Origin of the sequence: Lentzea sp. HUAS12 (genome assembly GCF_024125735.1) — a bacterium.
Taxonomy (GTDB): Bacteria; Actinomycetota; Actinomycetes; order Mycobacteriales; family Pseudonocardiaceae; genus Lentzea; species Lentzea albida.
In genome coordinates this window covers 6,588,718-6,701,605 of the sequence record NZ_CP099738.1, presented here as the reverse complement: position 1 = coordinate 6,701,605, position 112,888 = coordinate 6,588,718, and the positions used below count along the sequence as shown (strand labels likewise).

Genomic DNA, 112,888 nt, shown 5'->3' with positions numbered 1-112,888 from the left:
TGAACACCGGGCACGAAGGCGGCGCCGGGACGATGCACGCCAACTCGCCCGCCGAGGTGCCGGCGCGGCTGGAGGCGCTGGGGGCGTTGGGCGGCCTGGAACCGCGCGCGTTGCAGAGCCAGGTCATGGCGGCGGTGCGGGTCGTGCTGCACATGCGGCGCGACCGGAACACCAGGTACCTCAACGAGATCGGCGTGTTCGAGAAGGGCGACGGGCTCGAGGTCCGTCCGGTCTGGACACGCGAGCACGGCTGGCGAACCGGGGAGTTGCCGTGGTGAGCCTGGTCCTGCTGGCCACAGCGCTGCTCGTCTGGCCGCAGCTCAAGTCCGTCCGCCGCCTCAGGCCGCAGGGCAAAAGGAAGATCACGCTGCCCCCGTACGTCTGGCTCGTGGCCGCGGCGATCATCACCTACCTCCTGGCAGGTGTCGGTGGGCTGATCGCCGCGGCGGTGATCGCGATGACCGTCAGACGGATCTTGAAGCGGCACAAGCGGAACAAGGCCCTGCGCCAGGCGACCGAGGCGTTGAGCAGCGGGCTGGGCGGCGTGATCGACGAGCTCCGGGCGGGTGCCCACCCCGCCCAGGCGGCCGAGGGCGCGGCGGCGGACACCCCGGCGCCCGCGAAGGAAGTGCTGAAAGCGGCTGCGGCGACGTCGAGGCTGGGCGGTGACGTCGAACGGACGTTGCGCGAGCTGCGGCAGCCGTTGCTGACCAGGGCGGTGGACCAGCTGGCCAGGGCGTGGCGCGTGTCGGCGAAGCACGGTGTGGCCCTGGCGGACGTCCTGGACGCCACGAGACGCGACCTCGACCAGCGGGCGGCGTTCGCGCGGCAGGTGCACGCGCGGATGGCCGGGCCTCGGGCCAGTGCGGCGGTGCTGGCCGGCCTGCCGCCGGTGGGTGTGCTGCTGGGCGAGCTGAGCGGTGCGCGGCCCCTGCACGTCCTCACGAGCACTCCAGCCGGGCAATCTCTCCTGGTCCTGGGCGCGGTCTTCGCGGCGGCCGGCATCTGGTGGACGCAGCGGATCACCGAGGTCGAGCCGTGACGTTCCTGCTCCTCGCGCTGGCGGTGCTGGTGGCACCGGCACCACGCCGGTCGATCGACCGGCTCAGGCCGAGCGCCCACGACCCGCCGCCGGACGAGCCGAGGCCGGACGGGCCGTTCGAACGGGCCGCGGCCTGGGACCTGCTGGCCGCGTGCCTGCGGGCCGGCCTGCCGGTGCCCACCGCGATCCAGGCGGTCGAGATCGGGGAACTGGGTCAGGTCGCCGAACTCCTCCGACTGGGCGCCGATCCGGTCACGGCGTGGGAGTCCGCGCTCGACCATCCCGCGACAGCGCTGCTGGCCAGGGCGGCGAGGCGGACCGCGCGGTCCGGGGCCGCTCTCGCCCGGCAGACCGCGGAGCTCGCCGAACGCACCAGGTCCGAGGCGAGTGACGAAGCGGAAGCGAAGGCGCAGAAGGCCGCGGTCGCGGTGGCGGCGCCGCTCGCACTGTGTTTCCTGCCGGCCTTCCTGTGCCTCGGCGTCGCGCCGGTGGTGCTGGGCCTGGCAGGCCAATTCCTCAACTAGGAGACGTCCATGGAACTGCTCGACGGGCAGCTGCTCGACGACGACAGCGGCATGAGCACGGTGGAGTACGCGATCGGGACGTTGGCCGCGGCCGCGTTCGCCGGACTGCTCTACGTGCTCCTCACCAGCGACTTCCTGCAGAACCAGTTGCGGGAGCTGATCCAGCGTGCACTGTCTTCGGTCTGACGACCGGGGCATGGTCACGGTCGAGGCGGCGATCGCGGTCTGCACGCTGCTGGTCGCCCTGGGGCTCGCGGCGAACGGGCTGACGGCGGTCACCGAACAGATGCGGTGCGCCGACGCGGCGAGAGAAGCGGCACGGCTTGCCGCACGCGGCGAACGGCAGCGCGGCGAAGAGGCCGCGGGGCGGATCGTGGGCGGTGCCAACGTTGTGATCGACGAACAAGGCGACGCGATCGAGGTCGTCGTCAGCAAGCGCGGGCCGCTGGGCGTGCCGCTCAGCGCACGGGCGTTCGCCGTGCCGGAACCGCGATGAACGGCGAACGGCCTGGCTGCGAGCGCGGTTCGGCTGCGGTGAGCGGCGTGGTGGCGATGTTGTTGCTGATCATCGTCGCGGTGGGCGGCGCCTGGATCGGCTCGGCGGTCGTCGCGCGGCACCGGGTCACGGGTGCCGCCGATCTGGCGGCGCTCGCCGCTGCCGCTCGTCTCACCGAAGGCGACGAAAGTGCTTGTGAGCAGGCAAAACGCGTGGCCTCGGAGCACCGTGCCGAGCTGACGGACTGCGCGGTGAACGGTTGGGAGGTGGTGGTCGGGGTGTCCGCGGTTACGCCGTTCGGCCCGGTGAGCGCGCGAGCCAGGGCAGGTCCGGCTGAAGATCGAAGCGTTTGGAGCACGACGAGCGGTCGACTCACAGCGGTGAGCGGACTCACACCGCCGCCGGGACATGCTGAACGGTGATCGAACCAAACGCGCGGAGTTCAGTTGCCCGTTCTGACAAAGGACGTTCGCCGTCCCGTAGCTACCAGTTGTCGAGCGGGGCTTACGGAGCCCGGTGCCGGTGTCGTTAGTTGTAGTGGCGGCACCGACGCGGTGTCCTACGAACACCGGCACCACGTCGATGTCGAGTCAAAGCCTAGGAAGAAGGCGACGGAAGATGGATTGGTCGGACAGCTGGCGCGGGGCCTTCCGCATCGAACTGCGTGCCGAGGCCATCAGCCTCGCGTTCCGCGGTTGGCCCGTGCTGCCCGGCACCTTCCCGGCCGGTTCTGAGAACGGCGTGACGCAGTGGGCGGGCCGCAGCGGCCTCGAGCAGCACGGCCCGATCCCGGTGCACCGCGACTGGGTCGACCGCATCGGCACCCGTCCCGAGCAGGTCGCCACCTGGTGGACCGGCGCGTCCTACAGCCTTCTCGTCGCCACCGGTCACGTGGTGGACGCGATCGAGGTCGGCACCGACCTCGGTCGCCGCGCGGCCGTCGCCCTGCGGTCGATCGGCGTTCCCGTGCCGATCGCCGCGACCCCGTCCGGCCGGTGGATGTTCCTGGTGAAGTCCGGCTCGACCCTCAACACCGAGCTGGCCGGCAACCCGGACGTGCACCTCTACGGCAAGGGGGAGTACATCCCGCTGCCGCCCACCACGATGGCGCACGGTGTCGTGCACTGGCGGGTCAAGCCGCAGGTCTGCGGCTGGAACCTGCCGGACGCGCACGTCGTGCAGGACGCGCTCGTCGAGGCCGTGCACGCCCCGGCGCGTGGCTACCAGCTCGAAACCGTCTGACCCACAACAGAAGAAGCCCGGCCGTGTTGGGTGTCGTCGTGGACTCTCCCCGACAACCCCGAAGGCGATGCCCTGCACGGCCGTTCCACCAAGCCCGGTCCGATGATCGGCCTCCGCACCCCGCACGTCGGGGGCCGGCAGAGGAACGGGCGAAAAGCCGAACACGCACCCCGAAGGACAGCCTCCCGCAGTAGTGACCGGGCCGAGGAACGTTAGTGGCGGAGCACCAGCTCTGCCGCGGTCGGTGAAGCCGGCTCCTCCCCGGAGTTCGTCAGAAGACAGTCGACACCGACGCCTCCCGCGTGTCCTGTCGAGACGAACGAACCAGATTCCACCGATGTTCCAAGGGATCCGGTCACGAAGCGGTAGCAGGCGGGAAAACAGTGTTCGGCACGTGGAGAGCGCGGCGGGGGTACCCGTGAGCCCCCGCCGCGCCCACGAAAGCTAGAGACCTTCCGCGTACGCGGCGAAAGCCAAGGTCTCTTCCACAGATCCGGGCCGCGGTACCGCATCGGCGTCCCAGCCGAGGTCCCGGTCCTGAAGGACTTGCTCGATCAGCGGGTGCCACCGCTGATCGAGCACATTCAAGGCCCACAGCAGGGCGCCGCGCTTCGACTCCACCTCTCCGGTCCGGATGGTGTAGAGCGTGCGGCAGTAGGCCGACACGATGTAGCGCTGCGACCACGCGTTGCCCATCGGTGCCCACTCCGCGATGCCGGACAACACGTGCGGCAACTCCGCCCTCATCGACGAGCGCAGCACGGAACCCGGCACCTCGTCGACCAGCGACGTGACCGGCGGGCCGTCCAGCACGATGCCGTGGCGGCGCAGGATCCAGCGGGCGTGCGGACTGTTGCAGTGCGTGTCCCAGATCAACGTGCGGGTGCCGTGGTCGTTGAACAGCCACGGAACCCCGAGACCGGCCACCGAGCGCAGCGACCCGACATCGGCGTACGACCCCTCGATCTCGGTGGACCAGCGGCCGGGACGGGTCGGGATCTCGTCGTGCAGGGCACGAAGCCCGGCCTCGCGATCGCCGGAGGGCAGTTCGGTGCAGGCGACGATGAAGTCGCAGTCGCTGTGGACGTCGCCCGCACCCAGGGCGAACGAGCCCTGGACGTACGCGCCGACGTAGGTGGGGCCGAGGATCTCGCGGACCGAGGAGACGAAGTCGGCGAGCAGGGCGTCGAGGTCGGAAAAGGGCGTGAACAAGGCAACTCCTGAGGAACCCGTGGCCGATGTGGGGGCGGGCGCGGCGGAGAGCGAACGCTCGTGCGGAGGCGATGCGGCAGGGAGGCGATGCGGCCGTCAGACCGGATCGCGCCGAGGTGCGTCAGGTGCCCCGGCTCGCGCTCGGGCACGGCAACGCACTGGCACGGCAACCTGCTGGCTTGTCGTGCGCAGGCATGGCGCACTGTCGGCTCAGCCCACGAAGGCGCAGCGGAGCGTCGGGCCTTGGTCGCGTCGGGCTCTCGCCGCGTCAGGCGCGGCGGGTCCGGGTGGCGTTGTTGCAGCAGGCGTTCACCCCGCCACCGTAACCGGGCGAACCGGCGCAGGTCAGGTGATTTTCCCCAGCACCACGTCCAGCACCAGCACCGCGCCCGCCTTGTCGAGCGGGTCGTTGCCGTTGCCGCACTTGGGTGACTGCACGCATGACGGGCAGCCCATCGGGCACGCGCAGGCGCTGATCGCCGCGCGGGTCGCGGACAGCCAGGCCCGCAGGGCCGAGTGGCCCCGGTCGGCGAAGCCCGCGCCGCCGGGGTGGCCGTCGTGCACGAACACCGTCGGCATGCCCGTGTCGGGGTGCACGGCCGTCGAGACGCCGCCGATGTCCCACCTGTCGCACGTCGCGAAGAGCGGTAACAGGCCGATGGCCGCGTGTTCGGCGGCGTGCAGGGCGCCGGGGATGCGTTTGGCGTCCACGCCGGCGGCGAGGAGCAGTTGCTCGTCGACCGTGTACCAGACGGCGCGGGTGCGCAGTGTCTGCGAGGGCAGGTCCAGCGGGATCTGGTCCAGCACCACGCCGGACGGCAGGCGGCGGAGGTAGCCGACGACCTGGGTGGTCACCTCGACCTCGCCCAACGACACGGACACGCCGTCGAAGTCGGTGCGTTCGACCTCGCGCACCACGGTGATGTCCACGCAGTCGCGCGGCTGCGTGGTCCACTCCGGGTCTTCGCGGTGCACGAGCGCCAACCCGCTCTCCAGGTCGAGCTCGTCCACGACGTACGCGCGGCCCTGGTGCAGGTACACGGCGCCGGGGTGCACCTGCCACGAGGCCGAGCCCGGGTCGACGGTGCCGAGCATGCGGCCCGAGTCGGCCTCCACGACGGCCACCTGGTCGCCGCCGGAGCCGCGGATGTCGACGCCGGCGTGCGGGCGGTCGTGCGACGCCCAGTACCAGCCCGCCGGCCTGCGGCGCAGCAGCTTCTCCGCCACCAGTTCGTCCAGCACGGACTCGGCGAGCTCGCCGCCGAAGTCCGGGAGGCAGGCCGGGGTCAGCGGCATCTCCGACGCCGCGCACGCCAGCTGCGGGCCCAGCACGTACGGGTTCAGCGGGTCGAGGACCGTCGCCTCGACCGGCCTGTCCAGCACCGCCGCCGGGTTGTGCACCAGGTAGGTGTCCAACGGGTCGTCGCGGGCCACGAACACGACCAGCGCGCTGTCGCCGGACCGGCCGGCGCGGCCCGCCTGCTGCCAGAACGACGCCAGTGTGCCGGGGAAACCGGCCACCACCACGGCGTCCAGGCCCGCGATGTCGACGCCGAGTTCCAGCGCGTTCGTCGTCGCCACGCCGAGCAGGTCGCCCGTGGACAGCGCCTTCTCCAGCGCGCGGCGCTCCTCCGGCAGGAAGCCGCCGCGGTAGGCGGCCACGCGCGGGGGCAGCTCACTGTCCACTTCGGACAAAATGCGCTGCGTGCCCAGCGCCGTCAGCTCGGCGCCGCGGCGGGAGCGCACGAACGCGAGCGACCGGGCGCCCTCGACGACGAGGTCGGCGAGGATCCGCGACGTCTCCGCGCCCGCCGAGCGGCGGACCGGCGCGCCGTTCTCACCCTCCAGAGAGGTCAGTGGGGGTTCCCACAACGCGACCGTGCGTGACGCACGCGGCGAAAAGTCGTCCACGACAGCGGAAACGGGCACGCCGAGCAATCGTTCGGCGGATCCAGAAGGATCAGCCACAGTGGCCGATGCCAAAACGAAGATCGGGTCCGCGCCGTATTTCCGCGCGACGCGGCGGAGCCTTCGCATCAACAACGCCACGTGCGAACCGAAAACGCCTCGGTAGGAATGGCACTCGTCGATCACCACGTACTTCAGCCGCCGGAAGAACCGCAGCCATTTCGGGTGCTGCGGGAGGATTCCGCGGTGCAGCATGTCGGGGTTGGTGAAGACCCAGTTGGCGTGGGCCTTGACCCAGTCGCGTTCGGCCATCGGGGTGTCACCGTCGTAGGCCGACGCGCGCACCCCCTTGATCCCCAGTTCCTCGAGCGATCGGAGCTGGTCCGCCCCAAGGGCTTTGGTCGGTGACAGGTACAGCGCGGTGGCCTTCGTGTCCGCCAAAAGAGTGGAAAGCACCGGCAACTGGTAGGCAAGTGACTTGCCCGACGCCGTGCCCGTCGCGAGGACCACGTGCTGCCCGGACCACGCCAGCGACGCCGCCTCGGCCTGGTGCCGCCACGGCTCCCGCACACCCGTCTCGACGAACGCCTCGACGACCGCCGGCGCCGTCCACGCAGGCCAGTCCACGTGATCTGCCTGCCGCAACGGCAGGTCGCGCGCGTGCGTGAGGGGTGACTCCCCGGCGGGCACCCCCGCCAGCACGCGGTCCAGCAACCGGCGTCCCTGATCCACCACGGGATCGAGCTTCGCATACACCACCGACAGTCCAGGGCGGGCAGTGCGCGACTTCCTGCGCAGATAACGGTGTGTGCACGGAACGGAACGTTTCGTTGCCTCCTTGCAACCAGCCCCTAGACTCCCCGCTCATCGCATCCAATGAGGGATGCGTCACGTCGCGCTGGGCGGCTGGACTGCCTTGGCGCTGCACATGGCAACTCACCAGGAGGACGGATGTCCCGGCAATTCCTCGCGGAGGGCCTAGAGCTCTCCGGGGGTGATCGCGGCGTCGTAGCCGTGGTCGCCGTGGTCGCCCTGGCTGCTCTCGCCGTCGGGTACGTGCTGCTCAAGGAGGTGCTGGCCGCCGGCCAGGGCACCGACAAGATGCAGGACATCGCCAAGGCGGTTCAGGAGGGCGCAGCGGCCTACCTCAACCGGCAGTTCCGCACGCTCGGCATTTTTGTCGTGATCGTGTTCGTGCTGCTGTTCGCGCTCCCGGCGGATGATTTGGCCGAGCGAATCGGCCGATCATTGTTCTTCATCGTCGGTGCGGCGTTCTCGGCGACCATCGGCTACCTGGGCATGTGGTTGTCCACGCGCGCCAACGTGCGTGTCGCCGCCGCCGCGAACGAAGAAGGCGGTCGCGAAAAGGCGACGCGCATCGCGTTCCGCACCGGCGGCGTGGTCGGCATGACCACGGTCGGTCTCGGCCTCTTCGGCGCGGCGCTCGTCGTGCTCGTCTACGCCGGTCAGGCCCCCAAGGTACTGGAGGGCTTCGGCTTCGGTGCCGCGCTGCTCGCGATGTTCATGCGCGTCGGTGGCGGCATCTTCACCAAGGCCGCCGACGTCGGCGCCGACCTCGTCGGCAAGGTCGAGCAGGGCATCCCCGAGGACGACCCCCGCAACGCCGCCACCATCGCGGACAACGTGGGCGACAACGTCGGTGACTGCGCCGGCATGGCCGCGGACCTCTTCGAGTCCTACGCCGTGACGCTCGTCGCGTCGCTGATCCTCGGCACCGCGGCGTTCGGTGTGCAGGGCCTGCTGTTCCCGCTGATCGTCCCGGCGATCGGTGTGCTCACCGCGGTCATCGGCGTCTACACGACGAAGGCCAAGGCGGGCGAGAGCGGCCTCTCGGCCATCAACCGCGCCTTCTACATCTCCGCGGTCATCTCCGCGGTGCTGTGCACCATCGCGGCGTTCACGTACCTGCCGAGCTCCTTCGCGGACCTCAACGGCATCAGCGACGCGGTCAAGTCCACCAGCGGCAACCCGGCGCTGATCGCGTCCGTCGCGGTGATCATCGGCATCGTGCTCGCGGGCGTCATCCTCTGGCTGACCGGCTACTACACCGGCACCGACCACAAGCCGGTCAAGGAGGTCGGCCAGACCTCGCTGACCGGTGCGGCCACGGTGATCCTGTCGGGCATCTCGGTCGGCTTCGAGTCGGCCGTCTACACCGCGTTGGTCATCGGTGCCGCCGTCTACGGCGCGTTCCTGCTCTCCGGTTCGGTCGTCGTCGCGCTGTTCGCGATCGCGCTCGCCGGTTGTGGTCTCCTCACGACCGTCGGCGTCATCGTGGCGATGGACACCTTCGGCCCGGTCTCCGACAACGCGCAGGGCATCGCCGAGATGTCCGGTGACGTGCACGGCGAGGGCGCGCAGATCCTCACCGAGCTCGACGCCGTGGGCAACACCACCAAGGCCATCACCAAGGGCATCGCGATCGCGACGGCCGTGCTCGCCGCGACGGCGCTGTTCGGCTCCTACAAGGACGCCATCGACCAGGCCGTGGCGAAGGTGGGCAACCTCACGGGTGATCTGCCCATCTCGTTCACCAACGTGGTGTTCAGCCCGAACGTGCTGGTCGGCGTCGCCATCGGTGCGGCCGTCGTCTTCATGTTCTCGGGCCTCGCGGTCAACGCCGTGACGCGCGCCGCCGGTGCCATCGTGTTCGAGGTGCGCCGCCAGTTCCGCGACAACCCCGGCATCATGGACTACTCGGTGAAGCCGGAGTACGGCCGCGTCGTCGACATCTGCACCAGGGACTCGCTGCGCGAGCTCGCGACCCCCGGCCTGATGGCCGTGCTCGCCCCGATCGCCGTCGGCTTCGGCCTCGGCGTCGGCCCGCTGGCGGGCTACCTCGCCGGCGCGATCGCGACCGGCACGCTCATGGCGGTCTTCCTGGCCAACTCCGGTGGTGCCTGGGACAACGCCAAGAAGCTGGTCGAGGACGGCAACCACGGCGGCAAGGGCTCCGACGCCCACGCCGCGACGGTCATCGGCGACACCGTCGGCGACCCGTTCAAGGACACCGCCGGCCCGGCCATCAACCCGCTGATCAAGGTGATGAACCTGGTCTCGGTGCTGATCGCGCCCGCCATCGTCACCTTCTCCATCGGTGACAGCGCGTCCGACCCGATCCGCATCGCGATCGCCGTGGTCGCGGCGCTGATCATCGTGGGTGCGGTCGTCGTGTCCAAGCGCCGCGGGACGTCGATCACGGACACCCCCGCGGAGACCGTGAGCAACGGCGCCGCTTAGTTCCAACTGCTCCGGTCGGGGTACGTTCGGGTCTCCCCCGACGTACCCCGACCTAGGAGTTCCGACATGAGGCGCAGCCTCGTCGCCACTGCCGCAGTTGCCGCCCTAGCGCTGGCCGGGTGCACCAACGGCGGCAACTCCGGCACCACCTCCACGCCCACCAGCGGCGCGGACAACGCAGCGGCCGTCGCCTACATGGACAAGGTGTGCGCCGCCGCCTCCGAGTTCGCCAAGATCGAGAAGACGGCCCCGAAGCTCGACGCGGGCGACTCCGCCAAGCTCAAGGCCGAGATGGCCGCGTACATGGGCCAGCTCGCCGACGCCTTCGGCAAGTCCGCCGAGGGCCTGAAGAACGTCGGCCCGTCGCCCGTGCAGGGCGGTGAGGAGGCCGTCACGAGGATGGCCGAGACGTTCACCTCGCTCGGCACCCTGTTCACCGAGGCCAAGACCAAGGTCGAGCAGGCGGACGCCAACAACGCCACCGGAGGCCTCCAGGCCGCCGGCGAGGCCATCGCCAAGCTCTCCGAGCTCGCGGACCCGCTGCGCGACCTCAACGACGTCCCCGAGCTGCAGAAGGCCACGCAGACGGCGCCGAAGTGCCAGGAGATGCAGCGCATCAACGTCACGCCGACGAGCTGACCGCGACCGCCCGGAGTAACTTCGGAGCCCATGCGCCGCACAGTCATCGCAGTTGTGACGAGCTGTCTGCTCGCGGTCTCCGCGTGCAGCAGCGGAGGGTCGTCCACGACCACGGCCACCGCCAGTGAGGCGGACGTCGTGGCGTGGATGGACAAGGTCTGCGGCGCCGTCGACGGCACCGTGAAGTCCATGGCCGACGAGCCCCCGATCGACATGAACGACCCGTCGACCCTCAAGAAGGGCCTGTCGGACTGGCTCGGCACCAAGGTCGCGGCGGCCGACAAGTCGATCGCGGACCTCAAGGCGCTCGAGGACGGCCCGCACCCGAAGTCGAAGGAGCTGGTCTCGGCCGCCTCCTCGGGCATGGGGCAGATCAAGGACCTGCTCGCCGGCACCAAGTCGAAGCTCGACGCGGCCGGCGACGAGAACCAGGTCGTCGCCGCCTTCACCGAGATGGTCGGCAGGGCGGGCGAGCTGGAGAAGGCGGGCGCCGACGTGCAGAGGAAGTTCGACGAGACGGGCCTCGCCGGAGCCGCTCAGAAGGCGAACAACTGCAAGGGCCTGCAGGCGGCTCCTCCCACCACCTGACAGGCGGAAACGACGTCTGACCGGATCACCCGAACGTGTACGCGTTCGGGTGATCCGCGCGAACGAGGTGTGCTCGGACCTGCCCCGGACCGTCCCGAGCAAAATAGGCCGCATGAGGACACCCCTGCTCGCCGTCGTCCTGACCGGTGCCGCCGTGCTGACCGCCTGCGGCTCGGACGCGGACAAGCCGATCACCGACGCCCAGCGGCAGTGGGTGGACGCGGTCTGCGGCGGTGTCGCCCCCGGCGCGAAAGCAGGCGCTGAGCTGCGCAAACAGGACCCGGCCGACCCCGCTGCCGTCAAGACGGCCTACGTCGGGCTCGTCACGTCCAACGCCACCGCGTTCGCGGACGCCGAGAAGAAGCTGAAGGACCTGGGCGCGCCGGAGAGCGACCTCGACGGCGTGCACGAGCGGTTCGTGAAGTTCGTCGCGGAGTCCGCGAAGTCCTACGGGGCCGCGCAGGCCCCCGTGCAGGCGCTGGCGCCGGACGCGCAGTTCTGGGAGAACGCCGAGAAGGTGCTGGCCGACACCAACGTCGTGACCACGCCGGAGGACCTCCGGGCGACGTTCCAGGAGCTGGAGAAGCGGCCGAAGTACGCCGACGCGCTGGGCAGGTCGCAGACGTGCGACGGGCTGCGCGGGACCGGGTCGTAACAGCTGTCCCACTGGTCACAGTCGAACGTCTGTTCTACCCTGTGGGCCGTGGTTGGGCAGCTGTCCTTCTTCTCGGCCGAGGCGCGGAACCCGGCCAAGGCGGACCTCGCCGGCTTCCTCTGCGGGCCGGGTCAGGCCGTCAGCTTCGCGCGGGGCACGGCCGCCCGCGTGTACACCGAGCTGCGCGACGACTGGCGGCTGAGCCCCCTCAAGCAGGCGTGCGCCGAGCGCGGCGTCACCACCGAGCTGTGCGTCAACGAGGCGGGCACGCACTTCGTCCGCACGCCGTTCCGCACCGATCTCACCCCTCTGGCCGCCCGCTGGCTGGAGGGAACCGTCAAGAAGGTGCCCGCGGACTTCGAACTGAACGGAGCAGTGCTGCGCGTCTGGGCGCTGGCCGCGGGCAGCTGGATGGAGTCCGCGTACCTGCTCGGTTTGGACCCCAACGCACCGCAGACACACCTGCCGTTGCAAAATGCCCTGCTCGCATCCGGACTTCCGTGCACCCTGGTAGGGGCACCGGCGTTGCGGGTGACCGGCCGGCGACGGCTGGCGCGGCTCGCTGAGCTGGTCGGAAGCCCTCCGCAGGGAGTGGCGCTGAGCACCTGGCCGGCGGCCTGAGCGGGCGATCGGGCATGGTTGTGTCACTCTGTTCCGTCGTACGGGCGTCGCAGACACACGACGGATGGTGTGCTTTTCGGCCGGCGCTGGGCAACACTGGCGGGCCTGGGAACGGGTTTGGAAGAGAGCGGGACGGCGAGTGGCTGGATCGACACGGACGAGAAAGAGCAGCGGAGGCGGGGGCAACACCCGACGACTGGTGATCGTCGAGTCGCCCACGAAGGCGCGCAAGATCGCCTCGTACCTCGGCAGCAACTTCGTCGTGGAGTCCTCCCGGGGACACATCCGGGACCTGCCGCGCGGTGCCGCCGACGTCCCCGCGAAGTTCAAGGGCCAGGCCTGGGCCAGGCTCGGCGTGGACGTCGACCACGGCTTCGAGCCGCTCTACGTGGTCTCCGCCGACAAGAAGTCGCTGGTCACCGAACTCAAGGAAGCCCTGAAGGACGTCGACGAGCTCTACCTCGCGACAGACGGTGACCGCGAGGGCGAGGCCATCGCCTGGCACCTCCTCGAGACGCTCAAGCCCAAGATCCCGGTCCGCCGGATGGTGTTCCACGAGATCACCGAGTCCGCGATCCAGGCCGCCGCCGCCAACCCCCGCGACCTCGACCAGGACCTGGTCGACGCGCAGGAGACCCGCCGCATCCTCGACCGCCTTTACGGCTACGAGGTCAGCCCGGTGCTGTGGAAGAAGGTCATGCCGAAGCTCTCGGCAGGCCGCGTGCAGTCCGTGGCGACGCGTCTGGTCGTGGAGCGCGAACGCGAGCGCATGAAGTTCGTCTCGGCGAGCTACTGGGACATCTCCGCGCAGATGGACGCCGGTGAGGACGCCACGCCGCGCCAGTTCGGCGCACGTCTCGTGGCCGTCGACGGCACGAGGCTCGCCACGGGCCGCGACTTCGGCTCGGACGGCAAGCTCACGGGCAAGGCCGACGTCACCGTGCTGGACGAGCAGCAGGCCCGCGCCATCGCGGCCGGTCTGGAGAACGCGCCGGTCAAGGTCTCCTCGGTCGAGGAGAAGCCGTACAGCCGCAAGCCGTACCCGCCGTTCATGACCTCGACGCTGCAGCAGGAGGCCGGCCGCAAGCTGCGGTTCTCGGCCGACCGCACGATGCGCACGGCGCAGAAGCTGTACGAGAACGGCTACATCACCTACATGCGAACCGACAGCACGACGCTGTCGGAGACCGCGATCAACGCGGCCCGCACGCAGGCGACGGACCTCTACGGCGCCCAGTTCGTCGCGGACAAGCCCCGCCAGTACACGCGCAAGGTCAAGAACGCGCAGGAGGCCCACGAGGCGATCAGGCCCGCGGGAGAGGTCTTCCGCACGCCCGGTCAGGTGGCCGCCGAGCTCGACCCGGACGAGTTCAAGCTCTACGAGATGATCTGGCAGCGCACCATCGCGTCCCAGATGGCCGACGCGCGGGGCAACACGACCAGCATCCGCATCCAGGGCCGTGCCGCCACGGGCCAGGAGGTCACGTTCGCCGCGTCCGGCCGCACGATCACGTTCGCCGGCTTCCTCAAGGCCTACGTCGAGACCGTCGACGCCGAGGCCGGCGGTGAGTCGGACGACGCGGAGTCGCGCCTGCCGCTGCTGGTCAAGGACCAGGACCTGACGATCGCGGAGCTGTCCGCGGACGGCCACACGACCTCGCCGCCCTCGCGCTACACCGAGCCGTCGCTGATCAAGACGATGGAGGAGCTCGGCATCGGCCGTCCCTCCACCTACTCGTCGATCATCAGCACCATCCAGGACCGCGGCTACGTGTGGAAGAAGGGCGCCGCGCTGGTCCCGTCCTGGGTGGCGTTCGCCGTGGTCGGGCTGCTGGAGCAGCACTTCGGCCGCCTGGTCGACTACGACTTCACCGCGGCCCTGGAAGACGAGCTGGACGGCATCGCCGCAGGTCGTCAGGGCCGCACGAACTGGCTGTCCGGGTTCTACTTCGGCGGCAGCGTCGGTCCCGACGGCTCGATCGGCCGCTCCGGCGGCCTGAAGAAGCTGGTCGGCACGGGTGTCGAGGACATCGACCCGCGCGCGGTCAATTCGATCCCGCTGTTCAGCGACGACGAGGGCCGCACGGTCGTCGTGCGCGTCGGCCGCTTCGGGCCGTACCTGGAGCGCGAGGTCGACGAGGCCGCGCAGCGCGCCAACCTGCCCGACGACCTGGCTCCCGACGAGCTGACCAGCGAGATCGCCGAGAAGCTGTTCTCGACGCCGCAGGAGGGCCGGTCGCTCGGCACCGACCCGGTCTCGGGCAACGAGATCGTGGCCAAGGAGGGCCGCTTCGGCCCGTACGTGACCGAGGTGCTGCCCGAGCCCGCCGAGAACGGCACGGCGAAGTCCAAGGCGAAGGCGCCGAAGCCGCGCACCGGCTCGTTGTTCAAGTCGATGGACCTGAGCTCGGTGACGCTGGACGACGCGCTGAAGCTGCTGTCGCTGCCGCGCGTGGTCGGCAAGGACCCGGAGACGGGCGCCGAGATCACCGCGCAGAACGGCCGCTACGGCCCGTACCTGAAGAAGGGCACGGACTCGCGGTCGCTGACCGACGAGTCCCAGATCTTCACCGTCACGCTCGAAGAGGCGCTGAAGATCTACTCCGAGCCGAAGAAGCGCGGTCGTGCGGCCGCCGCGCCGCCGTTGCGCGAGATGGGCAACGACCCGGTGTCCGGCAAGCCGATGGTGATCAAGGAGGGCCGCTTCGGCCCGTACGTCACCGACGGTGAGGCCAACGCGTCGCTGCGCAAGACCGACAGCGTCGAGTCGATCACCGACGAGCGCGCGGCCGAGCTGCTGGCCGAGAAGCGCGCGAAGGGGCCGGTCAAGAAGAAGGCCCCGGCCAAGAAGCCGGCGGCGGCGAAGAAGCCCGCGGCCAAGAAGGCCCCGGCCAAGTCGAAGAGCTGACGCCGAGGGGGTGGCGGTGCCGATCAACGAGTTCGGACCCGACGGGACTCAGGCCCCGCCGCCTCCCCGGCTGTTCCCCGACCCCCTCGCGGGGCTGGTGACGGCCGACGGCCTCGTCGCTCCTCAGTGGACGTCGGTCAGCTCACGTGTGGTGGTGCCGACACCTCCTGCGCCCTCCGAGGAGATGCGTCAGGCGATTTACGCGCAGATGCAGCAGGAACAGCGGCGGCGGCCGCGTGGACGGGCGCCGCGGGCACCCCACCAGTACGCTCCGCAGGAGTTCGCTCCCGCCTACCAGGCCTTTCAGCAAATGCCTGTGCCGCAACAACAGCAGCAACAGCAGCAACCCGCCCAGCAGACGAGCGGCGTGGCCGCGTTCATCGGGTGCCTGATCGTGATCGGGTTCTTCGTGCTGGTCCTGCTCGGCATTCTCGGAGCGATCTTCAGCTAGCCGTGTTGTGAGTCCCGCATCCTGACTCACCACATCCGGTTACGCTGACCGCACGGGAGTGGCGACTTAGGGGTGACGGAAATTCAGGACGCGGACACACCGGCGACCGAGGCAGGCCAGGCAGGGCAGGCCCAGTCCAGCGTGTCCACGGTTCACCGGCTTCGATCGGTACTCGCCATTCGGCCGTTCCGGCGGCTCTGGCTCGTCACCTACCTGTGCAGCGTTGGTGACTGGCTGTCACTGCTCGCGTTGACCGGTCTGGTCTCCACGATGATGAAGAGCTACGAGTGGCAGTCGTTCGCGCTGCCCCTCGTCGTGCTCACCCAGCTGCTGCCCGGCATCCTCTTCGCGCCCATCGGCGGCGTGCTCGCGGACAAGTTCGACCGCCGCAAGGTCATGGTGGTCTGCGACGTGCTGCGCGGGTCGCTGTTCATCTCGATCGCGCTGGTCGGCTCGCCGATCTGGCTCTTCGTGGCGAACTTCCTCGTCGGCTGCTGCGCGATGCTGTGGATCCCCGCCAAGGAGTCGGCGGTCCCGAACCTGCTGCGCCGCCCCGACCAGGTGGAGTCGGCGAACCAGCTCGGCCTGGTGATGACCTACGGCATCTCCACGATCAGCGGTTTCGGCCTGTACTCGCTGATCGCGGGCATCCCCGGGTACCTGAACCTGCAGGGCGGCAACCTCGACTTCTCCATCGCGACGATCGCGGTCGTGGTCAACGGCCTGCTGTACTTCACCTCGGCGATCCTGGTCGCGACCCGCCTGCCGGAGCTCTCCGGCCGCGTCTCCTCGACCCGCAAGAAGGACGAGGACAAGCCCGGCTTCGTCGCGATGCTCGGCGAGGGACTGAAGTTCGCCGGCAAGACCCCGCTGGTCCGCGGCCTGCTCATCGGCATGATCGGCGCGTTCGCCGCGGCCGGTGTCGTGATCGGGACGGCGAAGCTCTACGCGTCGTCGCTGCTGGGCGGCGCCTCGACGTTCGGCCTGCTGTTCGTGGCCGTGTTCCTCGGGCTCGCGGTCGGCATGGCGACGGCGCCGCGGCTGGCCCAGCGCCTCGCCTACAACCGCCTGTTCGGCGTCACGATCGTGCTCGCCGGCATCACGCTCGTGCTGGTCGCGCTGGCCCCGCACCTGTGGATCGCGCTGCTCGCGGTGGCGCTGGTCGGCGCGTGCGCGGGCGTGGCGTTCCTGACGGGCCTCACGATCGTGGGCTCGCAGGTCCAGGACGACATGCGCGGCCGCACGGTCGCGCTGATCCAGACGTTGCTGAAGGTCGTGCTGTTCGGTGCGTCGGGAGGCGCGCCACTGCTGCTCACGCTGCTGCAGAAGCGGCAGATCAGCGTGTTCGGTCACCCGATGGAGGTCGACGCCAGCCGTCCGGTGATGCTCGGCGGCGCCGTGATCGCCATCGTGCTGGGCCTCGTCGCGTACCGGCAGATGGACGACCGCCGCGAGGAGCCGGTGCTGTCGTCGCTGTTCGCGGCGATCCGCGGCCGCCGGCACACGAAGGGCCTGCTGATCGCCGTCGAGGGCGACACCCGTGAGGACACGTCGGTGCAGGCCCGCCGGCTGGCCGCCGCGTTGCGCGCCGAGGGTCTCGATGTGCTGCTGGCCGCCGACCCCGAGCACGACGAACGCCGTCTGCGCACGATGCTGTCGTCCGCCGAACTGGCCGGCGTGCGCGCGCAAGCCCTGGTCGCCGCCGCCGTACGCGCCGATGTCGTCGAACGGCAGGTGCGCCCCGCGTTGGACGGAGGCTCCATCGTCGTGATGGAGCGCTACGTCGACTCACCGCTCGCGCACTTCACCGCCACGAGCTCGCTCGAGCACCAGGAGCTCGAAGGCCTGGTCGACTGGGCCACCGGCCGCCTGCGCCCGGACCTCACGATCCTGCTCGACCGCCCGGTCGTCGACGGCAAGCGCATCGGCCCGGAACACCACTGGCGCGTCCAGCGGCTGCTGAGCGAGATGGCCGCCGCCGACCCGGACCGCTACCTCGTGGTCGAGGCGGAGGGCGACGTCGACGAGGTGGCCGAACGGGTCCGCGCCGCCGTGGTCCCGCTGCTGGCGGGCCGCAGGCGCCCGGTCCCCGAAGCCGCTGTCTGACCCCGCTGGAAGACTGGACCCCATGAGCGTGTGGGACGAGGTTGTCGGCCAGCCCGACGCGGTGGCGACCCTGTCGGCGTCCGCGGAGGCCGCGGCCACGATCGTCGCGGGCGGCACCCCGGCCCCCGGCGTCATGACCCACGCCTGGCTCTTCACCGGCCCGCCCGGCTCGGGCCGTTCGTCCACCGCCCGCGCTTTCGCGGGCGCGCTCCAGTGCGTCGCGACGGACGACCGCCCGGGCTGCGGCGAGTGCTCCGGCTGCCGCACGACGCTGCACGGCACCCACGCCGACGTGCGCGTCGTGGCGCCCGAGGGCCTGTCGATCTCCGTCGCCGAGATGCGGTCGCTGGTCCAGATCTCCGCCCGCCGCCCCACCTCGGGCCGCTGGCAGGTGGTGATCATCGAGGACGCCGACAGGCTCACCGAGGGCGCCGCCAACGCGCTGCTGAAGGCCGTCGAGGAACCGCCGGAGCGCACGGTCTTCCTGCTCTGCGCGCCCTCCGACCACCCGGACGACGTGTCGGTGACCATCCGCTCGCGCTGCCGTCTGGTGTCACTCGGCTCACCCCGCCCCGCGGCCATCGCCTCGGCCCTGGAGTCCGTGGACGGCGTGCCGCCGGAGATGGCCCAGTGGGCGGCCTCGGTGTGCGGCGGCCACGTGGGACGCGCCCGGCGCCTGGCCTCCGACGCCGAGTCGAGGTCCCGGCGCGAGGCCGTGCTGCGGATCCCGCTGGCGCTGCGGCGGCCCGGAGACGTGTTCACCTGCGCGGACGAGCTGATCAAGGCCGCCGAGGACGACGCCTCCACCGCCAACGAGGCCCGCAACGAGGCCGAGCGCGAGGCGTTGGAGACCGCCATGGGAGCAGGCGGCACCGGCAAGGGCACCGCGGCCGCCACCCGAGGCGCCAAGGGCGCGCTGAAGGACCTGGAGAAGCGGCAGAAGTCGCGCGCCACCCGAACCCAGCGCGACTCGCTGGACATGGCCCTGGTCGACCTGGCCGGCTTCTACCGCGACGCGCTGGTCGTGCGGACCGGCTCCGAGGCCGCGCTGATGCACCCGGACCGAGCCGGCGACTCCCGCACGGCCGCGGCGCAGTGGTCGGCCGAGTCGATCCTGCGGCGGCTGGAGGCCGTCCTGGCCTGCCGGGAGGCGATCGAGGTCAACGTGAAGCCGCGCATCGCCGTCGAGGCGATGGTGACGACCCTGCACCGCGGCTGACGTCACGGGCTCGGCGACGTGTCGGCGTGCCCTTGAACCCGTCAGCGCTTGGTCGGCGCCGTCCGCCTCCTGCCCGGCAGCGCCGCGAAGATCACCACACCCGCGAGCAGCAACGCCGTACCCGTCCAGAACAGCGGGATCGAGTTGTACGCGGCGTTGGTGTAGGCCAGCGGCGGCGCACCCTTGGGCGGCGCGGCCGGTGCGCCCGGCTGCTGCGGCACGGTCGTCTGCGGCGGCTGCGCGGTCCCGCAGACCACGCCACCCTGCGGCGCGGCGGCCCGCACGATCTGCTCGCCCAGCGAGATCTGCGCGAGCGCCGCGGGCAGGTTCGGCAGCTTGAGCTTGTCCGTCGGCAGCACCTGCACGTCGAGCATGCGGGCGGTGGCCCCGAGCTGGAACCCGCTGAACCCGTTGCCGGAGAACCTGTCCTTCTTCTCGGTGAGGCCGGCGATCTGCAGCTTGACGACGACCAGGTCCAGCAGCAGCGGGATGTCGATCGTCGGGTGAGCGGCGTCGAGCGTGCCGAGCTCCTTGCCGTTCTGGCTGACCTTCAGCACCGGCGCGGTGTACGTGATCTTGGAGGTCTTCTCGTCCCCGGTCGCCGTGGCGGTGAGGGTCGGCGGGCTGGCCACGTCGATCCTGATGCCACCCGCGAGCTCGACGCTGACCGCGCGCATCGTCGACGTCGACTCGACCGCCTTGTTCTTGCTGCCCGGCAGGTCGACGAGCTTGACGACGGAGTTCGCCTCGAACGTGTCCGGGATGCTGATCAGGCTCGTCTTCACCGGCAACGGCACCTCGGCAGGCAGCGCGCTCAGCACCTCCAGGCCCGCAAGTGACGTCTTAGAGGTGGCCAGCGGACTGACGCACGGCCCGAGCTTCTCGTCCCACCGCGCGTGCACGCTGCCGTTGAGCACCTTGAGCTTCGCGAGCGGCGTCTCCGGAATCGGCAGCCCGCCGTTCGTCGGCTGAGGGTTGTCCGGGATCGCCGTCTGCACCAGCGTGCCGGGCGACTGCGGCGACCGCCCCGCCACCGCGAACCCGAACGGGTTCGCCTGCGTCACCACCCGCTCGGTCGCGAGGAACGCCTCGGTGTTGACCTGCGCGCTGGCGAGCCCCAGCCCGAACTCGGTCACCGACTGCTTCGGAAGCTGCTCGCCGAACCCGGGCAGGATCGTGCTCGTGGGAACGCCCTGCGGCCCCAGCCGGATGACGCTCAACCCGGTCCCGGCGTCCCCAACGGCGTGGGCCAGGGGCTGAGGTCCGTTCGGCGCCGAGGCAGGCGGCTGGTTCGGGTCGCGGGGACCGGGCACCGGCGTGGTCGGAGGCTGGGCGAGAGCGGGCGCCGCGACGAGCGCGAGCAGCATCCCGGCCAGCGGCACGGACAACGATCGGCGCATGAACCACTCCTCGACGGTGGGGAGGTGGTGACGTCAGTCACGGTCGGTACAACGAACCCGACCCCCGTGAGTAACGGGCTTGCGGGTCGGTTATAGTTATCTCGTCTCGCCGCCTTAGCTCAGTCGGCCAGAGCGGCTCACTCGTAATGAGCAGGTCATCGGTTCGATTCCGATAGGCGGCTCGGTGAGACGGAAGGGCCAGGTCACTCCGGTGACCTGGCCCTTCTGCTTTGTCTAGGCTGCGCCCATGGCTGTGATGCACGTCAGGAACGGTTCGTCGAGATGGCTCGTTGTCTGGCTCGAGCCTTGGGGGCAGGACCGCTGGCTCAAGCGCGACGAGATGTTGTGCATCCGCACGGACAACAACGGCGAGAAGCTCGCATTCGACGTCGAGTACCACGCGAACGACGAGGAACGCGCCGACGGCATCGAGAACATGACGATTTACGTCGAGAACTGTTCGTACGACGTCGACGTCACCGATGAACAGGGCAACTACGTCGAATGCGGGCACCAGCGTCCGGCTGAGATCGACCGGAAGTGGGCCGCGCGGCGGGCTGCGGCGGAGGAAGAGCTCAGCCGCACGTCGTGAGTGCGTTCTCCAGCGCAGTGCGTTCCGCCGCTGCCACCGAAAGTCCGTAAGCCGCCTTGACAGTCACGTAGATCCGCCCGTACGAACACGCGTACCCGTCGTTGGGCGGCATCCACTCGTCAGGCGTCTTGTCGCTCTTCGACTGGTTGACCTTCCCCGACACGGCCACGAGGTTGCGCAGGTCGTTGGCCGCGGCCAGGCGCTGCTCGGGCGACCAGGCGGCGGCACCGCTGCGCCACATCTCCGCCAGCGGCACCACGTGGTCGATCTGGATCTTCGACACGCTGGTCACCTGCGTGCCGGTGTACGGGTCGTCGAGGGTGCCGGCCTGGACGCCGCAGCGGCCTGGTTTGCGCTCCACGCCGGTGAGGTCTCGGGCCAGCACCTGGCTGCGCTGGTCGCAGCCGTCGCCATCGGTGTCGAACCACGGCTGGCCGAAGACGCACGCCTTGCCGTCCTCGCAGTCGCGGACGTAGCCGTCCAGACGGCCCGGTGTGGCCAGAGGTAGTGCCGCGAGAGAGGTGCGCGCGGCAACGGCGTCGAGCGTGCCCTCGGGTACCCGGTCCACCTGGGGGGCGGAGGACAGGGGTATCGCGGAACAGCCGGTCAGCAGGATGATCAGCAGCAACCACCGCATGACGTGGGAGTACCCGCCGCGCGATCCGCCATGGCCTCTCAACGGCGTAACTCCGGCGTCCTCGCGCCGCCACGAACGGCCTCACGCCGGTGCAACACTTGGTGGAGCAGGCTGTCCGCTCGCCCGACTCGAAGAGGTCGTCGAACACGTGGATTTCCGCACCCTGATGATGCCTGTCCTCGCCGTGTTGCTGGTCGCGGCTTGTTCCAGCGAGCCCGAGCTGCCGCCGCGGGAGAAGCCGCCGGCCGGTGGGCAGCTCGACTACCAGCTCGGCGGCGCCTACCAGCCCGACGTGCCGGTCAAGATCGTGGTGCGCGACCGCAGCAAGATCGTGGACGGCCGGCGCTACAACATCTGCTACCTCAACGCCCTGCAGACGCAGCCGGCCGGCGCCGACGGCGGGCTCGACTGGTGGCGGAAGAACCACGAGGACCTGCTGGTGAAGAAGCCCGGCGGTGAGCTCGCGATCGACCCGAAGTGGGAGGAGGGCATCCTCGACATCTCCACGGGCGAGAAGCGGAGCCGGATTCTCGAGATCCAGAAGAAGTGGATCAAGGACTGCAAGACGTCCTACTTCAAGGGCGTCGAGCCGGACAACCTCGACTCCTACACGCGGGCCGAGGGGGCGTTCGACCTCAACGCCACCAAGGAGTTCATGAAAGCGTTCGTGCGGTACGCGCACGAGCAGGGTCTTGCCGTAGCGCAGAAGAACGCCGCCGAACTGGGCACCGCGGGCAAGAAGGAGATCGGCTTCGACTTCGCGATCACCGAGGACTGCCAGGCGCAGGGCAAGTGCGGGTCCTACGCCGAGGCTTTCGGCGACGACTTCTTCCAGATCGAGTACACCGACGAGGGTTTCCGGAAGTCCTGCGCCGACCGCGGCGGACGGGTGTCGGTCATCCGCCGCGACCGGAACATCGTGCCGTACGGGCACGAGGACTACGTCTACGAGGTCTGCCCGCCCAGCGTCTGAGCCAGGAACGCCTGCCACCGCTCGGCCTGGCCGGTCGCGTCGCCGAAGACGTGGTGACCGACGGCGTTCGTGCCGTGGAACCGGTACAGCCCTTCGGGTCCGCGCACGCCGAGCATCACGCCGGGCAGGCCGTAGTCGACGACTCCCTCGACACCCAGCGGTCGCAGCGTCACCTCGTCGCCGACCTGGAACTCCGCCGGCACGCCGAGCGCGGCGGCCAGGCGCGGCCACGCGTCCTCCGGCTGCTCCTCGGGAGCCTGCGCGAAGACGTACGTGCCGCGTTGTCCGGGGAAGTGCTTCACGTACTGGCCCAGCGTGAACAGGTACATGTTCCAGCCGTGCGACTGCTGGTCGACGAACTCGTCGCCCCAGCCGTCGGCGAGGATCCCGCTGTGCACGAACCGCAGCACGGTCGTGCCCTGGTCGCGGCCCTCGATCAGGTACTCCATCGCGTGGAACGTGCCGTCCTCGCCCTTGGCGCTGGAGTAGGCGAGGTGCTTGCCCGGCTCCCAGGCGGTGATGGTCGAGGACTCCTGGAAGAAGCCCATGTCGAGAGTCATGCGTCCGCCGAGGCGTCCGTCCACGGTGTGCGGGCCCATGAACCACGAGTCGATGCCCGGGCCCGTGGCGATGGCGTCCCAGACCTGCTCCGGGGTCCCGTCGACCTCGACTTCCTTGCTGATCTCGAACTCGCGGGTCACGACTCTTCCTCCTTGGACGTGTTCACGCTCGGGTGCAGGGCGACGACGACTCGGTGCGGACGCCCTCCTTCGGCCTGTTCGTCGTGGTACTTCGCCACCAGCTGCGTCATGAAGCCCGCGAGCTCCTCGGCGAACGCCGCGCGGTCCGCCGCCGAGGCGAAGCGGACCTCGCCGTCGAGCGCGAAGGTCGCGAGCCGCTTCTTCGCCCTGGTCGCGCCCGTGATCAGCGTGCCGACGTCGCGCACCAGCCTGGCCGAGACCGCGAGCAGCCACCGCGCGGACAACCGGTCGGGGGAGCGCGCCGGGTCGGGCTGCACGGCCGCGAGCGCCGTCGGGGAGATGACGTAGGACGCGGCGGTCGCCTGCAGCAGGCGCTCGTTCACGTTGCCCTTGCGCCGTTCCTCGACGAGCTCCACCAGGCCGTGCTGCTCCAGCGTGCGCAGGTGGTAGTTCACCTTCTGCCTCGGCAGCCCGACCTTCGCGGCGAGCATCGTCGCCGATCCGGGCTCTGCCAGCTCCGCGAGCAGACGCGCCCGCACCGGGTCCAGCGACACCTCGGCCGCGGAAGGGTCCTCGATCACCGCCACTTCGAACATGGAGCCAGCGTCACACCGAAAACAAAATTAGTCAAGAACTATCGCGCTGTCGGTGACTTTGCTCCACCTGGGTGGCGTTGGAGCCGGTACCGTAAGCGATGTCTCGATTGGTCGTTGCACGTTCGCAACCCTTGAGGAGACAACACATGATCTTGATGCTCGTGCTGACCCTGCTCGCCATGCCGTTCGCCCTGATCGCGGCGAACGTCGGCAGACGCAGGTGGATCCGCAAGCGGGGTGTGGCGAGGGTCCGCGCGGAGCTCGACGCCTTCCACGCCGAGCTCGCACGGGCGGGGCTCAGTCACTTCTCCGGGAGCTGAAGGCCCTCTCCCGACGGGGAGATCCTCGTGACGACGTCGCCGTAGCGGTCCAGCAGCGCGGCCGTGACGGTCTCCGGGGAGCCGAGGACGCAGAACTCGCCGAGCACCTCGTCCGTGATCAGCCCGCTCATCTCCGCCCACTGCTGCCGCCGCGACATGCGGTGCAGCTCCTCGTGCAGCGCGCCCCAGCCGTGCAGGTCCAGCACGGGCTTGTACGCGGGCGTCGACCCGTAGAACGCGATCTGCCGCTTCACGTCGGCGATCTCCGCGTCGTTCGTCGCCGCGAACACGGGCCCGCTGATCTCGAAACCCTCGAGCGTCCTGCCCACCTTCGCCCGGCCGCGCTCCAGCGCCGGCAGCGTCACCTCGCGCAGGTACCTCTCGGTCGTGAAGTTGTGGCACAGGAAACCGTCCGCGACCTCGCCCGCCACCTCCGTCATCCGCTCGCCGACGCCCGCGAGGTAGATCGGCGCGGTGCCGTGCGGGTTCGGGCCGGGGTCGAAGAACGGCGTCATCAGCGTGTGCTTGTAGAACTCGCCGCGGAACGCCAGCCGCTCACCGGTCTCCCACGCGTGCCAGATCGCGCGGATCGCCAGCACGAACTCGCGCATCCGCGCCGCCGGTTTGCCCCACGGCATCGAGAAGCGCTTGGTGATGTGGGCCTCGACCTGCGAACCCAGTCCGAGGTTGAAGCGGCCGCCGGAGAGCAGCTGGAGGTCGTTCGCCGTCGTCGCGACCGTCATCGGGTTGCGCGCGAACGCCACCGCGATGGCCGTGCCGAGCTCGATCCGCTCGGTCGCCGCGGCGGCACCGGCCAGCGCCAGGAACGGGTCGTGCTTGGTCTCGGCGAGCCAGAACCCGTCGTAGCCCCGGTCCTCCGCCCGCTTCGCGATGGCCCCGGCCTCACCGGGCGTGTAGTCGACGGCAGCGTTGTCCAGCTTCATGGGCCTGAGGCTATTGGGTCACCGGTAGCCGTACCGGGACTCGCAGGCGATGCCGTTGCGGTTCGCGTCGAGCTCGACGCGGTAGCCGGGCTGGCCCCAGTAGAGCGGCGCCTTGCCGGCCCGGACCACGTCGTCGCAGCTCGCGTAGAAGACCGTCTTCGGCTTGGGCGTCGTGGTGGCGGGCTTCGGCTTCGTCGTGGTCGTGACCGGCGGCGGGGGAGGCGGGGTCGACGTCTCGAGGGTCTCCTTGCCGCCGCAGGGCGCACCCCACAGGCCCATCGGAACGCGCTGCGCGGCGCCTTCCGCCTCCTTCTGCGCGGGCGTCGGGGTGCCCGCGGTGCGGCCGGCGCCGTTGCCCAGCGCGAGCAACGCGTAGTCCGTGCCGTCGGCGAGGCTGAGCGCGCCGGTGGTCCTGTCGTAGCGCACCTGCTGGTTGAGCAGCATCGCCGCCGCGAACTTCCCGGCGGCCTCCGCCCAGCACGGTCCCGGCTGGGCGAGGCCGCCGACCTCGGCCTTCGACCCGTCGGAGAGCATCACGGCACGGCCGTCGACGATCGACGTCACGCTGATCCCGAGCTGGGCAGGCGGAACGGTCGCCGACGCCGACGAGGTCACCGGTGTGTCCTCGGCCGGCTTCTCGACCGCCACCGGCCTCGACTGCTGCACCTGCGTGGCGCACCCCGCGGTGAACAGGACCAGCACGATTCCGCCCACAGATCTCCACCCCGACATAGCCCTGCATACTGCCGTCGGGACGGGGTGTGGCCAAGGTTACGTATTTCGGTCGGATCGGTTCACCGGGATGTCGAACCGAAATACGGAGATGCCCAGTTCAGCGTGCGGGCTTGAGCGTCCAGACGACCACCATCTCACCGGTGATCACGCCCTCGGCGTTGGTGATCGTGATGGTGACGGGGAACTCGGGCCGCGTGCCGGACTCCAGCTCGGCCAGGACCTCGTCCGCGGAGCGGCCCAGCACGGCCTCCGCGCGCAGCACGCCCATCGCGATCTTCTTGTAGGAGATGTCCGCGCGGACGGCGAGCGGCGTGGCCTTGCCGAGGTGGGCGGCGAACGCGGCCATCACGACGGCGCCGGACGCGGACTCGCCGAGGCCGAACATCATCGCGGCGTGCGGGCCGCCGATGTGGTTGTGCAGCGTCGGCTCGTCCGGCAGCGACGCGACGACGCGGCCGGCGGAGACCTCCTCGAACTCGATGCCGGTGGTCTTCACGTACGGCACCGCCTGCTTCATGGCGTCGGCGACGAACGACACGTCTTGGCTCATGGCACCGGATGCTACCGGCGGGTAACCCGACCTGCTACCCGTCGGTAACAACTACCTGCCGCGCACGTACCACTCCGCGGTGGAGTGAGACCTGAAACTCACTTGCAATCTGCTGGACCGAGATGGATGCTTGTAGCGAGCAACTAGTTGGGTGATACAAGCAACGAGGTGGCAGATGGTCGATCCGGGCAGGTGCACGAGCAACGCCTGGGCCTTCGATCCCGAGCACGAGCTCGCGGATCGGATCGGGATGGCCATGGTGCGCCTGAACAAGATGCACGCCCAGATGAGCCACCAGATGGCGAAGCAGGGCATGGACAAGTCCGCTTTCGTGCTCCTCGCGACGCTCTCCGGTCTCGGTGAGTGCCGCTCGAGCGCGCTGGCGGAGGCGGTGCTCTCCGACCCGTCGACGGTCAGCAGGCAGGTCGCCGCGCTGGTCAAGGACGGGCTCGTGGAGAGGCACGCCGACCCGGCGGACGGCAGGGCGAGCGTTCTCGCGGTGACCGAGGCGGGACGGACGCTGATCAAGAACCGGCGCCGGCAACGCAACGAGGCCATCGAGCTGATGTTCGCCGAGTGGCCGGAAGAGGAATTCAAGCTTTTCGCGGAGCTGTTCGAGCGCTTCGTGCAGGACTACGAGCGCACTGTTCCGTCGTACATGACCGACCGCGGGACGGGGACCCGCGCAGGAGGGGAAGACTAGAAAATGTCATCAACAACCGATGCGACACCCACGCCAGGGGTTTCCCTGACGCATCGCCAGATCATGACGGTGCTGTCCGGCCTGCTGCTGGGCATGTTCCTCGCCGCGCTGGACCAGATGATCGTCGCCAGCGCCATGAAGACCATTGCCGACCAGCTGCACGGGCAGACGCTGCAGGCGTGGGCGACCACCGCCTACCTGATCACCGCGACCATCACGACCCCGTTGTACGGCAAGCTGTCGGACATCTACGGGCGCAAGCCGATGTACCTGGCGGCGATCACGCTGTTCCTGGCCGGTTCGCTGCTCTCCGGCATCGCGACGTCGATGTACGAGCTCGCCGCGTTCCGCGCGGTGCAGGGCCTCGGCGCCGGTGGTCTCATGTCGCTCGCGTTCGCGATCATGGCGGACATCATCTCGCCGCGTGAGCGCAGCAAGTACTCCGCGTACTTCATGGCCGTGTTCGGCTCGGCCAGCGTGCTCGGCCCGGTCATCGGCGGCGTGTTCGCCGGTCTGGACTCGTTCCTCGGCGTGACGGGCTGGCGCTGGGTGTTCCTCGTGAACGTCCCGATCGCGCTGCTCGCCCTGTTCGTCGTGGCCCGCGTGCTGAACATCCCGCACCAGCGGGTGAACCACCGCATCGACTTCGGCGGCGCCATCGCGCTGACCGTCGGCCTGGTGCCGCTGCTGATCGTGGCCGAACAGGGCCGCGAGTGGGGTTGGGCGTCGGGTCTCTCGATCGCGATGTACGTGATCGGCGTGCTGGGCCTGCTGGCGTTCGTGTGGGTCGAGAACCGCATGGGCGACGAGGCGCTGCTGCCGATGCGGATGTTCCGCAACCACACGTTCGCGCTGGGCAACACGATCAACTTCGTGCTCGGCATCGGCATGTTCGGCGGCATGGTCTCCATCCCGCTGTACCTGCAGATCGTCAAGGGCGTCACGCCGACCGTCGCGGGTCTCCTGCTGCTGCCGATGACGTTCGGCATCATGTCGGCCACCGCCATCGCCGGCAAGGTCACCTCGACGACCGGGCGCTACAAGGTGTTCCCGATCATCGGCGCGGGGCTCATGGCGATCGCGTTGTTCCTGCTCAGCACCATCGGCACGGACACGCCGACCTGGCAGGTCATGATCTACATGTTCCTGATGGGCGCGGGCCTCGGCCAGTGCATGCAGACGCTGCTGCTGGCGATCCAGAACGACGCCGAACCCCGTGACATGGGCGTGGCGACCGCCTCGGCGACGTTCTTCCGCCAGATCGGTGGCACGGTCGGCACCGCGGTGTTCCTGTCGATCCTGTTCAGCACCGTCGGCGGCAAGATCGCGGACGGCCTGCGGGCCGCGGCGCAGACCGACGCGTTCAAGGCCGCGCTGGCCCAGAACCCGGAGTTCGCGAAGACGCTGCAGAGCGGAAGCGGTGTGGACATCAACAACACCGAGTTCCTCAACCACCTCGACCCGGTGCTCGCGAAGCCGTTCCTCGACGGGTTCTCCGGCGCGATCGACACGGTCTTCATGACCGGTGGCATCGTGATGATCGCGGCGTTCGTCCTCGTGTGGTTCCTGCGCGAGAAGCCGCTGTCGACCAGGTCGGGCCTGGAGCGCGTGGCGGACGCGGAGTCCCTCGCGGTCTGACGTTCGTCCAACGAAAAAGAGGGGCCGCCTTCGGGCGGCCCCTCTTTTCCTTCGTGCTTAGTGGAACGTCTCGCCGCGTGCCTCGGCGTCCTTCAAGCGCTGGTAGGAGCGCTTGATCTCGGCCTCGGCCTCGGTGCGGCCCACCCAGGACGCGCCCTCGACGCTCTTGCCCGGCTCGAGGTCCTTGTAGACCTCGAAGAAGTGCTGGATCTCCAGGCGGTCGAACTCCGCCAGGTGGTGGATGTCGCGCAGGTGCTCGTGGCGCGGGTCGTTGGCCGGGACGCACAGAACCTTGTCGTCGCCGCCCTTCTCATCCGTCATGCGGAACATGCCGATCGCACGAGCGGCGATCAGGCAGCCGGGGAACGTCGGCTCCTGGACGAGGACGAGGGCGTCCAACGGGTCGCCGTCCTCACCCAGGGTGTTCTCGATGAACCCGTAGTCGGCGGGGTACTGCGTCGACGTGAACAACGTGCGGTCGAGGCGGATGCGGCCACTCTTGTGGTCCACCTCGTACTTGTTGCGCACGCCCTTGGGGATCTCGATCAGGACGTCGAATTCCACTGGTCCTCGCTCATGTAGCCCATTCGTGATGCCCACTAGTGTGGACCACGACGCCTTGTCAACCCTCACCGGAGCGGTGGTTGGTGGGTGTGAGATTGCCCGTACCGAACTGACGGAGGTCTCCGTGCCGGACGACCCCCAGTGGCCGACCGAGGACGACGACATCGATTCAGAAGTCGTCCCTTCCGAGCCGACTGTGCAGGTCAGCCGCCCGTCCGTGGACCAGCCGACGATGCGGTTCCCCCTCGCCGCCGTGCTCGCGACACCGTCCACTCAGGAACCGCTGCGCTCCTCGCCCGTTCGTTCCGCTCCGAACGGTTCCCGGCCCGGTTCCGGTGCTCCCGGTGGACCTCCACCCGTCTCGAACGGGCACGCGGGCGGAAACCCCGGTGGGAAGTCTCACGGCCCGATTGCTCCGGAAGTCGGCCAACCCCGGGCCCTCCCGGTGCGCGTCGAGCCGAACGGGGAGCAGCGGACCGCCGAGATGTCCGTCCCGCACGCCAGGACGGCGCGGGTCGACCAGCTGCCCGACGGCGACCAGTCGTGGTTCGACCAGCCGGTGAGACCGGACCGGCAGGCCCCGCGGCCGGAACCGACCAAGCGCGTCGACCAGCTGCAGACCCCGGCACCGCCGCGCCAGGAACCTCCACGGCCCGAGCAGCCCCGGCCCGTGCCGCCACCGCCGCGTCCGGAACCTCGCCAAGAACCGCGCCAGGAGTCGCGTCCTGAACCGCGTCCGGAACCGCCGCGCCAGGAGCCGCGGGACCTCCCCGTCACCGGCTACGACGAGGAACCCGAGGACCGCCTCACCACCGACGAGCCCGGGAAGAGCCGCAAGCCGCTCCTCGTGGTGCTGAGCCTGCTGGTCGTCGCGGCCCTCGCCGGCGCCACCGTCTACGCCGTCAACGAGTTCGGTGGCACCACCGCGGTCGAGACCAGGCCGCCCGCCCCGCCGGCCGCCGTCCAGCCGCTGGTCAAGGCCGTCACCGCGGGTGCCCCGGCGCCGACGGCGGCAGGCGTGCAGCAGGCGCTCGCCGGACCCGCGGGCAACGGCGCGCTGGGCACGCTCACCGGCAGCGTCATCGACCCGGCCAGCGGTGCCGCGCTGTGGCAGCGGGGCGACACCACGCCCGCGACCCCGGCGTCGAGCCTCAAGATCCTCACTGCGGCCGCGGCCCTGCTGAGCCTCGAGAAGACCGACCAGCTCAGCACCAAGGTCGTCCAGGGCGCGGAGCCCGGCACGGTGGTGATCGTCGGCGGCGGCGACCCGACGCTCTCCGGCGCGCCCGGCAGGTCGGTCTACCCCGGCGCCGCGACGCTCGACGACCTGGTGAACCAGGTCAAGGCCAAGGGACCGGTCACCAAGGTCCAGTTCGACCTCAGCCGGTACGTGGGCGAGCCGCTCGGCCCGCAGTGGGAGTCGGCGGACATCGCGGGCGGTTCGGTCGCGCCGATCGTGCCGTTCATGCTCGACGGCGGCCGGGTCGACCAGTCCAACGTCAACGGCGTGCGCACCGGCAGTCCCGCGCAGGCGGCGGCGGACGCGTTCGCACAGCGCATCGGGGCCCCGGGAGCCACGGCGGGCTCGGCCCCGCAGGGCGCGCCGGTGCTCGGCGAGGTCAAGTCGGCGCCCGTCGAGCAGCTCGTCGACAACATGATGCAGATCTCGGACAACGTCCTGACGGAGGCCGTCGCCCGCGAGATCGCGATCAAGACCGGCAACGAGCCGTCGTTCGCGGGCGGCGTGAAGGCCGTGCGGGACGTGCTGACCAAGAACGGGTTCGACCTCACCGGGGCGAACTTCGTGGACGGCAGCGGGCTGTCCGCGTCGAACAAGATCCCGGCCAAGCTGCTCACCGACGTGCTCACCGCGGCGGCCAAGCCCACGCTGGACGACCCGCGCACCGCGAAGCTGCGGCCGTTGCTGACGGCGCTGCCGGTCGCGGGCGGCAGCGGCACCCTCGCCGGCCGCTACACGGGCTCGGCGGCGCAGGGCAAGGGCTGGGTGCGGGCCAAGACCGGCACGCTCACCGGCGTCAACGCCCTCGCCGGCGTGGTCGTCGACGTGGACGGACGGGTGCTCGTGTTCTCGTTCATGTCCGCGAGCGACCGCAACCCGGAGACCGAGGTCCGGCCCGCGCTCGACGTGATGGCCGCTGCGTTGCGCGGTTGTGGCTGTTCGTAGCGGGCCGTGCGCAGGTAGCGTCGGAAGCGTGAACGGCGCGACGGAGGCAGAGCTCGGCCCGGTGGACTGGGAGCTGGCGGTTTCGACCGCCGTGCGACTCGTCCGGCCGGGCCCCGTGATCGGCAAGGACGAGGCTGACCACGTCGTCGGCAGACTGCGCGAGCTCGCGCCCCAGGCGGAGGTGCACGTCCGCGAGCTGACCACGCTCGGGCAGGGACTGCCGCTGCTGCCGGGCGAGGTCGTGGACCGCCCGGCGTGGGTCGCGGCCGCCGCACAGGGCCTCGCCGCGCTGACAGGCCCCGCGATGCCGCGCCCGACAGGGCCGATGGCGAGCCTCCTGGCAGGCACGGCCGGTGTGCAGGCCGGTGTGGTGATGGCGTTCCTGTCGTCGCGCGTGCTCGGCCAGTACGACCCGTTCAGCCCGACCGACCAGCTCGCCGGGCGGTTGCTGCTCGTCGCGCCGAACATCGTTGGCGCGCAACAGGCCCTGGACGTGCCGGACGACGACTTCCGCATGTGGGTGTGCCTGCACGAGTGCACGCACCGCCTGCAGTTCACCGGCGTGCCGTGGCTGCGCAAGTACTTCTCCGACCAGGTCACCGCACTGCTGTCCTCAATGGACGAAGAACGCGCGCCGCTGACCGACGTGATCCGCGACTTCCGGCAGAAGCTGCGCGAGGGCGACGGCCCGATGAGCCTGATCGACCTCATCCAGTCGCCGCAGCAGAAGGTCCTGCTGGACCGGCTGATCGCGCTGTCCACTTTGCTCGAAGGCCACGCCGACCACGTGATGGACGCCGTCGGCCCCTCGGTCGTGCCGTCCGTGGCGACGATCCGCACCCGCTTCAGCGCGCGTCGCAAGGGCGGCGGCCTGCTCGACCGGATCCTGCGCACGGTGCTCGGCGTGGAGGCGAAGGTGCGCCAGTACGAGGAGGGCGCGCAGTTCACCTCGTACGTCGTGGAACGCGTGGGGATGGACGGCTTCAACGCCATCTGGACGTCCGCCGACACGCTGCCGACCCGTGTCGAGATCGCCGAGCCGATGAGCTGGCTGCGCCGCGTGTCGCCGTGAACGGACCGGTCGCCGAGATCCGGACGGCGGTCCGCAGGTTCCTGGACGTCGTCCAGCCGGAGGCGGTGACCGTCGCGGTCTCGGGCGGCGCCGACTCCCTGGCGCTGGCCGCGTGCGTGGGCCGGCTGATGCCGGGCGCGTCCGCCGTGGTCGTCGACCACCAGCTGCAGCCGGGGTCCGCCGACGTGGCGTTGCGGGCGGCCGGCCAGTGCTCGTCGTTCGGACTCGTGGCGCGCGTGGAGCCCGTCGTCGTCTCCGGACCCGGTGGGCCCGAGGCGGCTGCGCGCAACGCCCGCTACGAGGCGTTGAGGCCTGCTTCGGGCGTCGTGCTGCTCGGCCACACGCTGGACGACCAGGCCGAGACGGTCCTGCTGGGCCTGGGCCGCGGGTCCGGTCCGCGCTCGATCGCCGGCATGCGCCCGTTCGATGCGCCCTGGGGACGGCCATTGCTGGGCGTCTCTCGGGCCGTGACGCGTGCTGCGTGTGTGGAGCAGGGCATCGAGTGGTGGGAGGACCCGCACAACTCCGACCCGTCGTTCACGCGCGTGCGGTTGAGATCTGAGGTCCTGCCGTTGCTCGAAGCGGTGCTGCAAGGCGGCGTCTCGTCTTCGTTGGCGCGCACGGCAGCACAGCTGCGCGAGGACTGTGACGCACTCGACTCTCTCGCGGAAGCCTTCGCCGGCGACTGCTGTGCCGTCGACGACATCGCCGAACTGCCCGCCGCCCTTCGACGGAGAGTGGTCAGAACGTGGCTGATCGACGAGGGCGTGCCTGAACTGTCCGATTCGCACCTGCGACGTGTTGACGCACTGGTGAGTGAATGGCGCGGTCAGGGCGGTGTCTGGCTACCCGGTGGCTTTGTCGTGCGGCGCGCGCATGGCAGGCTCGTTGTGGAACCACAGTCTTAAGCAGAGGGGACCTGTCCGTGTACGACGGCGACATCGCATCCGTGCTCATCACCGAGCAGGAGATCAGCGACAAGGTCACCGAACTCGCCAAGCAGGTCGCGGATGATCACCCCGAAGGTGACTCCGACCTCGTGCTGATCACCGTGCTCAAGGGCGCTGTGATGTTCATGGCCGACCTTGCCCGCGCTTTGCCAGTTCCGGTGCAGTTGGAGTTCATGGCCGTCTCGTCCTACGGGTCCTCTACCTCGTCCTCGGGCGTGGTGCGGATCTTGAAGGACCTGGACCGCGACATCGCCGACCGCAACGTGGTGATCGTCGAGGACATCATCGACTCCGGGTTGACGTTGTCCTGGTTGTTGAAGAACCTGCAGTCGCGCAAGCCGCGGTCGTTGCAGGTGTGCACGTTGCTGCGCAAGCCCGACGCGGTGAAGGTCGAGGTGCCGGTCAAGTACGTCGGGTTCGACATCCCCAACGAGTTCGTCGTGGGGTACGGGTTGGACTACGCGGAGCGGTACCGGGATCTGCCCTACATCGGCACGTTGGACCCGAAGGTCTATTCGAGCTGAGCGCTTTTTCGTGGACGGGGGCGCCGGTGCGCCCCCGTTTTGCGTTTGGCGGGTGGTCGCGTTCCTGGGGTCGGGTCGCCTTGCGAGGGTGGTCCGTCAGATCAAGGTTCGGACAGCTCGCCACGCCAGGCTGGATGCGTGGGCGGCTTTGTGCGTACAGCTGTCCGGTTGGCACCGCGCGCCGCGCCTGCGTGCGCAGCCGCCTCGCGTTGGCGGGTGCGTTTGCCCCACACATGCAAAACGCCGGGCCTCCCCAAGGGAAGCCCGGCGTCAGGTCTCGCACCACCCGAGTCAGCAGTTCGGGCGGCACCGCCGCTGCGACACCGCGTCCAGCAGCACGCCGCGGATGTCCTCCGGGTTCGGCGCCTGGTACGCCTTGCCGCCCGTGGCCGCCGAGATCGCGCGGAGCGCGTCCATGTCCACCTCGTCGCCGAGGCCGACCATGATGATCGGCACCGGCTTGGCCGGGTCCGCCTCGCGCTTCAGGGTCTCGATCAGGGCGCCGGTGTCGATCGACGAGATGTCGTCGTTGCGGCCGTCGGTCATGAGGACGACGGAGTTCACCTTGGCCGGGTCGTAGCCCTGCAGGACGTGGCGGAACGCCGCCAGGGTCGTGTCGTTCAGGGCCGTGCCACCGCCCACCAGGCCGGGGAGCTGGGAGGCGCCCGCCTCCAGGCGCTTGCGGCGGGTGACGCCTGCCAGGGGTTCGCCCAGAGGCCCTATCGGGACCAGTTCGATCCAGTCGTTCGGGGGCTTCTTGTCGGTGGAGAAGGCCCAGAGGCCGATGGCCGTGGTGTCCGGGAGCATCGACAGGGCGGTCATCGAGGCCTCGGTGGCCGCCTCGACGCGGGTCTTGCCGTTGCCGCTCTTCTCGATCATCGAGCCGGAGACGTCGATGACGGTCAGCATGCGCATGTCGAGGCTGATGGCGCCCCAGGTGCGCAGGAGTTCGGAGACCTGGTCGGCGTTCGGGGTCTCGATCAGCTTCACGTCGCCCGCCTGGACGCCCTCGACGTCGGTCGTCCACTTCGCGGGGGCGGCGCCGTTCACGGTGCGGAAGCCCGCCTCGCCGAAGCGCTTCGAGGTGTCGTTCGAGCGCAGGACCTTCTCGAACTCCGCCGCCGCCTCGCCGACGCCCTCGGGCTCGTTCGGGCGGGAGACGCGGACCAGCGGGTAGTCGAACGAGAGCGTGCCCTCCTTGGGCGGGGCGCCCAGGACGGCGTTGTCCTTCATCGTGCGGTTGTTCGACACGACGGACTGCTCGGTCGCGGCGAACAGCGGTGCCTTCGCGGCGTCCGTGGTGACCTTGCCGAACGCGTCGCGGACCGACGGGACGGCGCTGCGGCCCACGCGCAGCAGGGTGCCGACGAGTTCCGGCTTGGGCGTGCCGTCGGCGTTGCCCAGCAGGGTGCGGATCACGAACAGCGAGGCGAGGCCCTCCGACGTCATCGTCGGGTCGCTCATCGAGATCTGGACCTTCGGGTCGACGACCTTGGACCACGAGACGGGCGTGACCGGGAAGCCGATCTTCGACATCGCCTGCTGGGACCCGGCCATCACGAGCGGGCTGGAGGCCAGGGAGGGCTTGATGTCCAGCTTCGGCGCCTCGGGGCCGGTCTCGGCGGCCTGGCGCTGGGCCTCGGCCGCCCACATCGACGAGTCGGGGATCCACAGCGAGTGGGGGTTGATCTGCGCGGTGGGGAGTTCGTTCGCCACGTCCGCCGCGTTGCGCGACTCGACCGTGACCTGGACGCACCGGCCGCGCACGACCGGTTGTGACCGCTGGTAGTCCTGCGCCGCCGAGTTCACCACGTCGAGCGCGGCGGGGGTGACGGCGACCTTCAACGGCAGTGCGCCTGAGCAGTCCGCGCCGCTGGTGACGCGCAGGGCCACGACCGTGACGCCCGCCGCCGCGACGACCCCGAGCAGGGCGCCCACGGGGAGGGCGACCCGCCGGAACAAGCCGGGGGACGTATGACGTGCTGACATACAGTTACTTACCTTCGGTCACGTGTTCACTCTTTCGAGTGGCGGGGGAACACTCGGGGGAATGCATGAGGATGACATGTGACCGCCAAACGTACTGAGACGGCGTGACCTGCGTCACTCGTCTGCCTGGCGGTATTTGTTCCGGATGAACCAAAGTGCGTGAACGTGCGTGGCGGGGGTCACCAGTGGGAACCACAGGTGGGCCTCGCCCGTTGGTTGCTCAGTACCCGGCCAGCGAGCGGTAGGCTGGTCGGACGCGGTATGTGGGTCTTCCACTGCCCGACGCGCAAGTCAGGGAGGGTCGAGGCCGCCCGCCGGCCGTAAGTGCATGGACCGCAAGCGCCTGCTTCGCAACCCGCTGCTGTGGATCGCTGCGGTGTTGCTGCTCTACTTCGTCTTCACCGTGCTCTTCGACGACTCACGGGGTTATCACCAGGTCAAGACCTCCCAAGCACTCCAACAGGTGCGGGACGGCAAGGTCAAGGAAGCCACGATCGAGGACAAGGAGCAGCGTCTCCGGCTCACCCTCACCGACGGCACGACCTTCGAGGGCAGCAACCGCCTGATCACGCAGTTCCCGGCCAGCTCGACGGACGAGATCTTCAACGTCCTCGACCAGGCCGGCAACAAGCCGACCGTCGAGACCAAGGTCAGCCAGGAGTCCATCCTGATGCAGATCTTGATCTACCTCGTGCCGCTCGGCCTGCTCCTGCTGCTGCTCATGTGGATGATGAACAACGCCCAGGGCGGCGGCAACCGCGTCCTGAACTTCGGCAAGTCCAAGGCCAAGCAGCTCTCCAAGGACATGCCCAAGACGACGTTCGCCGACGTCGCCGGTGCCGAAGAGGCCGTCGAGGAACTGGAAGAGATCAAGGACTTCCTCCAGAACCCCGGCCGCTACCAGGCGCTCGGCGCCAAGATCCCGAAGGGCGTGCTGCTCTACGGCCCGCCGGGAACCGGTAAGACGCTGCTCGCCAGGGCCGTCGCCGGTGAGGCGGGCGTGCCGTTCTACTCGATCTCCGGCTCGGACTTCGTCGAGATGTTCGTCGGTGTCGGTGCCTCGCGTGTGCGCGACCTGTTCGAGCAGGCCAAGCAGAACGCGCCGTGCATCATCTTCGTCGACGAGATCGACGCGGTGGGCCGCCACCGCGGTGCCGGTCTCGGCGGCGGTCACGACGAGCGCGAGCAGACGCTGAACCAGCTGCTCGTCGAGATGGACGGCTTCGACTCGCGTGGCGGGATCATCCTGATCGCGGCGACGAACCGCCCGGACATCCTCGACCCCGCCCTGCTGCGCCCCGGCCGCTTCGACCGCCAGATCCCGGTGTCCGCGCCGGACCTGAAGGGCCGCAAGCAGATCCTCCGGGTGCACTCGAAGGGCAAGCCGCTCGCCGCGGACGCCGACCTCGACGGACTCGCGAAGCGCACCGTCGGGTTCTCCGGCGCCGACCTCGCGAACGTCATCAACGAGGCCGCGCTGCTCACCGCGCGCAAGAACGGCAGCATCATCGACGGTGCCGCCCTCGAGGAGTCGGTGGACCGCGTGATCGGCGGTCCGGCCCGCAAGAGCCGGATCATCTCCGAGAAGGAGAAGAAGATCACCGCGTACCACGAGGCAGGGCACGCCCTGGCCGCGTGGGCGATGCCGGACATCGACCCGGTCTACAAGGTCACGATCCTCGCCCGCGGCCGCACGGGTGGTCACACCCTCTCGGTGCCGGAAGAGGACAAGGACCTGATGACCAGGTCCGAGATGATCGCGCGACTGGTGTTCGCACTGGGTGGCCGGTCCGCCGAGGAGCTCGTCTTCCACGAGCCCACGACGGGCGCGTCCAACGACATCGAGCAGGCGACGAAGATCGCCCGCGCGATGGTCACCGAGTACGGCATGAGCGCGAAGCTCGGCGCCGTGAAGTACGGGCAGGAGCAGGGCGAGCCGTTCCTCGGTCGCTCGGCCGGCCGCCAGGCGGACTACTCGCTGGAGGTCGCGCACGAGATCGACGAGGAGGTGCGCAAGCTCATCGAGGCCGCGCACACCGAGGCGTACGAGGTGCTCAACACCTACCGCGACGTCCTCGACGACCTCACGCTCGAGCTGATCGACAAGGAGACCCTGCACCAGAAGGACCTGGAGCGGATCTTCGCCCGCGTCGAGAAGCGGCCGCGCATCACCCAGTTCAACGACTTCGGTGACCGCACGCCGTCCGACATCCCGCCGGTCAAGACGCCCGGCGAGCTCGCCAAGGAGCGCGGCGAGCCGTGGCCGCCCGTCGTCGAGGACGCGATCGAGGAGGAGCTGAAGCAGGAGGACGCCGCCGCGGCGGAGCCCACCGAGCAGCTGCCCTCCCCGAACGGTTCCAACGGCGTGCACCAGCCGGCCCAGCCCGGTGCCCAGTCGGGCCCGCCGAACTACGGCGCTCCGCCCGGGTGGACCCCGGCGACCGTGCCCGGCGGCAAGCCGCACAACGTCTGGGAGCCGAAGAAGCCGCAGCCGGACCAGGACGAGCGGCAGTGACCGAGCAACAACAGCTCGACGGAGACGCCGGCCTCACCCACAACGGGGAGGCCGGCGTCTCCGCGCGGCGGGTCTTCGACCAGGCGCGGGCCGAGGCTGCGGTGCGTGAGTTGCTGCTCGCGTGCGGTGAAGATCCTGACCGGGAGGGGTTGCGCGAGACACCCGCACGGGTGGCGCGTGCCTACCGGGAGTTGTTCGCCGGTCTGTACACCGACGCGGACAGCGTGCTGGCGAAGACGTTCGACGAGAGCCACGAGGAGCTCGTCCTCGTCACGGACATCCCGATGTTCAGCTTCTGCGAGCACCACCTGCTGCCGTTCCACGGCGTGGCGCACGTCGGGTACATCCCGAACGAGCAGGGGCGGGTCACGGGCCTGTCGAAGCTCGCGAGGCTCGTCGACCTCTACTCGAAGCGGCCGCAGGTGCAGGAGCGGCTGACGTCGCAGGTCGCTGACGCGTTGGTGCGCAAGCTCGAACCGCGCGGCGTGATCGTCGTGATGGAGGCCGAGCACCTCTGCATGGGCATGCGCGGTGTGCGCAAGCCCGGTTCGCGCACGACGACGTCGGCCGTGCGCGGGTTGCTGCGCACTTCCGCCTCGACGCGGGCGGAGGCGATCGAGCTGATCAGGGGCCGGACGAGGTGAACGGACTGCCTCGTCCCGGCCGCTGTGTCGTGATGGGCGTGCTGAACGTGACGCCCGACTCGTTCTCCGACGGCGGCCGGTACGTCGATCGGCGGGACGCGGTGGCGCACGGCGTCGAGATGTTCAAGCGTGGCGCGGACGTGATCGACGTCGGCGGCGAGTCCACCCGTCCCGGCGCCGAGCGCGTCGACCCGGCCGAGGAGATCGCGCGCATCGTGCCGGTCATCCGCGCCCTGGTCGCCGAGCAGGTGCCGGTCAGCGTCGACACCATGCGGGCCTCCGTCGCGGCGGCGGCGCTGGAGGCGGGCGCGTCGATCGTGAACGACGTGTCCGGTGGCCTCGCCGACCCCGAGATGGCCGCTGTCGTGGCCGCGGCCGGAGTTCCGTACGTGCTCATGCACTGGCGTGGGCACAGCACGGAGATGGACGCGTTGGCGATGTACGACGACGTGGTGACGGACGTGCGCAGCGAGTTGCTGGAGCGCGTCGAGGCCGCGCTGGCCGCCGGTGTCGCCGAGTCGTCGATCGTGCTCGACCCCGGGCTGGGCTTCGCGAAACTGGGCGACCACAACTGGGAGTTGTTGCAGCGCCTGGACGAACTGGTCGAGCTGGGCTTCCCGGTGCTGGTGGGGGCGTCGCGCAAGCGCTTCCTCGGCACGTTGCTCGGCGGTCGTCCACCGGGCGGCAGGGAGGACGCGACCGCGGCGGTGTCCGCTCTGGCCGCGTTCAACGGAGCGTGGGGTGTGCGGGTGCACGACGTCGACCGGACGCTGGACGCGGTCGCCGTCGCCGGTGCTTGGAGGCGGGGACATGGCTGACCGGATCGCGTTGACGGGCCTGCGGGTGCGCGGCCACCACGGGGTGTTCGAGCACGAGAAGCGCGACGGGCAGGAGTTCGTCGTCGACATCACGCTGTGGCTGGACCTGTCGTCGGCGTCGCGCACGGACGACCTCCGCGAGACGTACCACTACGGCGAGCTCGCGGAGATGGCCGCGGCGATCGTCGGTGGTGAGCCGTACGACCTCATCGAGACGGTGGCGGGCAAGATCGCTGACGCCGCGATGGCGGACACGCGGCTGCACGCGGCCGAGGTGACGGTGCACAAGCCGTCCGCACCGATCCCGCTGACGTTCGACGACGTGTCGGTGACGATCCGCCGTTCGCGCCGGCTCGCCGCCCCGCTGCCCAAGGACAAGCCTTGAGCCGCGCGGTCCTCTCGATCGGCTCGAACCTCGGCGACCGGTTCGCCTTCCTGCAGTCGGTGGTGGACGGGTTGCGCCCCAACGTGATCGCTGTTTCGCCGGTGTACGAGACGGCGGCGTGGGGTGTCGAGGACCAGCCGGACTTCTTGAACGCCATCGTGATCGTGTCCGCGGACGACGTCGACGAGTGGGGCTGGCTCCGTCGCGGCCAGGCGCTCGAGAACGCCGCCGGACGCGTGCGGGAGAAGCGCTGGGGACCGCGCACGTTGGACGTGGACGTGGTTTCGGTGGACGGGGTGACCTCGGACCACCCGGAGCTGCTCCTGCCGCATCCTGGGGCGTTTGAGCGCGCAACAGTCCTCATCCCGTGGCTCGACGTCGAGCCGGACGCCGTGCTGCCGGGCCGCGGACCCGTTGCGGGCCTGGAGTTCTCGGCCGAGGGCGTGCGGCGGCGTGACGATCTCGTGCTTTCGGGTTGGATGGACGCGTGAGGTTCACCCGTCCCCGCGACCTGGCGGCCGTCGCGATCATCGCCGCGTTGCTGGCCCATCTGCTGCTGCGGCTCGCCTACGACACGTTGCCGCCGCTGCCCGTGCTGGCCGGGTCGACGTTGTTCGTCATCGCGGTCGTGGAGGTCGTGCTCGCCTTCTCGTTGCGGGCCAGGATCCAGCGGCGTGCGGGAGCGCGTCCGGTGCAGCCGCTGACGGCCGCCCGAGCCGTCGCGCTGGCGAAGGCTTCGTCGGTTCTGGGCGCTTTGATGTTCGGTGTCTGGACCGGTGTGTTGATCTTCGTGATCCCCGTCCGCGACTCGTTCCCGGCGGCCTCGAACGACCTGGTGGCAGCGGTTGTCGGGGTGCTCTCGGCGGCCGCTCTGACGGGTGCCGCGCTGTGGCTCGAGCACTGCTGCAAAACGCCCAACGAGCGTTCCGGAAACGAGATAGATACCCGACCGTAGGTCTCAGTCGGATAACTACGCGGTACCGTAGTGCCCATGACCGGGCGTGGCGCGTCGATCGACGGCGAGCAGGAAGATCACGGTCGTGGCTCAGGGCGATTGCTGTTAGTAGCGGCATTGGCGCTCGCCCTCGTGGCCGCGGCGGTGCTCGTGCTGAGCGACAGTGCCCGCATGCTGCGTCTTGCCGTGGTGGCCGCATTGTGGGCGGCTCTGGTGGGCGCGTTCCTCGCCGCCAAATACCGCAAACAGGTCACGGAGCGCGACGACGAGGTGGCCGACCTCCAGTCCGTCTACGAGCTCGAGCTCGAGCGCGAGGTGGCCGCGCGCCGCGAGTACGAACTCGAGATCGAGTCGGAGACGCGCAAGCGCATCGAGGAGGAGTCGCGCGCGGACATCGAGGCCCTGCGCGCCGACCTGCACGCGTTGCGCGACAACCTGCAGGCGTTGCTGGGCGGTGACGTCCTCGTCGAACGAGTGGCCCTGCGCGCCGAGTCGACCCGCCTGCGCTCGCTGTCGTCGGAGGCCGCCCGGCTGACCGCCGGCGCCGACCAGCGCATCATCAACGCCAAGCCCGCGATCACCGCCTCGCCGTCCGCCGAGAAGCCCTCCGAGCGCACCGAGCTGATCGAGCGCGTCGCCCACGACGCCAAGGTGCAGCCCCCGCGCCGCGAACCGGCGCGCCCCGAGCCCGTGCGCCCGGAGCCGAGCAGGACCTCGCCGCGCCCGCAGCCGGCCGTCGTCCGCCGCGAGCCCGTGAAGGTGCAGAAGCAGGAACCGGCCCGCCCGCAGGCCCGTCCAGGTGCCGCCGCCGCGTCCGTGTCGGCCCGGCTCGGCAACGCGGCCGCGCCACAGGTGCCGCAGAAGGCGCAGCCGCCCAAAGTGGCGCCGCCGACCGTGAAGGCGACCCCGGTGCAGGCCCAGGTCCACCGCACCGAGCGGGTGCAGCGCCCCGCGCAACCGCCGGTGCGCGCCGAGGTGCCGGCGCGTCCGGAGCCCGTGAAGGCGGCGGAGCCCCGCAAGCCCCGCGTGGCCGAGCGCACCGAGATGATCGACCCGAAGTCGTTGCAGGCAGCCGGTCGCCGCCGCGCAGACGAGCGCCCGGCCCCCGTTCAGGACAGCGGCTCGTGGGAGACCCTGAAGCCGGACAGCGCCGGTTCCTCGAGCGGCCGCCGCCGCGCCGACGAGGCCCCGGCCCGCCGCACCGCCTCCGAGGACTCGCTGGTGTCGCTGCCCCCGGTGCGCCGCCCCGCGTCCGAGCAGTCGTCGGCGAGGCTCCCCGCGGTCGCACCGAGCCGCCGCGCCACGCAGGAGGAGGCCCCGGTCTCCGGCCGCAGGGTCGCCGAGGACTCGTCCACCCGCCTGCCCTCGGTCTCGACCGGCCGCCGAGCCGCACCGGAAGACCAGTCGGGCGCCCACGCCGACGGCAAGTCGGTCAGCGAACTCCTCGCCTCACTGGGCGGAGGCGACGCCCCCCGCCGCCGTCGCCGCCGCGACGACTAGACCGCGCTACTTGTCGATGTCGCCGACGATGACGGCGAACGAGCTCAGCACGGCAGGCAGGTCGTCGACCTTCGTGCCGGGCAGGAGCGCCGACAGCGCCTGCACGTTGTTGAACGAGGGCGTGCGCAACTTGAGCCGCCACGGCGTCTTCTCGCCCCGCGACGACAGGTGCACGCCCGAGGTTCCGAGCGGCGCCTCGACCCGCGTGTAGACGGACCCCTCCGGAGCCTTGATGGCCTTGGGCAGCCGGAGGTTCACGGGCCCGGACGGCAGCTGTTCGAGGCACTGCGTCGCCAACTCGACTGACTTGGTCACTTCGTCGAGCAGGCACCGCACCCGTGCCGCCGCGTCGCCCTCAGTCCGCGTGACAGGCTCGAACTTCAAGGCTTTGTAAGCGGGCAACGGGTCGTCGCGCCGCAGGTCGAAGTCCACGCCGCTGGCCCGTCCGATGGGCCCGGTGACGCCGTACGCCAACGCGTCCTCCTTGGTGAGAACGCCAAGCCCTTCCAACTTCTCCGTGGCGATGGACAGCGTGCTGGTGTCCACAGTGGACAGGAACGCGGCCACCCGCGCGGTCCACCCGGCCGGCACGTCCTCGCGCAGCCCGCCGATCCGGTTGAACATGAAGTGGATGCGCCCGCCCGACGCCTCCTCCATGAGCGCCTGCACGCCTTCACGGTAGGTGGCGGCGTTGGGGGACAACGGAGTCAGGAAAACCATGTGCGCCATCAGCCGGTTGAGCTCGCACAGCAGCGCTCGCAACCACTGCGCCCGCACCGGCACGTCCATGCCCGTCATGCGCTCCACGGCCAGCGCCACCGCGAGCTCGTTGCAGAACGCCGACAGCCAGTCGTGCCGGTTGGCGAGCGTCAGCACCTGCCGGTAGTCCCGCACCTCGAACAACTTCTCGGCGCCCCGGTGCAGGTGCCCGACGAGGGGCTCGGCCGCGGTGATGACGAGGTCCGGCGTGACGGTCAGGCGCAGGCGGTAGGCGCCGTGGGCCGAGGGGTGCAGGGGGCCGAGGTCGATCACGCGGTCGACACCCAGGTACTGGGCGCCCGCGCCCACGCCGACGGTGATCTGCTCGCTCACCCGAGCATGGTTTCACGGGGGCGGGGAGGGGGCGGGACGTGGTTTGGGGCGCGGTGGGTGGCGGGGCTTCGGCAGTGAGGTGTGGGTGGTGGGCCGTGCGGTGGCTGTGGAGGTGCGGAGGTGGCGACGGGGCTTGGGCGCGGCCGGCGGGTGGTGCGGTGGCGTGCGTGGGGTGAGGCGGCGGGGGCTTGGGCGCGGGTTGTGGTCGCGCGTGGGGTGAGGTGGCGAGGTGGCGAGAGCTGGGCTCGGCTGGTGGCCGCGTGGGGGGCGGAGGGGTGGCGGCGGAGGCTTGGACGCGGCCGGTGGGTTGTGAGGTGGTGCCGATGGGGTCCTGGAGGTGGCGATGGCGGGCTGCGGACCGGTTGGGCGCGGCCGGCGGGACGGAGCTGCGGGCTGATTGCCGGCGGGGTGTGGGCGGTGCTCGGGCGGGCCGGGAAGGCGGCGCCCCGCTCAAGCCCGTGTGACCCCGAAGAAGAAGCACCCGTGCGACACGCTCCGCACCTGCACCGCCTCCACCGCAGGATCGTTGAACAATCCTTCGATCGCACGATCGAACGATCCGGGCTCCACCACCACGCCGTCGCAGATCTGACCGGCGGCGTTGTAGGAACGCAGGATCCGGGGATTGTTCAACAACTCAACAGGCAGGCGATCCACCGAAGCGCCGCCAGGGCAGTCCACGTGCGTGAACACCGGCCCGACCTCGGAGTACGGCCCCTTCCCGAACGGCGCCGAATACCGGAACAACCACACCGGCTCGTCAGCCGAAGACTTCCGCAAACAACACCGCAAAGGCACATCAGGCTCGGAAGCCCGGTACTCACGACCAGCATCGAAGAACGACTCGGACGGCGACACGGTGTGGATTCGCATGAACCCAACCCTCGCCCTCACCCGCCAGAAAAGCTGGCGGGATTCGGACGCCAGGGCGGCAACGCGGGCGACCCGGGCAACAGGTCCGCCACCCCCACCCCACACCCGTGCAACAACCACCCGAACCCACCCAACCCACCGGGATCACGCAACTCGGCGATCCGCCCGGCCCGAGCGGCCGACTCCAACCAGTCCCACCCGGAACCGGAGGCCGAACCGGACAACCCCAAGGCGGACAACGCGTCCCGCTGCGACACCAGCACCCAGTCCCCACCGGCAGCGGCCGCGCACGCATCCAGAGCGACGTGCGCCGTGATGTCACAGGACCCGTCGAACACGGGCGGCACCTGACGCCCACCCCGATACCCCGTCAGCGTGAACCGGCGCGACGACACCAGGTGCCCGTAGTCGATCGCCAACGCCGCCCCGCGCACACCGGAGACAGCCGCCGCCCAAGCCGCATCCCGAGGCGAACCCACCTCGGCCAGCTCACCGTCCTCCAGCGAAGGCCACCACCGGGTGATCCACGGATCGGACGAAGGACCGCGCACCACCGGGCAGGGGATCGCGTCCAGCCACTCGTGCCCGACCAGCAACCCGACGCACGGCGGCACCTCGCGAACCCACCGAACCCCGGGCAGCTCGACGAAAGGCCCGACCTCGACGGCGGTCACGCGGAGCCGCGATGCCAGCGAACCGGTGGCGAGCGTGCGCACCGCGAAGGCCAGTTCACCGCCGCCCGCGCCGACGTCCACGAAGTCCACGACCGGGGGAAATCCCAGAGCGGCGTCCACGCGCGCCAACAGCACCAGCAACGCCTCGGCCAGTTCCGGACCGACCAGCGGAGACGTCCGGAAGTGCCCGGACGGCTTCTCCCCGCGCGCGAAGAAGCCGGAAGGCCCGTAGAGCGCGGCGTGCCAAGCGGCTTCCCAGTCCAACACCGGACAAGTGTGCATCTAAGGTCATTTCCGTGACCGACGCCGACCTCACACCGACGCCGACACCGACGCCGATGCCGGCGCCGGGCAAGAAGCGCATCGAGCAGCGCCGCTGGACCGTCCTGTTCCCCGTCGTGGCGCTGATCGCGCTGGCCGCGGCAGGGCTCGTGCTGTTCGCGCTGGGCACGTCGAGCATCGGCATCGAGCCGCTGCTGGTCGGCGCCGCCGCCGCGCTGATCCCCGTCGCGTTCGTCGTGAGCGCCTTCCTGTGGATCGACCGCTGGGAGCCGGAGCCGGCGAAGATGCTGCTCTTCGCGTTCATCTGGGGTTCGTGCGGCGCGACGATCAGCTCGCTCGCGTTCAACCAGACGTCGAGGGTGCTGGGCGACCTGCTGACGAACGACGGCACGACGTTCACCGCCGTCGTGGGCGCGCCGATCGTCGAGGAGGCGACCAAGGCCGTGTTCCTCATCGCCGTGTTCGTGCGGCGCCGGCACGAGTTCGACGGCGTGGTCGACGGCATGGTCTACGCGGGCATCACGGCCGCAGGCTTCGCGTTCACCGAGAACATCTGGTACTTCGGCCGGGTCTTCCTCGAGAACGGGCTCGGCAACATGGGCGGCGGCGTGATCGCGCTGTTCGTGCTGCGCGGGGTGCTGTCGCCGTTCGCGCACCCGCTGTTCACGGCCATGACGGGCATCGGTGTCGGCATCGCGGCGACGACGAGCAACGCGACGGTCCGCGTCGTCGCGCCCATCGGCGGGTACCTCACGGCCGTCGGGCTGCACTCGCTGTGGAACTTCTCGACGACCGTCGGCACCGGGTCGGACTTCATCAACCTGTACTTCCTGATCATGGTGCCGGTGTTCGCCGGCGCGGTCGCGATCGTCGTGTGGCAGCGGCGCAGGGAACAGCGGATCGTCGCCGGTCAGCTCGCCGCGATGGCGCAGAACCGGTGGATCGCCAACAGCGAGGTCGCCCTGCTGGCCAGCCTGAACGGCCGCCGCAACTGGCTGCGGGCGGTCAAGCGCAAGTCGGGTGACACGTCGGCCAAGGCCGTGCGGAGCTACCAGATCGCCGTCACCGAGCTGGCCTTCCTGCGGCACCGCATCGAGCAGGGAACGGCCGGTCAGAGCGCCGAGCAGCGCCACGGGGTGCTGCTCGACACGCTGCACGCCGCCAGGGCGGCCGCCCGCCGGTGAATCCGGTCACCGGGAGGCACATCCCCCCGCCCGCGGAGCTACCCTCGGCGACGTCGTCCGGTACCCGCACCAGGGACTGGAACGTCAGAAGGAGTTAGTCGCATGGACGCGACCCCACGTCCGGCGAGGCTCGCCGTGGGTGTCATCTCGGCAGGCCGCGTCGGCTCCGTGCTGGGCGCTGCGCTGGCCAGGACCGGCCACGTGGTGACCGGCGCCTCCGCCGTCTCCCAGGCCTCCCGCAACCGCGCGGACGAGCTGTTGCCCGGCGTCCCGATCGCCGACCCCACCGATGTGGCCGCGCGGGCCGACCTGGTGCTGCTGGCCGTGCCGGACGACGAGCTTGAGGGCCTGGTCAAGGGCCTCGTCGCCACCGGGTCGCTGCGGGCGGGCCAGATCGTCGTGCACACGAGCGGCGCGCAGGGCGTGAAGGTCCTGGAGCCCGCCGCCGCGCTCGGCGCCCTCACACTCGCGCTGCACCCCGTCATGACGTTCACCGGCCGCTCCGAGGACCTGCAGCGGATGAGCTCCGCGTGCGTCGGCGTGACCGCACCGGACGGCGACGAGGTGGCCTGGAGCGTCGGCGAGGCGCTGGTCGTCGAGATGGACGCCGATCCGGTCCGGGTGCCCGAGTCGGTCCGCCCGCTCTACCACGCGGCGCTGGCCCACGGCGCGAACCACCTGATCACGCTGGTCCGCGACGCCGCCGACCTGCTCACCAACGCCGGCGTCGCCAACGCCGAACGCCTGCTCGGCCCACTGCTGTCGGCCGCGCTCGACAACGCGCTGCGCCACGGCGACAGGGCCCTCACCGGTCCGGTCGCCCGCGGCGACACGGGTACGTTGCGCAAGCACCTCGACGTGCTCGCCGACGACGCACCCGAGACCCTGCCCAGCTACCGCGTGCTCGCCCGCCGCACCGCCGAGCGGGCCGAACGCTCAGGGCTGCTCAAGCCCGACACGGCCAACGACGTTCGCACCACTCTCGAGGACTGACGTGACGAAGCCACTGACCAAGGACGACTACCGCCCGGACGACGTCACGGTGCACCGCGACCCGGCCCGGCTGAACCGGGTCGTCAAGGCGCTCCGGGGCGCCGGCCGCAACGTCGCGCTGGTGCCCACGATGGGCGCTCTGCACGCGGGGCACCGCCAGCTGATCCGCGAGGCGAAGGTCATGCAGAACACGGTGATCGTCGTGTCGATCTTCGTGAACCCGCTGCAGTTCGGGCCCAACGAGGACCTGGCCAAGTACCCGCGCCAGTTCGAGTCCGATGTGGACATCTGCCGCGAGGAGGGCGTGGGCCTGGTCTTCGCGCCGTCCGTCGAGGACATGTACCCGGAAGGCGCGCAGGTCACCGTCCACCCCGGACCGCTCGGCGACGAGCTGGAGGGCGCCGTGCGCCCCGGCCACTTCGCGGGCGTGCTCACCGTCGTGGCGAAGCTGTTCAACATCGTGCAGCCCACGTACGCGGTGTTCGGGCAGAAGGACTACCAGCAGCTCCAGCTCATCCACAAGATGGCGCGCGACCTCAACTTCCCGCTGGACGTCGTCGGCGTGCCGACCGTCCGCGAGCACGACGGCCTCGCGCTGTCGTCGCGCAACACCTACCTGAGCCCGGAACAGCGCCACCACGCCGTGACGCTGTCGGCCGCGCTGACGGCCGGCGCGCACGTGTCGGCGCAGGGCGCGGACGCGGTGCTCAAGGCCGCGCACGACGTGCTGGCGCAGACGCCCGAGGTCGAGCTGGACTACCTGGAGCTGCGCGGGTCCGACCTCGGTCCCGCGCCGGAGAACGGCGACGCCCGGCTGCTGGTCGCGGCCCGCGTCGGTTCGACCCGTCTGATCGACAACATCGCGGTGTTGCTCGGCGAAGGCGACGAGTAGGGGGAATGACATGTTCCGCACGATGCTGAAGTCCAAGATCCACCGGGCCACGGTGACGCAGGCCGACCTGCACTACGTCGGTTCGGTGACGGTCGACGAGGACCTGATGGAGGCCGCCGACCTGCTGGCGGGCGAACAGGTCGCCATCGTCGACGTCACCAACGGTGCCCGCCTGGAGACCTACGTCATCCCCGGCGAGCGCGGCACCGGCGTGCTCGGCATCAACGGCGCGGCGGCGCACCTCGTGCACCCCGGCGACATCGTGATCCTGATCGCGTACGGGCAGATGGACGACGCCGAGTCGCGCACCTACAAGCCGCGCGTCGTGTTCGTGGACGCCGAGAACAAGGTCGTCGACCTCGGTGCCGACCCGGCGCACGCCCCCGAGGGGTCCGGACTGGTGAACGGCTCCACGAGCGCGCCTTCTTCTGAGACCGTGGAAGCGACCGCGCTCGACGCGTTGATCAAGACCGAGAACTGAGGAACACACCGTGCTGCTCGCCATCGACGTCGGCAACACCAACATCGTGCTCGGTCTGTACGACGGGGTCGGCGACTCGGCCCCGCTCGTGCGCGACTGGCGGATGCGCACCGACGCCAGGATGACCGCCGACGAGCTCGCGCTGACCATGCGCGGCCTGCTCGGCGAGTACGCCGACAAGATCACCGGCATCTCCGCGCTGTCCACCGTGCCCGCGGTGCTGCGCGAGCTGCGGGTGATGCTCGGCCGCTACTACGACTCCGTGCCGAAGATCCTCGTGGAGCCGGGCGTGAAGACCGGCGTCCCGCTGCTCGTCGACAACCCGAAGGAGGTGGGCTCGGACCGCGTGATCAACACGCTGGCCGCGCACCACCTCTACGCGACGTCGTGCATCGTCGTCGACTTCGGCACGTCCACGAACCTCGACGTGATCTCGTCGCGCGGCGAGTTCCTCGGCGGCGCGCTGGCACCGGGCATCGAGATCTCGGTCGACGCGCTGGCCTCCCGCGCCGCCCAGCTGCGCAAGGTCGAGCTGGTGAGGCCGCGCAACGTGATCGGCAAGAACACCGTGGAGTGCCTGCAGTCCGGCATCGTCTACGGGTTCGTCGGCCAGGTGGACGGACTGGTGCGCAAGATCACCGAGGAGCTCCAGCAGACCGACCCCGGCCCCGTGACGGTGATCGCCACGGGCGGGCTCGCCCCGCTGGTCGTCTCCGAGTCCTCGACGATCGCGCACCACGTGCCCGACCTGACCCTGCTGGGGCTGCGCATGGTCTTCGAGCGCAACCTGCCGGCTACTCGCTGACCCGCACCGTCCGGAAGACCTCCGCGCGCAGGGGGACGTCGAACGGCCCGTTCGACGTCTCCGGCCGTGCGCGGAGGAACGCGAGCATCTTGTCGTTGATCGCGGCCCGCTCCTCGTCGTCGATGACGAGCATGCGCGAGTGCGTGTTGATCCACGCGATGGCCGCTTCCGGCGAGTCACGGCGGTGCGAGTGCGGGAAGGTGGCGCGCTCCGCCGGTGCGAACGACGGGTGCGCCATGATCGAGACGGGGTCCTGCCGCTGCGACTCGACGCTGCTCGCCGACACCTCCTCCAGCTCGCGCACCCACTCGACGTCCGAGACCGGCTCGGCCCACATGGCCGCCAGCACGCCACCGGGCCGCAGCACGCGTGCGATCTCCGGCAGCGCCTTCTCCTGGTCGAACCAGTGGAACGCGGTGCCGACGAACACGGCGTCGACGGTCTGGTCGGGTACCGGGATGTGCTCGGCGTGTCCGGGCAGCGCGCGTACGCCGTGCACGCGGCGCACCAGTTCGGAGAGCATCTGCTCGTTCGGCTCCACGGCTGTCACGCGGTGGCCTTCCGCGCACAGAACGGCGGTCAGCTTGCCGGTGCCGGCGGCGAGGTCGAGCACGTCGAGGCGCTCGTCCGTGCCCAGAGGCTCCAGAGCCCACCGGATCGCCGCCACGGGATAGTCAGGCCGGTGTTCGGCGTAGGCCTCCGCCTGCGCGCCGAACGAGTCCGCTCGCCTCGCGTGTAGATCCATCTCCCCAACTTAGTGAGAGAACCGGCGCACATGTTGGTCCGGTCGGCGCTGCCTGCCGATCTTCCGGCGAATTAGTGGTATCCGGTTCGCTTTGGCGTCACGGGTGTCCGTACCCTTCTCGACGTGAGTGAGCAGCCGAAGCAAAACCTCGTGACCAGCGAAGAAGACCTGCCAGAGCAGATGCGCGTGCGCCGGGAGAAGCGTGCGCGGCTGCTCGCTTCCGGTAAGGAGCCGTATCCCGTCGAAGTCGCGCGCACGCACACGTTGCGCGAGATTCGCGAAGCACACCCCGAACTCGAACCCGACACGCAGACCGGCGAGCTCGTCGGCATCACCGGGCGCGTGATGTTCATGCGCAACACCGGAAAGCTGTGCTTCGCGACGTTGCGCGAAGGCGACGGCACGGAACTGCAGGCGATGCTGAGCCTCGCCGGTGTCGGTGAAGAAGCGCTTTCCGAGTGGAAGGCGGATGTCGACCTCGGCGACCACGTTTTCATCCACGGCGAGGTCATCAGCTCGCGCCGCGGTGAGCTTTCCGTGATGGCGGACGGGTGGCAGCTGACGTCGAAGTCGTTGCGCCCGTTGCCGGTCGCGCACAAGGAACTCGGCGAGGAAACCCGCATTCGCCAGCGGTACGTCGACCTGATCCTCAGGCCGACGGCGCGCGATACGGTTCGGACCCGTGCGAACGTCGTTCGTTCTCTGCGCGACTCGTTCCACCGGCGTGGATTCCTCGAAGTCGAGACGCCGATGTTGCAGACGTTGCAGGGCGGTGCCAGCGCGCGTCCGTTCATCACGCACTCGAACGCGCTCGACATCGACCTGTTCCTGCGCATCGCGCCGGAGCTGTACTTGAAGCGTTGCGTCGTCGGCGGCATCGAGAAGGTCTTCGAGATCAACCGCAACTTCCGCAACGAAGGCGTCGACTCGTCGCATTCGCCCGAGTTTTCGATGCTCGAGTACTACGAGGCCTACGCCACGTACGACTCGAACGCCGTACTCACGCGCGAGCTGATCCAGGAAGCCGCCGAAGCGGTGACGGGTTCTCAGATCGTCACGCTGGCCGATGGCAGCGAGTACGACCTCTCGGGTGAATGGACGACGCTGAGCATCTACGAGTCGTTGTCCGGGGCGGTCGGTGAGGAAATCACCCCCGAGACGCCGGCGGAGACGCTGCGCAAGCTTTGTGACCGCCACGAACTCGAGGTGAACCCGAAGTTCGGGCACGGCAAGCTGGTCGAGGAGCTGTGGGAGCACCTGGTGTGCGAGACGCTCTACGCGCCGACGTTCGTGCGCGACTACCCGGTCGAGACGTCCCCGCTGACCAGGCAGCACCGCACCAAGCCCGGTGTGGCCGAAAAGTGGGATCTGTACGTGCGCGGATTCGAACTGGGAACGGGTTACTCCGAACTGGTGGACCCGGTCATCGAGCGGGAGCGACTGGAAGCGCAGGCGCGTCTTGCCGCGGCCGGTGACCACGAGGCGATGCCGATCGACGAAGACTTTCTGCGATCACTGGAGTACGGAATGCCACCGAGTGGTGGTGTCGGAATGGGTATCGATCGGCTGCTGATGGCCCTCACGGGTCTGGGTATCCGGGAGACCATCTTGTTCCCGCTCGTTCGCCCTGAATGAGTAACTTTCCGGATGTCGATAGGTGCAATGCGGCACCCGTGCGCTAACCTGCCTCGCAGAAGGCTTTAGTTGGCGACGCGGGTGACCGCTCATTCGGGGTCCTGGAGGAACGCATGGCGCAGAAGGTCACGGTGACCCTCGTCGACGATCTGGACGGTTCCACTGCTGAGGAGACCGTCGAGTTCGGCCTGGACGGTGTCAGCTACACGATCGACCTTTCCTCGGGCAATGCGGGCAAACTGCGGGACGCTCTCGCCGACTTCGTCGGAAGTGCGCGTCGTGCCGGTGGTCGCAAGCGCATCGGCCCGGGTCGTCCGGCCGGTACCGGTGCTGTGAAGGCGCGTCCGGCGTCGGCGGATCGCGAGCAGAACCAGGCCATTCGCGAGTGGGCCCGCAAGCAGGGCATGAAGGTGTCGGACCGCGGCCGCATCCCGGCCGAGGTGCTCGACGCCTACCACCAGCAGGGCTGAAATTCGGTAAAGCACGAAGGGGTTCCGGGGAAGATTCCTCGGAACCCCTTCGTGTTTTTGTGTGACCGGTCAACTACCGGCGGCCGCGGAAGCGTTGTTTTTGGTGCCCAAACGACGCCGTTCACACTTCTGATCTTTTAGTTGATCTGACAACGTGTTTGTATTTCTCCGGTCGACTGTTGTGACTCCTGGTGTGGATGTGACCGGAACTTCGTCCCGGGCGCACGATCGTCTCAGCCGGTTCGGTTAGGCTTACCTGTCCTTACTGGAGCTAGGAGGGTGGGCCTTGGGTCGTAGGTCGTTCGGCCTGCTCTTCCTGCTGGTCGTGCTGGTCGCCGTGTGCCTGGCGAGCATCGCGATCGGCTCGAAGGAGATCCCGCTCGCCGGGGTGTGGCACGGTCTCTTCACGCCGACCGGCGTCGAGGACGACGTGGTGGTCCGCGAGCTGCGGATCCCGCGGACGTTGCTCGGCATCGCGGTGGGCATCGCACTCGGTGTGGGTGGCGCGCTCATGCAGGGCCACACGCGCAACCCGCTGGCCGATCCCGGCATCCTCGGCGTCACGCAGGGCGCGGCGCTCGCGGTCGTGCTCTCCATCTTCCTGCTCGGCGTGAACTCGCTGGTGGGCTACATCTGGTTCGCCTTCGCCGGCGCGATGATCGCGAGCGTCGTGGTGTTCCTGCTCGGGTCGGCCGGGCGCGGCGGACCGTCACCGGTGACGCTGGCGCTGGCCGGAGCCGCGGTCTCCGCGCTGATGAACGGCCTGGTGGCGGCGATCGTGCTGATCGACCAGCAGTCGCTCGACGCGTTCCGGTTCTGGCAGGTCGGCGCGATCGCCGGACGTGACCTGACGGTGCTGACGCAGGTGGCGCCGTTCCTGGTCGCCGGCCTGGTGGTGGCGGCGTTCAACGCGCCCGGCCTGAACGCCCTGTCGCTGGGCGAGGACGTGGCGAAGTCGCTCGGCGTCCACACCAGCAGGACGCGGACGCTCGGCATCTTCGCCATCACGCTGCTGGTCGGCGGGGCCGTCGCCGCGTGCGGGCCGATCGGGTTCCTGGGCCTCGTCGTGCCGCACATCGCGCGCGCGTTCACCGGCCCGGACTACCGCTGGATCCTGCCGTACTCGGCACTGCTCGGAGCGGTCCTGATCCTGTTCGCGGACATCGTCGGCAGGGTCGTCGCCCGTCCGTCCGAGGTGGAGGTCGGCGTGATGCTGGCGCTGATCGGCGCTCCGTTCTTCATCTTCCTGGTGCGGCGCAAGAAGCTGGTGAAGATTTGACGACCGCGACCAGGACCCCTGCCGCCAAGGCACCCGCGCTGCGCGTGGGCGCGACCTCGTTCCGGCTCCGCCCCCGGCCGCTCCTCGTGGTGGCGATCGCGCTCGTCGTCCTCGCGGCCCTGTTCGTGGCCGACATCGTGGTCGGCGACTTCCCGCTGACCGTGTCCCAGGTCGTCGACACGCTGCTGGGCGGGGGCACCCGCCGCGACCAGTTCGTGGTGGTGGAACTGCGCATGCCGCGCGCCCTGACGGGCCTGCTCGTCGGCGGCGCCCTGGGCCTGTCCGGCGCGATCTTCCAGGCCATCGTCCGCAACCCGCTGGCCTCACCCGACATCCTCGGCGTGACGTGGGGAGCCGGCGCCGGAGCCGTCTCGGTGATCACCTTCGCGGGTTCGCTGGGCGTCGTGACCGGCAGCGCGGCCTCCATCGGCGTTCCGCTGGCGGGCCTGCTCGGCGGCCTGTTCGCGGGCCTGCTCGTCTACGGGCTGGCGTGGCGCAAGGGCATCGAGGGCTTCCGGATGGTGCTGGTCGGCATCGGCATCACCGCCGTGGCCGGCAACTTCACGCACTACCTCCTGACCGTCGGCGACGTGCAGGACGCGGGCCGCGCGATGGTGTGGATCACCGGCTCCCTGAACGGCCGCGGCTGGGAACACGTCGTCCCGGTCGCGTTGGCGCTGGTCGTGCTGGTCCCGGTCGCGATGATCGGCGGCCACGTCCTGGGAGCGCTGCAGTTCGACGACCAGACCTCCCGAGGCCTGGGCATCCGGGTGAACGCGGCGAGGTCGTTCCTGATCGTCGTGGCGATCGTCCTGGCCTCCGTGGCCACCGCCGCGGCCGGCCCGATCGCCTTCGTGGCCCTGGCGTCACCGCAGATCGCACTTCGCCTGTCCGGCACCGCGCAGCCGCCGCTGTTCGGCTCGGTGGTGATCGGCGGAGCCCTGGTCATGCTGTCGGACCTGGTCGCCCGCACGATCTACCGCACCGAACTGCCGGTCGGCGTCGTCACCGCCGTGCTCGGCGCCCCCTACCTGATGTTCCTGTTGATCCGAAGCCGCCGGGAGGCGCGGGTATGAGTGTGCGTCTTGAGGCCTCGTCGCTGTCCATCGGCTACGGCGAGCGGCTGGTCGTCGACACCCTGGACCTCTCGATCATCAGCGGCACCGTGACCGCGGTGATCGGGCCCAACGGGTGCGGCAAGTCGACTCTGCTGAAGGCTCTCGGGCGCTTGCTGCCCGCTCGGTCGGGTGCCGTCCTGCTGGACGGTCGGAAGATCGACTCCATGTCGACCCGCGACGTTGCCCGGGTTCTGGGGATGTTGCCGCAGTCGCCTTCTGCGCCTGAAGGGCTGACCGTCGCTGATCTGGTGGCGCGTGGGCGGCATCCGCATCAGGCCTGGTACCGGCAGTGGTCTTCGGATGACGCCGCGGCTGTGGATGCGGCGTTGGAGATGACCGGGATCCTGGACCTGGCTGATCGCACCGTGGACGAGTTGTCCGGGGGGCAGCGGCAGCGGGCTTGGATCTCCATGGCGTTGGCGCAAGGGACGGATCTGTTGTTGTTGGACGAGCCGACGACCTATCTGGACCTCGCCCATCAGATCGATGTGCTGGATCTGGTTCAGGAGCTGCACGCGTCCATGGGGCGGACCATCGTGATGGTGTTGCACGACCTGAACCTGGCTGCTCGGTATGCGGACACCATCGTTGCCATGCGGGGTGGGCGGATCGTTGCCCAGGGGTCGCCTGGTGAGGTGTTGACCGAGGAGATGTTGCTGGAGGTGTTCGGGTTGGATGCTCGGGTTGTCGAGGATCCCGTGTCCGGGACGCCGTTGGTGGTTCCCGTGGGGTCTCGGCACCGGGTGCCGTAGGACGGCTGCGGGTCGGACCGTTCCGCCGTTGCGTTGAGTGGTGCGGTGGCCGCCGCAGACCTCAGTTGTTGCAGGTGCGTGGGCACGCCGTGCACGGCTCGGCGTTCGGCAGCACGTAGTGGAAGCAGCAGCTGTTCCGCTTGCGCTTCCACCCCTCAGCCGTGAAGTGCAGCGAAGAGGCCGCGACGAAGGGTTCGAGCTTCTCCGGCAGGATCATCGCCGCGTCCGTGACACCGGCGTTCTCGTCGCCGAACAGGCGGCCTGCCGCCCACGGGCCGTACTCCAGCATGTCCGTGGCGGCGGCCCAGAGCTGGCGGCGGCCGAAGCGGACCACCTGGCCGAAGGACGCGACGAACTGGGCGGCGTGGGCCGCGTAGCGGGCGCGGAGGACTGCTGCCAGCGCTGCCTCGTCGGCCACGACGGTGGCGGCCGGGTGGTTCGAGGCCGGGTCGTCCGGCAGGCAGGCGAACTCGTCGCACATCACGGCCATGCCGTCCGGGTGGGGGCGGCCGTCCGTGGCGATGCGGAACGCCATGTCGGAAGGCTTGAGGGTGGGCACGCGGCGGGCCGTGTGGAAGAGGAGGCCCGCCAGGTAGCCGGGCTGGTGGAGGTACCAGCCCATGATGTAGCCGGCGGTGGCGCGGTCGTCGGACTCGCCGTACTGCTCGACCATCCACTCCGCGAGGTCCTTGCGCCACAGGTCGAACCGCGACGGCTCCGCCAGCAGGTCCGAGCAGATCGTCCAGTCCTCGGACGGAGTGCCGAAGACGATCTCGGTGCCGGTCTCGAGGCGGGCGATGGATTCGGCCAGTGGCGTGAGCGCACGCGGGTTCTGCTGTGAGACCCTCGCAGGTACGGTCAACGCGCAAGTCCAATCTCATCTGGATGAGGCTTGCCTAACCTTACCCAGATCCCCCGGAGTTGCGCCCCCTGAGGTGGCCCCGGTCACAGGAGTATCGCTCGACGGCGAGTTGTTCGCGTTGAGCGGACATCGCCCGATCTGTGGAATCCGTTGCTCCCGACCTGCGTTGATGCAGATGTCACCGTTCGCCGGACGCGGCTTGCCGCTGATGGGAACCACAGGCCTCGGTACCGCCCACTACAGTGGAGCCACGGTGCCGCGCTCACCAGGGTAGATCGGTGGAGCCGAGGACCGCCGACGCAGCAGTCAGGGAGTGCGAATGTTCGAAAGGTTCACCGACCGCGCGAGGCGGGTGGTTGTCCTTGCCCAAGAAGAGGCACGGATGCTCAACCACAACTACATCGGCACCGAGCACATCCTCCTGGGTCTGATCCACGAGGGTGAAGGTGTCGCCGCCAAGGCGCTCGAGTCGTTGGGGATTGCGCTGGAGGGCGTCCGCCAGCAGGTCGAAGAGATCATCGGCCAGGGCCAGCAGGCTCCGAGTGGACACATCCCCTTCACCCCCCGTGCGAAGAAGGTCCTGGAGCTCTCGCTGCGCGAGGCGCTTCAGCTCGGCCACAACTACATCGGCACCGAGCACATCCTGCTCGGCCTGATCCGCGAGGGCGAGGGCGTCGCCGCCCAGGTCCTCGTGAAGCTCGGCGCCGACCTCAACAGGGTGCGGCAGCAGGTGCTGCAGCTGCTGTCCGGTTACTCGACGGAGAAGGGCGCGTCGGAGTCGACCGGCCGCGGCGAGGGCACCCCGTCGTCGTCCCTGGTGCTGGACCAGTTCGGGCGCAACCTCACTGCCTCGGCGCGTGAGGGCAAGCTCGACCCGGTCATCGGGCGCACCAAGGAGATCGAGCGGGTCATGCAGGTGCTGTCCCGCCGCACCAAGAACAACCCGGTCCTCATCGGCGAGCCCGGCGTCGGCAAGACCGCCGTCGTCGAGGGTCTCGCGCAGATGGTCGTCAAGGGCGAGGTGCCCGAGACGCTCAAGGACAAGCAGCTCTACACGCTCGACCTCGGCTCGCTGGTCGCGGGCTCGCGCTACCGCGGTGACTTCGAAGAGCGCCTGAAGAAGGTCCTCAAGGAGATCCGCACGCGCGGCGACATCATCCTGTTCATCGACGAGATCCACACGCTCGTCGGTGCGGGTGCCGCCGAGGGCGCGATCGACGCGGCTTCCATCCTGAAGCCGATGCTCGCGCGCGGTGAGCTGCAGACGATCGGTGCCACCACGCTCGACGAGTACCGCAAGCACGTCGAGAAGGACCCCGCGCTGGAGCGCCGCTTCCAGCCGATCCAGGTGGGCGAGCCGTCGCTCGAGCACACCATCGAGATCCTCAAGGGCCTGCGCGACCGGTACGAGGCGCACCACCGCGTCTCGATCACCGACTCCGCGCTGGTCGCCGCGGCCACGCTGGCCGACCGGTACATCAACGACCGGTTCCTGCCGGACAAGGCGATCGACCTCATCGACGAGGCGGGCGCGCGCATGCGCATCCGCCGGATGACGGCGCCGCCGGACCTGCGCGAGTTCGACGAGAAGATCGCGGACGTGCGTCGCGACAAGGAGTCCGCGATCGACGCGCAGGACTTCGAGCGCGCGGCGAAGCTGCGTGACGCGGAGAAGCAGCTCCTGGGCCAGAAGGCCGAGCGGGAGAAGCAGTGGAAGGACGGTGACCTGGACGTCGTCGCTGAGGTCGACGACGAGCAGATCGCCGAGGTCCTCGCCAACTGGACCGGCATCCCGGTGTTCAAGCTCACCGAGGAGGAGACCACGCGTCTGCTCCGCATGGAGGACGAGCTGCACAAGCGGATCATCGGCCAGACCGACGCGGTCAAGGCCGTGTCGCAGGCGATCCGCCGCACCCGCGCCGGCCTGAAGGACCCGAAGCGCCCCTCCGGCTCGTTCATCTTCGCCGGCCCGTCCGGTGTCGGTAAGACCGAGCTCTCGAAGGCGCTCGCGAACTTCCTGTTCGGCGAGGACGACGCGCTCATCCAGATCGACATGGGCGAGTTCCACGACCGCTACACGGCGTCGCGGCTCTTCGGTGCCCCTCCCGGTTACGTCGGCTACGAAGAGGGCGGCCAGCTCACCGAGAAGGTGCGCCGCAAGCCGTTCTCCGTCGTGCTCTTCGACGAGATCGAGAAGGCGCACAACGAGGTCTACAACACGCTGCTCCAGGTGCTGGAGGACGGCCGCCTGACCGACGGTCAGGGCCGGACGGTGGACTTCAAGAACACCGTCATCATCTTCACGTCCAACCTGGGCACGTCGGACATCAGCAAGGCCGTCGGCCTCGGCTTCACCTCGGGTCAGGACAGCGCGTCCAACTACGAGCGCATGAAGAACAAGGTCAACGACGAGCTGAAGAAGCACTTCCGCCCCGAGTTCCTCAACCGCATCGACGACATCATCGTCTTCCACCAGCTCACGCAGGACGAGATCATCAAGATGGTGGACCTGATGATCGCCCGCGTCGAGACGCAGCTGAAGAACAAGGACATGGCCCTCGAGCTGACCGACAGGGCCAAGGCTCTGCTGGCCAAGCGCGGCTTCGACCCGGTGCTGGGCGCCCGCCCGCTGCGCAGGACGATCCAGCGCGAGATCGAGGACACCCTGTCGGAGAAGATCCTGTTCGGCGAGATCCAGCCGGGCCAGATCATCATCACCGACGTCGAGGGCTGGGACGGCGAGTCCGAGCAGCACGACAAGGCGAAGTTCGTGTTCCGCGGCGAGGCCAAGCCGAACCGCGTGCCGGACGCCCCGCCCGTCGACCTCACCGCCTCCGCGGCCGCCGAGCAGCAGGACGCTCCGGCCACCGAGTCCGAGTGACGTAGACAGCACCAACGAGAACGGCCCCCAGGCTTCCGGCCTGGGGGCCGTTCTCGTTCAACATCCCCGTCCTCCGACGACTTCAAGACAGGGACGCGCAGTCGCCGAGGGGGGAACCGTGGACTTCCTGTTGATCTTCCTGCAGCCACACGTGATGGTCGGGATCGCACTGATCACCGTCCTCGTGGCGTTGCGCCCCCACCAACGTGCTCGCGCCCGCGCACGGGCCTTCATCCAGCAGAACTCAGCCCTGGCCGTCCTGGCGGAGAGCCTCGGCGGCAAGCTCGCCACCAAAGCCTCGGCGTGGTCGCCCCGGCTCCAGCGGTCGAAACTGGAGCCGGAACTGAGCCTGGACTTCCAGCGAGGCCCCTGGCACGTCCGCGTGACGCAGGCCTTCAACCCCCGCCCTCACTCGGACGCCCTGCTCGCGTACGAGCACTGGATCGAGATCGCCACGATGCCGGTGCCCACCAGGAAGATCCCGCTCGAGTTCTTCACGCTGTCGTTCGAGGACGGGTTCGTGCACGTCGTGTGCCAGGGCGAGGTCCCGTCCGACGAAATCGTCTTCCTGGTCGACATGATCTTGGAGAAGCTCGGCCGCGTCCGCGACGTGGAGCCACGAGACCCCTCGGCGGTCGTTTGACGTCGATCCGGCCGTTCTCGTCGTGCGTGTCACTCTGCCGAGTGGATTCGCCTGTTTTGCTGTCTGGTGGTCGGTTCGCTGTCAGCATTGCACTGCCTGCGTGATCGCATGATCGCCCAGCGGTGAGAGACGAGGAGGTCGTGGTCATGTCGGCGGAGTTCGATCAGCTGGTCGCTCAGTTCGAGCGGTTCCAGGCTCAGATGCACCGGGTCGACCAGCAGTTCGCCAACATCGGAGAGATGCAGCAGCAGTTGACCGAGATGGAGGCGGTGGCGACGTCTGGTGACCACGCGGTGACCGTGGTGGCGGGCCCCTCGGGAACCATCAAGGACATCCGCCTGACCGATGTGGCCATGCGCCGGCCGCCTCACGTTCTGGCTGCGGAGCTGATGAGCACCCTGCAGAAGGCGGTCGCGGAAGCAGCGCGCCGGCAGGCGGGCATCGTCGAGGGTGCGCTGGGCAGCGACATGCACCTCAGAGAACAGGTGCTGGAAACCCAGGCGCAGCTGTTCGGGATGACCCCGGACGAACTTCGGCGTGCGACGGCGGACGAGGCTGCTGCACCCGTGGCCCCACCGACACCTCCACAGCCCTCTGGGGACGTACGACCGCCGGTACCTCCCAGTCTTCCGACGCCGCCCCGGCGTCCAGGGCCTGAGCCCGCCGAGGACTTCTCGGACCAGAACGTGCTTCGTGGCGATTCATGGGACGAACGCCCGGCGAAGCCGGCTCCACCGGCGAAACAGGATGATCGCTTCCTCAACCTCTACGACGACGAGGACGGAGGCCGATGAGCGGCTTCGAGGTCGAGCCCGAAGAGCTCCGGCAGTTCGCGGGCAAGCTGGACAGCCATCACAACCGGGCAGGCGAGATCGCCGGTCTCGTCGCCATGGCTGACGTCGGGGACAGGTCGTGGGGCGTTGTCGGCCTGCTGACCAAGGGCGAGTACACGCAGAGGCTCGCGGAACTGAAGGATCTGTTCGCCGACATGCAGACGGGCCTGCAGTCCGGTGCGGCCAAGTTCCGCGGCACCGCAGACGGCTACGCGGAGCAGGAGGAGGCGTTGAAGAAGATCTTCAACGGCATCCAGGTCGAGATCGACCGGAAGTAGGCGGCACACATCGTGGTGGAGCAGAAGACGAACGCCGGTGGCGTTGAGATCACCGTCGGCGAGAAGACCACCGGCAGGAAGATGGCGGAGGCCGTACCTTTCGTCGGGAACTACCTCAAGACCTCTGAAGCTGTGGGCAAGTTCAGCGACGGAGTGGACGGCTCCGAGGTGACCGGCCTGGTCTCCGAGGGCGCGGCGGTGCTAGGTGCTCTCGGGACCTCGGCGTACGGCATCGCCACGGATCCGATCGGCTGGCTGGTGGGGCAGGGACTCAATTTCCTGATCAGTGTGGTGCAACCGCTGGAGGACGCGATTCACCTCGTGAGTGGCGACGGCCCCGCGTTGCAACAGGCGGCCGAGAACTTCAACAACATCGCCAAGGGTGTCGCGGACATGCGGGCGAAGTTCGATCAGGATCTGCAGAGCGCGATCCAGACCTGGGGCGGGCAGACGTCCGAGGTGGCCGCCACGAAGCTGGGCGAGTTCGCCAACGGAATCGACGGCATCGCCGGCCAGGCCGGCGAGCTCGCCAGGATGTTGCAGATCTCCAGCATGATCATGACGATCGTCGAGGACTTCATCAAGGCGATCCTCACCGAGCTCATCACCTGGCTGGTCATGATCTGGATCCCCGCCCTGGCAGCCGCAGTGCCGAGTTTCGGGGCGTCGACCGCTGCCGCCGGTGCCGCCACCGGTGTGCGCGTCGCTACGACCGGTAGCCGAGTCGCGCGCATCGTGGCCAGGTTGCGCCAGTTCCTCGACAAGATCGTGGCCTTCCTGCGCAACCTCGGGGGCCGCTTCAAGAACGTGGAGACGACACTCAAGAAATCCATGGCGGACAAGAGGACGAACGTCGCGTTCGCCGATCTCACCAAGGAGATCAGCAAGAAGAACCCGGCGGAAGGGCTTCCCGGTGTACCGGTTCCGGCGGTCGCCAAGCTGTGGGGCAGCGACGGAGGCATGATCGGCGAGCGGGTCGCGAGCGGCTTCCCGAAGGCGATGGGCAAGGCGGCCTTCGACGCGGTGCGTGGCCAGTTCGGCGTTGGCACAGGTGCGAACGCGGGTGTTGACAAGCCGATCCGAAACATCGGTTCGTACCAGAAATCGACTGAGTACGAAGACACCGGCACGGACCATTCGAGGCAACGGATCGAAGGTGATCTGGACCTCTGATGGAGATCTTCAAGCTGTTGCTGCCGAGCGCCGCCGTGGTGGCGTTCGTGCTCGGCGTCGTGGCTCTGCGGCGTTGGTGGCAAGTCCGCCGCAACCGCAGGGCCGATCAGGAACAAGCTGTCGCCCTGGCACCGCTGGCGGCCGAGCTCGGTGGCGCAGTGGTCGGGGCCGATCGCGCGGCCGCGTGGTCGGCGGACCTCAGGGCACCCTTGGCCGCTCACACCACCGGAGTCGTCGACAAGCTCCTGCAGCGCTCGAAGCCCAGGTTCGACCTGGCGGTGGACCTCCGGCGCGGGCCCTGGCACGTGCGGGTGTCGCAGGCGTCGATGAGGCGGCAGGGTTCGAACGGCGTGCTCAGGCTGATCGAGCACCGGTTCGAGGTGGCCACCGTGCGCGTCGCTCCCATGCGGATCACGCGGCGCCAGCACTCCGACTTCCTCGGCCGCCCAGTCGGACCTGATCACCTGAGCGGGTGGCTGAGCGCACAGCCGCTCACCGTGGCGCGGGAGAACGGCGAGTGGTTGCCGTTGCGGCTGCCGCCGGACACCGACCAGGAGTTCGCCGTGTTCGCCAATGACCTCACCAACGCGGCGATGGCCTTCACTCCGGAGAGCCTGCGGTGGCTCCTGGCGCAGGCCGACGCATTGCCTCCTCTCGTCGGGCGGTTCCTGTCGCTGACGTTCGAGAACGGCATCGTCTTCACGACGGTACGTGGCCCTGTCGACGAAGCGACGTTGCTGCCGGTCGTCGACACGATCGCCGGGCTGCTCGACCGGATGCCCGACATGCGGCCGAGGCATCCGGCGGAGGCACCGATGCCTCAGTAGAGGCCCGCTCGCCCGCTGGTTGCTCCACGCAGGCCGCAGTCAGAGCTGCACGAGGACTTCTCGGACCGGAACACATCGCTCGGCGTCACACTGTGGAGCAAGCACGGCGAGATGGGCGAACGGCTGCAGAAGCGAGGCACAGGTCTCCCAGGACAAGGGAATCCGCGACGCAGCTGCCGTGCAGAAGGCGAACGAGTACGGCTAGTTCGGATCAGGACCCAACAAACAGCGCATCGAAGGCTACCTGGACATCTGATGATGGAAGTCGTCTCGCTCATCTGGCACAACGTTCTGATCAAACCCTGGTTCCTGATCTGGATCAGCGTTGTCATCGCGTTCTACGCGATCCGGCGTTGGCTGCAGATCCGCAAGCACGCGAGTGCCAGGACCACGCAGATCGAACAGCTGACGCCGCTGGCGAACGAACTCGGTGGGACGGTGGTCGGGCCGGAAGGTGCCACGGCCTGGTCGGCTGGTCTTCAGCGGCCGATGGAACGGGTACTGAGCGGAATCGACAGGATCGAACAACGCTCGGTGCCCAAGTTCGACCTTGCGCTGGACTTCCAGCGCGGGCCGTGGCACGTGCGCGTTTCGGAGGCCTCGGTGCGCAAGGCGCTGGCGGGAAATGACGCCGTGCAGTACGAGCAGGAGCATCGGATCGAGGTGGCCACGGTTCGCCTCGCGCCCATGAAGATCCTCCGGCCGCTCCGGTCCGGGCTCTCCGGTCCGAAGTCGCCGAAGTTCATGCAGAAGCAGCGGTTCGAGGGTTGGGCGAGCGAGCCGCCGCAGACTGTCGAGCACGAACAATGCGAATGGCACCACATCGCCCTGATGCCCCCGATGGATGAGGAGTTCTACGTCTACGGCGAGGACATCGCCGCTGCGCAGCGCAATCTGGACGCCGACGCTCTCAAGTGGTTGCTGAGCAGGCAGCAAGGGCTGCCGATGATGGCGCAGCACATGCGGTTGACGATCGAGGCGGGGATCGTCTACACGACGATCGCCGACCACATCTACCCGGAGAACATCCTGTTCGTCGTCGACACGATCGTCGGCTTGCTCGACCGGATGCCCGACATGCGGCCACGGCATCCTGCGGCGGCAGCGTTGTGAGCGCAGCCTTGGCCTGCCGGATCAAGGCCGTGCGGAATGCCCTCCAGCTGTCCACACCGAGCAGCGCATTGAGGGATACCTGAACATGAGCGACGGACTCTCTGTGCGCATTGCACTTTTCGGCGTTTGCGTTGTCATCGTCGTGGCCCTGGTGGTGTGGTTTGTGTGGCGTAAGAAGAAGAGAGAAGAGCAGGCCCGCATCACCGAGTTGACCGCGTTCGCCGACAGCGTCGGCGGGTCGGTACAGGATCGCCGAGCGGGGGCGCGGCCGTGGTCGGCTGAGTTCACGCGCGCGATGGCGAGCGAGTACGGCACGTTCTTCCGTTGGCTTGGACGGCAGTCGGAGGGGCGCTTCGACTACGCGCTCGACTTCTCCCGCGGCCGGTGGCGGGTGCGGATCAGCGAGGCGTCGCTCGAGAACGCCACCTCCTCCAGCACCAGAACCGCGCAGGAGACCAGGGTCGAGGTCGCCACGACCGATCTGGTCACGTTGAAGATCATTCGGCGCAGGCATGCGGGCTCGCACTCCCAGGAGCGCGGCTGGGCTGCCGAGGTGCCGGTGACCGTGTCGGCCGAGCGAGATCCGCTGTGGATGGAGATCAGGTTGCCGGCTTCGGTCGACCACGCCTTCGTGGCGTTCACCAGTGACCTGCCCGAAGCGGCGAGAGTGCTGAACCACGGGTTCCTGGCTCTGCTGCTGGACGAAGTGCAGTTGCGGACGCTCACGTTCGAGGCCGGCATCGTGCACACCACGCTGGACGGGCCGATCTTCCCGAGATTGGCTCTGGAGACGACTGACCTGATGGTCGCGCTGCTGGAGCGCGTGCCCGGCCTGGAGCCCCGAGACCCGAAGACGGCGGCCTGAGTCAGCGCGGTGTGACGGCGTAGCCCGCCAGCACGATGTCCTCCAACTCCGGGTCGCCCTCCTCCCACGGGCCCTCGTAGCTGAAGCCGAACAGCTCGTGCAGGGCCGCCTCGGCCAGCTCGAGCGGGTGGAAGCGGAACGGGTAGTCGTCGTCGGGGTCGAGGGAGGCGAGGAACTCCTCGTCGCCGGCGAGGAACTCCTCCTCGAACGGCAGGGGAGTGCCGATGTCGGTGATCACGCCGCTGTCGGGGGAGAGGCTGTACGCGCGGCGCAGGGTGCCGTCCGGTTCCCAGATGGCGTAGGAGAAGAAGTCGACGACGCTGTGCATCGCGTGCAGGTAGAGGGTGCGGCCCGTCGCCTCGGTGACGAAGTGGGCGGGCAGGTCCTCCCACCCGTCGCCTGCCGCGTCCCAGGTGCAGATGATGGACAGGCCCGGGAAGACGGCCGCGTAGACCTTTCCCTCCGGTGGGTTGGCGTGGTGGAGGTTGCCGTCCTCGATCGGGGTGATGTCGTGGGACGGGTAAAGGCGGCGCACGAAGGCCTCGGTGGCCTCCCTGTCGAGCTTCGGTGATGCTCTCAGGACCTTGCTGACGTCGTCCGATGCGTAGAAGAGCATCCAGTCCTTGGCGCCCACGGCGTCCCCCTCCGGTCGGTTGGGTTCAGTGTGGCGGAGGGGTCTGACAGTTTTCGGCGGGCAACGGGAGTGGACCTCCGGCCGTCCTTGTGGGTGTGAAGACCACACCGGAGACCGACGCGCGCTCGGGCACACTGCACGACGTGGTCACCACCGAGGTGAAGCCGCCCAAGAGCGGGTTCGCCACGTTCCTGCTGTTCCTGTGCGCGCTGGCGTTCGTCACGGCGGCCCTGGTCCGGCTGCTCGGCATCGACGGCACGCGGTACATGATCGCGGCGACCTCGCTGACCCCGTACATCACCGTTCTCGGGCTGCTCGTCGGGTTGTTCGCCCTGTTCCGCCGCAGGTGGGTCATCGGGCTGACGATGACGCTGGTGGCGGTGGTGCTCGTCGCCAACGTGGCGCCGCGGGCGTTCTCCGACGCGCGGCCCAACGGGGTCGGGCAGCAGGTCAGGCTGATGACCTCGAACCTGCTCGTCGGCATCGCGGACGCCGAGGCGATCGTCCGGGAGGTCAAGGCGCGGCGCGTCGACATCCTCGCGATGCAGGAGCTGACGCCCGACATGGTGGCCGACCTCGAACGCGCCGGCCTGAACCAGGTGCTGCCCAACCGGGTCTTCCTGGACGAACCGGGTGGTTCGGGCAGCGGCATCGCGTCCAGGTTTCCGCTCTCGCGGCGGAACCTGACGCCTCCCGGCACGTTGCAGCAGGCAGGGGCGCTCGTGGACCTGCCGGGCAAGGACATCGAGGTCGTCTCGGTGCACCCGCTGCCGCCGGTCGTCGACGCCGGACCGGAGGCGTGGCAGCGCGAGCTCGCCGGGCTGCCCGCGCCCGACTCGACCGGTGCGATCAGGGTGCTCGCGGGCGACTTCAACGCCACGCTCGACCACGTCGGCCTCACGCGGTTGCTCAACAAGGGCTACGTGGACGCCGCCGACCAGGTCGGCAAGGGGCTGATCCACACGTGGCCCTCCAACAGCGGGTTCTGGCCGCCGCCGGTCACCATCGACCACGTGCTGGTCGACTCGAAGATCGTCGTGGACACGGTGGACGTGTTCGACGTGCCCGGCAGCGACCACCGGGCCGTCGTCACGCAGTTCGTCGTGCCAAGGCCGTGAGGGCTTCCAGCGCGCCCACGGGCAGCGACACGCCACGGCCGTGGCGCACGGCGGGTTCGCGGGTGTTGATGCGGATCAACGCACCGGAAGCCGCGCTCGCCAGCTCCGCCTGACGCCGCACGGTCGGCACGGCGGTGCCGGCGCCGATCTCGACCACGGCGAGCTTCTGGTGCTCGCGACGCCACTCCGTCAGCGCGTCCAGCTGCCGCTGGCTGCGGTGCGGCACCCAGCCCCAGTCACCGAACATCAGGATGTTGGGGCGCGCCAGTCCGCCGCACTGCGGGCACGACGGCAGCTCGCCGACGGCCCGCATGGTCGAGGGATCGACCTCGACGTCGAACGTGCACTCCCAGATCTCGTCGGTGCACGGCTCCACGCACTGGGCGTGGTGGATCGACCCGTGGACCTCGGCGACGTCCGCTAGACCGGCCTTCTGGAACTGGCCGTCCACATTGGACGTGAAGACCCGCGCACCCCACGACCGCAGCACAGCGAAACCCTCGTGCGGCACTGTCGCGCGGTACAGCGCTAATCGGTGGCCGTAGAAGCCCCACGCCAGCGCGGGGTCGTCGGCGAAGTGGACCGGGTCCGCGATCTCCTCGAACTTCAGCCCGAGCCGCTCGTAGGGCGGGTAGGCCCGCCAGAAGCCCTCGGTGCCGCGGAAGTCGGGGAGCCCCGAGTCGACCCCCATGCCGGCACCGGCGCAGACGAGAACGGCGTCCGCGCCGGCGATCAGCTCGGCGGCTCTGTCGTAGTCCTGCTCGATCACTGCTTGGGCTTGCTGCCCAGCACGACCTCGAACTCCAGCAGGTCGGCACCGCTCGACACGGGCCGTGCGCGCTCACCCGAGTGTGCGGCCGCACCGGCCTGACCGTCGCGCCACGCCACGAAGGCTTCGTCGGTCTCCCAGTGCGTGACGACGAAGTAGCGGTCCTCGCCCGCGACCGGGCGCAGGAGCTCGAAGCCGAGGAAGCCGGGCTGGTCGTCGACCGCGCCCAGGCGGGCGGCGAACCGCTTCTCGAGCTCGGGGCCGTTGCCCTCAGGGACCTTGATCGCGTTGATCTTCACGACTGCCATGGCACCCACACTAGCGACGAACACCGACAGGCAGCAGGTACTGGTCGGCGGGGATGCCCGAGTCCCGGAACCACGCCTTGAAGAACGCGTCCAGCGGCTGTCCCGAGGCCTTCTTGAAGTGCTCCTCGAACTGCGGCCACGTGGCGTTGCCGTCGCGGTGCTCGGAGACCCACGACTGCAACCCCTTGAAGAACACGTCGTCCCCGACCTGCTTGCGCAGCGCGTGCACGCCCAGGATGCCCTTGTCGTAGACGCCCCGGAACTCGTTGCCCTGGCCCATGTCGTAGAGCTTCGGCGCCCAGAACGACGACCGCTCGCGCCGCTGTTCGACCTGCTCGCGGTAGCGCTGGTCGAGGTCCGTGCCCTCCTTCTCGAGCCACAGCCACTGCGAGTAGGACGCGAGGCACTCGTTCAGGCAGATGTCCGCCCAGTTCGTGATCGACACCGAGTCGCCGAACCACATGTGGGCGTTCTCGTGCACGAGCGTCTCCAGGTCGGCCCACGCCGCGTAGATCGGCCGGGTCTGGGTCTCCAGCGAGAACCCGATCTGGTCGGCCACCCAGATGCCGCCGGCGGCCCGCTGCGGGTACGGGCCGAACCGCGTCTCCAGGTGGGCGAGGACCTCCGGCATCTGCGACTGGATCGGCCTCTTCGACGCGGACGTGCCGGGCGCGTACGCGTCGAGCACGGGCGTGCCGTTGGGCAACTGGGAGCGCACGATCTCGAACTTGTCGATGGCCACGGTGGCGACGTAGGTGGCGAGAGGCGTCTCCTCGGACCAGTTGAACGTCGTCCAGCCGCCGTCGCGCGTCACCGGGCCCTCGAGGCCGTTCGAGACGGCCGTCCAGCCGTCGGGGACGCGGGCCGCGAGCTTCAGCGCCGCCTTGTCGCGCGGGGTGTCGTTGGCGGGGAACCACGTCGTCGCGGAGTGGGGCTGACCTGCGGCGAACGCCCCGCCCGTCGACGAGACCTGCCAGCCGCTGCGGCCCAGCGAGGCGTCGTTGATCGTCGTGGGCTTGCCGCCGTAGGTGACCTTGGTGGTGAACGGCTTCCCCTTGGCGAGCGGGGCGCTGGGCGTGATCACCAGCTCGTGGTCGCCCTCCTGCGCGAACTTCGCCGGCTGGTCGCCGACCTTCACCTCGCTGACCTTCAACGCCTCCAGGTCGAGGTTGAAGCGCGAGAGGTCCTGGGTGGCGGTCGCGGTGATGGTGGCGACGCCGTCGAGCTGCTGGGACCCCGGCTCGTAGGTGATGGCCAGGTCGTAGAGCGTGACGTCGTAGCCGCTGTTGCCGTCCGTCGGGTAGTACGCGTCGCCCGCGCCCGCACCGGCCTCCACCGCGGCCTGCGGTGACGTCTCCTGTGCTTGCTGCCCGGGGTCGTTGCTCGGCGTTCTGAACACGACGAGCAGACCTGCGACGAGCACGATCAACACCAGGGCGATCAGGTACGGGCGGGCCTTCATGCGTTAATCATCCCTGTGTCGGTCGTGGAGTTCGGCGGAACGGGTCAAGGCGTGCTGCTCCTGCACGGCCTGATGAGCAGGGCCACCGCCTGGTGGCCGGTCGCGCAGTGGCTCACGCCCTTCGGTCGCGTGGTCGGGATCGACCAGCGCGGGCACGGCAGGAACCCGCGGCGGGGGCCGTTCCGCACCGAGGACTTCGTCGCCGACGCCGCCGAGGCGATCGAGGAGCTCGGCCTCGGGCCGGCCGTGGTGATCGGGCACTCGATGGGCGGGCTGCACGCGTGGTGTCTCGCGGCGACCCGTCCGGACCTGGTGCGCGCGATTGTGGTCGAGGACTTCGCCCCGGACAACTCCGGCCGCACGGTCGACGAGTGGAGGTGGCTCTTCGACGCCTGGCCGGTGCCGTTCCAGTCGCTCGGGCACATCCGGGCGTACTTCGGTTCGCCGCTGTTCGCCGAGTACTTCGAGGAACGCGAGGACGGCTGGCACCTGATCGCGTCGATGGACGACCTGTACGAGATCGCCGGCCACTGGGGCACGCGGTCGTACTGGGACTTCATCGACGCCGTGCGGTGCCCGTCGCTCGTGATCGAGGCGGGCAGAGGTGGCCAGCTACCAGGGCAGATGGCCGAGGCGGCACGACGTTCGCGCGGTCAGTACCTCTACGTCGAGGAGGCCGGTCACGTGGTGCACGACAGCGCGCCTTGGGTCTACCGGGGCGCCGTGGAGGCCTTCTTGAGCACGTCGACCTCGCCGGTCTGAGTGTCGACGATCGAGACCTCGCGGACCTTCGCGCGGATCGGTTCGACCGGAAACACGGCGGCGAACGCGGCCTTCATGGCCTCGTCGTCGAGGCCGTGGGCGAGGGTGCAGTGGGGGACCCAGTTGCCCGGCAGGTAGTAGGCGCTGGGGTTCTTGACCTTGCTCGCCAGGACGTCGTGGATCGCCGAGTGGACGGCGAGGAGTTCGGCGTCCACCACCGCGCCGAGCATCAGCACGTTGTCCGTGGTGGAGAACGTGCCGAGGGTGTGCAGCCACAGGTCCGGCATCCACAGCCGTTCCAGGTCCTCGCGCAGCTCCTTGCGCACCTTGGGGCCGATGGTGGTGGCTGCGGCATAGGTCAGGTGAGGTTTGCGGGGGGTGTGGGATTGTTCAACACTAAGATCGTTCAACAATCCGACGATCCTGCGTTCCGCTTCGGGGTCGAAGAAGGCCACGAGGGCGTGCATCAGGCCGTTCCCTTGTTGGATTGTTGAACGATCCCTCGATCGGGCAGTGGGAAGAGGCCGTCGTGGGATTGTTGAACAACTCCGTCGCTCGGCAGCGAGGCGAGTGTCGAGCGGGCTGCGGCCGGCGCCACACCTGCAGTCTGTTCGGAGGAGGCCGACGCCTGGAGCTCGTCGGATTGTTGAACAATCCCCTCACCCGGCAGGTGGAAGAGCCCGTCGTCGGATTGTTCAACAAGCCCATCGCTCAACAAGGACACCAGGCACTTCTCGCGCTGGGTCACGTCGTTCCACACGAGGTCGAGCTGGACCTTGGGCACCGGGCCGGGCGCGCCCCGCAGCACATCCAGCAGCTTGCCGCGCACCTGCCGGTCGGTGCCGGCGAACTTCTGCACCTTCTTTTCGGGCCCCGCATAAGCCGGCCGGCCGTTCAGCTGCCACGCGCACTCGGCGAACAACGGGCAGTCGGCGCACCTCTGGTTCTTCGCCGTGCAGATCAACGCCCCGAGCTCCATCAACGCCGCCGAGAACACGGCGGCGTCGTGCTGGTCTTCGGGGAGGATCGCCTCGACGTCCCGCAGATCGCGCTTGGTGGACGGCGGACCGGCGTCACCGGCACCGTGCACAGCGCGCGCGACGACGCGACGGACGTTCGTGTCGACGACAGCGCACTTCTGCCCGTACGCGAACGTGGCGACCGCACGAGCCGTGTAGCTGCCGATGCCGGGCAACGACTCCAGGGTCTCGACGTCCGATGGCACCACGTCACCGTGGTCGCGGGCGATGACGGTCGCGGCCTCGTGCAGCCGCATGGCGCGGCGGGGGTAACCGAGCTTGCCCCACATCCGCAGCACCTCGCCCTGCGAGGACGCGGCCATCGCGGACGGCACGGGCCAGCGCGCCAGCCACTCGTGCCAGATCGGCTCCACGCGGGAGACGGGCGTCTGCTGCAGCATGATCTCGCTGATCAGCACACCCCAGGCGGTGCAGTCGGGACGGCGCCACGGCAGGTCGCGGGCGGCGGTGTCCCACCAGCCCAACAGCAACTCGTGATTCATCGCCCACCATTGTCGCGCAACGAAAAGGCCCCCCGGAGGGGGCCCTTCGCAACGGACGTCAGGCCGCGGCGGACTCGGCGGCGTCGACCTCGCGCAGCTCGCCGGTGTGCACGTCGTAGACGAACCCGCGGATCTTGTCGGTGTGCGGGATGAACGGGCTGCGCCGCAGCCGCGCCATCGACCCGCGCACGCTCTGCTCGACGACCTTGAACGCCTCGACGGCCCAGGTCGGGCGCAGGCCGGTGTCGGCCTCGAGCTCGTCCTTGAAGTCGTCCTCGGTGACCATCTCGAGGCCGCAGTTCGTGTGGTGCACGAGCAGGACCTCGCGCGTGCCGAGCTTGCGCTGGCTCAGCGCGAGAGAACGGATGGCGTCGTCGGTGACGACCCCTCCCGCGTTGCGCAGCACGTGCGCCTCACCCTGCTTCAAACCGAAGATCTCGAACACCCGGATGCGCGAGTCCATGCAGGTCAGAATGGCTACCTGCAGGGACGGCTTCGCGGACGAACGGTCTCCTGGAACCACGTTCCCGAGCTCGTAGTTCCGCTTGAGCAGTTCGTCGATCGCGGTCATGTGACACACCTCCATGGCCTACCGGCGGACCCCGCGTCGATTGGAACCGGAGTTAGCGCACGTTCACAAGGGGTTTCCGCTCAATATCACGTTCAACCGATCGAGCGATGCTTGCCTAAGCCTGGATCCGCGCTGGTCCGGTTACGTTCGGGCCGTGATCGAGCCCACAGGTCCGCTGCCGTCCACGGTGTACTGGCGCCGCCGCCTCGCCGCGATCGGGGCAGCGCTGGTCACACTCCTGCTGATCGTCTGGATCGTCGGGATGTTCTCCTCCGACGGCGAGGCGTCCCAGCCCACGAACGCGGCCGCGGCGTCGTCCTCGAACCCGCCGCCGAGCATGTCCGAGAGCGCTGCGGCCTCCTCGTCGTCCACGACTCCGCCGCCTTCACCGACGTCGGAGACGCCCCCGCCGCCGCCTCCCGGCCCGCCGCAGCCGTGCCCGGACGACGTCATCGGCGTCACGGCGAAGGCGAACAAGCCCTTCTACACCCTTGGTGACCAGCCGGAACTGTCCATGGACATCACGAACACCGGGCCGGTGCCGTGCATCAGGGACATCGGACGGCAGCACCGCGAGCTGACCGTGCTGACCGCGGACGGCGCGACGGTGCTGTGGTCGAGCAACCACTGCCTGAACGCGGTGGGCACGGAGACCCGCGTGCTGCAGCCGAAGGAGACGTTCAACTACGGCACGAAGTGGGCGGGGTCGACCTCGAAGGAGGGGTGCGGGGCCCACACGCGGGTGGGCGCCGGCGACTACCTGCTGGTGGCGAAGCTGGCCGGGAAGGCCAGCTCACCCGTGGTGTTCAGGCTGGAGAATTAGGCGCGCCGGCCTCACGGACCGAACCAGCGCTCCTCGACACCGCCGCGCGGCCCCGCCGACGTCTTGCCGATGATCAGCTCCGTCGCGAGGTTCACCGACCGCGGCCGCGACCGCTCGTTCGCGTCGAGCAGCAGCTTGCCCGCCGCCCGGCCCTTCTCGAGCACCGGCTGCCGCACGGTAGTGAGCCCCGCCTCCTCGCCGGCGCGGATGCCGTCGAAGCCGGTGACGGTGATGTCGTGCGGCACGCGCAGGCCGCGGCGGGCCGCCTCGGTCATGGCGCCGAGCGCCAGCACGTCCGAGGTGCAGATCAGGGCGGTGACCTGCGGGTCGCGGTCCAGCACCTGGGCGGCACCCGACGCGCCGGAGGCCATGTTGTGGTCGAAGCGCTCGACGACCGGCACCTGCGACCAGTCGACGCCCGCCTCGCTGAACGCCTCGGCGAGGCCGGACAGGCGGTTGCGCTGCACGTGGAAGTGCGCGGCGTGCTGGCGGTCCGGGGTCACGAAGCCGTCGTTGCGGTCACGCGCCAGGCGCATGCACACGACGCCGATCCTGCGGTGCCCGAGGCCGATGAGGTGCCGCGCGAGCTCGTACATGGCGCCTCGGTCGTCGATGCCGACGCGGTCCACGGTGCCGAGGTCCGGCTGGTCGCAGACGACGGTGGGCACCGGGCGCTCCAGCACGGCGGCGAGGTGCGGGTCGTCGTCCGGGACCGAGTAGACGACGAAACCGTCGACGCCCGCGCGGTGCACGGAGGCGACGTCCTCGCGCTCGGGGTTCGCGGGCACCAGCAGCAGACCGGTCCCGGCGTCCTCGCACGCCAGCGCGAGGCCCTCCAGGAACCCGATCGCGGCCGGGTCGCGGAACGCGTAGGACAGGTTCTCGGTGAGCAGCAGGCCCACCGCACCGGCCTTGCGCGTGCGCAACGAACGCGCCACAGGATCCGGGCCGGGATAACCCAGCCTTCGGGCCGTGTCCAACACCCGCCGACGCAGCTCGGGGGAGAGCTGGTCGGGCCGGTTGTACGCGTTGGACACCGTTGTCCGGGAAACGCCCAGCTCAGCGGCCAGAGAGGCCAACGTTGCCGGACGTCGCACATGCATCGACCGCGCCATGAAAGGACCGTAACGGTTCAGAACCAATTCGTGAAGTCAGGGTGACCTGCGTCCCTCAAATGACGCATCCGCGCTGGTTGACCCATCTGCCCCGTCAAGAATTTGGTCCAGACCAATTAGGTGAAAGGGTCATCTCATTTCGGAGGGGCAGACGATTCCCTCACGACGAGCCGCGGGCGGAAGACGCGCGTGTAGTTGTCGGTGCTCTGCCTGCGGCGATCCGGGTCCAGCCGCAACACGAGCTCGTCGATCGCGGCCGCCGCCATCTCCTCGATCGGCTGCGCGAGCGTCGTCAAAGCGGGCGACGAGTAGGCGGCGAGCGGGATGTCGTCGAACCCGACGACCGAGAGCTCGTCCGGTACGGAGATCCCTCGTTGGTGTGCCTCGCGCATGACGCCGAGCGCCATGTGGTCGGACGAGCAGATCACCGCCGTCGGCGTCACGGTGTCGAGCAGCTGCGCCACGGCCTGGCCGCCGCCCTCCGCGCTGAACGGCGCGTGCGCCACGTACTCCGACCCCGCCGGCAGGTGGTCCTCCTCGAGAGCGGCGGCCCAGCCGGCGCGCTTGAGCCGCGACGGCAACGACCGCGCCGGGCCCGAGACGAACCCGATCCGCTCGTGGCCCAGCTCGATCAGGTGCCGGGTGGCCATGTAGCCCGCGAGCTGCTCGTCCACCGTCACGTCGGGCACGTCCAGAGCGGGCGTTGCGCCGTTGAGGAACACCATGTGCACGCCGTCGGCGAGGAGCTTCGCGTAGTAGCTCGGGCGCGGCGCCTGGCCGAGCGGCACCTCGACGTTGGTGATCTCCGGCGACACGAACACCATGCCCTCCACGCCGCGGGCCAGGAGCATCCGGACGTACTCCTCCTCGCCCATCGGCGCGCCGCTGCGGGTGTTGCACAGCAGCGACGAGTAGCCCAGGCGGGCGGCCCGCGTCTCCAGCGCCTCGGCGAACGCGGGGAACACCGGGTTCGAGAGCTCCGGCACGAGCAGGCCGATCACGCCGGTGCGTTGCAGCGCACCGAGGCCGCGCGGGGTGTACGGCATCTCCGCGAGGACCGACAGCACGCGCTGCCGGGTCTCCTCGTTCACACCTGCGCGCCTGTTGAGAACACGGCTGACGGTCGAGATGGACACCCCGGCTGCCCTGGCGATCTCGGACAGTCCGGACACGTTGCCTCCCAGCTCAGATCGGGTTCGGCGCAAGCCTGCCGCGTTCGGAAAAATTTTGCAACGACGGTTTGCAAGACAGGGCCGTTACGGCTTGGTTACGGTCGACGTCTTGACCTGACCATGGTTCTGGTAGTGAAATCGCCCGCAACATTCTCGCAAAACCTTGCAAGACCCTCGTCTCAGTCCGAGACCGAGGCCCCAGCTGGAGGGAACGGCAGCAACGATGCGACGGACAACCCTCGTGACCGCCATGGCGACGGGTGTCGCCCTCGTGCTCACCGCCTGCGGAAGCGGTGGATCGAGCAGCAACAGCGGATCCGACTCGGGCGAGGTGACCTTCTGGGACACCAGTGGTCCCAACGAGAGCCCGGTCTTCAAGAAGATCGCGGAAGGCTGTGCCACCAAGGACGGCTACAAGGTCAAGGTCGAGACGCAGGCCTTCGACGGCGCGCTCAACAACTACAAGACCGCGGCCCAGGGTGGCCAGGGCCCCGACGTCTTCCGCTCCGAGGTCGCGTGGGTGCCCCAGCTCGCGAAGCTGGGCTACGTCGCCGACCTGTCGGACACCGACCTCGCGAAGGACACCTCCGACTTCCTGGAGGCCCCGCTCGGCTCCACGAAGTACGAGGGCAAGACCTACGCGGTGCCGCAGGTGACCGACTCGCTCGCGTTGCTCTACAACAAGAAGAAGCTCGCCGACGCCGGCGTCGAGCCGCCGAAGACGTGGGACGAGCTCAAGGCCGCGGCCGCGAAGCTGGGCGGCGAGAAGGCGTTCTTCCTGAACAACGACGCGTACTACGCGCTGCCGTTCATCTACGGCGAGGGCGGCGACCTGGTCGACGCCTCCGCCAAGAAGATCGTCGTGAACTCCGCGCAGAACGTGAAGGCGCTCGAGACCGCCAAGGGCCTGCTCGACGGCAAGGCCGCCACCACGGCGCTCGACGCGACGAACTCGTACTCGAACATGCAGGCCGCGTTCTCGTCCGGTGACGCCGCGATGGTCGTCAACGGTCCGTGGGCCGTTGCCGACTACCTCAAGGGCGCCGCGTTCAGCGACCCGGCGAACCTCGGCATCGCCCCGGTGCCCGGCCCGTCCGCGGGCAAGGGCAGCGCGCCGGTCGGTGGCCACGACTACGTGATCCGCCAGGGCACCAAGGCGAAGCAGTCGTCCATCAAGTTCATCACCTGCATGGCGTCGGTCGAGTCGCAGGCGACCATCGCCAAGGAGCTGGGCCTGCTGCCGACCCGCAAGTCGGCCTACCAGAACGCCGACGTCAAGGCCAACGCCGTCGTCGCCGCGTTCGAGCCGGTCACCAAGGTCGCGCACGAGCGCCCGTGGATCCCGGAGGGCGGCGAGCTGTTCGACCCGCTGAAGGTGGGCTACGCCGACTTCCTGGCCGGCAAGAAGGACGCCAAGACCGCTCTGGACGACGTCGCGAAGGCGTACAAGGAGAAGGTCGTCACCGAGTACTCGATCGGCTGATCGTGTTGAACGGCCGGGGTTTCACGACCCCGGCCGTTCGCCGGAAGGGGAGTCTCGGTGCGTCGGTTCCTGGACAGGTACTGGTACGCGTATGCGATGGTGCTGCCGGTCGTGGTGGTCATCGCGGTGTTGGTGCTCTACCCGCTCGCGCAGGGCGTGTTCTTCACCTTCACGAACATCAACGAAGGCAACATCGCGAACCCGATCCTCGAGCGGCCGGCGAGCTATGACGTCGTGGGGTTCAAGAACTACGTCAACGTGCTGTCCGGCGGTGAGTCGTTCGGCGACTTCTGGAGCACGCTGGTCCGCACGCTGATCTGGACGTTCTCGTGCGTGTTGCTGCACTACACCATCGGTCTCGGCCTCGCGATGCTGCTCAACCGGCAGGTGAAGGGCCGCACGCTCTACCGCGTGATGCTGATCCTGCCGTGGGCCGTGCCCGCGTTCATCAGCGCGTTCGCGTGGAAGTACATGTTCAACGCGCAGTACGGGATCATCAACCAGCTCCTGCGCTCCGTGGGACTGCCGGACCCGGTGTGGCTCGGCCAGTCGAACTGGGCGCTGGTGTCGGTGATCATCGTGAACACGTGGCTGGGCGTGCCGTTCATGATGGTGGCCCTGCTCGGTGGCCTGCAGTCGATCCCGGGTGACCTCTACGAGGCGGCCGAGGTGGACGGTGCCACGCCGTGGCAGCGGTTCCGCCACGTCACGCTGCCGGGCCTGCGCTCGGTGTCGTCGACGGTGGTGCTGCTGGGCATCATCTGGACGTTCAACATGTTCCCGGTCATCTACCTGATCGCCGGTCCCAACCCGAACGCCCGGATCCTGGTCACCTACGCGTTCGAGCGCTTCTTCTCCGGCGCGTCCCGCGACTACGCGATCGCGTCGACGTACGGCGTGCTGATCCTTTCGGTGTTGTTGGTGTTCGCCACGATCTACCGGCGGGCGCTGCGCAAGCAGGGCGAGGTGTGGTGACGTGACGCTCGACGCTTCGTCTCTGAAGATGGTGCAGGCGGGCGGTGCCCGGCTGCGCAGGTCCGACCGGTCCAAGGGCGCCTCGATCGCGTTGCACGCCACGCTGATCGTCGCGTCGGTCATCGCGGTGTTCCCGGTCTTCTGGGTGTTCGTCACGTCCCTCAAGCCGGACGCGCGCGCGGTCGAGCCGACCCCGAAGCTGTTCAACGAGTCCTCTTTGGACAACTACACCCGCGTGCTGTCGGGCGAGAAGGGCGACTTCCTCGCCTGGTTCGGCAACTCCGTGCTGATCGCGCTGATGACCACCGTCATCGGCGTGTTCATCTCGGCCACCGCCGGGTACGCGGCCTCGCGGTTCCGGTTCCCCGGCAAGCGCGGCCTGATGATGTCGTTCCTGCTGGTGCAGATGTTCCCGTTCGCGGTGCTGATCGTGCCGCTGTACAACATCCTGATCGCGCTGGGCCTCAACGGCACGTCCATCGGGCTGGTCCTGGTCTACTGCACGACCGCGGTGCCGTTCTGCACCTACATGTTGAAGGGCTACTTCGACACCGTGCCCAACGACATCGACGAGGCCGGCCGCGTGGACGGGCTGTCTCCGTTCGGCGTGTTCTGGCGGCTGATCATGCCGCTGGCCAAGCCGGGTCTCGCGGTCACGGCGTTCTACGCGTTCCTCACGGCGTGGGGTGAGGTGGCGTTCGCGTCCGCCTTCCTGTCCGCGGCGGACGAGTCGAAGACGCTGGCCGTGGGGCTGCAGGTGTTCGTGCAGCAGAACAGGACGGAGTGGGGGCACCTCGCCGCCGCCTCGATCCTGGTGGCGATCCCGGCGGTCATCGTGTTCTACCTGGTGCAGCGGTTCCTGGTGCAGGGACTCGCGTCCGGCGCCGTGAAGGGCTGAGATCCTCCCCGGCTCAGTCGCCGAACAGGACTGAGCCGGGGCGCTTGCCCACCGGGTCGCTCACGACGAGACCACCGCGCCAGCGGCCGGTCTCGTCGCGGTAGCGGAACTGCAGGTCCTTCAGGGCCTCTCCAAACGACTTGGCGACGTCTTTGTACCTGGGTGAGGAGTGCGCCGCAGTCCGTTCCGGAGTGCAGTAACCGGCAGCGGCCATGGGGAAGACCAGAGTGCTGGCGAGCAGGTCGGCGATCTGCAGACCCACGTGGTTGTCGCTGTGCGCGAACAGCGGCACTTCTTGCATCGGTGGATACGGGTCTCCGCCGGTCCGCCATTTCTGCGTGAAAATCGAATGCGCGACCTCGATGTTCTGCGTCTGCGTCCGACCGTCCGCGATGAGCAGCCCCTGTGAGCGATTGGCCAGCAGGAACTGGCTGAAGTGGAGCGAGATGTCCTGCACCGCATAGCAGTAGCTGGCGGTGACCTTGAGGCTCTTGCCCTTCTCCTTGACCCAAACCCGACCCACGATCTTGGCGTCGTACCGCGTGACCAGATCGAGCAGTTCCGTGCGGAAGACGTGAGCCTGTCGGCGTTTGTTGCGCGAGTCGCTGCGGGTCATCTGCAGGAGTTCGCTGCCCTTGATCTCGGTGAGCACGTGACTCAACGCTGGACCGGTGGGGAACCGGCCGGGGAAGTGCCGGCGCTTCAGTGCGAGGAAGTCGCGCGTGATGGCGGCAACGAGACTTGCATCGATGATCAAGCCAGGATGACCATCACGGGCGTGGCGCTCGGGCCTTGGTCGGGTGGCTCGGAACCGCCGGATTCATCGAGGTAGCAGAGGTGCACCGGCCCGAAGATAACGCTAAGGCCGCTCCACGAAAGAGCGGCCCTAGGATGTGGCGTTCGGCATAGCCTATGCGCCGTGAGATCAGGTCTCTGTTCCCAAGCATGCCAGTTTGTGGCGCTCTGTGGCAACTCTGTGGCGCTCTGGTTGCTCCGTGGCGGTTCACCGAGTTCGCGACGACTTCGCTCGTCGCTTCGACGTAAGCGCTTACGTTGTCCCGTCCCGAAACGTAAGCGCTTTCGTCTGTTCACGTAAGCGCTTGCAAGCCCTAACGTCGCGTCCAGACAAGGGTGAAAGGTGCGTCACATGGCAGAGGTGTCCTACGTCAAGGCGTCGCGCGTGTTCTCCGGCAACCCGCCGGTTCGCGCGGTCGACGAGCTCTCCCTCGAGGTGAGCGACGGCGAGTTCCTGGTGCTGGTCGGGCCGTCCGGTTCCGGCAAGTCGACCGCGCTGCGCATGCTCGCGGGCCTCGAGGACATCGACGAGGGCGCCATCCACATCGGTGGCAAGGACGTCACCAACGTGCCGCCGAAGGGCCGGGACATCGCGATGGTGTTCCAGTCCTACGCGCTCTACCCGCACATGACCGTCGCGGAGAACATGGGCTTCGCGCTCAAGCTGCGCGGTGTGTCGAAGGCCGAGATCAAGGCGAAGGTCGAAGAGGCCGCCAAGATGCTCGACCTCACCAAGTACCTGGAGCGCAAGCCGAAGGCCCTCTCCGGTGGTCAGCGCCAGCGCGTCGCCATGGGCCGCGCCATCGTGCGCGAGCCCTCCGTGTTCCTCATGGACGAGCCGCTGTCCAACCTGGACGCCAAGCTGCGCGTCGAGACGCGTGCGAACATCGCCGCGCTCCAGCAGCGCCTCGGCACCACCACGATCTACGTCACGCACGACCAGGTCGAGGCCATGACGATGGGCCACCGGGTCGCGGTGCTCAAGGACGGCCTGCTGCAGCAGTGCGACACGCCTCGCGCGCTGTACGACCGCCCGGCCAACGCGTTCGTCGCGGGCTTCATCGGCTCGCCGGCCATGAACCTCAAGACCGTGCCGATCACGTCGGAGGGCGCGAAGCTCGACGGCGTCGTCGTGCCGCTGTCGCGTGACGCGATCGCCGCCGCCGGTGGTCTGGACGAGGTCACCTTCGGCATCCGCCCCGAGGCGCTCGGCATCGTGCCGTCGACCGAGGAGGGCATGGACATGACCGTCGAGCTCGTCGAGGAGCTCGGTGCCGACGCGCTCGTGCACGGTGCTGTCAAGATCGGCGAGGGCTCGCAGCGCTTCGTCGTCCGCGTCGACGGCCGCACGCCCCCGACCCTGGGCCAGCACGTCAAGGTCGCCGTCCGCGACCACAGCGAGATCCACCTGTTCCACCCCGAATCGGGCGAGCGCCTGGAGGCGTGAGTCACAGACCGAAAAGCCCCCGGCGTGACCGCCGGGGGCTTTTTCGTGTCGTAAACTGAACTCGACAACGGTTTCCATTACCTGATCGAGGGACGGCGTGATGACTCTCCGCAACGCTCTGGTCGGCACTCTCGCCGTCGTGAGCCTGGCTGCCTGCGGCACTTCCACGCCGTCTTCCGACAGCGGCAAGATCCAGGTCGTCGCCTCGACCAACGTGTGGGGCAGCGTCGTCAAGGCCGTCGGTGGTGACGAGGTCGAGGTCAAGGCGCTGCTGGACGACCCCGGCGCCGACCCGCACTCCTACGAGAGCAAGCCCGCGGACGCGGCGCTGGTCAAGGACGCCAAGCTGGTCGTGTTCAACGGCGGCGGCTACGACGACTTCTTCGCGAAGCTGATCACCAGCGACGCCACGAAGAAGATCGAGGCGTTCCCGCTGGCCGACAACCACGCCGAGCCGCAGACCGGCGCGCCCGAGACCGACGAGCACGGTCACGACCACAGCGTGAACGAGCACGTCTGGTACGACCTGCACACCGTCCAGGCGGTGGCCGAGGCGGCCGCGAACGAGCTCGGCGCCCTCGCGCCGGAGAAGAAGACGACGTTCGAGAAGAACACCGCCGACTTCTCGGCCAAGCTCGAGGAGCTCGAGAAGAAGATCGCGGGCGTCGGCCAGGGCAAGAAGGTCGTCGCGACCGAGCCCATCGCGCACTACCTGATCGAGGAGTCCGGCGCGCAGGACGTCACGCCCGAGGCGTTCAGCAAGGCGATCGAGGAGGAGTCGGACGTGCCGGCCGCCGCTCTCGCCGAGATGAACCAGCTGGTGGAGTCCAAGCAGGTCAACGCCCTGATCAACAACACCCAGACCGAGAACCAGGTCACGAAGGGCATCGTGGAGAAGGCCGGCACGGCGGGCATCGCGGTCGTCGCGGTCACCGAGACGCTGCCCGAGGGCGTGACCGGCTACCTTGACTGGATGAGCAAGCAGGTGGACGCGCTGGCGCTGGCGCTCAAGGCATGACCGCGATCTCGCTGCGCGGGGCACGGCTGTCCTACGGGGACAGAGTGCTGTGGGACGGGCTCGACCTCGACGTCGAGCCCGGTGAGTTCCTGGCGGTGCTGGGGCCGAACGGCTCCGGCAAGACCAGCCTGATGCGCGTGCTGCTGGGTCTGCAGCCGCTGTCCGCGGGCACGGTGTCGATCGCCGGCGGCAACCACGCCATCGGGTACGTCCCGCAGCAGCGAGCGCTCGACCAGTCCATGACGTTGCGCGGCCGCGACCTCGTGGGGCTGGGGCTCGACGGCCACTCGTGGGGCTTCGGGCTGCGGGGCCGCCGGGAGCGCAGGATCCGCGTCGACGCGGCCATCGAGTCGGTCGGCGGCACCCGGTACGCGGACGAGCCGATCGGCCTGCTGTCGGGCGGTGAGCAGCAACGGCTGCGCGTCGCCCAGGCCCTGGTCGGCGATCCGTCCGTGCTGCTGTGCGACGAACCCCTGCTCTCGCTCGACCTCGCGAACCAGCGGGTCGTCTCCGAGCTGATCGACAAGCGGCGCCGCGAGGCCGACACCGCCGTCCTGTTCGTCACGCACGAGCTGAACCCGGTGCTGCCGCTGGTCGACCGGGTCCTGTACCTCGTCGGCGGGCGGTTCCGGATCGGGACGCCGGAAGAGGTCATGAACTCCCGCACGCTGTCCGAGCTGTACCGGACGCCGGTCGAGGTCGTGCGGGTGCGCGACCAGATCCTGGTGGTCGGCGCCGGCGCCTGCGAGGAGCAGACGCACCACCTGTCGGCGGAGGCCGCGTCGTGAGCTTCGTCGACCTGCTCGAACTGGACTTCGTGCAGACCGCGCTGATCGCGGCCGCCATGCTCGGCCTGGTCGCCGGCGTGCTCGGGCCGCTCGTGGTGACCCGCAAGATGGCCTTCGCGGTGCACGGGACCAGCGAACTCGCCTTCACCGGTGGCGCGGCGGCGTTGCTGCTCGGCGTCGGCATCGGCTACGGCGCGCTGGCCGGGTCGATCATCGCCGCGGTGCTGCTCGGCGTGCTGTCGCGCAAGGAGAGCGACCGGGACTCGGTGATCGGTGCGATCCTCGCGTTCGGACTCGGCCTGGGCATCCTGATGCTCGCGCTCTACAAAGGACGGGCCAGCAACAAGTTCGGCCTGCTCACCGGCCAGATCGTCGGCGTCGACTCGACGGACCTGAACCTGCTGGTCGTCTCGTCGGTCGTGGTGCTCGTCGTGCTGGCCTTCATCTACCGGCCGTTGTTCTTCGCCTCGGTCGACCCGGACGTCGCCGTGTCGCGCGGGGTTCCGGTGCGCACGCTGTCGATCGTGTTCGCGGTGCTGGTCGGCATCGCGACGGCGCTGTCGGTCCAGGTCGTCGGCGCGTTGCTGGTGCTGGCGCTGATGATCACGCCCGCGGCCGCCGCCATGCGCGTCACCGCGTCGCCGTTGCGGGCGACGGTCCTGTCCGTCGTCTTCGCCGAGGTGGCGGCGGTCGGTGGGATCTTGTTGTCGCTGCAGCCCGGGTTGCCGGTTTCCGCTCTGGTGACCGCGGTGAGTTTCGTGATCTACCTGGTGTGCCGCGGAGTCGGCGCGGTGCAGCGGCGTTCTGCCTGACGGCTTGCGTCAGGCCGTGCGCGAGGAGATCGGCTTCGTCACGTCGTCCTGCCGTGGCGCCGGCATCAGGCGCGGCGGAATGTCCAGGCCCGCCACGCGGACCTGGTTGCGGCCGTTCTCCTTGGCCTTGTACAGCGCCGCGTCCGCCGAGTGCTGGGCCGTCGCCATGTCGGGGCCGTTGTCGGGGATGACGGCCACGCCGATGGACGCCGAGATCGCCTGCAGCGACTCGCCTTCCGGCTCGGGCGGCTGGATCTCGCGGCCGTACAGGGTCACCACGTTGCGGTGCTTGTCGGTGGTGGGGACCGCCAGGGAGCCGATGGCCTCGCGGATGCGTTCGGCGATCGTCACGCCCTGGGCGACCGGGGTGTCCTTCAGGGCGACCACGAACTCCTCGCCGCCGTCTCGGCCCGCTACGTCGCCCGGGCGGAGCTTCTCGCGCAGGATTCGGCCCACCTCGGCGAGGACGGCGTTGCCTGCCGGGTGGCCCCAGGTGTCGTTGATGCGCTTGAAGTGGTCCAGGTCGATGACCAGGACGGTCATCGGTTCGCCGTCCAGGCGGCAGCGTTCCGCCAGGCGGCCCGCGTACTCGGCCAGGCCGTTCGTGTTGAGCAGGCCCGTCCGGTAGTCGGTGTGGGCGTCTGCGGCGAGGCGTTGGTGGAGCTGTTCCTGCTCGCGCAGCAGACGCTCCAGGTGGGTGCGGCGCTCGCCGGCGCGGGAGAGCAGGGCGTTCACGAGGATCACGGGCACGGCCAGCAGCAGGGGGCCCACCCAGTGGGACGTCATCAGCATGCCGAGCATGGCGCCTGCGCCGAGGGTGCTCATCTCGAGCATGTTGTCGACTTTGGAGCCGAGGAAGTCGAGGACCTTCGAGTTCGGGGTCACGATCTTGAAGGCGGCGGCGACGGTCATGACCTGCACGAACCAGTAGACAACCGCTGCTATGGCGAGGACCAGGACGAGGCTCAGATCCGTCGGGATGTTGCCGGTGGCGGCCAGGGACACGCCGGACAGGTGCACCAAGGCCCACGACAGGAGTGTCGAGGCGAGCATCGAGGCCGTGCCGAAGACGAAGCGGTAGGGCTGGCGGCGGGCGATCGGCTGGATCAGGATCCTCATCCAGATCGTGGCGATCACGGCCAGGCCGCCGGGCAGTGCCACGGCCGCGGCGAAGGTCCAGACCGAGGTCAGGTCGATGTGCGGGCCTGACGCCTCGTTGCGGCGGGCTTCTTCCGCTCTGCGCACGATGGTCAGGTGGATGGTGATGGCGGCGACGAGGGCGCCGAAGCGGAGCCAGTCCGTGGTGGAGACGGCGGTGAGCTTCGTCAGGAGCCAGATGGACGCCACGGCCACGGCTGCTTCGAGCACGAAGAAGTAAGCGATCGCAGTGGGCGCAACGGTCCAAAGGTCCCAGTTGCGAATCGGAGTCAAGCCGAGTGCCCGCGATCGCCTGCGATCAGTCAAACTGTTCTTCACCACGACCCCCTACGCTCATGGGGCATCCATGAGCAAAGCCGCCGCTGACCAGGTCGTAGACCACCGCGCTGCCGCTCGTCGCAACGAGGAGGTGTCCTTCCATGCGCAACCGAGACTTCTGAAACGCCACCCTTCCTCTACTCGGCCTCAAAGCCGTCATTGGATCATCCTGTGCCTTCACTTCGGATATCGCTATTGGTGACCGTTCTGTTTCAGATTGCCACCGCCTTCGTGTTGTCGCGACCCCTGGCGCGTCGCCACGCGAAGGTCGCCTGCGTCGCCAGCAGCAGTCCGATACCGCCCGCTCCCGCGATCGTGGCCGTCACCGATCCGATCGAATGAGCGACGACGCCGGCCAGCGCCATTCCTCCGCCCTGGCTCGAGCGCAACGCGGCGCGCCCAATGCCATAAGCCCTTCCGCGGTACTGGTCGGGTAGCAGCCGCATCCACGCCGAACGAGCGGGTGTGTGATAAGCCCCGCCTATACCGGCGATCACCAGCAAAACGATGGTCCAGGTCAGGTTCGGGTTGAAAGCGAACATGATCAACGGCGCCAGCGACAGGATCGCGAGCGGGCCGATCAGGCGCTCCCGCTTCGCCGGGTCCCGCACCAGCCGGAAGAGCAGCGCCACACCCAGCACGTTCGCCGCGGGTTCGATGGCGAGGATCAGGCCCACCGCCCAGACCGCGTTCAGGCTCGCCGCCAGCGGTACCGCGAGGCCCTCGGGGACCATCGCGAGGCCCGCGAGCAGGCGCACGCCCAGCAGGGTCCTCAATCGCGGCTCGGTCACCATCAGCGTCAGCACGCCGCGGGGTTCGTCGTCGCTCTTCTGCTTGCGGCCCAGCGGATCCGCGGCCGGGCGGTGCTTCACCGACGTCTGCACCAAGATCGCCGCCACGACGAACGTGGCCGCGTTGATCGCCAGCGCGAGGCCGGGACTGGTGTGCGCGACGAGGAAACCGGCCGCGGCGAGACCCGCCATCTGAGCTATGTCGACCGACGTGCCGAAGAGCGCCACGCCGTCGTCGTAGCGTTTCGGCGGCAACACGTGAGGGAGGCTCGCCTCCTGCGCCGCGAGGTACGGCGACGAGATCGCCAGCACCGTCACCAGCAACACGATCATCGCCCACAGCGGCATGCCCGGAATGGCCATCGCGGCCATGAGCAGCGCCTGCAACCAGGCCGTCGTCACCATTACCGTGCGTCGCGGGAACCGGTCGGCGACCCAGCCGAGCAACGGCCCCGAAATCAGCGGCGGGAACAGCGTCAGCGACCACGTCAACGCGGTCGCCGCGACGGATCGTGTCCGCTCGAATACGAGCAGTGACAAAGCGACCGCCGCGAGTTGGTCACCGGCGGTCGAAACGGTCGAACCGATCCACATGGCGCGGAACTCGCGCAAACCGACGAGCTCGCGGACGGCGCCGCGGGTCGTCATGCGCTGCCTCGGGGAGTCGCTGCGCGCACGCGGCGAATCGGCTCGTCCCGATTCGCTCTACGCCGAGTCACGTCGCCCCCGCCGGTGGTAATCAATTTCTATCGACAATCACGGTAGAAGCTGCCTGACCGTTCAACGTCTGTCCTACCACAGTGTGTACCTAAACGGAGCAGGCCAGTTACCTAAAGTAGTTACAATAGCGAAACGTGGAGCTGATCTTCTTCACAGTTGACCTCGGGTTCGCCTGATTGGACCCCAAATGGTCACGAAGTGTGTCAGCCGGTGCCAAACGGGTGCCTCGTGCTCGCCCAACCGGTGCAACCGGCTCCGACTCCTGCCCGGCAGGACCCGTTAATGGCGAACGTGACGACGGTACCCGCGCCCGGGAGTGGCGCGTAATAGCCCGCGGCGTTTGTCACGCGAACGGCAGAGAGGTTCTGGCAAGTGTGGAAAGTCGACTTTCCTGCCCGCCCGCCTAAACCGGTTGAGCGGGCAGGAAAACGATCATTAACGTCGGAGAAACGCTGCTATTGGCGTCGCTGAGTGCCAGATAACGTCAGGCGGGGGCCGCCCGGCGTCAGCCCTTGGCGGCGACCCGGCGGCGGCGCGCGACCTCGGCCAGCACGACGCCCGCGGCGACCGACGCGTTGAGCGACTCGACGCCTGCGGCCATCGGGATCGACACGGTCTGGTCGCAGGTCTCCTTGACCAGGCGGCCCAGTCCGCGGCCCTCCGAGCCCACCACGACGACGAGCGGGCCCGTCGCGAGGTCGAGGCCGTCGACGTCCACGTCACCGTCCGCGTCCAGGCCCACGATCATCAGCCCGGCCTCGGCCCAGTCACGCAGCGTGCGGGTGAGGTTCGTCGCCATCGCGATCGGCATCTTGGCCGCCGTGCCCGCGCTCGTGCGCCACGCGACCGCCGTCATCGACGCGCTGCGCCGCTGGGGCAGCACGACGCCCTGCGCGCCGAACGCGGCCGCGGAGCGGATGACCGCACCGAGGTTGCGCGGGTCGGTCACGCCGTCCAGCGCCACCAGCAACGGCGGCGTGGAGGCGCGCAGCGCGGTCTCGAGCAGCTCGTTCGGGGTCTCGTACTCGAACGGAGGCACCTGCAGGCCGAGGCCCTGGTGCATCGCGCCACCGGTGATCCGGTCGAGCTCACCGCGGGCCACCTCCAGCACGGAGATGCCCCGGTCGGCGGCGAGGCGCACGGCCTCCTGCACGCGGTCGTCCGCGTCGATGCCCAGAGCCACGTAGAGCGCCGTCGCGGGCGTTCCGGCGCGCAGGCACTCGACGACCGGGTTGCGGCCCGCCACGGTCTCCGCGGCGGCCTTCTCCTTGGTCTGCCGGCGCTGGGTCTTGCTCGCGTCGATCTTCGCCGCGACCTTGGCGCGCTTGTACGCCGGGTGGTTCGGGCGGTCGGTCGCCTTCGGGGTCGGGCCCTTGCCCTGCAGGCCCTTGGACTTCTGCCCGCCCGAGCCGGTGACCGCGCCCTTCTTCGAGCCCGGATTGCGCATCGCGCCCTTGCGCTTGGAGTTGCCAGCCACGGAAGTCAGTTATCCCTCAAAGTCCACTGCGGACCGCCGGGGGTGTCCTCGACGGCGATGCCCGCGTCGTACAACTGGTCCCTCAGCGCGTCGGAGCGCGCGAAGTCCTTGTTCTTGCGGGCTTCCTGGCGTTCGGCGAGCAGCCGGTCCACCAGGGTGGTCAACGCCTGCCGCATGCCTAGATCGGCGGGCGAGGCGTCGTTCCACTTCGGCGACAACGGGTCGACGCCGAGGATGTCGGCCATCCGGCGGACGCACTCGGCCGCGGAACGGGCCGTGTCGTCGTCGCCGTCGGCGAGCGCCGTGTTGCCCTGGCGCACCTTGTTGTGCAGTGCGGCCACGGCTTGGGGCGTGTTCAGGTCGTTGTCCATCGCGACCACGAAGTCGGGGCACATGTCCCCGCGCAGCTCGACCGGGCCGAGCCGCTCGACGGCGCGGCGCAGGAACGACTCGACGCGGCCGTAGGCCGTCACCGCCTCCTGCAACGCGTCCTCGGAGTACTCGATGTGCGACCGGTAGTGCGGCGCCACCAGGTAGTACCGCAGCTCCTGCGCGCGGACCTTGTCGAGCATCGCGGGGATGGACACCGTGTTGCCGAGCGACTTGGCCATCTTCTCGCCGGACAGCGTCACCCAGTAGTTGTGCATCCAGTAGTTCGCGAAGCCGTCACCGGCCGCGCGGGACTGGGCCTGCTCGTTCTCGTGGTGCGGGAAGATCAGGTCGAGCCCGCCGCCGTGGATGTCGAACGTGCCGCCGAGGTACGTCGTGGCCATCGCCGAGCACTCCAGGTGCCAGCCGGGCCGCCCGTCGCCCCACGGGGTGGGCCAGGACGGCTCACCGGGCTTCGCGGCCTTCCACAGCGTGAAGTCGCGCGGGTCGCGCTTGCCGCGCACCGCCGTCTCACCCTGCTCCACCGCGTCGAGCTTCTGCCCGGACAGCGCCCCGTACTCGGGGAACGAGCGCACGTCGAAGTAGACGTCCCCGTCGACGTCGTAGGCGTGGCCCTTGTCGATCAGCCGCCGCATCAGCTCGACCATCTGCGTGACGTGGCCGGTGGCGCGCGGCGCGTACGACGGCGGCAGGCAGCCCAGCGCGTCGTAGGCGTCCTCGAAGGCGCGCTCGTGCGTGTACGCCCACTCCCACCAGGGCCTGCCGTGGTCGGCGGCCTTGGTGAGGATCTTGTCGTCGATGTCGGTGACGTTGCGGACCAGCGTGACGTCGGCGCCGTCACGGGCGAGCCAGCGGCGCAGGACGTCGAAGTTCAGGCCGCTGCGGATGTGCCCGATGTGCGGCACGCCCTGCACGGTCGCCCCACACACGTAGATCGACGCCGTTCCGTTGACCTGCGGGTGGAACTCCCGCATGGACCGGCTCGCGGTGTCGTAGATGTGGAGGCTCACACGGGAATGGTACGGGCCACATCCAAAAGAGCGTTGGGCCGGTCACTCGTCGGAACCGGGTTGACGAGCCGGAAGGAGCAACCGATCGCCTCCGCTCCGCCGTCCGCCTCCTCGCTGTCACCGACCATCACGGCATCCCGGGGATCGACACCCAGCCGTTCGCACGCGGTGGTGAAGATCTTCGGGTCGGGCTTGATCACGCCTTCCTCGTAGGAGAGCACGAACTCGTCCACGAGGTGGGTGAGGCCGTGCAGCTCGAACACGGACCGGATGTCCCAGCCGATGTTGCTGACGACGGCGACGGGGACGTCCGCCAGGTGCTCCAGCGTCGCCTTCGTGTCGGGGTAGGGGACCCACGACTCCGGCGAGATCAGCTGGTCGTAAAGGGCCGCCGCGTTCGGGACGAGCGAGTCGTTCAGGACCCGGACGTGCACCCAGCGGTGGACGTCCGGGTCGAGGTCGCGGCGGTACCAGCCGTCGGCCAGCTCGGGGTCCATGCCGTCGGCGATGCCGACCGGGGCGGTGAGGGCACGCATCAGGTCGCCGTTGGACGCGAGCTCGGGGTGCTCGAGCCGGAACAGCGTGCCGGAGAAGTCGAAGAGCGCGGCGCGGATCGTCACGCCCCCGACTCTACGTGCCCAGGGCCTAAGTGGTCTGGACCTTTTTGAGCTCGGCTTCGACGGGCGTGATGTCGTACTTCAGGTTCAGCCGCAGGTCGCCCGCGCCCCGGTCGGTGGCGGCCGCGAACTCCTCGACGAACTGCTCGATCTGCTTCAGCGGCTCGTCCGCGAGCAGGGCCGCGGTCTTGTAGAGGGCCGTGTAGCGGTCGGGCGTCGTGGTGCCGCGCAGCTCGGCCGACCAGTCGAGCAGGCTCTCGTACTGCTCGACGAAGCTGTTGGCCAGGTACTTGATCTTGTCGCGGTCACCCGGCCGGCCCGCCGGCCCGAACGCCATCTGCACGCGGCCGGGGGAGAACAGGTCCTCGATCGCGTTGAGGATGCCGTCGAACGCGCGGCTGCGGGCCCGGAACGTGTCCAGCGCGTCGACGTCCTCGGTGATCAGCCGGGTCGGCTTCGCCGCGCCCATCTCGTGGCGGATCCGCTTGTCCTTGAGGTTGCGCATGTGCAGCGCCACCTGGTCGGAGAACAGCTGGTACTCCCAGCCGGCCTTCGGCGTGCCGACCGGCGTGCCGACCTTCTTCGCGATCATCTCGGCCAGCTCGCGCGGCGTGCGGTTGCGCAGGTCCAGGTAGCCGGTGCCGACGCGCAGGGCCGGGATCTCGGTGTCGTCGAACCGGACGGGCAGCACGTACTCGCTGTCGGACACCAGGGCGCGGTCGAACGCGGACTGCCGCTCGTGCTTGGTCCACATCTTCCTGGCGTAGTGCTCGGAAATGAACATCACGCAGTAGCGCGAGTCGTGGCGGTAGATCTGGTCGAGGTGCTCGACGAGGTTCTTGCCCCAGAGATCGGCTTGCTCGTCGGTGTCGTAGAAGCGCGAAACGCCCAGTTCGGTGAGGTGGCGGGCCACCTCGTCGACGTAGGGGCGGTCTTCGCCGGCGAAGGAGAGGCACACGTCGTACTTGGGCACCAGGTGGATGTTAGTGGCGGGAACCACACCCTCGAACGGGGAGTTGTCGAGGTATGAGCCTGGGGTTCCTGTTCGCGATGTCGCTGCCCGCGTTGGTGGCGGCCCTGTTCTTCCTGGCCGTGGTCGAGAGATTCGTGCGCAACAAGAAGAAGGGCACGCCGCTGGCCACGGCGGGCATCGGCGAGCTGGGCGCGACGTTCGAGGCGGGAAAGCGCGACGAGCTGGAGTTCCGCGCGGAGGAGCGGCAGTTGCGCGACGAGGAGGGCGACGGGGCGCCGCCGCGAAGCCGGGTGGACCTCGACGGCGGCACCGCGGTGCTCAACGTCCCCGCGCAGCGTCAGGCGCGCTAGGCGTTGCCGGTGGTCTTGGCGACCTGCACGCGGACGACGACGCGCACGTTGTCGGTGCCCTCGTCGCCGGCGTAGTCCTGGCCCGCGTACTTGTGCGACAGCTCGTTGATCAGCTCGTCGCCGCCCTCGGTGGTCAGCGACGCCTCACCGCGGAACTCGCTGTACTGGTACGGGTTGTCCTTGTTCGTCACGGTGATGCTGACCCGCGGGTCGCGCTGCAGATGGCGTTCCTTCGCACGGCCGGCGACGGTGGAGAACAGGACGTCGTCCCCGTCGCGCTTGATCCAGACGACGGAGGTCTGCGGGCTGCCGTCCTTGGTGAGGGTCGCGACGGTGGCGAAGTTGGGGCTGTCCAGGAGTTCGCGCTGCGATTCCGAAAGCGTGGCCATGGTCGTCAGGCTACGGGGATGAGCAGGGCCGTCGCGATCGCGGCGATGCCCTCGTTCCGCCCTGTGAGACCCAGACCGTCCGTGGTGGTGCCGGCGACCGACACCGGGCCGCCGACGGCGTCGGAGAGCGCTTTCTGGGCCTCGTCGCGGCGCTTGCCGATGCGCGGCTCGTTGCCGATGACCTGCACTGTGGCGTTTCCCACACGGTAGCCCGCCTCTTCGACGAGGCGGCGCACCTCCGTGAGCAGGACCACGCCGTGCGCGCCCGACCAGCGCGGATCGGACGTGCCGAAGACGGCTCCCAGGTCACCCAGCCCGGCAGCGGAGAGCAACGCGTCGCACAGCGCGTGGGACGCCACGTCGCCGTCGGAGTGGCCGGCGCAGCCGTCGACGCCCTCCCACAGCAGACCGGCGATCCAGCACTCACGACCTGACTCGATCGGGTGGACGTCGACGCCCTGGCCGATCCTCACTCCTGGCCTCCGCTGAACAGTGCTTCCGCGACCGCGAGGTCGAACGGCGTGGTGATCTTCATGGCGTGTGCGTGCCCGGGAACCGTGTGGACCCGGACACCGTTCTTCTCGACGAGACCAGCGTCATCAGTCGCGGCGATACCGGAGCTGTAGGCGGCTTTGAGAGTCTCTGCTCTGAATCCCTGCGGGGTCTGCACGACCCGCAGCCCGGCCCGATCAGGCGTGGAGACGACCACTCCGACCTCGTCCACCTGTTTGATCGTGTCGGCGACCGGCAACACCGGGATGACGGCGTCGAACCCGTCGCGCACGGCGGCGACGACACCGGCGATGACCTCGGGAGGGGTGAAGGCACGAGCGGCGTCGTGGACCAGCACGATCGAGGTGTCCGGAATCACGCGAAGCGCGTGGTCGAGGGCGAGGCGAACCGAGTCGGTGCGCTCGGCACCCCCTGAAAGCACGTGCACCGCCCCGCCGGCCGGGGCCAGCGAGGCGGTTGCGGTGTGCACTTGATCCACATCGGACGGTGGAGCGGCGATGACGACGTGCTGGACCTGGCCCGACTCGAACAGACCTTGAACCGCACGGGTCAACAGCGGTACACCGTTGACCGGCACGAGCGCCTTGGGCATCCCGTAGCCCAGACGCTCACCCCGCCCTGCCGCGGGCACGAGCGCGACAACACTCATGTTCGCGACTGAATCCGATGCTCTGTTGTGATGTTGTGAAAACTACGAGGCAGTGGCGAGAACTTCGTCGAGGAGAACCTCGGCCTTGTCCTCGTCGGTGCCCTCGGCCAGCGCCAGCTCGCTGACCAGTATCTGCCGCGCCTTCGCCAGCATCCGCTTCTCGCCGGCGGAAAGCCCGCGATCCTTTTCGCGCCGCCAGAGGTCGCGCACCACTTCCGCAACCTTGTTCACGTCGCCGGAGGCGAGCTTCTCAAGGTTGGCCTTGTACCGCCGAGACCAGTTGGTCGGCTCCTCGGTGTGGGGAGCACGCAAGACCTCGAAAACCTTGTCGAGCCCTTCCTGGCCGACAACGTCACGCACGCCTACGATTTCGGCGTTGTCAGCGGGAACCCGAACGGTGAGGTCGCCCTGCGCTACCTTGAGAACGAGGTACTTCTTCTCCTCGCCCTTGATCACGCGGGTCTCGATTGCTTCGATGAGAGCGGCACCGTGGTGCGGGTAGACGACGGTCTCTCCGACCTTGAAAACCATGTGTCCTCTGCCCCTTTCGATGCCTCCATCCTAACACGTCCAGCAACCCTCCGATTGCTGCTCGATGATCCGTTAGTGCTGGTCAGGGCCATGCGGGGGGTTGACAAACCACCTGTTCGCGTGCAAGGTACGTCTCACCGAAGATCGACTGGCAGCCCAACGCGTCCTCGATTCGGGCCCCGGTTAGGCTCCTTGCCTGGTGGTTGTTCCCTAGGAAGGACGCTGGAGCCGTGAACTCAGGAGTGTCTCGCCGGTTTATCGTGACGGCAGCGCTGGCCGCTGGCCTCGGCCTGGTGGCGGTCGGCTGCAGCGCCGGTCAGGTCACCCAGACCGACACCCAGGTCGCCGCCGTCGACGGTGCGAGTGGCAACGCCGGTCCCATCGCGGTCCGCAACGCCATGCTCGCCTTCCCGGCGGACGGCAACCGGTACCACGAGGGCGAGGACGCGCCGCTGACGTTCGTCATCGCCAACACGGGTGAGACGCTGGACAAGCTGCTGTCGATCAAGTCGGACGCCTCCGAGTCCGAGGCCGAGGTCGTGGGCGCGAAGGAGATCCCGGCGCGGTTCGCGCTGCGGGCCGAGTACGACGCGTCGAAGGCGCCGACGAAGACCTCGTCGCCGTCGTCCTCCGCCGCCTCCTCGTCGGTCGTGCCGACCTCGGGTGCGCCGTCGTCCAGCGCGGCGCCGTCCTCCGGTGCGGGCACGCCGTCGTCCAGCGCGGGCGTGCCGTCCTCCGGCGTGTCGTCCACGGGCGCTCCGTCGTCCGCGGCGTCGTCTGCTGCGTCGTCGACCGGTCGTCCGTCGAACTCCTCGGCCGCGCCCACCGCGGTCGACCCCGACCTCGAGGTGCTGCAGATCCGCTGCACGCTCAAGAAGCTGAACCGCGACGTGGTGGCGGCCCAGACCGTCAAGATCACGTTCCTGTTCGAGAAGGCCGGCTCGGTGACGCTCGAGGTGCCGGTGGCGCCGTCCGAGCACAAGCGCACGAGTGACCACGGCGAGTCCGGCGGCCACTGAGTCTTCTGCCGCTGCTGCGCAGCGGCGGCGAGTTCGCCGGGAAGTCGGTCGTCCGACCACCGCTTCGGGCCGAATCGCCTTCGGCGGTTGACCTGAAGCGGCGGCCGGACGACCGACGCGAACTCGCGAACACTTCGAAACGCCGCCCCTGGGGCTACCCCAGGGGCGGCGTTTTGTTGTTCTCGGGGCTTCTAGCGGGGCTGGAGCATCGGGCGGAACTTGTCGCGGTACGCCCACGCCAGGCCGATCTCCGCGGCCACCACGAGCAGGCCCATGACCGTGCCGCTCGGCTCCAGGAAGAGGTGGAACAGGAAGATGTTCACGACCACCGGGGCCAGCAGCGCCAGCGCCAGCGGCACGAACCGGCCGATGACGAGCAGCACGCCGGAGACCAGCTGCACCGCGCACGTCAGCTGGAGCATGTAGCCGGTGGCGTAGAGCGCGGCGTTGAACGCCACGCCTCCCGGTGCCATCGTGCTCGGATCCGGGGCGGGCATGAAGAGCAGGAAGCCGTTCAGGCCGGTCGTGGTGAACAGGAGCCCGGTCAGCACGCGGGTGACGACGGTGGCGTAGCGGCCGAGCGCGAACTTGCGGGTCTGCGTCGTGGTTGCGGTTGCGGTGCTCACGGTGTCCTCCAGGCTGTGTCGTGTCCTTCCACTGATGCGTCGAACCGGCACCGCGCCGGATCGACAACAGGCCTCGAAAATCTTCGAAGTTTCTGTCGGATGTGCCCTGACCTGCGGTGCGCGTTTCTGTCGGTGTCGTCCTCTAACGTTCTGGTCGTGGCGAAGACAGCGCGGCCGATCTTCCGTTGTGCCGAGTGCGGGCACGAGGTGGCGAAGTGGTTCGGCCGCTGCCCCGAGTGCCAGGCGTGGGGCAGCATCGAGGAACGGGGCACCGCGTCGGTGACGCGCGTGGTGGCGGGCGCGCCGACGTCCGCCGCCCGGCCGATCGGCGAGGTCGACATCGAGTCGGCGCGGGCGCTCTCCACCGGCGTCAGCGAGTTCGACCGGGTGCTCGGCGGCGGTCTGGTGCCCGGTGCCGTCGTGCTGCTGGCCGGTGAGCCCGGCGTGGGCAAGTCGACGTTGCTGCTGGAGACGGCGCACCGCTGGGCCGAGTCGCACGGCCGCTGCCTCTACGTCACGGGCGAGGAGTCCGCGGGCCAGGTGCGGCTGCGCGCCGAACGCACCGGCAACCTCCACGCCGAGATGTACCTGGCGGCCGAGAGCGAGCTCAGCGCGTTGCTCGGCCAGGTCGACCAGGTGAAGCCGTCCATGCTGATCGTCGACTCGGTGCAGACCATGTCGACGGTGAGCGTCGAGGGCGTCCCCGGCGGCGTCACGCAGGTGCGCACCGTCGCATCAGGACTGATCGCGATGGCCAAGGAACGCGGCCTGCCGGTAGTCCTGGTAGGACACGTCACGAAGGACGGATCCGTTGCGGGGCCCAGGGTTCTGGAGCACCTCGTCGACGTGGTGCTCCAGTTCGAGGGCGACCGCCACTCCAGCCTGAGGCTGCTGCGCGGCATCAAGAACCGCTACGGAGCGGCCGACGAGGTGGGCTGCTTCGAGCTCCGCGACGACGGCATCGTGGGCGTGCCGGACCCGTCGGGCCTCTTCCTGACGCGCCGCGAGAAGGCCGTCGAGGGCACCTGCGTCACGGTGATCGTCGAGGGCAAGCGCCCGATGCTCGGCGAGGTGCAGGCCCTGGTGGCCAAGACGAACCTGCCCGCGCCCCGGCGCGCGGTGAGCGGCCTCGACTCGGCGCGCATCTCGATGGCCCTCGCGGTGCTGGAGAAGCGAGGCAAGGTCAACCTGTTCCAGAAGGACGTCTTCACGGCGACGGTGGGCGGCATGCGCCTGGTCGAGCCGGCCGCCGACCTCGCCGTCGTGCTGGCGGTGGCCTCCGCCGAACGCGAGATCGCCCTGCCCGCCGACCTCGTGGTGCTCGGCGAGGTGGGGCTCGCGGGGGAGATCCGGCGCGTCAACGGCGTCGGCAAGCGCCTGCAGGAGGCCGCGCGGCTCGGGTTCAAGAAGGCCCTGGTGCCGCCGGACCACGGGCCGCTGCCGGACGGGGTGCGGGCGCTGGTGGCGAACGACCTGGTGTCCGCGCTGGAGGTGCTGGGGCTGAACCGGCGGCGCAGCGGCAAGGGCGGGGACGGCAAGGGTGGCGAGGGCCAGGGCGACGACTGAGGTGCTGGCCGCCGTTGCCGCGCTGCTGGGGAGAGATGCGGCGCGGGGGCGAGGGGATGGCGGCGGCGTGATGGGGCCTGCTGTGGTGGTCCCAGGCGGTGGCGGCGCGGGCCGGGCGGGTGGTGACTGGTGGCGGCGCGGGCTAGGCCTGTGGTGCGTCAACAGGTGGTGCGGACCCGGCGAGGGTGCACACACGGCTCTGACACCACGGAGGTCGCGCGAAGCGGCGTGTGCGGTGGCCTGCGTGGCGGAACCGGCGTCGCCTGGAGACGAGGCGCGCCAGCCGAAACCAACCGGCCAGGCCGGGGTGCGGCCCGCCGAGGCCCGTCGCACGCGCCGTGATCGAATGAGCGCGTGTTGGGGAGACACGACGGCGAGATCGGTGAGTTGTTGCGGTTCGCCGCGTCCATGGTGCCCTCCGAGGTGCGCGGCGCCGACCTGCTCGACTACCTCGACCTGGAGGAGTGGGAGCTCGTGCTCCAGCTCCTCGGCGAGTTCGACGGCAACACCTGGCAGACCCCGCGCTTCTGGGCCCTGCTGGCCGAGGTGGCGACCCAGATGGACCAGGACGAGGCCTGGTACCAGTGGCGGTGCGTGGAGTCGATCCAAGGCGTGCTGCGGGTCGAGCTGACGCTGGCGGTGGACGCGGAACCGTTGCGGGCCAGGGGAGAGCGGCCCCTGTGGGACGTCACGGGGAGGCAACAGCGGGTGGCGGCGCTGTGGATCGAGTCCAAGCCGGTGCTCAACCCCGGTGAACGGGCCACCGCGCGGCTGCGGCCGTTCGTGCCGCCGGCGTGGGCGCACCTGATCCGGGGCGACATGATCACGTTGCACGGGAGGTCGCCGGGGACGGCGAAGATCATCGAGAGGGTGCCGCCGCGCCCTGAGAGCGCGGCGGCACCACGTCACTGCGAGAGCAGCTGGGCGCAGCGGATCAGGCCCAGGTGCGAGTACGCCTGCGGGTGGTTGCCCAGCGAGCGCTCGGCCACCGGGTCGTACTCCTCGGGCAGCAGGCCGGTGGGGCCGGCTGCGGCGACGATCTGGCTGAACAGCTCCTCGGCCTCGGTGCGGCGACCGGTGAGCAGGTAGGCCTCGATCATCCAGGCGGCGCAGAGGTGGAAGCCGCCCTCGTCGCCCGGCAGGCCGTCGTCGCGGTGGTAGCGGTACACGGTGGAGCCGGACCGCAGTTCCGCCTCGATGGCCGTCACCGTCGACTGGAAGCGCTCGTCGGTGGGGTCGATCAGGCCCGACAGGCCGACGAACAGGGAGGCCGCGTCGAGGTCGTCGCCGTCGTAGGCCGTGGTGAAGGACTGGACCTCGTCGTTCCAGCCGTTCTTGAGCACGTCGGTGGCGATCGTGTCGCGCAGCGGCACCCACGACGGGTCCAACGAGCGGCCGAACTGCTCGCCGAGCTTGATCGCGCGGTCGATGGTCAGCCAGCACATGACCTTCGAGTACACGTGGTGGCGCGGCGCGTGCCGTTCCTCCCAGATGCCGTGGTCGGGCTCGTGCCAGCGGCGCGAGACGGCCTCGGCCATCGCCTGGACCATGGCCCAGTCGGCGTCGGAGAGCGAGCCGCGGGCGGTGGCCAGGGAGACGACCAGGTCGACGACCGGGCCGAACACGTCGAGCTGCACCTGCTGGTTGGCGAGGTTGCCCACGCGCACCGGGCGGGAGCCCGCGTAGCCGGGCAGCGACTCGATGACCGCCTCGGCGCCCAGCTGGGTGCCGTGCAGCGTGTAGAGCGGGTGCAGGCGCTCCGGGCCCGGGATGGTCTCCAGGACGCCGTGCAGCCACGCCAGGAAGCCGTCGGCCTCCGCGAACGAGCCCACGGACACGAGAGCGGACGCGGTCATGGCGCCGTCGCGCAGCCAGCAGTAGCGGTAGTCCCAGTTGCGGACGCCGCCGAGCTCCTCGGGCAGTGACGTGGTGGCCGCCGCCATGATCGAGCCGGAGTCCTTGTGGACCAGGCCGCGCAGGGTCAGCGCCGAGCGCAGCACCAGGTCCGTCTGCACCTTCGGCAGGTGCAGGCCCGCGGCCCAGTCCGACCAGTAGCTGGCGGCGAGGTCGCGGCGCACCGACTCGTTCAGCGGGTGCTCGGAGATGTCGTCGGTGCCGCAACGCAGCTCCAGCAGCACCGGAGCGCCCTCACGCGGCCGGACGACGGCGCGCGCGGTCTCCTGCTGGCCGTCGGAGGTGATCTCCCAGTCGACGCCCGGCGAGCGCAGCACCATCGGGTCCGAGGTGCCGACGACGCGCAGCCCGTCGCGCTCGCGCAGCAGCCGCACCGGCACCTGCCCGAACTCGGGGCGCGGCGCGAACGTGATCACCGCGTTCGTGGAGCCGGAGATCCGGCGCACGAGGTCCGTCCGGTGCGAGGCGAGGTTGTGCTCCAGGTAGTCCGACACCAGGAGCCGCGACCAGCGGGTCTCCACGATCATCGTGCCCGGCAGGTAGCGCTGGCCCAGCGGCAGCGACCCGTGCTCCGGCTTGATCGAGAAGTGACCCGCGGCCGGGCCGCCCAGCAGGTCCGCGAAGATCGCCGCGGAGTCCGGCTCGGGGTGGCACAGCCAGTTGACCTTGGCGTCGGGCGTCACGAGGGCCACCGAACGCTCGTTCGCGAGCATCGTCAGGCGCTCGATCGGCACGGCCTGGTCGCCGTGCAGCCACGCGCGGCGCTCCTCCAGCAGGAACGCCAGCACCGTCGCCACGTCGGACGGGTCGCTCACGTAGTGCTCGGCCAGCGACTCGCCGGCGCCCACGCGGATGCCGAGGTCGGGACCGGACAGGCGCGCGAACGCCTTCTCGTCCGTCACGTCGTCGCCCAGGAAGATCGCCGCGGTGGCGCCGACCTGGTGGCGCAGGATGTCGAGGGCCTGGCCCTTGTTCGTCTCGACGACGGCCAGCTCGATGACGGCCTTGCCCTCGGTGACCTGCACACCCTCCCAGGTGCACGGGCCGGAGCGGACGGCGGACAGCACGGCCTCGCCGATCGCTTCCGTCGCGGCACGGCGCACGTGCACGGCGACGGAGGCGGGCTTGACCTCGAGCTGGACGCCCTCCTGGCCTTCGGCGATCTGTTCCAGCTCGGCCTCGAGCCGGCGCAACAACGCCTTGGCGTCCGCGTCCAGCGCGTGGACGAAGCCGACGTCGAACTCGGAACCGTGCGACCCGACGAGGTGGACCTCGCCGGGCAGGCGGGACAGCGTGGCCAGGTCGCGCAGCGCGCGACCCGAGATCACGGCGGATGTGGTCTCGTGCAGCGATGCGAGCGAACGCAGCGCGTTCACCGACTCCGGGAGCGGTCGGGCCTGCTCCGGGTCGGCCACGATCGGAGCGAGTGTTCCGTCGTAGTCGCTCGCGACCAGCAGTCGTGGGGTCCGCGCGAGCTGAACGATCGCTCTGCGCAGTTCGGCGGGGAGGGCCTCGGCGGTCAACGCCCCTCCTGGAGCACTCGATGGGTCATATGGCAGGTCTGAAAGGATTCAGACCGAGGTCTGCGTGCCCAACGCCTCCAGGAACGACCTTGCCCAGCGATCAACGTCGTGGGTGAGGACTTGGCGGCGCAGCGCGCGCATCCTACGGCGGCCTTCGGCGGGATCGATGTCGAGGGCGGCCTGCAGTGCGTTCTTGACACCGTCCAGATCATGGGGGTTCACCAGGAACGCGCTGGTCAGTTCTGCGGCAGCGCCGGCGAACTCACTGAGCACCAGAGCTCCACCAAGATCATATCGGCAGGCGACGTACTCCTTGCACACGAGGTTCATTCCGTCCCGAACGGGCGTGACGACCATGACGTCCGCCGCGCTCATGAACGCGACGAGCTCCTCGCGGTTCACCGACTGGTGCAGGTAGTGCACGACGGGCTTGCCGACGCGGCCGAACTCGCCGTTGATCCGGCCGACGGACTGCTCGATGTCCTTGCGCATCGTCACGTAGTGGTCGACGCGCTCCCGGCTGGGCGTGGCGAGCTGGACCATCGCGACGTCCTCGGGGTCCACGCGCCCGTCCGCGATCAGCTCGTACAGAGCGCGGATCCGGACGTCGATGCCCTTGGTGTAGTCGAGGCGGTCCACGCCCAGCAGGATGCGCTTGGGGTTGCCGAGGTCCGCTCGAATCTGCTTCGCGCGGGCCTGCGTCTCCTTGCGGCGGGCCACCGCGTCGAGGCCCGCGCTGTCGATCGAGATCGGGAACGCGCCGACGCGCACCGTGCGGTCGCCGACCTGGACGACACCCGGCCGGGTGCGGACGCCGACGGTGCCGCGACTCGGTTCGAGGCCGACGAGGCGCCGCGCCAGCCAGAGGAAGTTCTGCGCGCCGCCGGGACGGTGGAAGCCCACCAGGTCGGCGCCGAGCAGGCCGCGGATGATCTCCGTGCGCCACGGGAGCTGCATGAACAGCTCGACGGGCGGGAACGGGATGTGCAGGAAGAAGCCGATCTTGAGGTCGGGCCGCTGCTCGCGCAGCATCGCCGGGACGAGCTGCAGCTGGTAGTCCTGCACCCACACCGTCGCGCCCTGCGCGGCCACCTTCGCGGTCGCGTCGGCGAACCGCTGGTTGACCTTCACGTAGGTGTTCCACCAGTGCCGGTGGAACGCGGGCTGCGCCACGACGTCGTGGTAGAGCGGCCAGAGGGTGCCGTTGGAGAAGCCCTCGTAGTAGTCCTCGACGTCCTTGGCCGAGAGCTCGACGGGGTGCAGCAGCAGGCCGTCGTCCTCGAACGGCGCCACCTCGGCGTCCGCGACACCGGGCCAGCCGACCCACGCGCCGCTGTGTGAGCGGAGGAAGGGCTCCAGAGCGCTCACCAGTCCGCCGGGGCTGTGTTTCCACCGCTCGGTCCCGTCGGGCAGGCGCTCCAGGTCAACCGGCAGCCGGTTGGCCACGACTACGAATTCCGCCCCGTTCTCGCCAATGTCCATGCTCACAAATGCCCACGTTAGTGCCGACGCGAACGTGTCGCGTGTCGTGTAACGGCTGTCACAAGGAGGTTCACTCCAACCGACGCTTGGTCGGCCTGAGCGGCCCGGACAGCCGCGGTCCGGCGAACTTGCGCTCCAGCCGCCCCAGCCCGGTGCGCACCGGCTGGGCCAGGTACTCGCCGAACACGACGCCTCCCGCCAGGGCGAGTGCGATGCCGCTCGCGAACACCAGCGTGCTCAGCCCGGCCGGATCGCCTTCCGCGGTCAGCTGGAACAGGCCCCGGTAGGTGGTCCAGCCGGGCAGCAGCGGAACCACGCCCGCCTGCACGACGACGAGGGTCGGGATGCGCAGCCGGCGGGTCAGCGTCGCGCCGCCGAACCCGGTGATCGCGGCGGCCACGGCCGAACTGAGCAGCGCGTCCAGGCCGAGGCTCGTCATGAGGCCGTAGGCGGCCGTGCCGATCGCACCGGAGACGGCGGCGGCGACGAGCGCGCGGGGCCGCGCGTAGCAGGCGAGTGCGAAGAACGCGCTCGTCGCCGCACCGGCCGCGAACTGCATCGGCACGGCGGAGATCAGCGCGGGCAGGGGATCGCTGAGCTTGATGTCCAGTCCGAAGTGGACGGCTGAGCGGATCGCCAGCGCGACGCCCGCGATCAGGCCCGCGCTGAGCAGCACGGTCTCGACGGTGCGGCCCGCGGCGGTGACGTTGTAGCCGGAGATCGCGTCCTGCACGGTGCTGACCAGGGCGAGCCCGGACAGCAGCACGACGATGCCGACCGCGACCAGCAGGCTCGGCCGCACCGGCAGCAACCCGGTCGAGTAGATCGCCAGCGCGGCACCCGTGCCGAGCGCGCCACCGACCAGCTGCTGGAAGAAGAACGGCAGGTTGCGCCGGTTGAGGACCCGGCCGACCCGGTCGACCACGGCGGTGATCGCGGCGGCGGTGAGCGCGAGCACGAGCCCGCCGCCCACGAGGAACGCGACCGCGGCGGCCATGCCTCCCCACGCGGCGGTGGCGACCCACCGCGGGTACGGGTGTTTGGCGTTCACGATGTCTTCGAGCCGTGCGTGCGCTTCCTCGATCGGCCCCAGGTTGCGCACGAGGTGCTCGACGTCCGCCAGGCGCGTGTAGTCGAGGCTCCGCTGCCGGACGACCCTGATCGACGTGATCGGCAACGCCTCCGTGCCGCGATGACACGACACGCTGATGGAGGTGTAGATCACGTCGACCTCGGTGTGCGGCAGTCCATAGCTCTCGGTGACCGAGAGAATCGTCGCTGTCACATCGGCCGCACCGGCTCCACTGGACATTTGGACCTCACCGATCTTCAGGGCGAGATCGAGTACCAGGTGAACCGTGGTGTCATCGGGCAGAGCGGGGCCGTGCAGGCTGTTCGTGGAAATCTTTCGCACCTCCGTCGTGTGATCGTGACGGACACTTCGGCTGTTGCTGTGTCATCGGCCACCTCCGATCGGGCGACCCGAAAAGGAGGACATGATCACTGTCCGTTGGTTACCCTCCTGACCTGGTCAAGGCGGTCACTCCGACGCATTGATCCACTCAGTTGGTTGGTCCGACTCCGGTCGGAGCAATCCGATCACACTGAGAGCAGACCGTTCGCCGCAGGTAGCACCCGCAACGGGCGCTTACGATGTTCGCGAACACGAGCCGGCCGGCGTAGCTCAATTGGCAGAGCACTCGCCTTGTAAGCGAAAGGTTAGGGGTTCGATTCCCCTCGCCGGCTCCATCGGAAACGGGGGTCCGCCCAGGTCGGGTGGACCCCCGTCCCATTCCGGAACGTGTTCCGCCACGTTTGTTCGGACGAGCTCGGAGAAGCCCGCAGCACCGGGCGTGGCGGACGACCAGCCGGGGATCCGCGCGACCCGGCCTGCTCCGCTCGCCCACTGCCAGGCTGGTCCGTTCGCCAGTTCGCAACTCGGTGTGCCACCGGGCTTTCCGGGCGGGACGGCGAGATCCGCCGCAAGACTGAACCTGTTCACACGTGAACACACGTCGGCAGGACCGTCTTCGGCCGGTGTCAGGCTGCTATAGGCGTTCGTTGTCCACTCGAGACAGAGCGGATCATGTCCTGCTCTGTCCCACGAGGACGTGACATTGTTGGTCCCATGTCCTACCTCGCGGATAGCGCGCGCTACGACCAGATGACTTACCGGCGGACGGGGCGCAGCGGTCTCAAGCTGCCCGCCATCTCCCTCGGTCTGTGGCACAACTTCGGCGGCGACCGGCCGTACGAGCTGGGCCGCGGGATCGCGCGGAGGGCGTTCGACCTCGGTGTCACGCACTTCGACCTCGCCAACAACTACGGTCCGCCCTACGGCTCGGCGGAGATCACGTTCGGGCAGATCCTGAAGGACGATCTCCGGCCGTACCGCGACGAGCTGGTGATCTCGTCGAAGGCGGGCTACGACATGTGGCCGGGTCCGTACGGCGAGTGGGGCAGCCGCAAGTACCTGCTCAGCTCGCTCGACCAGTCGCTGACCCGGATGGGCCTCGACTACGTCGACATCTTCTACTCGCACCGGTTCGACCCCGAGACGCCGCTCGAGGAGACGATGGGCGCGCTCGTGTCCGCGGTGCAGCAGGGCAAGGCGCTCTACGTCGGCATCTCGTCGTACTCGCCCGCGAAGACCCGCGAGGCCGCACAGCTGCTGAAGTCGGCCGGGGTGCCGTTGCTGATCCACCAGCCGTCCTACTCGATGCTCAACCGCTGGATCGAGCCCGAGCTGCTGGACACCCTGGAGGAGGTCGGCGCCGGCTGCATCGCGTTCTCGCCGCTCGCGCAGGGCATGCTGACCGACCGCTACCTCGACGGGATCCCCGAGGGGTCGCGGGCGACGCAGGGCAAGTCGCTGTCGACGGACCTGCTGACCGAGCAGAACCTCGGCCGCATCCGGTCGCTGAACGAGATCGCCAAGTCGCGCGGGCAGTCGCTCGCGCAGCTGGCGCTGACGTGGACGATCCGGGACCCGCGGGTGACGTCGGCGTTGATCGGCGCGTCCTCGGTGGGGCAGCTGGAGCAGAACCTCGCGGCGTTGCAGGCGCCGCCGCTGACCGACGACGAACTGGCCGAGATCGACAAGTACGCCGTCGAGTCGGGCATCGACCTGTGGGCGACGAGCTCGCAGGCGGAGTGAACTGAGTCAGGCCGGGTGCCGGGGGAGGCGGATCGTGAACACCGTCGCCCCCGGCCGGCTCGCCAGCTCGATCGTCCCGCCGTGCGCCTCCACCAGCGACTGCACCACCGCGAGCCCCAGCCCGCTGCCCCCGCGCTGCCGGGTCCGCGAGTCGTCCACGCGGTAGAACCGGTCGAAGATCCGCGCCTGGTCCGCCGCGGGGATGCCGGGACCGGTGTCGCTGACCCGGATCACCGCCCAGCCGTTCTCGGCGGTCACCTTCAGCTGGACCGACGTGCCCGCGGGCGTGTGCACGGCCGCGTTGGTCAGCAGGTTGTCGAGCACCTGCCGCAGCCGGGTCGGGTCCGCGGTCATGGTCACCGTGTCGGCGTCCAGCGACAGCGAGTGCGTCGGACGGGCCGCCTGGAACGCGTCCGCCGCCGCCTCCGCGACGACCGAGAGGTCGAGCTCCTCGGGGCGCAGCGGCGGTTCGGACTCGGCGGAGTCCAGGCGCGCCAGCAACAACAGGTCGTCCAGCAGGACGCTCATGCGGGACGCCTCGGACCGCAGCTTCTCCAGGTGCTTCTCGCGTTCGCCCGGCTCGTTGGCCGCCGCGTACTTGAAGAGGTCCGCGTAGCCCCGCAACGACGTGAGGGGCGTCCTCAACTCGTGTGAGGCGTCGGCGATGAACCGGCGGAGGCGTTGCTCTGCGGCCGTGCGGGCCGCCAAAGAAGAGTCGATGTGCGCGAGCATCTTGTTGAACGCCTCGCGCAGCTCCTCGACCTCGACGCCGCCGCCTCGTCCGTCCACGCGGACGGTGAGGTCGCCCGAGTCGGTGAGGTCGTGCGAGGAGATGTCGTGCGCGGTGTCGGCCATGTCCGACAACGGCCGCATGCCCTTGCGGATCAGCGCCTGACCGCCCGCGACCAGCGCGATCAGCGCGGCCATGAACGCGATCACGGCGACCGTGACCAGCTGGGAGATCGTGTCGTCGCGGTCGGTGGTCGGAGCCGCGCTGACGAGGATCCACTCGTCCTTGACGACCTGGCACGCGCGCAGCCGGAACTTGCCCTCGCCGCGCAGGTACTCGGTCTGGAACTCGTCGGCGGTCAGCGCCCTCCTCGCGAGCGCGTCGAACTCCTCGCGGTCGGCGGGCTGCTGGTCGCCCGGCTGGGCCTGGAGCTGACCGTCCTCGATCTTGTAGACGACGGCGTACCAGTCCGGCGGCAGCTTGGAGACCTTGCCGTGGGCGTCGATCTCCTTGACCGCGCTCGTCTGGCTGATCACCATCTGGTCGTCGAGGCGGCGGTCGAGGAAGTCCTTCATCGACGAGACCATGACCCAGCCGACGATCGCGAACACGGTCAGCGCCAGGGCACCGAGGCCCAGGGCGAGGCGGGTGCCGAGCCGCCAGTCGCGCACCGGCTTCACGCGGAAGTCCATCGAGGGACTCACTCGGCTGCTCGGCGGAGCACGTACCCCACACCGCGCACGGTGTGGATCAACGGCTCGCGGCCGTCGTCGAGCTTGCGGCGCAGGTGGGAGATGACCAGCTCGACGACGTTGGAGCGGCCGCCGAAGTCGTACTCCCACACGTGGTCGAGGATCTGCGCCTTCGTCAGCACGGCAGGCGAGCGCCGCATCAGGTACCGCAGCAGCTCGTACTCGGTCGGCGTCAGCGTCACGAGCTTGCCGCCGCGGCGGACCTCGCGGGTGTCCTCGTCCATCACCAGATCGGACACCTTCAGCACCGAACGCTTCCACGACGGACCCGTCGAGCGGCGCAGCACGGCCCTCAACCGGGCCATCAGCTCCTCGACCGAGAACGGTTTCACGAGGTAGTCGTCGCCGCCGCGGGTGAGGCCCGCCACGCGGTCCGCGGTGCCGTCACGGGCCGTCAGGAAGACCACCGGCACCATCGCGCCGGCCGACCGGAGTCGATCGAGAACGGTGAACCCGTCCAGGTCGGGCAGCATGAGGTCGAGCACGACGATGTCCGGCTGGAACTCGGCCGCCTCTCTCAACGCCTCTTCGCCGTTGAGCGCCGTCGCGGCCTGCCAGCCCTCGTACCGGGCGACCGTCGCGACCAGGTCAGCGATGTGCGGCTCGTCATCCACGACGAGCAATCGAACCGAGTTGCCCTTGTCCACGTGTCTCATGGTGCGTCACCCGGTGGCTCCTCCGCTCGATCGACAGGAAGTCGACAGCGCGGGCAAAGGGGAGCCACAGCTCGAACGCTGAGGATCGACACCGACCGACCGAGACCGCCCTGACCGAGGAGCCCGCCGTGACGACCACCCTGCAGCACCCCGTGCGACCGGCTCCGGCCGGCCGGGCGACGCCGCACAAGGTGCTGGCCAAAGCCGGCCTGTACGTGTTCCTCCTCGCCAACGCGGCCTTCGTGACGTACCTGTTCAACGCGGCGGGCGTCGGCACGAACAAGCTGGTCAACTTCGGCAGGCTCGCGGGCCTCTACGGCGCGCTCGCCATGGCGTTCCAGCTGCTGCTGGTGGCCCGGCTGCCGTGGCTCGACCGGCGCCTGGGCATGGACAAGCTCACCTCGTGGCACCGCTGGGTCGGCTTCACGATCTTCTTCACCCTGATCGGCCACCTCGTCTTCATCGCGTTCGGCAACGCGGGCTCGGAAGGGCCGATCGCCGAGATCATCCGGCAGGCGACCGAGCTGGAGGGCATCCTCCGCGCGCTCGTGGCGTGGGCGATCATCATGGTCGTCGGCGTCGTCTCGGCCCGCTTCGCGCGGCGCCGGCTGGCCTACGAGACCTGGCACTTCATCCACCTCTACACCTACGTGGCGATCTTCCTCGCGTTCTCGCACCAGGTGGCGGTGGGCAGCACGTTCCGCAAGTCCGCGCTCGCGACCGGCTACTGGTGGGGCCTCTGGGCGTTCGCGCTCGGCTCCGTCCTCATCGGACGCGTGGTGCTCCCGCTCTACCGCAACTGGCGCCACCAGTTCCGGGTCGCCGCCGTCGTGCCGGAGGCGCACAACGTCGTCTCCGTCTACATCGAGGGCAAGGACCTGGACCAGCTCGGCGCCCGCGCCGGCCAGTTCTTCCTCTGGCGCTTCCTGACCAAGGACCGCTGGTGGCAGGCCAACCCGTTCTCGCTGTCCGCGGCGCCGAACGGCAAGTACCTGCGGCTCACCGCGAAGGCCCTGGGCACCGGCAGTGCGGACATCCGCAACATCAAGGTCGGCACGCGCGTGTTCGCCGAAGGCCCGTACGGCGCGTTCACGACCATGCACCAGACCAAGCCCAACGCGCTCCTCGTCGCGGGCGGTGTCGGCGTCACGCCGGTCCGCGCGCTGCTGGAGGAGATCAAGGGCCACGTCGTGGTGCTCTACCGGGTCAGCGACCCCCGCGAGGCCGTGCTGCTGCGCGAGCTCGAAGGGCTCGCCAGGGCCAAGGGCGCGGCGCTGCGCCTGGTCACCGGTTCGTCGAAGACCATCACCGCGAACGGCCCGTTGCTCGGCCCCGAGAACATCGCCGCGCTCGTGCCGGACGTGCAGGACCGCGACGTCTTCATCTGCGGCCCCGGCGGCATGACCGACGCGGTGATCAAGAGCCTCGACGAACTGGGAGTTCCCGGCAACCAGGTCCACGCCGAGCGCTTCGCGCTGGCCAACTGAGAAGGGTCCGACGACGTGAAGAGGGCAATTCCCGTTCTGGCGCTGAGCGTGGCCGGCCTGGTCCCGGTCTGGCTCTACTCGCCGGCGTCCGGTCACGAGGGCGAGCTCAGCGAGGTCGCCGCGCCGCCCGTGCAGCAACAGCAGGCCGCACCGCAGACCACGACCGCTCCGCAGACCACCGGTGCCGCGCCCAAGACCACCGGGGCGGCGCCCAAGACGACGACCCAGCAGCAGCAAACCCAGCAGCAGGCCCAGAACCGCACGGTGTCCGGGCCCGCGGTGAACACGTCCGAGGGCACCGTGCAGGTGCAGGTGACGCTGCAGGGCACCAAGATCGTCGACGTGAAGGCGTTGCGGGCGCCCAACAGCAACCCGACCAGGATGGCGCTGCCGCTGCTGCGCGAGTCGGCGCTCAAGGCGCAGAGCGCGGACATCGACACGGTGTCCGGCGCGACCGCGACCTCCGAGGGCTACAAGCAGTCGCTGCAGGCCGCGATCGACCAGGCGAAGTGATGGCCGTGCGGCGCGTCGAGCAGATCATGGGGCTGCCGATCTCGGTGGACCTCCGCGACGGGGACGCCGCACTGGCCGACCGGGCGTTCGCCTGGCTGCGCGAGGCGGACGCGCGGTTCTCGCCGTTCAAGCCGGACAGCGAGGTGTCCCGGCTGGACCGGGGTGAGCTCACCAGGGAGGAGCTCACCCCGGATCTCGTCGAGGTCCTGTCGCTGTGCGACTGGTACGAGCAGTCGACCGGCGGCGCGTTCACGGCGTCCGTGCCGGGGCGTGGACTCGACCCGTGCGCGGTCGTGAAGGGCTGGGCCGTGCAACGTGCGGCGGACCTGCTGCGCGAGGGCGGCGCCACGACGTTCTGCGTCAACGCGGGCGGTGACGTCGTCACCGCCGGCGAGCCCGAACCCGGAAAGCCTTGGCGCGTAGGCGTTCGGCATCCCGATCTCGCCGACCAGCTGAGCGTCGTGCTCGGCGTGCGCGACGGAGCCGTTGCCACGTCAGCGTTGTACGAACGCGGGCAGCACATTCTCGACGGCCGCACCGGGCAGCCCGTCACGGGAATTCTCTCGGTCACCGTTTTCTCCGACGACCTCGCGATCGCGGACACCACTGCCACAGCAGCGTTCGCGCTGGGCAGGGAGGGGATCGAGTGGGCGGCGGCGCAGGAGGACTGCGAGGTGTTCATCGTCGACGAAGATCGTCGGGTGCACTCCAGCCCTGGACTTCCCGTGCACGTCTGTTAACATGCTCGCCCAACGGAGCGTTGACTCCGGGGCACGTTCTTCGTTGATCAAGAGCTGGATCGGAGCTCGCGCTCGGGGCAAGTCCCGGCCTGCTGTCGACCAACTGCTCGTGCGAGAAGGCCTGCTGTGGCGCGAATTCGGGAGCGCACCACAGCAGGCCTTTTCTGTGTTTGTCGGCCGCTGCTCCGCAGACGGCGGCGAGTTCGCCGGGAAGCTGGTCGTCCGCCCGCCGCTTCGCCGTGATTGGGCTTCGCCGAATCACGACGAAGAGGCGAACGGACGACCAGCGCGAACTCGCTTACACGTAGCGGTCTTCGTTGAAGTCCAGGTTCACCGCGGACATGCCGAGGTCGCGGCCCATCGCGTCCAGCACGTCCACCATCTCCAACCCCATCAGCCAGTCGCGGGGCAGCGCCTCGGTGCCGTGCAACGCCCCGAGCACGTTGCCCGTCAACGCCGCCGTCGCGTCGCTGCCGCCGGAGTGGTTGGCGGCGGCGCGCATCGCGTCCACGAACTGCGCCGGCTTCGGGTGCGTCAGCACGGTGTAGACCGCGATCGCCAGCGCCTCCGGGCCGGTCCAGCCGCTGCCGAGCCGGTCGACGCGCACGGGTGCGGAACCGTCGTGCTCCTCGGCCAGCACCACGGCGCGCGTCAGCACGGTCGCGGTGTACGTGTCGTCGCGCAGCACGCGGCCGATCACCTGGTCGATCGCCTCGCGCAGCGGCCTGCCCTTCACGGCGAGCAGGTGCACCAGCAGCGCCAGCGCGCCGCCGGACACCCAGCCGCCGGTGCCGCCGTGCGTCAGGGCCGCGAAGCGGCAGCCGAGGTCGTACGCGATCGCCGCGGACGGTGCGAAGCCCGCCGGTGCGGTGCGCGTGACGCCGTTGCAGCCGGAGGACTCGTTGTGCGGGTTCTCCGGAGTGGACGGTGTCTCGGCGGCCAGAGCGCGCAGGCACGTGAGGCCCGGCGAGCGGCTCTCGTACAGCCGTTCGTCCGCGAGCAGGCCGGTCGAGCCGTGTTCCGGGGCCGGCTGCTGCTGCGTGACGAGCCAGCGCCGGTAGCTGTGCCAGACCATCTCCGACGGCTCCCACTCGCCGGTGCGTTTCCCGCGCACCCACGCGCGCAGGTAACCGTCGGCGGTGAAGAGGGTCAGCTGGGTGTCGTCCGTGAACAGCGCGGGCTTCGGGGGTCCCAGGACGCCCTCGGGACCGTGTTCGCGCTGGATGTCGGCCCAGCCGAGGTACTGCACGGGCGCACCGAGCGCATCACCGAGAGCGCCGCCGAGAAGGCACCCGGCGCCGCGGTCAACCACGGAGTTCCGATCTCGCGGCACGGGTGAACAGTAGCGTCCCGCGAATCTGAGCCGTACTTGTATCTGAGACTGCGACGCCCGCACCTTCTGAAGAGACGAGGTCAGCGCACCTGAGGAGGGGCATGCGGAGCAAAACCGGACTCGAGTTCGGCGTGCTCGGTCCACTCCAGGTGCTCGCGGACGGACGGCTCGTCCAGATGGGCCGTCGAGGCATGCGCGGACTGCTGGCGATGCTGGTCGTCGAGGCGAACCGACCCGTCTCGATCGACCAGATCGTCGACGCGCTGTGGACGGAGCAGCCTCCGGCCACCGCGCGGACGATCGTGCACGGCTACGTCTCGCGGTTGCGCAAGGTGCTGGAGGAGGCCGATCCCGCGGGCTCCGCGACGATCCGCACCACGCCGACCGGCTACGAGCTGACCGTCGACCCGTGGCGTCTCGACCTGCACCGCGCCCGGCAGCTCGTGGCGTCCTCCCGCGGCAAGCCCGCCGCCATCAGGGCGGGCTTGCTGCGCGAGGCGCTGGGACTGTGGCGGGGGCCGGTGCTCTCCGACGTGCCGGGCGACCCGATGACCTCGGACCTCGAAGAGCTGCGGCTGTCCGCGTTGGAGGAACGCATCGACGCCGAGCTCGAACTGGGCCGCCACCTGGAGCTGGTGGGCGAGCTGCGCGGGCTGTGCACCGAGTACCCGTTCCGGGAACGCCTGGTGGCCCACAGCATGCGCGCGCTCTACCGGTCCGGGCAGCGCGCCGACGCTCTCGAGGCGTACCAGCGGTTCCAGCGCCGCGCGGTGGACGAGCTGGGCATCGATCCGGGGCCGCAGCTGCGGGCGTTGCACGAGCAGGTGCTGCGCGACGACCCGTCGTTGAGCGTGATCGGGCCCGTCGAACGGCCGGTCGCGCCGCGCGCGGGGATCGTGGCGCCGGCGTTGCTGCCCGCGTCCGCGACCCGCCTGTTCGGCCGCGAGGACGACACCTCGTGGCTCGACGAGGTCGTCACCGCCAGGAACCTGCTGGCCACCGCGGTGGCCGTGCTGACCGGTGCGCCCGGTGTCGGCAAGAGCGCTCTCGCGATCACGTGGGGGCACGAGAACTCGGACATGTTCCCGCACGGCGTGCTGTTCGCGTCGCTCGGCGACACCGAGCCGGGCGAGGTGCTGACCCGGTTCCTGGTGGCGATGGGCGTGCCGGCGGACGGCGTGCCGGTCGGCGTCGAGGACCGCGTCGGGCTCTACCGCTCGCTGCTGCACCGCCGCCGCGTGCTCGTGGTGCTCGACGACGCGACTGCGTTCGACCAGGTCCAGCCCCTGCTGCCGCCCGGCTCCGGCTCGGTGGTGCTCGTGACCTCGCGGTCGCAGCTGGAACGGCTGGTCGTCACCAACAGCGCCCGCGTGCGCAAGCTCGGCCCGCTGGACGACGATTCGGCGCGTGCGCTGGTGGACGACGTGCTGGGCAAGCCGTTGTCCGACGAGGACCCGGCGGCCGCGCGGAAGCTCGCCGAGCTGTGCGGCGGGCTGCCGCTGGCGCTGCGGGTGGCCGCC

At 69.4% G+C, this 112,888-nt stretch carries 110 protein-coding genes, 2 tRNA genes and 1 pseudogene (2 of these 113 running past the window's edge); 70 read left to right on the top strand and 43 right to left on the bottom strand.

Annotation, left to right across the window (positions count from 1 at the left end):
- The 7 genes from ND450_RS30780 to ND450_RS30750 all read left to right on the top strand — a co-directional run.
- Window positions 1-278, top strand: the end of a protein-coding gene (locus ND450_RS30780; protein ID WP_253321946.1) for a TadA family conjugal transfer-associated ATPase. It extends 832 nt beyond the left edge of the window; the window shows 278 of its 1,110 coding nt (coding positions 833-1,110); its start codon lies beyond the left edge, outside the window; it ends in the stop codon at window positions 276-278.
- Window positions 272-1,042 (top strand): type II secretion system F family protein, encoded by a 771-nt coding sequence (locus ND450_RS30775; RefSeq protein ID WP_253321945.1) that lies wholly within the window; start codon window positions 272-274, stop codon window positions 1,040-1,042. Before ND450_RS30780 ends, ND450_RS30775 begins: the two co-directional genes overlap by 7 nt.
- Window positions 1,039-1,566: a type II secretion system F family protein gene (locus tag ND450_RS30770; protein WP_253321944.1), complete on the top strand. Its 528-nt coding sequence runs from the start codon at window positions 1,039-1,041 to the stop codon at window positions 1,564-1,566. Before ND450_RS30775 ends, ND450_RS30770 begins: the two co-directional genes overlap by 4 nt.
- Before the next feature lie 9 nt (window positions 1,567-1,575).
- Window positions 1,576-1,752, top strand: coding sequence for a DUF4244 domain-containing protein (locus ND450_RS30765; protein WP_253321943.1), 177 nt, complete (start codon window positions 1,576-1,578; stop codon window positions 1,750-1,752).
- 10 nt (window positions 1,753-1,762) lie between these two features.
- Window positions 1,763-2,062, top strand: coding sequence for a TadE family type IV pilus minor pilin (locus ND450_RS45890; RefSeq protein ID WP_305885183.1), 300 nt, complete (start codon window positions 1,763-1,765; stop codon window positions 2,060-2,062).
- Complete coding sequence (locus ND450_RS30755; protein ID WP_253321942.1) at window positions 2,059-2,484, top strand: Rv3654c family TadE-like protein; 426 nt, start codon at window positions 2,059-2,061, stop codon at window positions 2,482-2,484. Before ND450_RS45890 ends, ND450_RS30755 begins: the two co-directional genes overlap by 4 nt.
- Before the next feature lie 196 nt (window positions 2,485-2,680).
- A complete protein-coding gene (locus ND450_RS30750; RefSeq protein WP_089908203.1) occupies window positions 2,681-3,304 on the top strand; it encodes a bifunctional DNA primase/polymerase in 624 nt (207 codons plus the stop codon).
- 444 nt (window positions 3,305-3,748) lie between these two features.
- Here ND450_RS30750 and ND450_RS30745 read toward each other — a convergent pair whose 3' ends face one another.
- Together ND450_RS30745 and ND450_RS30740 are read right to left on the bottom strand one after the other, a co-directional pair.
- Window positions 3,749-4,516 carry an aminoglycoside adenylyltransferase domain-containing protein gene (locus ND450_RS30745; protein WP_253321941.1) on the bottom strand — a complete coding sequence of 256 codons (768 nt, stop codon included), beginning with the start codon at window positions 4,514-4,516 and terminating at the stop codon, window positions 3,749-3,751.
- A 345-nt stretch (window positions 4,517-4,861) separates the two neighbouring features.
- A complete protein-coding gene (locus ND450_RS30740) occupies window positions 4,862-7,159 on the bottom strand; it encodes a DEAD/DEAH box helicase (RefSeq protein WP_253321940.1) in 2,298 nt (765 codons plus the stop codon).
- Between the two features lie 216 nt (window positions 7,160-7,375).
- On the opposite strand from ND450_RS30740, the gene ND450_RS30735 reads away from it, so the two are divergent.
- The 9 genes from ND450_RS30735 (at window position 7,376) to ND450_RS30695 (ending at window position 18,872) form a co-directional block, all read left to right on the top strand.
- On the top strand, window positions 7,376-9,685 hold the full coding sequence (locus tag ND450_RS30735; protein ID WP_253321939.1) for a sodium-translocating pyrophosphatase: 2,310 nt from the start codon (window positions 7,376-7,378) through the stop codon (window positions 9,683-9,685).
- Between the two features lie 66 nt (window positions 9,686-9,751).
- Window positions 9,752-10,324 carry a hypothetical protein gene (locus ND450_RS30730; protein ID WP_089908213.1) on the top strand — a complete coding sequence of 191 codons (573 nt, stop codon included), beginning with the start codon at window positions 9,752-9,754 and terminating at the stop codon, window positions 10,322-10,324.
- A 30-nt stretch (window positions 10,325-10,354) separates the two neighbouring features.
- Window positions 10,355-10,912 carry a hypothetical protein gene (locus ND450_RS30725; protein WP_253321938.1) on the top strand — a complete coding sequence of 186 codons (558 nt, stop codon included), beginning with the start codon at window positions 10,355-10,357 and terminating at the stop codon, window positions 10,910-10,912.
- A gap of 112 nt (window positions 10,913-11,024) precedes the next feature.
- Window positions 11,025-11,567, top strand: coding sequence for a hypothetical protein (locus ND450_RS30720; RefSeq protein ID WP_253321937.1), 543 nt, complete (start codon window positions 11,025-11,027; stop codon window positions 11,565-11,567).
- A 48-nt stretch (window positions 11,568-11,615) separates the two neighbouring features.
- Window positions 11,616-12,188 (top strand): hypothetical protein, encoded by a 573-nt coding sequence (locus ND450_RS30715; protein ID WP_253321936.1) that lies wholly within the window; start codon window positions 11,616-11,618, stop codon window positions 12,186-12,188.
- A 139-nt stretch (window positions 12,189-12,327) separates the two neighbouring features.
- A complete protein-coding gene (topA, locus tag ND450_RS30710) occupies window positions 12,328-15,096 on the top strand; it encodes a type I DNA topoisomerase (protein ID WP_253321935.1) in 2,769 nt (922 codons plus the stop codon).
- Between the two features lie 16 nt (window positions 15,097-15,112).
- Window positions 15,113-15,547 (top strand): hypothetical protein, encoded by a 435-nt coding sequence (locus ND450_RS30705; protein ID WP_253321934.1) that lies wholly within the window; start codon window positions 15,113-15,115, stop codon window positions 15,545-15,547.
- Between the two features lie 72 nt (window positions 15,548-15,619).
- On the top strand, window positions 15,620-17,653 hold the full coding sequence (locus tag ND450_RS30700; RefSeq protein ID WP_253321933.1) for an MFS transporter: 2,034 nt from the start codon (window positions 15,620-15,622) through the stop codon (window positions 17,651-17,653).
- A 22-nt stretch (window positions 17,654-17,675) separates the two neighbouring features.
- Window positions 17,676-18,872 (top strand): DNA polymerase III subunit delta', encoded by a 1,197-nt coding sequence (locus tag ND450_RS30695; RefSeq protein WP_253321932.1) that lies wholly within the window; start codon window positions 17,676-17,678, stop codon window positions 18,870-18,872.
- Between the two features lie 41 nt (window positions 18,873-18,913).
- On the opposite strand, the gene ND450_RS30690 is transcribed toward ND450_RS30695, so the two are convergent.
- Window positions 18,914-20,272: a hypothetical protein gene (locus ND450_RS30690; protein ID WP_253321931.1), complete on the bottom strand. Its 1,359-nt coding sequence runs from the start codon at window positions 20,270-20,272 to the stop codon at window positions 18,914-18,916.
- 108 nt (window positions 20,273-20,380) lie between these two features.
- Between ND450_RS30690 and ND450_RS30685 the strand changes: the two genes are divergently transcribed.
- Together ND450_RS30685 and ND450_RS30680 are read left to right on the top strand one after the other, a co-directional pair.
- Window positions 20,381-20,454 (top strand) — tRNA-Thr (locus tag ND450_RS30685).
- Window positions 20,455-20,519: 65 nt separating this feature from the next.
- Window positions 20,520-20,864, top strand: a complete 345-nt coding sequence (locus ND450_RS30680; protein WP_253321930.1) for a hypothetical protein — start codon at window positions 20,520-20,522, stop codon at window positions 20,862-20,864.
- On the opposite strand, the gene ND450_RS30675 is transcribed toward ND450_RS30680, so the two are convergent.
- A complete protein-coding gene (locus tag ND450_RS30675) occupies window positions 20,848-21,501 on the bottom strand; it encodes an HNH endonuclease family protein (protein ID WP_253321929.1) in 654 nt (217 codons plus the stop codon). The two genes, ND450_RS30680 and ND450_RS30675, sit on opposite strands and share 17 nt — an antisense overlap.
- 148 nt (window positions 21,502-21,649) lie before the next feature.
- On the opposite strand from ND450_RS30675, the gene ND450_RS30670 reads away from it, so the two are divergent.
- On the top strand, window positions 21,650-22,474 hold the full coding sequence (locus tag ND450_RS30670; RefSeq protein ID WP_253321928.1) for an endo alpha-1,4 polygalactosaminidase: 825 nt from the start codon (window positions 21,650-21,652) through the stop codon (window positions 22,472-22,474).
- Here ND450_RS30670 and ND450_RS30665 read toward each other — a convergent pair.
- Complete coding sequence (locus tag ND450_RS30665) at window positions 22,447-23,175, bottom strand: SRPBCC domain-containing protein (protein ID WP_253321927.1); 729 nt, start codon at window positions 23,173-23,175, stop codon at window positions 22,447-22,449. The two genes, ND450_RS30670 and ND450_RS30665, sit on opposite strands and share 28 nt — an antisense overlap.
- Window positions 23,172-23,771 carry a helix-turn-helix domain-containing protein gene (locus ND450_RS30660; RefSeq protein ID WP_253321926.1) on the bottom strand — a complete coding sequence of 200 codons (600 nt, stop codon included), beginning with the start codon at window positions 23,769-23,771 and terminating at the stop codon, window positions 23,172-23,174. Before ND450_RS30660 ends, ND450_RS30665 begins: the two co-directional genes overlap by 4 nt.
- Before the next feature lie 146 nt (window positions 23,772-23,917).
- On the opposite strand from ND450_RS30660, the gene ND450_RS30655 reads away from it, so the two are divergent.
- Window positions 23,918-24,091 (top strand): hypothetical protein, encoded by a 174-nt coding sequence (locus tag ND450_RS30655; RefSeq protein WP_253321925.1) that lies wholly within the window; start codon window positions 23,918-23,920, stop codon window positions 24,089-24,091.
- Here the strand turns inward: ND450_RS30655 and ND450_RS30650 are convergent.
- From ND450_RS30650 to ND450_RS30640, 3 genes are all read right to left on the bottom strand, one after another.
- Entirely contained in the window at window positions 24,073-25,035 is a 963-nt protein-coding gene (locus tag ND450_RS30650; RefSeq protein WP_253321924.1) for a TIGR03617 family F420-dependent LLM class oxidoreductase, read from the bottom strand. The genes ND450_RS30655 and ND450_RS30650 overlap by 19 nt on opposite strands.
- A gap of 18 nt (window positions 25,036-25,053) precedes the next feature.
- Window positions 25,054-25,749: an excalibur calcium-binding domain-containing protein gene (locus ND450_RS30645; RefSeq protein WP_253321923.1), complete on the bottom strand. Its 696-nt coding sequence runs from the start codon at window positions 25,747-25,749 to the stop codon at window positions 25,054-25,056.
- Between the two features lie 118 nt (window positions 25,750-25,867).
- On the bottom strand, window positions 25,868-26,320 hold the full coding sequence (locus ND450_RS30640) for a DUF4442 domain-containing protein (RefSeq protein ID WP_253321922.1): 453 nt from the start codon (window positions 26,318-26,320) through the stop codon (window positions 25,868-25,870).
- A gap of 175 nt (window positions 26,321-26,495) precedes the next feature.
- On the opposite strand from ND450_RS30640, the gene ND450_RS30635 reads away from it, so the two are divergent.
- A complete protein-coding gene (locus tag ND450_RS30635) occupies window positions 26,496-27,023 on the top strand; it encodes a MarR family winged helix-turn-helix transcriptional regulator (RefSeq protein ID WP_253321921.1) in 528 nt (175 codons plus the stop codon).
- A gap of 3 nt (window positions 27,024-27,026) precedes the next feature.
- Complete coding sequence (locus ND450_RS30630; RefSeq protein WP_371927444.1) at window positions 27,027-28,661, top strand: MDR family MFS transporter; 1,635 nt, start codon at window positions 27,027-27,029, stop codon at window positions 28,659-28,661.
- A 57-nt stretch (window positions 28,662-28,718) separates the two neighbouring features.
- Here the strand turns inward: ND450_RS30630 and ND450_RS30625 are convergent, their stop codons facing one another.
- Window positions 28,719-29,225, bottom strand: coding sequence for an inorganic diphosphatase (locus ND450_RS30625; protein ID WP_089908272.1), 507 nt, complete (start codon window positions 29,223-29,225; stop codon window positions 28,719-28,721).
- Window positions 29,226-29,349: 124 nt separating this feature from the next.
- Between ND450_RS30625 and dacB the strand changes: the two genes are divergently transcribed.
- From dacB to hpt, 4 genes are read left to right on the top strand one after another with little or no spacing between them, the layout of a single operon-like run.
- Complete coding sequence (gene dacB, locus ND450_RS30620; RefSeq protein ID WP_253321919.1) at window positions 29,350-31,410, top strand: D-alanyl-D-alanine carboxypeptidase/D-alanyl-D-alanine-endopeptidase; 2,061 nt, start codon at window positions 29,350-29,352, stop codon at window positions 31,408-31,410.
- Window positions 31,411-31,438: 28 nt separating this feature from the next.
- Window positions 31,439-32,482: a zinc-dependent metalloprotease gene (locus tag ND450_RS30615; protein WP_253321918.1), complete on the top strand. Its 1,044-nt coding sequence runs from the start codon at window positions 31,439-31,441 to the stop codon at window positions 32,480-32,482.
- On the top strand, window positions 32,479-33,390 hold the full coding sequence (gene tilS / locus ND450_RS30610) for a tRNA lysidine(34) synthetase TilS (RefSeq protein WP_253321917.1): 912 nt from the start codon (window positions 32,479-32,481) through the stop codon (window positions 33,388-33,390). Before ND450_RS30615 ends, tilS begins: the two co-directional genes overlap by 4 nt.
- Window positions 33,391-33,407: 17 nt before the next feature.
- Window positions 33,408-33,956 carry a hypoxanthine phosphoribosyltransferase gene (gene hpt, locus ND450_RS30605; RefSeq protein WP_089908282.1) on the top strand — a complete coding sequence of 183 codons (549 nt, stop codon included), beginning with the start codon at window positions 33,408-33,410 and terminating at the stop codon, window positions 33,954-33,956.
- Window positions 33,957-34,247: 291 nt separating this feature from the next.
- On the opposite strand, the gene ND450_RS30600 is transcribed toward hpt, so the two are convergent.
- Window positions 34,248-35,945, bottom strand: coding sequence for a substrate-binding domain-containing protein (locus ND450_RS30600; RefSeq protein WP_253321916.1), 1,698 nt, complete (start codon window positions 35,943-35,945; stop codon window positions 34,248-34,250).
- A gap of 328 nt (window positions 35,946-36,273) precedes the next feature.
- Between ND450_RS30600 and ftsH the strand changes: the two genes are divergently transcribed.
- The 7 genes from ftsH to ND450_RS30565 are packed head-to-tail and all read left to right on the top strand — an operon-like array spanning window position 36,274 to window position 42,762.
- Window positions 36,274-38,460, top strand: a complete 2,187-nt coding sequence (gene ftsH / locus ND450_RS30595) for an ATP-dependent zinc metalloprotease FtsH (protein ID WP_253321915.1) — start codon at window positions 36,274-36,276, stop codon at window positions 38,458-38,460.
- Window positions 38,457-39,104, top strand: a complete 648-nt coding sequence (gene folE, locus ND450_RS30590) for a GTP cyclohydrolase I FolE (RefSeq protein WP_089908290.1) — start codon at window positions 38,457-38,459, stop codon at window positions 39,102-39,104. The genes ftsH and folE overlap by 4 nt, the downstream gene beginning before the upstream one ends.
- A gap of 32 nt (window positions 39,105-39,136) precedes the next feature.
- A complete protein-coding gene (folP, locus tag ND450_RS30585; protein ID WP_253328040.1) occupies window positions 39,137-39,922 on the top strand; it encodes a dihydropteroate synthase in 786 nt (261 codons plus the stop codon).
- A complete protein-coding gene (gene folB, locus ND450_RS30580) occupies window positions 39,915-40,307 on the top strand; it encodes a dihydroneopterin aldolase (protein WP_253321914.1) in 393 nt (130 codons plus the stop codon). The genes folP and folB overlap by 8 nt, the downstream gene beginning before the upstream one ends.
- On the top strand, window positions 40,304-40,798 hold the full coding sequence (gene folK, locus ND450_RS30575) for a 2-amino-4-hydroxy-6-hydroxymethyldihydropteridine diphosphokinase (protein ID WP_253321913.1): 495 nt from the start codon (window positions 40,304-40,306) through the stop codon (window positions 40,796-40,798). Before folB ends, folK begins: the two co-directional genes overlap by 4 nt.
- Window positions 40,795-41,262, top strand: coding sequence for a DUF3180 domain-containing protein (locus ND450_RS30570; RefSeq protein WP_253321912.1), 468 nt, complete (start codon window positions 40,795-40,797; stop codon window positions 41,260-41,262). The genes folK and ND450_RS30570 overlap by 4 nt, the downstream gene beginning before the upstream one ends.
- Before the next feature lie 36 nt (window positions 41,263-41,298).
- Window positions 41,299-42,762: a DUF6779 domain-containing protein gene (locus ND450_RS30565; protein ID WP_253321911.1), complete on the top strand. Its 1,464-nt coding sequence runs from the start codon at window positions 41,299-41,301 to the stop codon at window positions 42,760-42,762.
- 6 nt (window positions 42,763-42,768) lie between these two features.
- On the opposite strand, the gene ND450_RS30560 is transcribed toward ND450_RS30565, so the two are convergent.
- The 3 genes from ND450_RS30560 to ND450_RS30550 form a co-directional block, all read right to left on the bottom strand.
- Window positions 42,769-43,854: an NADH-quinone oxidoreductase subunit D gene (locus tag ND450_RS30560; RefSeq protein WP_253321910.1), complete on the bottom strand. Its 1,086-nt coding sequence runs from the start codon at window positions 43,852-43,854 to the stop codon at window positions 42,769-42,771.
- Window positions 43,855-44,304: 450 nt separating this feature from the next.
- The gene (locus tag ND450_RS30555) at window positions 44,305-44,727 is read right to left on the bottom strand and encodes a DUF1203 domain-containing protein (protein WP_253321909.1); all 423 of its coding nucleotides are present in this window, start codon (window positions 44,725-44,727) and stop codon (window positions 44,305-44,307) included.
- Window positions 44,728-44,744: 17 nt separating this feature from the next.
- Window positions 44,745-45,668 carry an SAM-dependent methyltransferase gene (locus tag ND450_RS30550; RefSeq protein ID WP_253321908.1) on the bottom strand — a complete coding sequence of 308 codons (924 nt, stop codon included), beginning with the start codon at window positions 45,666-45,668 and terminating at the stop codon, window positions 44,745-44,747.
- A 71-nt stretch (window positions 45,669-45,739) separates the two neighbouring features.
- Here ND450_RS30550 and ND450_RS30545 point away from each other — a divergent pair, with 71 nt between their 5' ends.
- From ND450_RS30545 to ND450_RS30525, 5 genes are all read left to right on the top strand, one after another.
- On the top strand, window positions 45,740-46,867 hold the full coding sequence (locus ND450_RS30545; protein ID WP_253328039.1) for a PrsW family intramembrane metalloprotease: 1,128 nt from the start codon (window positions 45,740-45,742) through the stop codon (window positions 46,865-46,867).
- A gap of 102 nt (window positions 46,868-46,969) precedes the next feature.
- Window positions 46,970-47,860, top strand: coding sequence for a Rossmann-like and DUF2520 domain-containing protein (locus ND450_RS30540; protein ID WP_253321907.1), 891 nt, complete (start codon window positions 46,970-46,972; stop codon window positions 47,858-47,860).
- A gap of 1 nt (window position 47,861) precedes the next feature.
- Window positions 47,862-48,752, top strand: a complete 891-nt coding sequence (gene panC, locus ND450_RS30535) for a pantoate--beta-alanine ligase (protein ID WP_253321906.1) — start codon at window positions 47,862-47,864, stop codon at window positions 48,750-48,752.
- 10 nt (window positions 48,753-48,762) lie between these two features.
- On the top strand, window positions 48,763-49,233 hold the full coding sequence (panD, locus tag ND450_RS30530; protein ID WP_253321905.1) for an aspartate 1-decarboxylase: 471 nt from the start codon (window positions 48,763-48,765) through the stop codon (window positions 49,231-49,233).
- A 10-nt stretch (window positions 49,234-49,243) separates the two neighbouring features.
- Window positions 49,244-50,038 (top strand): type III pantothenate kinase, encoded by a 795-nt coding sequence (locus ND450_RS30525; RefSeq protein ID WP_089908321.1) that lies wholly within the window; start codon window positions 49,244-49,246, stop codon window positions 50,036-50,038.
- On the opposite strand, the gene ND450_RS30520 is transcribed toward ND450_RS30525, so the two are convergent.
- On the bottom strand, window positions 50,028-50,783 hold the full coding sequence (locus ND450_RS30520; protein WP_253321904.1) for a class I SAM-dependent methyltransferase: 756 nt from the start codon (window positions 50,781-50,783) through the stop codon (window positions 50,028-50,030). The genes ND450_RS30525 and ND450_RS30520 overlap by 11 nt on opposite strands.
- A gap of 180 nt (window positions 50,784-50,963) precedes the next feature.
- Here ND450_RS30520 and lysS point away from each other — a divergent pair, with 180 nt between their 5' ends.
- The 5 genes from lysS (at window position 50,964) to ND450_RS30495 (ending at window position 56,037) form a co-directional block, all read left to right on the top strand.
- Window positions 50,964-52,418: a lysine--tRNA ligase gene (gene lysS / locus ND450_RS30515; RefSeq protein WP_253328038.1), complete on the top strand. Its 1,455-nt coding sequence runs from the start codon at window positions 50,964-50,966 to the stop codon at window positions 52,416-52,418.
- A gap of 113 nt (window positions 52,419-52,531) precedes the next feature.
- Window positions 52,532-52,888 carry an Lsr2 family protein gene (locus ND450_RS30510; protein WP_253321903.1) on the top strand — a complete coding sequence of 119 codons (357 nt, stop codon included), beginning with the start codon at window positions 52,532-52,534 and terminating at the stop codon, window positions 52,886-52,888.
- A gap of 286 nt (window positions 52,889-53,174) precedes the next feature.
- Window positions 53,175-54,167 carry an iron ABC transporter permease gene (locus ND450_RS30505; protein WP_253321902.1) on the top strand — a complete coding sequence of 331 codons (993 nt, stop codon included), beginning with the start codon at window positions 53,175-53,177 and terminating at the stop codon, window positions 54,165-54,167.
- The gene (locus ND450_RS30500; RefSeq protein WP_253321901.1) at window positions 54,164-55,243 is read left to right on the top strand and encodes an iron chelate uptake ABC transporter family permease subunit; all 1,080 of its coding nucleotides are present in this window, start codon (window positions 54,164-54,166) and stop codon (window positions 55,241-55,243) included. Before ND450_RS30505 ends, ND450_RS30500 begins: the two co-directional genes overlap by 4 nt.
- Complete coding sequence (locus tag ND450_RS30495; protein WP_089908332.1) at window positions 55,240-56,037, top strand: ABC transporter ATP-binding protein; 798 nt, start codon at window positions 55,240-55,242, stop codon at window positions 56,035-56,037. The genes ND450_RS30500 and ND450_RS30495 overlap by 4 nt, the downstream gene beginning before the upstream one ends.
- A 61-nt stretch (window positions 56,038-56,098) precedes the next feature.
- Here ND450_RS30495 and ND450_RS30490 read toward each other — a convergent pair whose 3' ends face one another.
- Window positions 56,099-56,899 (bottom strand): (2Fe-2S)-binding protein, encoded by an 801-nt coding sequence (locus tag ND450_RS30490; RefSeq protein WP_253321900.1) that lies wholly within the window; start codon window positions 56,897-56,899, stop codon window positions 56,099-56,101.
- A gap of 319 nt (window positions 56,900-57,218) precedes the next feature.
- On the opposite strand from ND450_RS30490, the gene ND450_RS30485 reads away from it, so the two are divergent.
- The 8 genes from ND450_RS30485 (at window position 57,219) to ND450_RS30450 (ending at window position 65,512) form a co-directional block, all read left to right on the top strand.
- A complete protein-coding gene (locus ND450_RS30485) occupies window positions 57,219-59,780 on the top strand; it encodes an ATP-dependent Clp protease ATP-binding subunit (protein WP_253321899.1) in 2,562 nt (853 codons plus the stop codon).
- A 118-nt stretch (window positions 59,781-59,898) separates the two neighbouring features.
- The gene (locus ND450_RS30480) at window positions 59,899-60,423 is read left to right on the top strand and encodes a hypothetical protein (protein ID WP_253321898.1); all 525 of its coding nucleotides are present in this window, start codon (window positions 59,899-59,901) and stop codon (window positions 60,421-60,423) included.
- A 146-nt stretch (window positions 60,424-60,569) separates the two neighbouring features.
- Window positions 60,570-61,217 (top strand): YbaB/EbfC family nucleoid-associated protein, encoded by a 648-nt coding sequence (locus ND450_RS30475; protein WP_253321897.1) that lies wholly within the window; start codon window positions 60,570-60,572, stop codon window positions 61,215-61,217.
- Window positions 61,214-61,534, top strand: coding sequence for a WXG100 family type VII secretion target (locus ND450_RS30470; RefSeq protein WP_253321896.1), 321 nt, complete (start codon window positions 61,214-61,216; stop codon window positions 61,532-61,534). Before ND450_RS30475 ends, ND450_RS30470 begins: the two co-directional genes overlap by 4 nt.
- A gap of 12 nt (window positions 61,535-61,546) precedes the next feature.
- Window positions 61,547-62,707, top strand: a complete 1,161-nt coding sequence (locus ND450_RS30465; RefSeq protein ID WP_253321895.1) for a WXG100 family type VII secretion target — start codon at window positions 61,547-61,549, stop codon at window positions 62,705-62,707.
- Window positions 62,707-63,534 carry a hypothetical protein gene (locus ND450_RS30460; protein ID WP_253321894.1) on the top strand — a complete coding sequence of 276 codons (828 nt, stop codon included), beginning with the start codon at window positions 62,707-62,709 and terminating at the stop codon, window positions 63,532-63,534. The genes ND450_RS30465 and ND450_RS30460 overlap by 1 nt, the downstream gene beginning before the upstream one ends.
- Before the next feature lie 255 nt (window positions 63,535-63,789).
- Window positions 63,790-64,647: a hypothetical protein gene (locus ND450_RS30455; protein WP_253321893.1), complete on the top strand. Its 858-nt coding sequence runs from the start codon at window positions 63,790-63,792 to the stop codon at window positions 64,645-64,647.
- Between the two features lie 85 nt (window positions 64,648-64,732).
- Complete coding sequence (locus tag ND450_RS30450) at window positions 64,733-65,512, top strand: hypothetical protein (protein ID WP_253321892.1); 780 nt, start codon at window positions 64,733-64,735, stop codon at window positions 65,510-65,512.
- A gap of 1 nt (window position 65,513) precedes the next feature.
- On the opposite strand, the gene ND450_RS30445 is transcribed toward ND450_RS30450, so the two are convergent.
- Window positions 65,514-66,146 carry a hypothetical protein gene (locus ND450_RS30445; RefSeq protein ID WP_253321891.1) on the bottom strand — a complete coding sequence of 211 codons (633 nt, stop codon included), beginning with the start codon at window positions 66,144-66,146 and terminating at the stop codon, window positions 65,514-65,516.
- Window positions 66,147-66,241: 95 nt separating this feature from the next.
- Between ND450_RS30445 and ND450_RS30440 the strand changes: the two genes are divergently transcribed.
- A complete protein-coding gene (locus ND450_RS30440) occupies window positions 66,242-67,264 on the top strand; it encodes an endonuclease/exonuclease/phosphatase family protein (protein WP_253321890.1) in 1,023 nt (340 codons plus the stop codon).
- Here the strand turns inward: ND450_RS30440 and ND450_RS30435 are convergent.
- The 3 genes from ND450_RS30435 to ND450_RS30425 are packed head-to-tail and all read right to left on the bottom strand — an operon-like array spanning window position 67,236 to window position 69,803.
- The gene (locus tag ND450_RS30435) at window positions 67,236-68,030 is read right to left on the bottom strand and encodes a Sir2 family NAD-dependent protein deacetylase (RefSeq protein ID WP_253328037.1); all 795 of its coding nucleotides are present in this window, start codon (window positions 68,028-68,030) and stop codon (window positions 67,236-67,238) included. The genes ND450_RS30440 and ND450_RS30435 overlap by 29 nt on opposite strands.
- Window positions 68,030-68,341: an antibiotic biosynthesis monooxygenase gene (locus ND450_RS30430; RefSeq protein ID WP_089910289.1), complete on the bottom strand. Its 312-nt coding sequence runs from the start codon at window positions 68,339-68,341 to the stop codon at window positions 68,030-68,032. Before ND450_RS30430 ends, ND450_RS30435 begins: the two co-directional genes overlap by 1 nt.
- A 10-nt stretch (window positions 68,342-68,351) precedes the next feature.
- Window positions 68,352-69,803, bottom strand: coding sequence for a M1 family metallopeptidase (locus tag ND450_RS30425; protein ID WP_253321889.1), 1,452 nt, complete (start codon window positions 69,801-69,803; stop codon window positions 68,352-68,354).
- 15 nt (window positions 69,804-69,818) lie between these two features.
- Between ND450_RS30425 and ND450_RS30420 the strand changes: the two genes are divergently transcribed.
- Complete coding sequence (locus tag ND450_RS30420; protein WP_253321888.1) at window positions 69,819-70,565, top strand: alpha/beta fold hydrolase; 747 nt, start codon at window positions 69,819-69,821, stop codon at window positions 70,563-70,565.
- Here the strand turns inward: ND450_RS30420 and ND450_RS30415 are convergent.
- From ND450_RS30415 to ND450_RS30405, 3 genes and pseudogenes are all read right to left on the bottom strand, one after another.
- On the bottom strand, window positions 70,514-71,032 hold the full coding sequence (locus ND450_RS30415) for a 2'-5' RNA ligase family protein (RefSeq protein ID WP_253321887.1): 519 nt from the start codon (window positions 71,030-71,032) through the stop codon (window positions 70,514-70,516). The genes ND450_RS30420 and ND450_RS30415 overlap by 52 nt on opposite strands.
- A 191-nt stretch (window positions 71,033-71,223) precedes the next feature.
- Window positions 71,224-72,087: pseudogene (locus ND450_RS30410) on the bottom strand (A/G-specific adenine glycosylase); the annotation flags it as partial.
- A 58-nt stretch (window positions 72,088-72,145) separates the two neighbouring features.
- Complete coding sequence (locus tag ND450_RS30405) at window positions 72,146-72,658, bottom strand: carbonic anhydrase (RefSeq protein WP_253321886.1); 513 nt, start codon at window positions 72,656-72,658, stop codon at window positions 72,146-72,148.
- Window positions 72,659-72,812: 154 nt separating this feature from the next.
- Between ND450_RS30405 and ND450_RS30400 the strand changes: the two genes are divergently transcribed.
- Entirely contained in the window at window positions 72,813-73,481 is a 669-nt protein-coding gene (locus tag ND450_RS30400; protein WP_253321885.1) for a hypothetical protein, read from the top strand.
- Between the two features lie 11 nt (window positions 73,482-73,492).
- Here ND450_RS30400 and ND450_RS30395 read toward each other — a convergent pair whose 3' ends face one another.
- Both ND450_RS30395 and ND450_RS30390 read right to left on the bottom strand, forming a co-directional pair.
- Window positions 73,493-74,596: a LacI family DNA-binding transcriptional regulator gene (locus ND450_RS30395; protein WP_089908371.1), complete on the bottom strand. Its 1,104-nt coding sequence runs from the start codon at window positions 74,594-74,596 to the stop codon at window positions 73,493-73,495.
- Window positions 74,597-74,730: 134 nt separating this feature from the next.
- On the bottom strand, window positions 74,731-75,768 hold the full coding sequence (locus ND450_RS30390; protein ID WP_089908373.1) for a LacI family DNA-binding transcriptional regulator: 1,038 nt from the start codon (window positions 75,766-75,768) through the stop codon (window positions 74,731-74,733).
- 223 nt (window positions 75,769-75,991) lie between these two features.
- On the opposite strand from ND450_RS30390, the gene ND450_RS30385 reads away from it, so the two are divergent.
- The 3 genes from ND450_RS30385 to ND450_RS30375 are packed head-to-tail and all read left to right on the top strand — an operon-like array spanning window position 75,992 to window position 79,124.
- The gene (locus ND450_RS30385) at window positions 75,992-77,251 is read left to right on the top strand and encodes an extracellular solute-binding protein (RefSeq protein WP_253321884.1); all 1,260 of its coding nucleotides are present in this window, start codon (window positions 75,992-75,994) and stop codon (window positions 77,249-77,251) included.
- Window positions 77,252-77,308: 57 nt separating this feature from the next.
- Window positions 77,309-78,226: a carbohydrate ABC transporter permease gene (locus tag ND450_RS30380; RefSeq protein WP_371927443.1), complete on the top strand. Its 918-nt coding sequence runs from the start codon at window positions 77,309-77,311 to the stop codon at window positions 78,224-78,226.
- 28 nt (window positions 78,227-78,254) lie between these two features.
- On the top strand, window positions 78,255-79,124 hold the full coding sequence (locus ND450_RS30375) for a carbohydrate ABC transporter permease (RefSeq protein ID WP_177229575.1): 870 nt from the start codon (window positions 78,255-78,257) through the stop codon (window positions 79,122-79,124).
- A 13-nt stretch (window positions 79,125-79,137) separates the two neighbouring features.
- Here ND450_RS30375 and ND450_RS30370 read toward each other — a convergent pair whose 3' ends face one another.
- Complete coding sequence (locus ND450_RS30370; protein WP_253321883.1) at window positions 79,138-79,881, bottom strand: DUF3800 domain-containing protein; 744 nt, start codon at window positions 79,879-79,881, stop codon at window positions 79,138-79,140.
- A gap of 390 nt (window positions 79,882-80,271) precedes the next feature.
- On the opposite strand from ND450_RS30370, the gene ND450_RS30365 reads away from it, so the two are divergent.
- The 4 genes from ND450_RS30365 to ND450_RS30350 all read left to right on the top strand — a co-directional run bounded on the left by ND450_RS30365 (window position 80,272) and on the right by ND450_RS30350 (window position 83,984).
- On the top strand, window positions 80,272-81,366 hold the full coding sequence (locus tag ND450_RS30365; RefSeq protein ID WP_089908388.1) for an ABC transporter ATP-binding protein: 1,095 nt from the start codon (window positions 80,272-80,274) through the stop codon (window positions 81,364-81,366).
- Between the two features lie 100 nt (window positions 81,367-81,466).
- A complete protein-coding gene (locus tag ND450_RS30360) occupies window positions 81,467-82,384 on the top strand; it encodes a metal ABC transporter solute-binding protein, Zn/Mn family (RefSeq protein ID WP_253321882.1) in 918 nt (305 codons plus the stop codon).
- The gene (locus ND450_RS30355; RefSeq protein WP_089908395.1) at window positions 82,381-83,172 is read left to right on the top strand and encodes a metal ABC transporter ATP-binding protein; all 792 of its coding nucleotides are present in this window, start codon (window positions 82,381-82,383) and stop codon (window positions 83,170-83,172) included. Before ND450_RS30360 ends, ND450_RS30355 begins: the two co-directional genes overlap by 4 nt.
- Window positions 83,169-83,984, top strand: coding sequence for a metal ABC transporter permease (locus ND450_RS30350; RefSeq protein WP_256557319.1), 816 nt, complete (start codon window positions 83,169-83,171; stop codon window positions 83,982-83,984). Before ND450_RS30355 ends, ND450_RS30350 begins: the two co-directional genes overlap by 4 nt.
- 9 nt (window positions 83,985-83,993) lie before the next feature.
- On the opposite strand, the gene ND450_RS30345 is transcribed toward ND450_RS30350, so the two are convergent.
- The 6 genes from ND450_RS30345 to ND450_RS30320 all read right to left on the bottom strand — a co-directional run bounded on the left by ND450_RS30345 (window position 83,994) and on the right by ND450_RS30320 (window position 91,438).
- Window positions 83,994-85,352, bottom strand: a complete 1,359-nt coding sequence (locus ND450_RS30345; protein ID WP_253321881.1) for a GGDEF domain-containing protein — start codon at window positions 85,350-85,352, stop codon at window positions 83,994-83,996.
- A 320-nt stretch (window positions 85,353-85,672) separates the two neighbouring features.
- On the bottom strand, window positions 85,673-86,899 hold the full coding sequence (locus tag ND450_RS30340) for an MFS transporter (RefSeq protein WP_253321880.1): 1,227 nt from the start codon (window positions 86,897-86,899) through the stop codon (window positions 85,673-85,675).
- Between the two features lie 577 nt (window positions 86,900-87,476).
- Window positions 87,477-88,448 (bottom strand): 23S rRNA (guanosine(2251)-2'-O)-methyltransferase RlmB, encoded by a 972-nt coding sequence (rlmB, locus tag ND450_RS30335; protein ID WP_253321879.1) that lies wholly within the window; start codon window positions 88,446-88,448, stop codon window positions 87,477-87,479.
- Window positions 88,449-88,453: 5 nt separating this feature from the next.
- On the bottom strand, window positions 88,454-89,848 hold the full coding sequence (gene cysS / locus ND450_RS30330) for a cysteine--tRNA ligase (RefSeq protein WP_253321878.1): 1,395 nt from the start codon (window positions 89,846-89,848) through the stop codon (window positions 88,454-88,456).
- Window positions 89,845-90,468, bottom strand: a complete 624-nt coding sequence (locus ND450_RS30325; RefSeq protein ID WP_253321877.1) for an HAD family hydrolase — start codon at window positions 90,466-90,468, stop codon at window positions 89,845-89,847. The genes cysS and ND450_RS30325 overlap by 4 nt, the downstream gene beginning before the upstream one ends.
- Window positions 90,469-90,493: 25 nt before the next feature.
- Window positions 90,494-91,438 carry a toll/interleukin-1 receptor domain-containing protein gene (locus tag ND450_RS30320; RefSeq protein WP_253321876.1) on the bottom strand — a complete coding sequence of 315 codons (945 nt, stop codon included), beginning with the start codon at window positions 91,436-91,438 and terminating at the stop codon, window positions 90,494-90,496.
- A gap of 53 nt (window positions 91,439-91,491) precedes the next feature.
- Here ND450_RS30320 and ND450_RS30315 point away from each other — a divergent pair, with 53 nt between their 5' ends.
- Complete coding sequence (locus tag ND450_RS30315; protein ID WP_253321875.1) at window positions 91,492-91,788, top strand: DUF6191 domain-containing protein; 297 nt, start codon at window positions 91,492-91,494, stop codon at window positions 91,786-91,788.
- On the opposite strand, the gene ND450_RS30310 is transcribed toward ND450_RS30315, so the two are convergent.
- The 4 genes from ND450_RS30310 to ND450_RS30295 are packed head-to-tail and all read right to left on the bottom strand — an operon-like array spanning window position 91,785 to window position 93,870.
- Window positions 91,785-92,177 (bottom strand): PPOX class F420-dependent oxidoreductase, encoded by a 393-nt coding sequence (locus ND450_RS30310; protein ID WP_253321874.1) that lies wholly within the window; start codon window positions 92,175-92,177, stop codon window positions 91,785-91,787. The two genes, ND450_RS30315 and ND450_RS30310, sit on opposite strands and share 4 nt — an antisense overlap.
- Window positions 92,178-92,182: 5 nt before the next feature.
- The gene (gene ispF, locus ND450_RS30305) at window positions 92,183-92,650 is read right to left on the bottom strand and encodes a 2-C-methyl-D-erythritol 2,4-cyclodiphosphate synthase (RefSeq protein ID WP_253321873.1); all 468 of its coding nucleotides are present in this window, start codon (window positions 92,648-92,650) and stop codon (window positions 92,183-92,185) included.
- Window positions 92,647-93,339, bottom strand: a complete 693-nt coding sequence (ispD, locus tag ND450_RS30300; protein WP_089908427.1) for a 2-C-methyl-D-erythritol 4-phosphate cytidylyltransferase — start codon at window positions 93,337-93,339, stop codon at window positions 92,647-92,649. Before ispD ends, ispF begins: the two co-directional genes overlap by 4 nt.
- Before the next feature lie 42 nt (window positions 93,340-93,381).
- A complete protein-coding gene (locus ND450_RS30295) occupies window positions 93,382-93,870 on the bottom strand; it encodes a CarD family transcriptional regulator (RefSeq protein ID WP_012782996.1) in 489 nt (162 codons plus the stop codon).
- A 260-nt stretch (window positions 93,871-94,130) separates the two neighbouring features.
- Between ND450_RS30295 and ND450_RS30290 the strand changes: the two genes are divergently transcribed.
- Window positions 94,131-94,889 (top strand): hypothetical protein, encoded by a 759-nt coding sequence (locus ND450_RS30290; RefSeq protein ID WP_253321872.1) that lies wholly within the window; start codon window positions 94,131-94,133, stop codon window positions 94,887-94,889.
- 191 nt (window positions 94,890-95,080) lie between these two features.
- Here ND450_RS30290 and ND450_RS30285 read toward each other — a convergent pair whose 3' ends face one another.
- Window positions 95,081-95,515: a hypothetical protein gene (locus tag ND450_RS30285; RefSeq protein ID WP_253321871.1), complete on the bottom strand. Its 435-nt coding sequence runs from the start codon at window positions 95,513-95,515 to the stop codon at window positions 95,081-95,083.
- Between the two features lie 156 nt (window positions 95,516-95,671).
- On the opposite strand from ND450_RS30285, the gene radA reads away from it, so the two are divergent.
- The gene (gene radA / locus ND450_RS30280; RefSeq protein WP_218159494.1) at window positions 95,672-97,081 is read left to right on the top strand and encodes a DNA repair protein RadA; all 1,410 of its coding nucleotides are present in this window, start codon (window positions 95,672-95,674) and stop codon (window positions 97,079-97,081) included.
- Between the two features lie 905 nt (window positions 97,082-97,986).
- Here the strand turns inward: radA and otsB are convergent.
- The 3 genes from otsB to ND450_RS30265 form a co-directional block, all read right to left on the bottom strand.
- Window positions 97,987-100,518, bottom strand: coding sequence for a trehalose-phosphatase (gene otsB, locus ND450_RS30275; protein ID WP_253321870.1), 2,532 nt, complete (start codon window positions 100,516-100,518; stop codon window positions 97,987-97,989).
- Window positions 100,519-100,566: 48 nt separating this feature from the next.
- Window positions 100,567-102,000: a trehalose-6-phosphate synthase gene (locus ND450_RS30270; protein ID WP_089908442.1), complete on the bottom strand. Its 1,434-nt coding sequence runs from the start codon at window positions 101,998-102,000 to the stop codon at window positions 100,567-100,569.
- 70 nt (window positions 102,001-102,070) lie between these two features.
- Window positions 102,071-103,285: a threonine/serine exporter ThrE family protein gene (locus tag ND450_RS30265; RefSeq protein WP_371927441.1), complete on the bottom strand. Its 1,215-nt coding sequence runs from the start codon at window positions 103,283-103,285 to the stop codon at window positions 102,071-102,073.
- 388 nt (window positions 103,286-103,673) lie between these two features.
- Between ND450_RS30265 and ND450_RS30260 the strand changes: the two genes are divergently transcribed.
- Window positions 103,674-103,749, top strand: a tRNA-Thr gene (locus ND450_RS30260).
- Between the two features lie 379 nt (window positions 103,750-104,128).
- Window positions 104,129-105,157 (top strand): L-glyceraldehyde 3-phosphate reductase, encoded by a 1,029-nt coding sequence (gene mgrA, locus ND450_RS30255; RefSeq protein WP_253321868.1) that lies wholly within the window; start codon window positions 104,129-104,131, stop codon window positions 105,155-105,157.
- Between the two features lie 6 nt (window positions 105,158-105,163).
- Here mgrA and ND450_RS30250 read toward each other — a convergent pair whose 3' ends face one another.
- Together ND450_RS30250 and ND450_RS30245 are read right to left on the bottom strand one after the other, a co-directional pair.
- Window positions 105,164-106,579: a cell wall metabolism sensor histidine kinase WalK gene (locus ND450_RS30250; RefSeq protein ID WP_253321867.1), complete on the bottom strand. Its 1,416-nt coding sequence runs from the start codon at window positions 106,577-106,579 to the stop codon at window positions 105,164-105,166.
- A gap of 8 nt (window positions 106,580-106,587) precedes the next feature.
- Entirely contained in the window at window positions 106,588-107,295 is a 708-nt protein-coding gene (locus ND450_RS30245) for a response regulator transcription factor (RefSeq protein WP_089908454.1), read from the bottom strand.
- A gap of 128 nt (window positions 107,296-107,423) precedes the next feature.
- Between ND450_RS30245 and ND450_RS30240 the strand changes: the two genes are divergently transcribed.
- From ND450_RS30240 to ND450_RS30230, 3 genes are read left to right on the top strand one after another with little or no spacing between them, the layout of a single operon-like run.
- Entirely contained in the window at window positions 107,424-108,782 is a 1,359-nt protein-coding gene (locus tag ND450_RS30240) for a ferric reductase-like transmembrane domain-containing protein (protein WP_253321866.1), read from the top strand.
- A 15-nt stretch (window positions 108,783-108,797) separates the two neighbouring features.
- A complete protein-coding gene (locus tag ND450_RS30235) occupies window positions 108,798-109,295 on the top strand; it encodes an FMN-binding protein (RefSeq protein WP_253321865.1) in 498 nt (165 codons plus the stop codon).
- The gene (locus ND450_RS30230; protein ID WP_253321864.1) at window positions 109,295-110,035 is read left to right on the top strand and encodes an FAD:protein FMN transferase; all 741 of its coding nucleotides are present in this window, start codon (window positions 109,295-109,297) and stop codon (window positions 110,033-110,035) included. The genes ND450_RS30235 and ND450_RS30230 overlap by 1 nt, the downstream gene beginning before the upstream one ends.
- A gap of 298 nt (window positions 110,036-110,333) precedes the next feature.
- Here the strand turns inward: ND450_RS30230 and ND450_RS30225 are convergent, their stop codons facing one another.
- Entirely contained in the window at window positions 110,334-111,368 is a 1,035-nt protein-coding gene (locus tag ND450_RS30225; protein WP_253321863.1) for an ADP-ribosylglycohydrolase family protein, read from the bottom strand.
- Between the two features lie 101 nt (window positions 111,369-111,469).
- On the opposite strand from ND450_RS30225, the gene ND450_RS30220 reads away from it, so the two are divergent.
- Window positions 111,470-112,888: the 5' portion of an AfsR/SARP family transcriptional regulator gene (locus ND450_RS30220; protein WP_253321862.1), read on the top strand. It continues 1,344 nt past the right edge of the window; 1,419 of the gene's 2,763 nt are visible here — the first part of the coding sequence; it begins with the start codon at window positions 111,470-111,472; its stop codon lies beyond the right edge, outside the window.

What these genes read in the sequence shown, in the direction of transcription:
- ND450_RS30540 (WP_253321907.1), top strand. Translation starts at nt 46,970, where the DNA reads ATGGACGCGACCCCACGTCCGGCGAGGCTCGCCGTGGGTGTCATCTCG.
- ND450_RS30640 (WP_253321922.1), bottom strand. Translation starts at nt 26,320, where the DNA reads ATGAGCCAAGACGTGTCGTTCGTCGCCGACGCCATGAAGCAGGCGGTG.
- ND450_RS30650 (WP_253321924.1), bottom strand. Translation starts at nt 25,035, where the DNA reads ATGAAGCTGGACAACGCTGCCGTCGACTACACGCCCGGTGAGGCCGGG.
- folP (WP_253328040.1), top strand. Translation starts at nt 39,137, where the DNA reads ATGGGCGTGCTGAACGTGACGCCCGACTCGTTCTCCGACGGCGGCCGG.
- ND450_RS30565 (WP_253321911.1), top strand. Translation starts at nt 41,299, where the DNA reads ATGACCGGGCGTGGCGCGTCGATCGACGGCGAGCAGGAAGATCACGGT.
- ND450_RS30395 (WP_089908371.1), bottom strand. Translation starts at nt 74,596, where the DNA reads ATGGCGCGGTCGATGCATGTGCGACGTCCGGCAACGTTGGCCTCTCTG.
- ND450_RS30360 (WP_253321882.1), top strand. Translation starts at nt 81,467, where the DNA reads ATGACTCTCCGCAACGCTCTGGTCGGCACTCTCGCCGTCGTGAGCCTG.
- ND450_RS30730 (WP_089908213.1), top strand. Translation starts at nt 9,752, where the DNA reads ATGAGGCGCAGCCTCGTCGCCACTGCCGCAGTTGCCGCCCTAGCGCTG.
- ND450_RS30510 (WP_253321903.1), top strand. Translation starts at nt 52,532, where the DNA reads ATGGCGCAGAAGGTCACGGTGACCCTCGTCGACGATCTGGACGGTTCC.
- ND450_RS30470 (WP_253321896.1), top strand. Translation starts at nt 61,214, where the DNA reads ATGAGCGGCTTCGAGGTCGAGCCCGAAGAGCTCCGGCAGTTCGCGGGC.
- ND450_RS30250 (WP_253321867.1), bottom strand. Translation starts at nt 106,579, where the DNA reads ATGGACTTCCGCGTGAAGCCGGTGCGCGACTGGCGGCTCGGCACCCGC.
- ND450_RS30375 (WP_177229575.1), top strand. Translation starts at nt 78,255, where the DNA reads ATGGTGCAGGCGGGCGGTGCCCGGCTGCGCAGGTCCGACCGGTCCAAG.
- ND450_RS30415 (WP_253321887.1), bottom strand. Translation starts at nt 71,032, where the DNA reads ATGCACGCCCTCGTGGCCTTCTTCGACCCCGAAGCGGAACGCAGGATC.
- ND450_RS30765 (WP_253321943.1), top strand. Translation starts at nt 1,576, where the DNA reads ATGGAACTGCTCGACGGGCAGCTGCTCGACGACGACAGCGGCATGAGC.
- ND450_RS30475 (WP_253321897.1), top strand. Translation starts at nt 60,570, where the DNA reads ATGTCGGCGGAGTTCGATCAGCTGGTCGCTCAGTTCGAGCGGTTCCAG.
- folB (WP_253321914.1), top strand. Translation starts at nt 39,915, where the DNA reads ATGGCTGACCGGATCGCGTTGACGGGCCTGCGGGTGCGCGGCCACCAC.
- ND450_RS30675 (WP_253321929.1), bottom strand. Translation starts at nt 21,501, where the DNA reads ATGCGGTGGTTGCTGCTGATCATCCTGCTGACCGGCTGTTCCGCGATA.
- ND450_RS30385 (WP_253321884.1), top strand. Translation starts at nt 75,992, where the DNA reads ATGCGACGGACAACCCTCGTGACCGCCATGGCGACGGGTGTCGCCCTC.
- ND450_RS30270 (WP_089908442.1), bottom strand. Translation starts at nt 102,000, where the DNA reads ATGGACATTGGCGAGAACGGGGCGGAATTCGTAGTCGTGGCCAACCGG.
- ftsH (WP_253321915.1), top strand. Translation starts at nt 36,274, where the DNA reads ATGGACCGCAAGCGCCTGCTTCGCAACCCGCTGCTGTGGATCGCTGCG.
- ispD (WP_089908427.1), bottom strand. Translation starts at nt 93,339, where the DNA reads ATGAGTGTTGTCGCGCTCGTGCCCGCGGCAGGGCGGGGTGAGCGTCTG.
- panD (WP_253321905.1), top strand. Translation starts at nt 48,763, where the DNA reads ATGTTCCGCACGATGCTGAAGTCCAAGATCCACCGGGCCACGGTGACG.
- ND450_RS30355 (WP_089908395.1), top strand. Translation starts at nt 82,381, where the DNA reads ATGACCGCGATCTCGCTGCGCGGGGCACGGCTGTCCTACGGGGACAGA.
- ND450_RS30450 (WP_253321892.1), top strand. Translation starts at nt 64,733, where the DNA reads ATGAGCGACGGACTCTCTGTGCGCATTGCACTTTTCGGCGTTTGCGTT.
- ND450_RS30495 (WP_089908332.1), top strand. Translation starts at nt 55,240, where the DNA reads ATGAGTGTGCGTCTTGAGGCCTCGTCGCTGTCCATCGGCTACGGCGAG.
- ND450_RS30315 (WP_253321875.1), top strand. Translation starts at nt 91,492, where the DNA reads ATGAGCCTGGGGTTCCTGTTCGCGATGTCGCTGCCCGCGTTGGTGGCG.
- ND450_RS30425 (WP_253321889.1), bottom strand. Translation starts at nt 69,803, where the DNA reads ATGAAGGCCCGCCCGTACCTGATCGCCCTGGTGTTGATCGTGCTCGTC.
- ND450_RS30340 (WP_253321880.1), bottom strand. Translation starts at nt 86,899, where the DNA reads ATGACGACCCGCGGCGCCGTCCGCGAGCTCGTCGGTTTGCGCGAGTTC.
- ND450_RS30430 (WP_089910289.1), bottom strand. Translation starts at nt 68,341, where the DNA reads ATGGCAGTCGTGAAGATCAACGCGATCAAGGTCCCTGAGGGCAACGGC.
- ND450_RS30310 (WP_253321874.1), bottom strand. Translation starts at nt 92,177, where the DNA reads ATGGCCACGCTTTCGGAATCGCAGCGCGAACTCCTGGACAGCCCCAAC.
- ND450_RS30485 (WP_253321899.1), top strand. Translation starts at nt 57,219, where the DNA reads ATGTTCGAAAGGTTCACCGACCGCGCGAGGCGGGTGGTTGTCCTTGCC.
- ND450_RS30245 (WP_089908454.1), bottom strand. Translation starts at nt 107,295, where the DNA reads ATGAGACACGTGGACAAGGGCAACTCGGTTCGATTGCTCGTCGTGGAT.
- ND450_RS30695 (WP_253321932.1), top strand. Translation starts at nt 17,676, where the DNA reads ATGAGCGTGTGGGACGAGGTTGTCGGCCAGCCCGACGCGGTGGCGACC.
- ND450_RS30655 (WP_253321925.1), top strand. Translation starts at nt 23,918, where the DNA reads ATGATCTTGATGCTCGTGCTGACCCTGCTCGCCATGCCGTTCGCCCTG.
- ND450_RS30600 (WP_253321916.1), bottom strand. Translation starts at nt 35,945, where the DNA reads ATGTCAGCACGTCATACGTCCCCCGGCTTGTTCCGGCGGGTCGCCCTC.
- ND450_RS30725 (WP_253321938.1), top strand. Translation starts at nt 10,355, where the DNA reads ATGCGCCGCACAGTCATCGCAGTTGTGACGAGCTGTCTGCTCGCGGTC.
- ND450_RS30295 (WP_012782996.1), bottom strand. Translation starts at nt 93,870, where the DNA reads ATGGTTTTCAAGGTCGGAGAGACCGTCGTCTACCCGCACCACGGTGCC.
- ND450_RS30750 (WP_089908203.1), top strand. Translation starts at nt 2,681, where the DNA reads ATGGATTGGTCGGACAGCTGGCGCGGGGCCTTCCGCATCGAACTGCGT.
- ND450_RS30690 (WP_253321931.1), bottom strand. Translation starts at nt 20,272, where the DNA reads ATGCGCCGATCGTTGTCCGTGCCGCTGGCCGGGATGCTGCTCGCGCTC.
- ND450_RS30405 (WP_253321886.1), bottom strand. Translation starts at nt 72,658, where the DNA reads ATGACCGCGATCGACGAACTGCTCAAGCGGAACTACGAGCTCGGGAAC.
- ND450_RS30735 (WP_253321939.1), top strand. Translation starts at nt 7,376, where the DNA reads ATGTCCCGGCAATTCCTCGCGGAGGGCCTAGAGCTCTCCGGGGGTGAT.
- mgrA (WP_253321868.1), top strand. Translation starts at nt 104,129, where the DNA reads ATGTCCTACCTCGCGGATAGCGCGCGCTACGACCAGATGACTTACCGG.
- ND450_RS30555 (WP_253321909.1), bottom strand. Translation starts at nt 44,727, where the DNA reads ATGCGAATCCACACCGTGTCGCCGTCCGAGTCGTTCTTCGATGCTGGT.
- ND450_RS30680 (WP_253321930.1), top strand. Translation starts at nt 20,520, where the DNA reads ATGGCTGTGATGCACGTCAGGAACGGTTCGTCGAGATGGCTCGTTGTC.
- ND450_RS30230 (WP_253321864.1), top strand. Translation starts at nt 109,295, where the DNA reads ATGGCCGTGCGGCGCGTCGAGCAGATCATGGGGCTGCCGATCTCGGTG.
- ND450_RS30755 (WP_253321942.1), top strand. Translation starts at nt 2,059, where the DNA reads ATGAACGGCGAACGGCCTGGCTGCGAGCGCGGTTCGGCTGCGGTGAGC.
- ND450_RS30630 (WP_371927444.1), top strand. Translation starts at nt 27,027, where the DNA reads ATGTCATCAACAACCGATGCGACACCCACGCCAGGGGTTTCCCTGACG.
- ND450_RS45890 (WP_305885183.1), top strand. Translation starts at nt 1,763, where the DNA reads ATGGTCACGGTCGAGGCGGCGATCGCGGTCTGCACGCTGCTGGTCGCC.
- ND450_RS30635 (WP_253321921.1), top strand. Translation starts at nt 26,496, where the DNA reads ATGGTCGATCCGGGCAGGTGCACGAGCAACGCCTGGGCCTTCGATCCC.
- ND450_RS30660 (WP_253321926.1), bottom strand. Translation starts at nt 23,771, where the DNA reads ATGTTCGAAGTGGCGGTGATCGAGGACCCTTCCGCGGCCGAGGTGTCG.
- ND450_RS30460 (WP_253321894.1), top strand. Translation starts at nt 62,707, where the DNA reads ATGGAGATCTTCAAGCTGTTGCTGCCGAGCGCCGCCGTGGTGGCGTTC.
- ND450_RS30720 (WP_253321937.1), top strand. Translation starts at nt 11,025, where the DNA reads ATGAGGACACCCCTGCTCGCCGTCGTCCTGACCGGTGCCGCCGTGCTG.
- ND450_RS30365 (WP_089908388.1), top strand. Translation starts at nt 80,272, where the DNA reads ATGGCAGAGGTGTCCTACGTCAAGGCGTCGCGCGTGTTCTCCGGCAAC.
- lysS (WP_253328038.1), top strand. Translation starts at nt 50,964, where the DNA reads ATGCGCGTGCGCCGGGAGAAGCGTGCGCGGCTGCTCGCTTCCGGTAAG.
- ND450_RS30545 (WP_253328039.1), top strand. Translation starts at nt 45,740, where the DNA reads ATGCCGGCGCCGGGCAAGAAGCGCATCGAGCAGCGCCGCTGGACCGTC.
- ND450_RS30520 (WP_253321904.1), bottom strand. Translation starts at nt 50,783, where the DNA reads ATGGATCTACACGCGAGGCGAGCGGACTCGTTCGGCGCGCAGGCGGAG.
- ND450_RS30455 (WP_253321893.1), top strand. Translation starts at nt 63,790, where the DNA reads ATGATGGAAGTCGTCTCGCTCATCTGGCACAACGTTCTGATCAAACCC.